Source organism: Allopontixanthobacter confluentis, from assembly GCF_009827615.1.
GTDB lineage: Bacteria > Pseudomonadota > Alphaproteobacteria > Sphingomonadales > Sphingomonadaceae > Allopontixanthobacter > Allopontixanthobacter confluentis.
Window position 1 is genome coordinate 547,505 of record NZ_WTYU01000001.1, and the last position, 112,434, is coordinate 659,938.

Genomic DNA, 112,434 nt, shown 5'->3' on the forward strand with positions numbered 1-112,434 from the left:
TCCTATCTGAAAATATGATGGTGCTATCGTCGTGACTGCGTAGACAATTTGCCCTGCTCCGGTGACAAGTTCTCGACCCAGATGACCCAACAAGGCTATTAGTTGAAACGAGGCGAACCATAAGGTGTATGTCCGGTTTGCCTGAAGCGCCACAGCTAACGCACCAAGAAGGGCGATACTGTCCAATATTGCATGTCCCACATCTATGCCGGAAATTTGGAAGCCGACGCCGGTGACGGCATGATAAATGTGGTCAGCTAACCCCAGGCCAATTAAAATGCCCGCGAGCGAACGTTCCGGTCCCGCGCCCCAACCTAAAGCTCCAATCAACACAATGATCAGAAAGATCAATTGGGCTACAAGCCTTATCTGAGAGGCGGGATCCATTAGTTGCAGTTCAAATCGCGGGCACCAAGGGTGATGTCACGCGGCAATGCGTTCTTCAGGCAATTGGAATGCGCCGGGTTTGGTTACTGTCGGAACATATTCGTCCAAAATCCCGACCTCGGGCGCCAATGTGCTGAGTTCAGAGTGGACGCGGAAAATCTGACTAGAAGCTTGAAGGACGTGTCGCTCAACCTCTGCAAGTCGCAATAGCGCGCTCTGACCACTTGCTACGGGGACATCTGGATGCTGCCTCGCTTGAACCATCGCCTGCTTAAGCCTTGCTCCCAATTCTGTGGCTTCATCAAGCACAGCTTCGGTTTCACGGATCAGTTTTTTAATCATAAGCGCGTTATCTAGTAGCGATTTTGTCATCTCAGGTCTCCAAGCCCCCGACGCTCAATCGGCAGGTTGATCAGAATTAGGAGAGACGTAAACCACATCGTTCACAGCAGCATCTAGCGACATGTACACCGTGATGATCAACGCAACTGAAGCTAGTAAGCCGAGCGCGATGAACACTACGAGGAACAGCCTTGCCGTGACCGCATGATCTCCGTCGAGCATCCCCGGGACTATGCGCTCACCCACTTTCGTCTCCCACGGTGCTTGCATCCCAAATGGAATGCTATCGTGTAAGACAAAATGGCCAGCGGCGTCCTTGGCTCCTTGTTCGCCGGATATCTGACATGCCGGAACTCTATTTTTGCTATATATAGGTTTTCTATAGGGGCTTTTTTCCATCGAAACACGATAGCAATCCGCCAATTCGTTCAACGTATTGACCTTAAGTTTTTCCTTCAAAGTTTTGATGTGCTGATTGACCCTCGCTTGGGAAATTCCCAATTCAAGAGCGATGACCTTCAAGGGTTTCCTCACCGAGTTAAGCTCAAGGACTGCAACTTGACGCTCGGTGAGAGATGCCAAGATGTCATCGTCCAAGTTTTGGGAGCCCATTTTATGCCTCCTTATCAACCCTCTTTATTGTCTGCATTCTCAAGCTTCGCGGCCTCGCAAGATGTCCATGCATCTTGAATGTGAATGCCAACCTTGGTCAGCCCCAATCTATCAGCATCCACCAATGCCCGCCTTAACGAATCAGAAAGGTTATGTATCCCTTCGATGCGTGTTTTAGTGGCCTGAAACGCGTCAATCGAGCGCGGTTTTGGAGAGTTTTTCATTCGAGATCGTGTATCAGTTTCGAAAAAAACCGCAATATTTGCAACCATAAGTTCGAGGTATAACCGTGCTGCCCTGTTGACTGATCGAGGATACAGCATTGTAGCGCACGAGCGCTTATGTTTCACAAGCAGACGCGTTGCTCGGACGTATCTGGGAAAATGTCTTAACCGGGAGCATTCAAAAAGTTTTTAGGATACCAGCTTGTCCGGTTGCGAGCCGCTCGACTTGGCAACCTGGGGCTGACGGCTCGACCTTACCGCGGAGGGTGGCAAGTGCAGAGCATTGAGCTGATCGCTGTTGGCTTCGCCCGACGATACTTGTCGGTGCCCATAAAAGGGTGCACCAGGAACATCTAAAATACCCGTTAAGTGCGAGTAAATCATCACGAACCTCGTCGATGTTCCGGTCGAATTCCATATCCTGGAAACACGGCCGGACCGACTTGAGGCGCTGGGCGAGCCCGATTGTGCGGTCTATACCATGCTGTGGAACGAAGACGGGCTTTTGACGCAAGAAAGAGAGCATTGGCTCGCCGAACATCAGCCAATCGGACTGCGCCGGCCCTCGACCTCGGCGCGGAGCGGGCCGAGCGCTCCATACTTTCAATGCTTTTTGAATTTGGCGGTGCTATATTTCGACTGACCGGCCTTGAAGGATGCCTCGTTACGTATTCCGCTGTATCCCCGCATTGGATCGGATCGCTTGACGAGGCTCCAGTTGTTGACGGCTCGATCCGGTGCCCTTGTCCAAGTCTATCTGTTCGATCTGGTGGATGGTAGATGCCAATCCCAACCAGCGCTGAAGCTGGCGCCGCCGCCAGAAGTCCGATTGATCGACGGACGCGTCGTTGCGGCAAGGGCAATTTGGGCGCGCCCTTAGATTGAGCTTTCTTGTGAAGGGGGGGTGGCCTGTTTCTATGCCTTTCAGAAGTTCCAAGGATTCGTAGTACATTGAAAAACAACGATATTCAACGCTGATTGATTATCGAGTAATGGAAAGTTTCTATTGTCGCAATCCTGCCTGTAATCAGACCCTCAATCGACAAAATGTCCGAGAAAGCGGGAAAGTGGACAAACTCTATTGTCTATTCGACCTGCCGAAATGGCGCAAATCTGTGACTGAAACGACAAGTCTTTTTTGTCCCACTACAACTGATTGTTGTGAGACAATAAAGTCTTTTCACTGCGTACGCTTTGACGTAAAAGCTTTCTGGTCAGTATCTTGAATTTTGGCCGATTTCCGGGCGTTTCCGGAACTACGCATTTTTTCGCGTTCTTCGAGCCGAGCGGGAGACTTGCAGTTCACCAGCGTGGACTGGCATGCGTTTACCAGAGCGCACAAACTTGACCGCTCGATAAGACCGAACGGGGCAGTCGCGACTAGATCCGCCGAAATGGCCGCCGTTCTTGGTTTGGAATTGCCGTTGCCGAGAGCCGCGCCCAGTCAAGGTCGCCCTGTGCGCCACGATAGCTCAATTTGAACCGCGGCAAGTGCGTGTTGGATGGCAGCAATATCGTGACGATCAAAATGCCTGAGCGAGGTATTTTCTTAAGCGTCGATCAAATTGCACCATTGTGCAAATAAACCCAATCAGCATGCTTGCATTAGAAACTCTACATATGTAGATCAGTTGGATGGCTAGACGCTCCAACATCTCCAGACAGACCCGTGCCGTTTTGGCGGCGCTGCTCGAACAGCCCCGCGAGTGGCATTACGGTTATGACTTGATGGAGCGGACCGGCCTCGCGTCAGGAACGCTTTATCCGATGCTGATCCGTCTCTGCGATCAGGGTAACCTCGAAGCGCGATGGGTTCCTTCGCCGCACGAGGGGCGTCCGCCCCGTCATGCTTACTGTCTGACCCCGTCCGGGTTGGTGCTTGCCCGGGACAATCCGCCCGGCAATGCGCGCACTCCACTACAAGCCAAGGGATTTGCAACATGACTTCGAGGTTGAAATCACGCGCGCGCGGATTGCTCGCGCTCGCCATCAAAATCGCGCCACCCGAGCGCAAGGTATGGTTCACGGCGATGGCTGCCGAAATTGATCACGTCCCCGAAGCCGAGCGCGCACTTTTCGCCGCAGGATGCATTGTCGCCGCTTTCAGAGAGCGCATGGTTTCGCCACGCTTCCTACACCGAATTGTCCGCGGAATTTTGATCGGAGGAGCGATGGGGTGGGCCGCGATGAACATCCGTTTCGCAGGGCGCATGTCGGTGACCGACGCATCTGTCCTGGAGGCTGCGGCCTATACAATCGCGCTGTTATTCGTGGTTGGCGCTCTTGCTACGGCGAGGTTCGGATACCGTGCGACAATTAGCTTGGCCACGCCATTGATCGCCGTGCTGGCGGCCGTTGCACTATCGATCAGGCTGGGCAGCCTTCCAACTCCCATGGCAGATCTTTATTTTGCACTGATTGTGGAGGATCTCTTTATTTTAATGGTGGCGTTGCTGGTCGCGGTTGCCGCTTCTCGTCTCATTAGCGCTCAGCGGGAGTTTGGTTGATGCGTATCCAGACCCTGGGGCGGGCATTGGCGATTGCTGCCGGGCTGTTGGGTGCGGCACATCTCGCACTGACGCCTCTGGCCTATCCCAACTGGACGATCGACGCGCTATGGTTCGTTGGTTCCGGCCTGGCCATTGTGGTGGCCGCCGCCGCGAATTTCGATGGGTTTGGAAAGACAGGGCTGCGCAGCCGGCTGTTCGTGGCTCTGATCAACATAGCTATGAGCTGCTTCTTCGCGGCGGCTTGGCTGGTTCTGCCGGAACCTCAGGTCATCATTGGCGGAGTGCTGTTTCTAGGCTTGGCCGCCTGCTCGCTGCCAGCACGGAAAGTGCGACCAGTCGCGAGCTAAAGTCCGCAATTGTCAGGACTTCGTATGACGGCACTTCGTATGACGGCTTTGTCGTTTTGCCCGGAACTGCAGATTTTGCTGAGCGCCCCAGACCGGCAACTTTCAAGGCGGCAAAAGTTAATGCTAAGCAGTGAGAAATGGACGGCAAGCCGGCACCGGCATAAAATTGAGGCTCAAAGTCTATCCGTGATTGGGAAAGCTCTGTTCACGCTTTCAACCCCAAAGAAGCCATGCCCCAATGGCCGCTATCATAATTGCGAATACCAATCGACCGTTGGCCATTGAGGGGCGATCCAGTCCACCGCCGGTCAAATTGCCAAAAGCAATAACAAGTCCAAGACCAAGAAGAATATAGCCAATAATTTCCATACGTCCGCACATATCAGAGTTCTGCAGGTCCGCAATTAGTTCGCTTCCTGACTGTCCGTTTTTGCCCGATTGACGTTAATGCCAGACAGTCTGCTATCGACGCGTTTGCGTGATTAGCGACAGTAGGTTCATTTCCTGAAAGATGCCGTGCACTCCGCCAGAGATGACGTGCGGAAATTGGGCTGGTGGAGCATTTTTTCTTCCGCAGGACGCCAAGCGATTATCTGACCGTCAAGGTTTAGAAAACTGGAAATTCTCAACCGACTTCATCTTTCGGAGTGTGACGCTGGTCGTGCCGACGCATTTCTGTTGTGGCCCTGTTGCGGTAGCGTCCTTCGATATTTCAGTCGATGAAGCATTAACCCGGACGCGTCGTACCTCTTTCCACCAAGCGCGGAGGCATGACCACACTGCCGGTTTTTTCGCCGGCCAGCCGCCGTTTCAGAATATCGACCATGGCCGCTGCTCCGACAGCGAAATCCTGCTTGATGGTCGTTAGCGGCGGCGACATCTCACTGGCGGAGGGTAGATCATCAAAGCCGATTATTTGCATTGCGCCAGGCACATCGACGCCGCGTTCGCGCAATTGCCGTATGCACGCCATGGCGATCAGATCTGATGCCGCAATAATCGCGTCGATCGCAGGGTCCATGGACGCAAGGTTTCTGGCGATGTCTGTATCCATCTCGTCAACCGCCAGATGCGTCGGAAAGTGGACCAGTTCTGCAATATTTCGGGCGCCCTCCAGCCGGCTGGCGATTTCGATGCCCATCGTATCACCAAAAAAAGCGATCTTTTTTGCGCCGCTTGCAACCAGTTTTTCTGCTGCGAGGCGCCCGCCCAGAAGGTTGTCGCTACCAACCACGCAATGTGTCTGGCCCTTGCGGTAATTACCCCATGTGACCAGCGGGAGATATTCCTGCGCGACATGTTCGATCAATTCGAACTGGTCAGACTGACCGATCACGATTGTCCCGTCGGACATTCCGGAATTGGTCATCCGGTCCAGCCAGTCGGGGTCCTGATCTGGTATGACGCGCGACAACATCAGATCATAGCCACCCTCGGTCAATTCGTCCGCCAGATACCCCAGCAGGGTCATGAAGAATGGATCGGAGATATGCTGGCGGCGGTCATGCCCCAATGGAATGGCGACCCGAATGACTCCGGTCCGCTGCGTGCGCAGATTGCTGGCCATTTGATTGGGGCGAAACCCGTGTTCGCGGGCAAGTGCCTGGATGTGGTCGCGGGTTTTCTGGTTCACGAGCTCCTTGCCGGCCAGGGCGCGCGAAACGGTACCGGTCGACACGCCCGCAATTTTTGCAAGGTCGGCCAAGGTGCGGACTTTACGCTTTGCGTCGGTCGGATCGTCGGTTTTCAGCTCTGGCCCCAATGTCGCTGCAGTAAGTGTTCCTACGCTATAGTGTGGATTGCCGGCATGCCAACCAGGGCCGTGCCTATTCTGCCGGCTGCATTGTTCTGGGCACTGGCTTTCCGGCGTCGACAAACAGAGTGGCGGCAGCGCCCAGGATCATCAGCACGCCGCCCAGCATGATCGCATTGCGCGGATCGCCGCCAAGCAGCGGCTGGTAAATCAGCGGCATGGTCAACGTCTCGATCAGCATCGGGATGACGATGAACATGTTGAAGATGCCCATGTAGATACCATTGCGTTCTGGCGGAATTGAATCGGCGAGCATGACATAGGTATTACCCATCATCCCGGCCCAGCCTATGCCGATGCCGAACATCAAGCCGAACAGGAAGATTTTTTCATCCACCCCGGGGATCAGCACCATCGCCGCACCCGATGCGGTGAGACAGAAGGCATGGGCGGAACGCGCCCCGAATTTGCGTACAACCGGGATCAGAAGGAGCGCGCTCAGGAAAGCGATGAAATTATAGAACGCGCCGATCTGCTGCGCGGTCAACGCAGCATCTCTGAACCCGGCCGATGCCGTATCGCTGGTGCCATAAAGCGAGCGCGACAGGGCGAAGGCGATAAACTGCCAGTATACGAACATTCCGTACCATTGGCACAGCATTGCCAGCGCCAGTTGCCGCATCGGTTTTGGCATATCCCGAATAGCGGCAACGATATCTTTCAAGGCGCTCGACACAGTAAGCGGATGTTCTTCGAGGAGGGATTGCTCCTGATCAGTCAATGGCAATTCCGGCACCCGGATGATCGACCACAGGATCGTCGAGATCGACAGGATGGACCCAATGATGAAGGCGATCTTGACGATCACAGGTATGCCGTTGCTGTCCAATACGTCGGATGCGACGAAGGCCGTCAGCAGCGATGGGGCGAGATAGGACAGGGTCTGCGCCAGGCCGGTAAATGCGCTTTGTGTAAGGAAGCCGACCGATCTCTGGTCGGGCCGCAGACGGTCTGCGACATATGCGCGGTATGGTTCCATCGTGATGTTGTTGCCCGCATCCAGGATCCACAGCAGCGATGCTGCCACCCACAGCGTGGGACTGTAGGGCATAAACAAGAGGCTGATCGAGCAGATGATCGCGCCGATCAGGAAATAGGGGGTCCGCCGGCCGAAGCGCGTGTTCGTACGGTCGCTCATCGCTCCGATCAGGGGCTGGATCAGCAGTCCGGTCATGGGGCCGGCGAGCCACAGCAACGGCATGGTCGCTTCGTCTGCACCCAGGAAGCCGTAGATTGGCCCCATATTGGCTTGCTGCAGGCCGAAACTGAACTGCAGGCCAAAGAAGCCTATGTTCATTTCGACAATCCGAAGCAGCGATAATCGAGGCTTGCTCATGGCCGCTGCATCAGCTGCAATACCGCCGTTCCCATCAGACATTCCACTCTCCCAAGTGCGTATGGGCAAGTGCCTATGCCAAATTACAAACGATTGCAAATTTCTTCTTGCAATCGTTTGTAATGAACCGTAGCCGATAGGAAGAATCGCACCAAAGCGGTCGATGCATATTTCCTGGGAGAGGAGATTCCGATGAAATTTCTTAATGTTTTGAAGGGCAGTGCTGCCTTTTCCGTCATGGCTTTTGCAGGACTTGCCGCACCGGCGATCGCACAGGATGCCGCTTCGCAGCAAGCAGCAGCAAACGAAGAAGCCGACGATACCATGATTGTGGTCACCGCAGTTGCGCGCGGCCAGAACCAGTTGGAGAGTTCTGTTTCAGTCAGCTCGATTGATGCTGATGCCATTGCCGATCTGAACCCGAGTTCTTCTGCAGATCTTATCCGCCAGCTTCCCGGCATCCGTTCGGAAGCATCTGGCGGTGAAGGTAACGCCAATATCGCCATTCGCGGTCTGCCAGTGTCGACCGGTGGTGCGCGCTATATCCAGCTTCAGGAAGACGGTCTGCCCGTCCTTGAATTTGGCGATATCATTTTTGGCAACGCTGATAACTTCCTTCGCGCCGACCGCAATGTCGGCCGCGTCGAAGCAGTTCGCGGCGGGTCTGCATCAACCTTCGCATCGAACGCACCTGGGGGGGTGATCAACTTCATTTCCAAGACTGGACGTGAAGAGGGCGGCGCGTTCGCCTTCACGGCGGGGCTGGATCATGACAGCTACCGGGTCGACTTCGATGCGGGCAAATCCATCGGGCCCGATACATATTTCCATGTCGGGGGCTATGCACGGGTGGGTGAAGGCCCCCGCGATCTTGGCTACCGAGGGTCGAAAGGTGGCCAGATCAAAGCGAACCTGACCAAAGAATTCTCTGGTGGCTATGTCCGCGTTTACGGCAAATATCTCGACGACAGCACGGCCACCATCTTACCCTATCCGGTGATGGTAACCGGTACCGGTAGCGATCCGGACTATAGCAGCATCCCGAACTTCGACGTTCGTACAGCGGCACTGCAATCGCGCTTCATCACCAATTCCCTGACACTGGACGGAGACAATAATCCGCGCAGCTATAATATGCGTGATGGTTTGAGTGTAGTTTCAAAGTCCGTCGGCCTTGAGGCAGAAGTTGATTTCGGCGGCGGCTGGGTCATGACCGAGCGTTTCCGATATGCGGCAAACAGCGGCGGTTTCACTTCGCCTTTCCCGGCCAGCGTTGGTAACGCCCAGGATGTTGCCGATGGAGTTGGCGGGGCCGGATCGAACCTGTTCTTCGCCAGCGGCCCTGCCAGCGGTCAGCAGATTACCGACCCCGCGTCGCTTGGCGGGAACGGGCTGATCACCAGTGTCGTACTGTTCAACACCCGGTTGAACAATCTCGATAACATGACCAACGATCTGCGCCTGTCGAACGAATTTGATCTTGGCGGCAACAGCGTTGCATTCACCGCTGGCTTTTATGGGTCGCGTCAGAAGATCGATACGGACTGGCTGTGGACTTCTTTCCTGCAAACTACCGAAGGAGGCGGCAATTCCGTTCTGATCGATGTTCAGGATGCTGGCGGCAATCTGGTCACCCAGAATGGCACCGTAGGCTTTGGCGCCAGCTTCTTCGGCAATTGCTGCCGCCGGAACTATGATGTCACCTACAAAACATATGCGCCATTTGTATCGCTGGGTTTTGAAGCGGGCAATCTGACGCTGGACGGCAGCATCCGGTATGATTTCGGCAATGCCAAGGGGTCTATTTCCGGCGCCGATACCGGCTTTGGCAACGGTGTCACATCGTTTGATTTCAACAATGACAACAGCATTGACCCCGCCGAAGCGGAGACCAGCATCATCCCTGCCGGGTCGGCCGCCCCGGTTGATTACAATTTCAGCTATTTGTCCTTCTCGGTCGGCGCCAATTATCTGCTGACCGACGATCTGTCGGTCTTTGCCCGGTACAGCGATGGCGGCCGCCATATTGCCGACCGCGCGCTGTTTTCGCCTGCCGTGAGCGTGATTGACGGCTCAATCCCTTCTGAAGACGGTGTGATTGCCGACGTGAAGCAGCTCGAAGGTGGCTTCAAATACCGTAGCGGTGGGCTGGGCCTCTATGCCACGGGCTTCTTTGCGAAGACTGCGGAAAACAACATCGAGATCGCCCCGCTGCAAGTCATCGTGCGCGAGTTCGAGGCATATGGGGTGGAGTTGGAAGGCCGCTACCGGATGGGACCATTCTCCCTTTCAGCTGGCGCGACCTGGACCGATGCGCAAATCAAGAACGACACCAATGCCGCTTTGATCGGTAATACGCCGCGCCGTCAGGCAGACCTGATCTTCCAGGGATCAGCACAGTATGACAGCGACTTCTTCACTGTTGGCGTGAACGCCGTGGGCACGACTGAAAGCTTCGCGCAGGACAATAACGACCTGGTTTTGCCCGGTTATACTCAGGTGAATGCGTTTCTCGCCGTCCGTCCAGTCGAGGACATTGAATTCTCGCTCAATGCGACAAACCTGTTCGACACCACTGGCTTTACGGAATCGGAAGAGGGCTCAATCCCGGGTAACAACATCATCCGCGCCCGATCAATCGCTGGCCGGACAATCTCTGCTTCTGTCCGCCTCGATTTCTAGAAACCATGACCTTGCAGGGCAGGCGGCGCCATATGTGCCGCCTGCCCGTTTTACTCTTGTTGGATAAACCATGCGTGCGACTCCTGTATCCAACCACGATCAGCCGGACGGTAAAAGCGTGGTCACGAAAAGCTGGCGGGCAGCGGATCTGAACCTGCTGAGCGGCGGCGCCATCGAATACGCTCCGATCATCTCCGAAGCCCAAATACAGCTAGTATCGGATCAGCTTGATGTCTGGGATGCCTGGCCCTTAGCCGATGCTCTGGGTAACCCTGTCCATTGGCGCGGCGCGGAATTGTGGTTCGCACTGGCTGTTCCTCGTTCGGCCGATCCAGAACAGCGGCATCATCTGGCCAGAATCCACCATTTCCGCCGCGTTGATGATCGTTTCGAACATCTTGGTGAAACCCTGCCTGAAGGCCTGTCTCCCGGCAGCCGTTTATGGTCCGGATCCGCGCTATGCGAACGCGGCCGAGTAACACTTTTTTTCACTGCGACGGGCAGGAAGGGCGAAGCCACCACCACCTTTCACCAGCGAATTTTCGCGACGTCCGCAGAACTGCTATCCTCGGTTGAACAGCCATTCGGGGCCTGGTCCCAGCCGCGCGAGATGGTGCAGGCAGATGGCGCGCTTTATCGTCCTGCCAATCAGGACGAGGGCGAGCCGGGCAAGATCAAGGCGTTTCGCGACCCTGCCTTCTTCCGTGATCAAGGCAGGGCAGATTACCTGCTGTTCACAGGCTCCTCGGCGCAAAATCCGGGCACACACGATGGCGTAATCGGTATCGCCAAGGCTGATGAAGCGGGTGCTTATCAACTGCTGCCGCCACTGATCTCTGCGACCGGGATCAATAATGAACTTGAACGGCCGCACATCGTCCGTTCGGCAGGGCGGCTGTATCTCTTCTGGTCCACGCAGCGCGGTGTTTTTGCCCCCGGGATAAATGCGCCAACTGGCCTGTACGGCGCAACTGCTGCAAGCCTGGAAGGCCCGTGGGATCTTCTCAATGGTCACGGCCTGGTGATTGCAAATCCGCCGGAGCGGCCAACGCAGGCCTATAGCTGGTGGGTCCTGCCCGATCTGAGTGTGACCAGCTTTGTCGATTATTGGCGCCCTGAAAATCCGGCGAAAACCGAATTCGAGGGGCGGCGCGAGCGGTTCGGCGGGACTTTCGCTCCGTTTCTGCATATTGAACTGGATGGCACTCACGCCAGACTTGTGAAAGGCTGATGCACATGCGGGTCGCCGGGATTGAACTGGGCGGGACAAAGACGCTGGTTGTTGCAGGAACCGAAGGACGGATCGAGCAACGCATACGCTTTCCCACCACATCGCCGCACGAAACTCTCGCACAGGTTTCTGCCGCGCTCCGCGAATTTGATGCAATCAGCCGGATCATGGCAGTCGGCATCGCCAGCTTCGGGCCGATCAGGGTCGATCCGCGCGCAGCGGATTACGGCACCATACTTGCGACGCCCAAGCCCGGCTGGTCAGGCGCAGACGTCGTCGGTCCCGCACGGATCAGGCAGGACTTACCCATCAACATCGATACCGATGTGAACGCGGCAGCACTTGCAGAACACAGGCTCGGCGCCGCACAGGGATGCGCCAATGTGATCTATCTGACCATTGGCACGGGGCTTGGCGGCGGTATATTGGTAGAGGGAATTCCGGTTCACGGTGTCCTCCATCCTGAGGTTGGACATATCCGAACACGCCGGGCGGCGGGTGATGCTTTTGCGGGAAACTGTCCGTTTCACAAGGACTGCATCGAAGGTCTGATCAGCGGACCTGCATTAGCCGCGCGATTTGGCTGCGATCCCGCCACCTGTGGTCCGGACGATGCAAGGTGGGTGCAAGTTGCGCGTGATCTCGCGGAGCTCCTCGCGATATTGATCCTGACCCATTCACCGCAGCGCATCGTGATCGGCGGCGGGGTTGCGATTGGCCAGCCTGCGATATTGGAACAGGCAGGCCGGATCCTGCCCGACTTGCTGGCCGGCTATCTGGGCGATTTCGACACGGCGCGGAGCAAGGCCACTCTCGTCCTCCCCAAACTGATGGAAGACGCCGGACCAATCGGCGCAATGCTCCTCGCTTCGGCTGGTGAAGGTTGTACTCCGGTGCATGGAAAGCTCACATAAGTTCGTGTCGGTTAACACGTACATCCACAATCACTTCAACCAGGAACCCACCTCGTGGGCCGACAAACCAACGCGTCCGGCCGCTCAACCGTGTTGGCCTAAGGGAAGAACTTTAGGGCCTGAGCCAAGCAAAGGGTAGCGGACGCCCTGCCAAGTGCGGAGCGTTTAGCGGCAGACTGGTGCGGCAAATAGCCATGGGTTGAAGCCTGGCGGCCCGCTCGCGCTGTTCTTCGGCGGATGGATTACGGAGATAACCTTAGCGTCTGGTGCGCGGCGATGGCGTATGTTTCGAACATTAAAATGAGCGAAATATTTTTCCTTGCGGCGTTAGGTCGGAAAGGAAGGAAGAATGGCTTCTGCGGCGTTAACTGGTCGGCTCAATGCTCCGGCATCAAAAGGCTGACGCGTGTTGGATGACATGTCGCTCGGGCAGGGCGCCCTGATCTGTTACGATGTCGGCCTCTCCCTGATTGCGCCAGTTTCCAGCCATGCGAATCGACTCCGCCTGCGGTCGGCGGTGTCAGGGCAGCAGCCAATATGGACAATGAGATGGCACTCAAGCGGATATATCAAGTCATCGCAAAGACATATTTCATACTGGCAACGGTTGCGTTGCTAGTTCTCGCCTTCGTCATCATGTCGGTTGCTATCATCGATGTCATTCAGGAGTTCAGCACCCCGGGACTAAAACCGACAGTGGTGCTCCAGAGCGTGGGTCTTTTGATCATCGGATTTGCAATTGTCGAGACATCGAACTTCATCGCCGAAGAAGAAATCTTCCAGAAAAGGGAGTTGCGTTCATCGTCGGAATCGCGCCAGTCCCTAACGGGTTTCGTGACGATAATCGTGATTGCTTCAAGCCTGGAAGCTTTGGTGATGATCTTTTCTGCCAGCCGCCTGGAAGTGGCAAACACGATATATGCAGCCGTCATATTCTTTGTGGCCATGTTCAGCCTTATTTGCCTTGGTGCTTACCAGTGGTTGTCCAGCCGAATCCGCGCGGACAATGGGTCGCTGATAAGAACTCAATAGGCAGTCCTGGCGTGGCAAGCGTACGGCTGGCCTGCCTGAGCGATCGTCCCACCTAGCGGAGCATGCTCATCAGCTAATGCAGGACAAAGCACCGCAAGAAGAAACCCGTCAGCCCATTTCGCTATGTCAACTTATCGCCGGAGGTGATCCGCCTGGTGCTGATGATGCATGGGCGCCTTACGCTATCGATATATTGACACGCGCGAGAACTCGACACCGCACCAAGAGCAGCAACGTCAGCAATTGGGTCGCTTCCTGTCAGTCTGCTTTTAGACCTTGGCGCGCCGTTAGCGGACGGTCTCTAACAGTACAATTGCGGTCATTTCAGCAGCGCTCTAGTTCGAGTAAAACTGAGTGGCCCCGTCTTCAGTCTGCACTTCGCTGAAATCCTGGAGGTCAGGAATTCGACCGAAGGCAATTTTTGCCCCAAGGTAGCCGCCAGGTAGCTCGACCTTGGGGCCGTATGACACTGCCGACGGTCCGTGTTTCGCGCGAATCTGATCCATGACATTGCTCAGGCGATCGCGTCTGGCGGGATCATCGGATGCAGTTTGGTTTGATGCAGTTTGGGTGGGGTCAGCATCCGCCAAACCGGTGAACAGATCACATTGTATCTCAGCGTCAGCCAGCAGCCCGTGAAGCATGACACTGACAGAACTGGGCTTAAAGCCTGCTTCCTCAACGCTTCGCTGCAATCCCTTGGCAAGCGCTTCTAATAACGCCCGGTCGTTACGAGTGGCAGCGAAGGGAATCTCGCAACTCCAGCGCAGCTTCTTGCCCTCTCCAAAACGCGCGTGCTCATACGTTCTGCTGCGCATACTGACGGTCATTTTTGAAGCGTTCTGGTCAGATCTGCGAAGCCGCCGCGCTGCGCTTAAGGTGAGTTGGCGGGCGCATTCACGCACTTTGTCCGGTGTCCGCCAGTCGGGCGGGAGGTTGCGGCTATGTCCAAACATACGCTTGATCGTCGGCGGCCTTTGCACGTGTAGGCCGTGCAATTCATTCCAGAACCGCTCCCCTTCAACATTACCCCAGATCGCCCGAGCCTGCTTGCGTTCAGTTGCCCACAGCGCCTTTACAGAACGGATACCTGCCGCATGGAGGCGCGTTTCTATTCCTTCGGAAACGCCCGGAAGGTCGCGTAGATGCAAATGGTCGATCTGGTCTGGCAAGTTGTCCGTGCGAAGCTGGACGAACCCGTCCGGCTTGTTCATTTCTGCAGCAATCTTTGCGAGCAATTCGGTGCGGGCAATGCCGATTGAGCAGGTCAGCACGTCGCTGAGCGTCTCTTCAAGCGTCCGTTTGATTGCCTGCGCAAGCGTTCCGGCATGAGAACCTTCGGAATGGAGCAGGTGGCAGACAACCTCGTCGATAGAGCGCACCTTCGCTATGGGCACGCAGGCCTCGATGGCTGTCAGAATTTTCTGGTGCAGCCGCACATATGCGTCCGGCCGCGCTACTACGAAAATCATTGCAGGCGCGATTTCCCGGGCAGCCACGACGGTTGCGCCAGACGGCACGCCCAGTCTCTTGGCCTCCCGGCTCATGGCGATGCACCCCGTGCCAGGCGAATCCAATGGCACGACACCCACCGGCTTGCCGCGCAACGCCGGATTGAAATGCTGCTCCGCTGACGCAAAGAAGCTGTCAAAGTCGAGATACAACCTCTGCGCGTCCGCTGCGCTTTCCTCTGTCAGGCGATTCTCGATCATTCTGACGAACTAGAACAGAAATAGAACACCGGCAATTGGAACCGGCGACTGAATGGGAGATTGTTCCTGATGAAGAGGTATCCGCCTGGGTCATGTAATGCGGGGCCTCTCATATCCGATAGACCGCACGCTCAGGCTTGTCCCGATCTGCACGCGTCAGATCAATTGCCAATCACGAAAGTGCCATCATGAGCCGACTCCCGATTGAATTTCTGAACGACGAATTGGCCGGGCGGGCGACGCGTTTGAACGACGCCCCCGTCGAAACCGACGGCAAATATGTACTCGTATGGCTGCAACAGACCCTGCGCGGCGATGACCACCCCGCGATTGATGCCGGCGTTCAGATTGCCAACGAACTGGGAATACCGGCGCTCGTCTATCATGGGTTGCGAGAAGATTACCCGCACGCCTCTGCCAGGCTTCACGCCTTCATCATTGGGGCGAGCCGCGAAATGGGCAGAACACTTCGCGAGCGCGGCATTGCCTGTGTGCAGCATGTTGAACGTCCATCATCGAAGGTAAAGGGCCTCGTTTACAAGCTGGCAGATGACGCTGCCTGTGTGGTCACGGATGCGCATGCGACTTTCGTGGGGAACTGGCAGGCGCACCGGTTTGCAGAAAAGTCCGTCAAGGCAGTGCTGGCGGTCGATGCGACGCGGCTGGTTCCACACAAATTGCTGCCGTCAGGATTAAGCGCGACGAAGGCTTTTCGCGCTGCCCACGGACCTTTGCGTGACCAGTGTCTGGCGGCCCGCGCTCAGATAGATCCGCACGTTGCACCCTACGATGGGCCTTTGCCGTATCAACCCGATTATCTGGCGGATCTGAATGATGACGCGGTCGCGAAACTGGTCGCCGAATGCCGCATCGATCAGTCACTTCCCGTGAGCGTGGAGCATCCGGCTAAGGCAGCCGGAGTCCAGCAGAGGATCACTGCGCTGACCGGTTCAATCATCACGCGCTACAAATGGACCCGTAACAATCCGGCAGAAACCGGGGCTGGAAGCCAGCTGTCGCCTTACCTCCATTTTGGCATGACCAGCCCATTCGAGATAATGCGCGCAATAGATGCAGCAGACGTAACGAAGACGGTCCGCCACAAATTTGTGGACGAGTTGCTCACCTGGCGTGAATGGTGCCACTGGCGCGTGACGGAAAAGCCGGAGCTTATCGGTTACCAGTCGCTGCCAACAGCCGCGAAAAAGACGATGGAGGCGCATGCCAGTGACCCGCGTGAGATCGTGCCACTCAGCGACTTGATACATGGCAAGACGCCGGACGAAACCTGGAACGCCGCGCAGCGCCAGTGGCTGGCCACAGGATGGATGCACAATAATTTGCGGATGTACTGGGCCAAGCAAATACTCGGATGGACCGAAAGCCCGCAGATGGCCTGGGCTACTGCGTGCTATCTGAACGACCGCATTTCGCTGGATGGCCGCGACCCGGCGACTTATGTGATGATGCGTTGGGCATTTGGCGAAGCTCGCCCCGCCTACAGCGAGCAGCCGATCTACGGATGGATCAGCACAAAGGGCGATAGTGCGCTGCGCAAGCGCGCAGGAGTGCCTCAGTGGCTAAGCAATATGGCCTCAGCGCAGGTGCCAGAGATTTCGGTTCCTGAAACCAGCGATTGGGCCTCGATGTATATAGAACGCGCTTTCAGCACCCCTTCCTGAGAGAACATCAAATCAAGCGCGCGACATTCATGGCGAGAAAATTTATCGAGATGACATAAGCCGGTTGTTCCAATTTCAGGCTCAGCAGGATGGGACGTCCTCGCAAAAGATTACCTCGCTGATGTCGAAGCCACTTCGCCCATTCCGTGTGCGATTGCATACTCGTCGTTGTGATCAACCAAGTGGCGAGGGGGCCATAAGTCGGTTTCATGCGTTACCCTCACATGACCATGCACCACACGCGTACTGGCCGCGGTAAACCCCTTTTACTTGTCCACGGGCTGGGCGGGACCTGTCACTCCTGGGATACGATCCTGCCGGCACTTGCCGAAACAAGGGAAGTCATCACCCTGGATTTGCCTGGTCACGGGCAGACACCTGCGGAACCAGACAGCGGCACATTTGACGGACTGGCGCGTAGCTTGGATAGTTGGCTCGGCGATGAGGGTCTGAGAGACGTTGATATGGTTGGCAGCTCGATGGGAGCCCGGCTGGTGCTGGAGATGGCGCGACGCGGTCACGCCGGCGCGGTTGTCGCCCTGGATCCGGGCGGCTTCTGGCAGGGGTGGGAGCGTATGTTCTTCAGAACCACCATAACGGCATCTATTGCGCTGGTTAGGGCACTCAGGCCGGCACTACCCGCCATCACTCGCAATGTTGCAAGTCGGACCGCGCTTTTGGCCCAGCTTTCCGCGAAACCGTGGGCGCTCGATCCTGCGTTCATCGCTAAGGAACTCAGGGCATTGGCAGATACGCGCACAATCGGATCGCTCGTGAAGGATCTTGCCAACGGCGACAATCAGAAGGGCTCCGCGAATACGCCCGCGCCAATTACAATCGGCTGGGGCCGCAAGGACCGGCTGTGCCTGCCGCAGCAGGCGCAACGTGCGACAGCGGCATTCCCCAAGGCAGCGATGCACTGGTTTGACCATAGCGGACATTTCCCGATGTGGGATCAGCCTGAGGAAACAGTGCGCGTGATCCTGGATGCGACTAGCCGCCAGCTATCTACATGACATTCCCGCTAGCTTGCTAGAACCTCGAAAGCTCGAGTGATAGTTTGACCCGGCAATGGCCCTTCGCTGGTCATTAGCTGCTGGTTGGCTACTGGCGCATGCCTGGCTTCGGAATAGCGTCACGAAGTGGTTCGGTAGCCGACTGACTTTTTTCTGGCACTAAACTGTAAGATGTGGCGTGGTATGCCGCAATGCTGGGTCGCTCCGCATAGGAGAAGCGCGCGGCCGTGTTCGTTAATTCAACAGCCATTGAATATTCCGCTGTCTGGCGCTATGTTGCGCCGCACAAGGAACGGGCAATGGCTGAACGACGCGGGCGTGGACGCCCGATTGAAACAGATACGGATGCGGATACCGGCACGGCAATAGCTGGCGCCGCGCTGCAACGCTTCGCTGCGCAAGGGTTCGAAGCGACGTCCCTGCGCGAAATTGCGGCGGATGCCGGCGTGGACGTTGCCCTTATTTCCTATCGGTTTGGCGGCAAGCAGGGCTTGTGGAAGGCCATTGTCACACAGGCGGCCGACAATTTGCGGATCACGCTGGAGAGCGCATTGCAAGGCATGAGCGCCGCCACCGCCCATGACCGGTTGAGAAACTCAGCGCGAATTTTCCTTGCCTATCTGCTTGACCGCCCGGAAATGCCGCGTCTGTTGCTGCGCGATATCACTATCGAGAGCGAACGATCGCAGTGGCTTCTTGAAACGCTGTCGCTGCCGCTCCACCGCCATTTCATCGCCTTGGCTGAGGCCGCTGCGCAAGAACGCTCGGACGAAACTGCGCATCTCCAGTTCCGCGTAGCCAACTTCATCTATTCCGCCGCCAGCATGGTGGCCCGGCGAGAACGCCTTGGGAAGCTGGTCGATGGAATTGATAGTGACGCCGCATTTGCTGCCGCCCTTGAGGCCACTCTGGTCGAGGGATCGCTGGCATTATGATCGACCGCGGGCCTTTGGTGGACACGGTGGATGGGTACCGGTTCAAGCCGCATGAAATGCCGATCCTGCCCGGATCCCCGGCCAACCCGGACCACCCCCCGGCAAGGCGGGCGGCCTATCTGGCAATCGGCGTATTCATGGGCCTGATAGGGGGCGCGCAGAACGGCTTCCTTATCGCAAATTCGCAAAGCTTGCAGGCCGAATTCACGCTGACACCAGTGGAAACAGGCTGGCTGACCGTGGCTTTCTATTCGACCTATGCCACGATGAGCATGCTCCTGTTCCGCGTGCGGCAGGAATTCGGGATACAGCCCTTCGTTCGCTGGGCCATGGCCGGGCTTGTGCTGGCCAATTTCGTGCAATTGGTCGGGACGGGGTATCACGCAGAACTGGCCGCGCGGGCGGTTGCGGGGATCACGGCCAGCGGATTGTCCGCTCTTGCCATCTATTACCTTATGCAGGGTCTGCCACCGGCCCTGCGCGTCGGGGGGCTGGTTATTTCGCTCGGCCTTACGCAGATAGCCGTCCCGCTTACCCGTGCGCTGTCGCCTGCGCTGATGGTGGATGGCGACATTACCCATGTGTTCCAGTTCCAGTTCGCGCTGTCGCTGCTGGGCTTCGGCATGGTCTACCTGCTCCGCCTGCCGCCCGGCATTCGCAAGAAAACCTTCGAGACGCTCGACCTGCCGAGCATCACGCTGTTCATTATCGGCGTTGCGGCCCTCTGCGCGTTTCTGATCCAGGGGCGGATCCAGTGGTGGGACACGCCGTGGCTTGGCTATACCCTAGTGGTGGCCATCTTCGGCCTCGGTGGCTGCTTCCTGATCGAATTCAATCGCAAGACCCCGATGCTGGATCTCAGCTGGCTTTCCAGCCGGTCGATCCTCGCCCTTGCGCTGGTCGGCGCGTCTGTTCGGATACTTGTCGCCGAACAGGGCTTCGGGGCGAGCGGCATGTTCGTCGCGCTCGGCTACGGCAATGAACAATTGACCGGCTATTTCTGGATACTCGCCGGTGCAGCGCTCGCCGGAATGGTCCTGTCGGTGATCCGGCTCGATCCCACGGACCTTACCCGCCCGGTGCTTTTCGCGATTCTCGTCATCGGCGCGGCCGCCTTTGCCGATACAAGGACAGGGGTGATGACACGCCCGCAGGATCTTTACCTGACCCAGGCTGCCATCGCTTTTGGCGCGGTGTTCGCCATGGGGCCGATCATGATGGAAGGCATGCTCCGCGCGCTTGCAGCGGGGCAGAATTATGTCATCAGCTTCATTGCGGTTTTCTCACTTTCGCAATCGGTGGGCGGCCTTGCTGGTATCTCGCTTCTGTCCGCCTTCCACACAGTGCGCCTGAAGACGCATCTGATCGATGCGGGAAACACGCTGACGCTGGCCAACCAGCAATTGGCACAGGCGCTGGGCAATGCCGCCCGCAGCGTGGCACCGGTCCAGAGTGACCCGGCGCTGCAACAGCAGGTCGCGGCATCCACCATCTCGCAAGACGTGGGCCGCGAAGCCGCAGTGCTGGCTTTCAATGACGTTTTCTTTCTCATCGGCACCTTGTCGGCGGTGACTTTCGCCGTGGTTTTCGTGCCGTGGCTCATCAACAAGTTCCGCGGGACAAACCCGCTCGCCAAGGAACTGGCCTTCATGGAGGCCATGCTCGCAAGGACCAGGCAATGACACAAACACCCGCGCCCGAACCCGAAGCGGAAACCGTCCCCGATGAAACACCCGTGTCCGAGCCTGAAACGGGATGGTCGCCCAATCCTTCGCGCCGGCGCATCGGTGTTGGCGTAGTCATCATCCTGCTCGGCGTGCTTGCCGCGCTTTTCGCATGGGGTCTGCCGCCTTTTGGCGGCGGTGACGAAACCACCAATAACGCCTATGTCCGCAGCCGCACCACGGTCGTCAGCCCGCAGGTCGGCGGCTATCTGGTCGATGTGCCGGTGGTGGATTTTCAGCGGGTGGAAAAGGGCGATCTTCTAGCCCGGATCGACGACGCGCCTTTTCGGCAAAAGGTCCAGCAGGGCGCAGCAAACACTGCCGCCCAGCAGGCCACGCTTGCAAACAGCGCGCAAAGCCTGCGTTCATCACAGGCGCAGCTTGAATTGCAGGATGCCGCCGTGGCAGCCGCGCGTGCAGGGTTGCAGAAAGCGCAGGCGGACATGAACCGCATTGCTGAACTGGTCGGCGAAGGATCGGTATCCCTGCGCGAACGTGACCAGGCCCGCGCGGCGCTGCAGCAGGCGCAGGCCGGGGTCAGGCAGGCACAGGCACAACGCGCCATCGCGGTGGAAAGCATGCGATCAGTGACTGTGGGGCGCGGCGCGCTTGAAGCGCAAGTTGCAGGCGCAGAGGCCACCCGGGGCCTTGCTGAAATCGAACTTTCACGCACCGAGATCCGCGCCCCGCGGGCTGGACGTCTGAGCGAAATCACTGCGCGGGTCGGCCAGCTCGTCACCGCCGGAACCCAGCTCATGTATATCGTGCCGGACGATTTGTGGGTGGTTGCCAATTTCAAGGAAACGCAGACCGCCAAGATGGCAGAGGGCCAGCGCGCCACTCTGGAAATTGACGCGCTTGGCGGCATCAAGCTTACTGGCCGCGTGCAAAGCATCGCACCTGCCGCCAGCAGCGAATTCAGTCTGGTCAAGCCGGACACCGGAGCGGGCAATTTCGTGAAAGTGCCGCAGCGCATTGCCGTGCGCATCATGCTCGACAAGGGGCAGGACGCGGCCAGGCGGCTGGGCCCGGGCATGTCCGTTGTCGCAACTGTGCACACGAAGGATTGATCGTGATACGCAAATCGCTCATCCTGCTGGCCGCACCCGCCCTTGCTCTTGCAGCCTGCGCGCCGACGCTGCAGCAGGCTCCGCCTGGCGCTGCCGTTTCGGCGCCGCCCCAATGGCGCACCGCGCTGGATGTTACTGCTCCTGTAGAGAAGGACTGGTGGGGCGCTTTTGGCGATGCGCAATTGTCGCGTCTGGTTGAACAGGCGCAGGCGAACAATCCCGATGTTCAGATTGCCGCTGCCCGGGTCGAGGAAGCCCGGGCGACCGAATTGGGTTCACGCGGCTTCCTGCTTCCTTCAGTGGGCGCCGGTTTCGAAGGCGGCGTCCAGCGGGAAGTATCTCCCTTCGGTCAGGCCCGGACAACTCTCGCAGCACAGCCTGCTTTCCGTGCTTCATACGAGATTGACCTTTTTGGCAAGAATGCCGCGCGTATCGATGCTGCCGAGGCTGGAGTTGCAGCTTCCGCTGCGACCGAGGAAGCGGCGCGCCTTTCCGTCAGCGCTGCGGCCGCCAGCGGATATATTACCCTGCTGGCACTCGACCAACGGCTGGAAGTGCTCGACGCGACACTGGAAGCACGCAGGCAGGCCCTGAAATTCGCGCGCGACCGGGCCGAGGTCGGCTATACGTCGCAGCTGGAACTGCGGCAGGCAGAAGCAGAATACCAAGCCACCGCGCAGCTGGTGCCGCAGCTGAGGGCGCAGATCGCGCGGCAGGAAAACGCTCTGTCAGTGCTGACCGGCGATATGCCGGGCGCTATCGAACGTGGCGGAACGCTGGGAGACTTGCGCCGGCCCGCTCCGCCGGCCACTTTGCCTTCCGAATTGCTGCGCCGCCGGCCGGATGTGGCCGCGGCGGAATATCGCATCGCTGCCGCCGACGCGAAAATGCGCGGGGCGCGGGCCGATTTCATGCCCTCGGTCAACCTCGGCGCGATGGCCGGGCTGGTCCTGTCTGACCTCCTTGCCGATCCGGTCAGCATCTGGTCGCTGGGCGGCAGCATTCTGGCGCCTGTCTTCCAGGGCGGAAAGCTGCAGGCCCAGCTGGACGGTGCGACAGCGCAGCGCGACCAGGCCGCCTGGGCCTATCGGTCGGCTGTCCTCAATGCCTTTCGCGAGGTAGAAGACCGGATGGCAGTGCTGGCCAATCTGCGGCAACAGGAAACAGCGCTGGTGGCACAGCAGGCCGCCGTGGCCAATGCGTTACGCCATGCCCGCAACCGCTACCGTGCAGGGTACACGCCTTACATCGAACAAATTGATGCACAGCGGGCCCTGCTGGGGGTGGAACTGTCCCTGATTCAGCTGCGCGCCGATGAGTTGACGACCCTTGTCGGGCTTTACCAAGCGACAGGCGGCGCTCCGCGTGACGGCGTAACTGGCCCGGATACACTTCAGCAGTAAAGCTGCCTGCTCCGGCGAATGGCACGCTCGTCCGCTGCCACAAGTCCTTCGTCGGCTGACCGGTTGCAAATCGCCAATGACGAGGGCATTCGTCCTCCCATAACGGGAGTGAGAAACACATGAAGACTTTTGCCGCTGCTATCGCACTTGCCACAGCAACCACCTTCGCCTTGTCCGCCCAACCTCTGCGTGCGCAGGACGTCGCCCAAGCAGCAGCCACTCCCGCCTGGGTTGAGACCAGCAACGCTTACACACAAAAGGTGATTGCGATGCAGGCGGAATTCTTTCCAACCGGCGCATCCTCATCGGGCTACGAACAGTATGACGGCCTCGTCAACGACATGTCGCTCGACCGCGATGAACGCTATGTCGCTGCGGCCAGGGAGCTGATCAGGGCGTTCGAGGCTGCCAAGGTCAGCGAGGCCGATGCATTTGTCCAGCAAGACCTTCAAATTCTCATCGATTCGCTAGAGATGGACATTGCGGGGATCGAGCTTGGCAAACGCTACACTCTTGAATTTTCGCAGGTTCCGCAGGGCCTGTTCGGCAATATCGGTCAGCTCCTGTCCGATCAGACTGCTGAAGGCCGGCGCGCAAAAGCGCTGGAACTGCTGCAGCGATCCACGGGTATCTGGCCCGATACCGAACCGATGACTGGACTTGCCAAAGCTCGTTTTGAGGCGAGCCGCGGGGAAGGGAAGATCGGGCCCTACCAGGTAGAGGTGGAGGAATCGATCGGCAAGATTCCCACCTTCGTCGCGGGCATTCGCGACCTGTTTGCGAAATATGAAATCGATGGTGCAGAAAAGGCTCTGGACGCGATGGAGCAGCAGTTGACCGACTATGGCGAATGGACGCGCACTACCGTCCTTCCGGCCAGCCGCGATACGGCACGCCTTCCCGAGGAGCTTTATGCTCTCAACCTCAGACAGGTGGGTATCGATCAGGATCCGCGTGGGTTGATGAGCGAAGCACGGCGCGGTTTTTATGAATTGCGCGCGCAGATGGAAGCCCTGGCCCCGCAGATCGCGCAGAAATACGGCTGGCAGGAAACCGATATGGCGTCGGTAATGGCGCGGCTCAAGCAGATGACCGTTCCCGATGATAAGATCGAGGATTTCTACCGCGAAGTGAATGGCAAATTGGAAGAGGAAATCCGCCGCAACGATATTGTGTCCTTGCCCGATAGCGAGTTGCAGATGCGGGTTGCTTCCCAGGCAGAAAGCGCCGCTCAGCCAGCGCCGCATATGCGCCCGCCGCGGCTCGTCGGCAACACGGGTGAACAAGGCACGTTTGTCCTCACCGTTGGCAACCCTACCGCCGGGCCGGAAGACCGTTATGATGATTTCAATTTCCCCGCTGCAAGCTGGACGCTGAGCGCGCATGAGGCACGCCCGGGGCACGAGATGCAGTTTGCCGCATTGGTTGAACAGGGTGTCAGCCTGGCGCGGCTGCTATACGCATTCAACAGCGTGAATGTGGAGGGCTGGGCGCTTTACGCCGAGGCGGAAATGCTTCCGCACGAACCGATTGAGGGTCAGTTCATCGCGCTTCAGTTCCGGCTGCTACGCACTGCCCGCGCATTTCTCGATCCGGGTCTCAATCTCGGGATGATCAGCCGGGAGGATGCCGAACGCGTGTTGCGCGAGGATGCGCTTTTCTCTCCCGGAATGACCAAACAGGAACTCGACCGCTATGAATTTCGTATGCCTGGGCAGGCGGGGTCCTATTATTACGGCTATCGCAAACTGGTCGACCTGCGGATCGAAACCGAGCTGGCGCTGGGCGACCGGTTCAACGAAAAAGCCTTCAACGATTTCCTGCTCAGCCAGGGTATTATTCCGCTGGAACTGATCGGCGAGGCAGTAAGAGAACAGTTTATCCCCGCACAGTTGGCGAAAAGCTGAGCGATCAGGCCAGAGCAAGCGGCACAGGACTTCGATTGGCGCTGGAGAGAATTGATGATTCAATTCAGCGCCCTTCGCACGGCCATGTTTTCGATGCGGTCGATTGAAAATGGCAGTCGCGACCCGCGCTGAAGCTTGCAGCCTCCTGAGCAGTGGGCCGCTCCCCAAACGCTTGTCGTATTAGGGGGCTGGATCGGGAATGCTGGTCATCTCAGGGTATAGGCGTAGCAATATTGCGCTGATGGTTGCGCGTAATGCGTCAGCGATGGCAATGTTGCCATCCCCGTTGGAAAGAGCTGTTCGGTCAGCACTGTAAGCCACCTTGATTGCATCGAACCGCTGGCGAACCTCGTCCTCGACAATAGGTTGCCAGAAAGAGGGGTGTTCACCTTCCGACCAATCGCCGCGGCCACGCCCGTAATGTGCAACAGCGAGATAACGCAGCACCGCAGTTACTGTCAGACGTTCGAGGAAATCGCTCGCCCAGCGCATGTTCGAACCGTCTTCCCCCCGTGCCATGTTGATGCCTTTGGCAACACCTGTCGCACCTAGCGCGCCCAGCACTGCGCCCACAATCATGCCGCCGCCAAGGGTCAGTCCGCCTGCGGCAATATCCGCTGCCAGCCCGCCCACCGCGCCCGACACCAGCCCGCCCAATGCCGCTGAAGTCCCTTCAGGCGTCTTGGCGGCATGCGCGTAATCCTCGCCCACGCGGTCCAGCACTTTCTTCGCTGCCTTTCCGGAAAGGCCGTGGAGCGCGATCAGCTCGTCCGTGGAACTTGCTGTCGATTCCGCCAGCCTTGCACCGAGTTTTGCCATTGCGTTGCGCGCTGCCCGGTCGCCCTTCGCGCGGCCCGAAAGGGCAGTTGCAAGTTTGCCCTGCCAGCCTGCTTCCTCCACCTCTTCACGATCTGCCGCCGCACGCGCAAGATAGCGCGCCAGAACATCCGTTGCGGAATGGAACCGCGCAAGATTAAGTTCTGTCCATTTTGCCCGTAAACCCTCCATGGCCGGTTGCTTGTGTTCGGGCAGCAACGGTGCAATCGTGTCAAGCAGCGCGGCTTCCTGCACCCAGACGCGAGCAAAAGCATCAAGCGGCAAGACGGCGCGCACTTGCCCCGGCGCGCCAATATCTGCCCACCGCGCTTTCTCGGTCGAGACATTCTCGCGTGGGGGGCCCATCTGGTTGAGCAGCACCACGACCGGCTTGCCAATCCAGCCCAGCACTTGCATCTCGAGATCGACATAAGTTGCGCTGGCCGGGTCTTCCGCAGCATTGACGAGGTAGAGGATCACGTCAGCTTCATCGCGTGCGTTCTTGATGGCCTGCTGGCTCGACCACAGGGGGCGTTCCCGCCACCTGTCCCACACCTGGCTGATGAACCAGCCAATCGGGTTGCCGGAATTTTTCAGGCGAGAAAGAAGCCGCGCAGTATCGCCGAAACCCGGCGTGTCCCACAGCATCAGCGTATCTTCCCCATGCTGCACCAGCACATAGCCTGTGGAAAGATCGGTCACATGCGCTGCGTCGCGCACTTCGCCGACATCGCGGCCCAGCAATGTCCGCGCAAGCGTGGTTTTGCCAGCATTGGTATGGCTGATCAGGCTGAGATTGACCGTAATGCTGTCACCGCGTGGGCCGCTGGCATCAGTTTCGTGAAGGCTCATGCGTTCAGCTCTTCCGGGCGGATCAAATTCGCCTCAATATTTTTGGCCAGCACGTCGCCAGGCGCATCAGACAATGCTATGCCGATCGGCAATATTCCGAGTGGGGCAAGCATGCTGCGCCATTGTGCCAGCCGCGTTTCCACCCGTTCATCAAGCCCTGTCTGGCCTGCGAAATGCGTACGATAGGGGCCCTCATCGATCAACGCGCCGATGATCTGCCCTTTGTCGCGGCGCGCCGTTTCTTCCGTCAATGCGCGCACCAGCTCGCCATGGTTCTCGGCTTCTGGCGTGGTGGAAAGGCTGAACAGCACAAGATGATAATCGTCGGCATCATTAACGCTATGCCTGGCGGCCCATTCTTCCTCCGCCCCGTAACCAACAGCTTCGTCAAACACCACTTCCGCGCCGTCGCCCAGCACGGTTTTCAGCGTGGCGGCAAGGCGCCGCCGCGTGTCCTCATCCGGATGGTAGGCATAAGGGGTGACGCGCGCCCGGCCAGGTGATGTGCCGCTGGAACGCAGCAGGCGGCGGATATAAAAATCCGCACGACCCGCAACCGGCAGGCTGCGACCCAACCGTAACACGCGCAATTGCTCCCACAGCGCCAGGAGCAGGCGCGGGGCGATGATCGCGCCAGCGACCGTCAGAGTATACAGGTGGATCCACGGCGCAGCATTGACGCCCGCTGTTTCTGCACCTGCCCAGCGCATGGCTGCAATGTCAGTCAGCGGCGGAATGGCCACTTGCGAAAGCTGGCTCGCCGGGCCGAGCACCACGGCCAGAATTGCGCGCACCGCCTCTGGCCCCATGAACGTGCTTTCCCATCCGGCGCGATATTCGATGACCAAGGCGCGCACATATATTCCGCCAATCAGCCCGGCGGCGAACATCGCGGCGCCCAAATGCAATGTACGCCCGGCTCGCGCAGCGTTCAGCGGCGCGGTCAACTGCGTCCAGCGCATGCGAAAAGTGGCTGCGGCGCGTTCGATTGCAGTGCCATCGGGGTCGTCTCGTCGTCCAAGCCTACCGATTGCGGCAATGAAGGTGTTGAGCGGGCTGGTAGAACTCCGTCCAAGCGTAGCCCGTCTTGTGAGGATACCCCGTATTCCGGCGACCAGTATCCAGAAATAGACCAGCAGGTTCCACGCGATGGTGCCGAGAAGCGGGACAGCGAGCAGATCCATCCGCTTGTCAGTCCCGAATTCATTGGCGAACACGCCTGCGCCAAGCGCCAGCAAAGGAACCACGACGCTGATCCAGCCGGGCCAGCGGCTTTTCCGAACAAAATCCGCCAGGCCATTGTGCCGTGATAGCAGGCGCGCAGCCAGCAAATCGGCGCGGGCAGTGATGAAAGCACGCTCGAACTTGCGACCCTTGAGCGGCAGCGCTGCGTTACGCGCGCGGTGATCCGCCTGTTCGCGATCTTCGCGTGTCAGAAGCACCGCATCGCGGTCTTCCAGCTCGACCGCGCGAACCAGTTCGATCCTGCGCGCCTCATCTTCCGTCATGCGTCCCCCGATCATGTAATGCTCAGCCTATGCAGACTTAATGCGCAGGTTGAAAGAGAAGGTCCTGAGGGCAATGCTGAAATTGGCCTGACGCTGGAATGACGACCGATCGTCCATTGAGTTCCCGAAAGCTGCCAGCAGGCAACTGTTTTGGGCGGGGACAGGCAAGGTTGACACAGCGTGCAGTGGTCAGATGCGAGACCATCCCGCATCGGCGGGTGCGTCACGTCAAGATTATCACCCAAACGTCAGTCAGGCTGCTTGTCACTGGGTCTGGGACAATCTGCGCGCATTGAAGCGCGAAATGGCGCACTCGGACTGCCCGGGGCGGGAGGCCGAGTGCGCCCATCACATCAGCGTTTTTTGGCGGCCAGTTCCTTCACCAGATTTGGCGCCGGATACATCACTTCGAGTGCTTCCTGCACGGCTTCGGCAGAGACAGATACGGTGCGATTGAGCAACGGATCATAGCCATAATTTCCGCCCAGCGAATGGATGTTGCCGTCAAATGCTGCGCCGATCACATTACCCGCACGATCAATCACCGGCGACCCGGAGTTGCCGCCGATGATGTCATTTGTAGAAACGAAATCATAGGTCACAGATTTGTCGATCCTGGCTTCATTGGCCGCAAATGCGGGTGCCAGATCGAACGGGGCATTGCCGGTTGCGCGTTCGAAGGTTCCGCCCATCGTGGTGGCAAAAGGAACGTTTCTGCCCCGTTCTGCCCATCCGCCGACCTTGCCGTAACTGATACGCAAGGTGAAAGTGGCGTCCGGATAGAGTTTCTCGCCATAAGCGCCAAAGCGGGCATCGGCCAGTTTGGCGCCGGCAGCGGCCAGTGGCCCGCCGGTCTGCTCATTGATCAACTTCTGCAATTCCCGCTGCCTGCCATCGAGGCTGCGTGCGAAAATTATCATCGGATCATCCGATGCTTCGATTGCGCTCTGGCCGCCGTCCCACAAGGCTTTGCGGACTGCAGGATCAGCCAGTTTGGTGCCCGATACCAGGCGCTGCGCGAGTGCTTCCGGGCTTTCCTTGCCCAACAGCAATTTGGTGTCGAGATCATCTGCACCCAGATATTCGCGCGCTTTTGACAGGCTCCATCCCAGCTGCAAATCTTCAAGCCACGGATAGACCGGGCGTTCATCAAGCAGCCTTTTCTCTGCCAGTGGCAAGGCGCTGTCAGTATATCCGGGCAGCCGCTCCCCATTGGGTTTGACGCGTTCCGCTGCGGCGCGAACCAGCGCCTGGGCATAACCGTAAAGATCGCCGGATGGCTGGGTAAAGCGCAGGGCTGTGTAATTGGCGCGATAGGCACGCATCGCACCATCAATCGCCGTCCAGGGGTCGCCGATGGCGGCATTGCCCTTGCTTAAGGCTTTCAGCTTTTCTTCTTCCTGTGCCAGCTTGTCGGTAAAGGCGGGGTCATTCAGCGCAGTGGTCCGGCCGATATAGACTTTGAGGGAATTTTCGATCCCGCCCAGCAAATCGAGGCCTTCGCGTTCCTTTTGCGCGCTTTCTTCCATCGCGCGGATCAGGCGCCCGCGCAGTTCGGACATGACCGCGACAGTCATCGGCAGCCTGACTTCCCGTTCGAAAGCAAGCTGGCTTTGAGTGAACAGGCGCGATGTGGAACCGGGGTTGCCGACCACAAAGGTGATCTCGCCTTCCTTGGGTGCGCGGGGGCTCCAGGCAAGGTGGTTCGGTGTAGCTACCGGCTTGCCATTTTCATAGGCGCGCAGGAAAGACGCATCGAGCGAATAGCGCGGGAAATTGAAATTATCGGGGTCGCCGCCAAATGTGGCTGCACGATCTTCCGGTGCCCAGGCCAGCCGCACATCGGAATATTTGCGGTAGGTGTAAAGTTTGTACTGCCCGCCGCCAAACAGCGAAACGACCTGGCAGCGGGTCGCGGCCAGATCCGTGCAGCTTTCGGTTTCGATGGCTGCGATCCGCGCATCGCGGGCCTTGATCAGCGCTTCGCCTGTCATGGTGCCGATGGCCGATTTGATATCGCCCGTCACATCGGTGATCGCCGTCACGATTTCGGCCTGCTGGCCGGCACATTTTTTCTCGTCACGAGTGTTGGCCGCGACAAAGCCGTTTTTCAGCAGATCGTCAGTATCGTTTGAATTTTCATACAGGCAGCTTGCAATACAGTGATGGTTGGTCAGGATCAGCCCCTGGCCCGAAACAAAACTGGCCGAACAGCCGCCGGTCAGCCGCACAGCAGAAGCGCGGATGCGGTTCAGCCATGCCTGATCAGGCGCCCAGCCATATTCGCTGCGCATCTGCTCGGCAGGGAATGCGTCAAATGTCCACATCCCTTCTTCCGCGACGGCAGGAGTGGCTAGCGCAGCTGTAAAAGTCAGTGCGACCGAAGCAAATAGAATGGAACGGCTGATCATGAAAAATCCTCTGGTTATGAACTGATCTTATCGGTCTGATGGACCCTATTTGTCCAGCCTGCAATCGCGCGAAACCTGTGAATTTACAGCATCCAATTATGGATGGAACTTACCGTCAGCATCCAGCTTCCGGCTATGTCAGCCATCGCAAAGAATTTCGCTTCAACGCCGTCCTTGCCGCAAATATTGACGGCTGTGCCCGGCGATCTTTTCACTGTGCTGATGTCAGGTGCGGGTGAAGGGAAGACGGGCACTATCACCCGCGCAACCGGGGCACATGGCCAGACCAAATATTTTGCCTAAATTTGCATCATGCCCTAGTCATGCATCATATCTGATTAAATTGAAGAAAGTCCGGTCCCGCTTATGTTGCGCTTCTTGTTCGGCAAGAACATTCCGCCCTTTTTTCAATCTGCGTTTGCGCAGTGCAAGGAACATTACAGGCTGGTCGCTATTTTGAGCGGGCTGGTCAATATCCTGTATCTTGCGCCGACGATTTACATGATCCAGGTTTACGACAGGGTTCTGCCAACGTCCGGCAAAATGACGTTGCTCTATCTGACGCTGGTCGTGGCATTTGCGCTGTTTACGCTGGCTGGCCTCGATGCCATCCGCACGCGAACGCTGGTCAGAGCATCGACACGAATTGAGAAACTGCTGGTCGGCCCCCTGGTGACCAGATTGCTGCATGGCAAGAACACGCAAATCCGTGCTGTCCTGCTTCGTGATTTTGACACGATCAGGCAGGTTGTGGCCGGCCCGCCGGCCTTGATCATCTATGATGCGCCGTGGGTGCCGGTCTATCTGATTGCCGCATTCCTGCTGCATCCGCTGCTGGCCCTTATCATCATTGTTGCAGGCGCTATTCTGGTCGCTGTAACGTGGCTGAACGAACGTAGCACATCGCTGGCAGCGCGCGCATCGCAGCGGCAGACAGCGCTGGCGCATCTTCACTTTGACCGGATGTTGCAAAACCGCGGGCTGGTTCGCTCGTCCGGCCTGTATGAAGCCATGACCAACCAGCTTGTTGATGAGCGCGCAGCGGCGTTGGAAACAGGGTCAGAGGCGCAGACAAAAAGCGCGTTTTTCTCCTCCACCGGCAAATTTGTCCGATTGCTCATGCAGTCGCTGGCGCTTGGCCTTGGCGCATGGCTGGCAGTTGACGGGCAGATTTCCGTCGGCGCGGTAATTGCCGCATCTGTGTTGTTGAGCCGCGCGTTGCAGCCAATTGAACAGCTCATCACATCATGGCCGCGCATCGGGCTTGCCCGCAACGCCATGGATGATCTGGCCCAATTCGTGGATGACGGGGTGGTGACAGACGATGTGCGGACCGCGTTGCCAGCCCCCGAAGGCGCGATCCTGGTCGACCATGTGTTTGTTCGTTCGCCCACCAACAGCGATCTGATCCTCAAGGATATTACTCTGAATGTCGAGAATGGCAGTTTTGTGGGCCTGATCGGGCCATCAGGGGCGGGCAAATCAACCCTGATGAAATTGCTTGCCAATGCAGTCTCACCCGATGCCGGTGTCATTCGGATAGACGGGGCCAATTATTCGGACTGGCCATCAGATCGGCTGGCACGCCATATCGGTTATGTGCCGCAGGATTATGCACTGTTACCCGGCACCGTGGCGCAGAATATCTCCGGTTTTTCTGCCTGGAACAGCGGCAGTCACGAACTGGACGCATCGGTTGATGCCGATATTGTCGACGCTGCCAAGCGGGCAGGCGCCCATGACATGATCCTGAAACTGCCCAACGGGTTTGATACTTTGGTTGGCGGGGGTGAAGGGGGGCTTTCGTCAGGTCAAAGCCAGCGCATTGCGCTTGCGCGGGCAATTTACGGAAAACGCTCTGTCATTCTGATGGACGAGCCGGAAAGCGCGCTGGATGAGGATGGCGAAATCGCACTGGCGCATGTCATCGCAGCATTACGCGAGCAAGGTGTCACCATCATCATTGCATCCCACCGGCCACGCATATTGGCCGAAACCGACCGGCTGGTGGTGTTGCGCGAAGGCAAGATCGTGCTGGATGGGCCGCGGCTGGAAGTCATGGCCAAACTTGCCCCTGTCAAACCGGCAGGACAAATCACCAGCATGACCGTGAAAGGCAAATGATGAGCGATCAACTGCCAGCCAGCCAGGGCGCGCGCGAATTGACCGGGGCTGCTGCACCCATGCACCAGGCCTATGCCGCTGCCGAAGATGGCATTGGCAAGGAGAAGAAACTTGCGGCGATAATCGGCGGCGTGTTTTTCGTTCTGTTCATGGGCTGGGCGGCATTCACCCCGCTCGATTCAGGCGCCATTGGCACAGGCAGCATCGTTGTTGCGGGCAACAAACAGGCCGTGCAGCATAATGAAGGGGGCGTTGTTTCCGCGCTGAATGTGAAAGAAGGGGAAACGGTGCGCAAGGGTGATGTGTTGCTGGAACTGGATAGCGATACGCTGGTGGCATCAGAGCGCGGGATCACCAGCGAATATCTGAGCCTGCTGGCAGAACGTGAACGCTTGCAGGCGGAACAATCGGGTGCCGGCACATTTACGGCGCCAGCAGAATTTGCCGGGCTGACTGGTCAGAACAAGCAGTTTGCAGTGCAGGCGATGGATACGCAGCGCAGGCTGTTTGCGGCCCGCAAGGGCACAGTATCATCACAAAAGGGCGTGCTGGGCCAACGCAGCCGTCAGAATGATGAACGTATCGAGGGCCTTAGGCGGCAATTGCAATCCAACCGCGACCAGCAGCGTCTGATTGATGATGAACTTGGCGCGCTGAGAGAGCTGGAAAGCAGGGGGTTTGCATCAAAAAGCCGGGTCCGCGAAGTGGACCGGACTGCGGCCGCCCTGTCTGGCAGCGAAGGCCAGATCGAAGCGCAGATTGCCGCAGCACGTGAATCCATTGGCGAAAACGCGATGCAATCGGTCACCTTGAGCCGGGAAATCATCGAAGAAGCATCAAGCCGCTTGCGCGAAGTGAGCGACCGGCTTGACCAGTTGAGGCCGCAATTGCGCGCAATCCGCTCCGAATTGTCCCGTGCCACCGTTCGCGCGCCCGCATCAGGCAAGGTGGTCGAACTGAACGCATTCACCGTCGGCGGGGTCATTCGTGCGGGCGAAACGATCATGCAGATCGTGCCTGACAACCGGGAATTGCTGGTCGACGTGCAGATTTCTCCGCGCGATGCCGATGACGTGACCGTTGGTCAGGTGGCGCAAGTACGCTTTCCGTCCTTGCAGGAACGCACCTTGCCGATCCTCACTGGGGTGGTCACCAGCATGTCAGCCGATAATCTGACCGACGAACGGACCGGGGCCAGCTATTTCAAAGTGCAGGTGAGGGTTCCGGAAGATGAGATGGCCATTCTCAGCACCGTGCGGGATAACAAGAACCCGTTGCGGCCCGGCTTGCCCGCCGAGATTATCGTGCCATTGCGCAAACGCACTGTGCTGCAATATCTGACCGAACCACTGACCCAGATGCTATGGCTTGCAGGCAGGGAAGACTGAGTTGAAGGCTGGACCGAAGACTAGCCGAAGTCTGGGCCGAAGACAGAGCAGAGTCAGGGTTTCCGGCTGACGGTCGCGAAACGGTAAGTCCGCCACTATCGGCATCAGGCAATAAAAAACCCCCGGCCCGCTGAGGGCCGGGGGTTTTTTAATTCAACATCCAGTTCGTCAGAAGAGGAAGTCGCCGCCGCCAGCATCGGCGCCGTTAAGGTCAATCGTCAGGTCGGCAACACCGTCACCATCAAGATCGCCATATACGAACCCGTCGATGACGCGCACTTCGCCTGCGGTTCCGCTGAAGCCGGCTTCGCCGATAAAGCTTTCAAAACCGCCAAACGCTGCAAGATCGATCTTGTCGACACCTGTGGCAAAATCGGTGATCGTGTCGATCCCGTCCAGCGTCGAGAAGCTGAATGTGTCGGAACCATCGCCGCCGGTCAATGTGTCGGAACCTTCGAACCCATTAAGCACGTCGTTACCGCCGTTGCCGGAAAGCACATTGTCGACCGCATTGCCCCAGAGCAGATCGCGCTGCGAGCCGCCGATCGCATTCTCGATGATTGTACCATAGGCGATTGCGATATTGCTGTAACTGGTCGTGGCAATCCCGGCCACTCCGGTATCTGCAAGAATGCTGTTCGCATTGGCATTTTTGAAGCTGTTTACAGTTGCGGTGATTTGCGCCTGCGTCAGCGTGCCGAACTGAGTTTCCAGGATGGTGCCGAGTTCTGCACGATTGGCGTTAATCGTGGCTGCATCGGGTGCAGCCTGTGCTGCCGACGAGAAGCTGCCATCATGAAGGTCGATAAATACGCTGGCATTGAAACCGGACATATCAATCGTGTCATTACCGCCAGCGTCATAGATGGCGACGTTGGGGAAGATATTCTGTTCAAAATCGAAAACGTCACGGTTCGCTGTCGAATTGAAGCCATACACCGTATCATCCGTGCGGGTCGTCAGGTCAGCGCCATAGGCGGCCTGAATTGCCAGAATGTCATGCAGCATCGGCGTTTGTGCATTGCCGAACAGGAAGGTGCTGAAATCAACAATGCGGGCGCCCGTTTCGCTTGGGCTCCAATAGGACATGATCGAATATTGTTCGCTGTCCTGCGCATATTCGGCCTGCGCCACGTAAGTTGTTGCACCTGAGCCATTATACCTGCCCGGATGGCTGAGGCCCAGCGTATGACCCAGTTCATGGATCAATGTGGTGGCGCCATAGCCGTTGAACCCAAGCCAGTTATTGCTGGTATTCAACTCAGGGTCGGCAATGAAAACATCGCTCTGATACTTATAGCCCCTGTCGCCAGGATAATAGGCATAGGCCTGACCCGGATCTGCACTGTTGGCGAACAGAATGTCGGCACCCTGGCCGTTCTTTTCGACAAAAGTCGGGGCGATCAGATCATCCCAGAACTGAATGGAATCGCGCGCTTCTGCGCGTTGGGCCGCACTGAACGGGGTGACGCCATTGTCTGCAGTGAAGCCATAATTGGGGTTGTTATACAAACCGGTGAGGTGGTTGTTTTCAACAAAGCTGAACGTAATGGTGTCGCCATTCACATTGTCTGTACGGCCAGTCCAGATCTGGTCCACAACCTGGTCAAGATCAGCAATAGGCTTGCCGCGATAGGTAAGGCCCAGGTCGGCAAAATCGTCCAGATTGAAGTCCAATGGTTCATCGGCGGTGACACCGGACACCACGCTGATGGTCGATGTGTCAGCACCTGGCCGCGCAACATGGGTCGGATCGCCAGCGGAATTTTCCATGTCGATCTTTTTAAACTGATTTTGGTCTTGCTTCATTAAATCCTCCGATGAACCCCAGTAAATCCCTTTGGCGCGCCTTTTGCCAGCGGTCCAGCCGGAAAAGCCCGCTGACGCAAGCGCGTTGGGATGCGACTGCCGCATGGGCTGCGCTTTCCGGTACAAGGCTGTTTGTTGATGGAACTGCCGCACACTACCCGGCGAAAGGCCGCCAAGTGTTTTTACGTAAGCCCCTTTGACCCCAAATTCTACCGACCACGGATAACGCTGGCGCCTGATTTCTTTGGAAGGGGAGTAGCGAAATCGTGAATGTGCACAGTGCAGAAGCTGACCGGCTGGCCTCGGTTGGCAGCTACCACATTATTGATACCCCGCCAGAGCCGCATTTCGATGCCCTTGCGCAAGAAGCGGCACATCTGTTTGCAGCACCGATCGCGCTTATTTCCCTGGTCGATGAAAACCGCAACTGGTTCAAGGCACGGGTCGGTCTTTCGGTCAGCGAAGCGCCGCGGCCGCTGTCATTCTGTTCGCACGCAATCACCTCGGACGATCTGCTGGTGGTGGAGAATGCCGCAATTGACGCACGCTTCATGCATAATCCGTTGGCAAAGGGGGACCCCAATCTGCGGTTTTATGCAGGCTCTGTGCTCAAGAACAGGCAAGGCCACCGGTTAGGGACGATCTGCGTCATCGATGTCAAGTTGCGGCCTGATGTAAGCGCTCGGCAATTGTCGCTGTTGGAAGATTTGTCTGGCGCGGTGATGAAAGTGCTGGAGAATCGCCGCGCGGGCATTGTGCAGCATGAGGTGCAGCATCACCGGCAGCAGAACCAACATTTCCATGCCTGATGCGGCCCTGCCTCGCCAGTACAGCGCAGTGTTTGCCATTGCAGCAATAGCTGGCGCTTACGCTGCCGCAGCCTTTCTGGGGCTGATATTCAGCGCGCAGGCGGGCAATGTGTCGCAGGTGTGGCCCGCTGCCGGCATTGCAGTGGCCGGCCTGCTGATTTTTGGCCGGAAGCTGTGGCCCGGCATTTGGATCGGGTCATTCTGCATCAATGTGTGGGCGAGCCAGAGCATATCCTTTGACCCCAACGCCGTGCTCTCACCCCAGGTTGTGTCGCTGCTGCGATCCGCCGTTTTGGCGACAGGGGCCACGGCACAGGCGCTGATGGCGCGGTGGCTGGTCAACCGCGCGTTTGGCACGCCCATCCGTCTTGAATCCCTGGCTGACGCATTGAAAGTCATTGTGCTGGCCGGCCCTGCTGCCTGCCTTGTCAGCGCATCTGTCGGCATGGCGACGTTGTGGTTTGAGGGATCGGCCGAAACCGCCGCGCTGGCGCACGGCTGGCTGGCGTGGTGGCGCGGCGATATTGTGGGCATTCTGCTGATTGTGCCGCTTGCGTTGTTTGCCCCGTGGCGCAGGCCCGGGCTGTTGTGGAAAAACACCCCGGTAACACCATTATCGTGGTCGATGGTGGTGGGCCTGTTCGCGCTACTGGCGGCAACGCTGGCTGCATGGTTTGTGACCAATGCTATTGTCTATGATCGCAACATGACGGCGTTCAGCGCGATGGCCGATGATAGCGAGGTGGCGCTGCGGCACCGCGTGGAAATCTACCGGCGCAGTCTGGATGGCGGCGCTGCAGTCATTGACGCGACTGACAATCTGACGCGCGAAACCTGGCTCAATTTCATTGACATGATCAATGTCAAATCCCTGCCCGGCATCAATGGCATAGGATTTATCGAGCCGGTTGACCGTGCCGATAAGGCAGCGTTCGTGCAGCAAAGTCTGGCAGATGGAGTGCCGCCTTTCAAAGTGCATCCTGAAAGCGGGAATGACGATTTGTTCGTCATCAAATATATCGAACCGATTGCCATCAACGCGCAGGCGGTCGGTCTGGATATCGGGTTCGAACGGAACCGGCGGCAGGCGGCAGAAAATGCCCGCAACACCGGCGAGCCGCGCATTACCAAACGCATCACGCTGGTTCAGGACGAGGCGCAAACCCCCGGTTTTCTGCTCTTGCAGCCGGTTTACAAGCGCGATGTGCCGCTTGATTCCGTGGCCGCCAGGCGCGTTGCATTTCGCGGCTGGGTCTATGCGCCCTTCATTGCCTCGCGGTTTATTGACGGGCTTACGTCCAGTCAGGGGGAATTGTTCGCGGTCAGGATTTATGATGGCCCGGTAATTGATCCTGACCAGCAGATTTTTGGTGATGAATTGCGCAGCGATGCGGCGTTCACCATCAGCCGAACGGTCCCTGTTGAAGGACAGACCTGGACAATGGTGTGGCAAAGCACGCCCACGTTCGAAGCCAATGTCAAAACCAACGAATCCGCCATTGTGCTGGGCGGCGGCATTGCGCTGATCCTGTGTTTTGGCGGCCTGCTGCAATCCTATGCGCGGCGCGAAGCGGCCATTTCTGCCGAGGTACGGCAGAAAACACGAGCGCAGGAAGAAGCATTGGCCGCACTGGTGGAAAGTGAACATCGCTTCAGCGATCTGGCGCGCCTTTCGCCGGCCGGCATCATCCGCACTGATGAATTCGGTTTCTGTATCTATGCCAATGACAGCTGGCTGGCGATATCTGGCCTGGCCCCGGCCAATGCCATGGGCACAGGCTGGATTTCCGCCATTCATCCCGATGACCGGCCCCGGTTTCACCGTGACTGGCTGGACGCGATCGAACGGCAGGAAGAACACCGGGCCACCTTCCGCTTCGTTACTGCCAATGGCACAGCGCGCTGGGCTGACATGATCACCCGGCCAGAACTGGCAGAAGACGGCGAAACGCGCGGTTTCATCGCCGTCGCGCTGGATGTGTCGGAAAGCATGGAATTGCAAAGCGCGCTGCAAAGCGCACGCAAGCAGGCCGAAGCTGCGGTCGAGGCCAAATCCAGTTTTCTTGCCAATATGAGCCACGAAATCCGCACCCCGATGAACGGCGTTCTGGGCTTTGCCAATCTCCTGCTCGACAGCGATCTGACACCGGCCCAGCGCCAGCACGCGCAGCTTATTTCCGACAGCGGCCGTTCCATGATGCGGCTGCTGAACGATATTCTGGACCTGTCCAAGGCGGAGGCAGGGCAGATGATCATTGCCGCTGAACCGACCAACCTGCACCATGTCATGGACGGCACAATCACCCTGATGGCGGCATTGGCGGACAGCAAGGGTATCCGCCTTGATTGCGACATTGCCAGCGACGTGCCGCCGATGATTTGCAGCGATGGTTTGCGAATCCGGCAGATTCTGCTCAATCTGCTCGGCAATGCGCTGAAATTCACGCATGAAGGCCATGTCACCATGCGCGCACGGCTGGAAAATGGCGATGCTGGCTGGATGGTGCTGGAAGTGGAAGACACCGGCATTGGCATCGCGCGTGACCGGCAAAAGGCGATTTTCAGCGAATTTGAACAAGCCGACGCGACCATTGCAAGCGACCATGGCGGCACGGGGCTGGGGCTGGCCATCTGCCGGAAGCTGACCCATCTGCTGGGCGGCGAAATGGAAGTGGAAAGCGTGCTTGGCATGGGCAGCATTTTCCGCGTTTGCCTGCCACTTGTGCAATGCGCCGATGATGTGCCGCAGGCGGCGGAGCCGTATGTTCCGGAAAATTTGCCCGCCAGCGCCGCCCCCATGCAGCCTTTGCCGGAAAGCCCCCGCATTTTGCTGGTGGAAGATCATGATATCAACCAGATCCTGATGACCGATCTGCTGGGCCGCTTGGGGATGGAAGTGGAAATTGCCGACAATGGCGCCATCGCAGTGGAAGCGGTGCAGACTGCGGCCAAAGCAAACCGCCAGTTTGACCTTGTCCTGATGGACATGAACATGCCCATCATGAATGGCATCGATGCCACCCGCGCGATCCGCAGCGCAGGGATTGGCGCAGGCCAATTGCCGATTGTCGCGCTTACCGCCAATGCCTTTGCCGAAGATATCGCTGGCTGCCTTGCCGCCGGTATGCAGGCCCATCTGACCAAGCCGGTCAATGCCGACAAGCTGCAGGCAGCGGTTGAAAGCTGGGCGCGGCGGCCTGCGGAAAACACCGTGGCAGTTTCCTACGCGGATGGGCCAGCCAATTCTGATCTGTCGATTGAAGAGCGTTACCGGATTGAAAAGCGTGCCACTATCGCCAGTGTGGAACAGCTGCTGCACGGCGAATTGGGCAGCGACAAGATAGAGGATGCTGCCAGAAAGCTGCATAATCTGGCTGGCACGGCGGGCATGTTCGGGGAAGACCTGCTCGGCCATTGTGCGCGCGAACTTGAACATGATCTGCGCAGCGCAAATGTGGCGATCCAGCCGGACCGCCTGCGGGCGTCGCTCGACACCATGCGCGCTGCCGAAATGGCGGGCTAGACCAGACCTGCAAGGATATGCTTTAAAACGCCAGGCAGGGCCGCGTTTGCTGCTGGAAACCCCAGTTCAGCCTCAGCCCGATTACCTTATGCGCGATCTGGCTATGTCAGATCAGCCCATGCCCGATCAGGCTATGCCAGATCAGTCTCTGCCAACATGGTTTTTAATTTATCGAGCGCGCCTGCCTTCAGCTGATGCACACGCGGCACGCTCACTTCCAGAACCCCGGCAATTTCCGCAAGGTTCAGTTCTTCGATGAAATATAGCTGCAAGACCAGCTGAAGCCGCTCCGGCAGGTTGGCGATACATTCCGCCAGGCGGCTGCTTTCCTGCGCGTCGCATAGCTGCGCGAAGGCATCTGCTTCCGGCTCGGCAAAGGCAGCCGCAGTATCATCATAGATGCTGTCGAGAGGAGTGAGGTGGATTTGCTCGCCTTCCAGCGCGAGCATGGCTTCGGGCGAGATGCCGAGGAGCTGTGCCAATTCTGCCGGGCTGGGTTCGCGGCCATGCTGCCCGAGAAATTCGGCGCGGTGGCGGCTTGATTGCGCCAGCCGCTTCATCGTCCCGCGTGACGCCGGCGCCAGTTTCCGCAGGCAATCGAACATCGCGCCGCGCACGCGCATTTTGGCGTAAGCGGCAAAGCCGTCCTCGACTTCGCCTGTGGCGGGCGGCTCGTGCCGCCGGGCGCAATCGGTAAGGGCAACTAGCCCTGCCTGGACCAGATCTTCCACTTCCAGCCCATCACGGCCAGCACCATAAATATGCCAGGCCGCCTTGTGGACCAGCGGCAGGAAGCGGCGCACGCGGTCTTCGATCACGCGCGGGTCGGCATAGGCTGTTTGCGCGCTGCGGACAGCGCGTGGGGAAAAAGTGGCATAGGCGTTCATCATGCGGCCAGACCTTCCAGTTGGGGGGCTGCGTCGATAATTTCGGGCGCGTTTGCAGCTGCGCCTGCGCCGATGACGGCGCGCACATCGACTGGCTGGCTTGCGGGCAGCTCTGCAATGGACAAATTGGCGCGGGAAATGGGCACGACGGGCAATCCCGGCACGCTGGCCGGATCGGTCGCCCGCTACACCCGGTCCGCACAGCAAATCGATGACCAGCTGGCCAAGATCACGGAACAGCAGGACGCGCTTCGGGCGCAATTGACCACGCAATTTGCCCGGACAGACCGCAATGTAGCGGCTTCGCAATCCACCCTTTCGTTCCTGAAAAACCAGATCGCTGCGTGGAATGCGGACCGGAACTGACATGCTCGCCCTTGCCACACCCAAAGCTGCCTACCGCCGGGTTGAACGCGATGCCGCAATTCTTGGTTCGGACGCCCGCGCGCTTAGCCTGTATTGCTTTGACGAGCTGGAAACGTCGCTTGCCAGCGCCCTGCATGCCAACCGCACCGGCGCATACGCACGGCGCGGAACCGCGCTTTCCGGCGCTATCGGGGCCATTTCTGCGCTCAGGACCGGCACGGACCCCGGCCATGCGCTGGCAGCGGCCATGCACGCCCTGTTCGATGCTGCGGACCGGTCCTTGCGCGCATCGATGGTGGATTTCAGGCCGCTGTCGCTGGAAGCGATCCGGCAGGATTTCACGGAAATACGCCTTGCCATGTTCGGCGCGCGCCAGATCTGATCGCGCCGTGCCAGCTTCAGACCTTTCGCAATGTCAGGCGTTTTCGCATTGGGCTTAAGCTCCTCTGTCAGAACTATATTCATCACAAACGCCGGCTTTGCTTTACTGGCTGGAAACCTTTGCCCGCTAGGCGGGATCAGGTGAGCGAAATTCAGAAAATCATGTCGGCACCTACAGTCAGACTTCCTGCACGTGAAGTGCTGGGCCTGAGCGATCCTACCACTGACGGATGGAGCAGGCTGCGCGGGATGCAATATCCGCGGCTTGCCCATGGCACCCGCCTTCGCATTGCCGGGCAGTCGCTGGCAGCCGGACTGGTCGCACTCAGCGCATTCTGGGCAGGGACATTGTGGCTTGCCGCAGGCTGGCTGGTCGCATTGGCCGCAACCATGATTTTCAGCGCGCAGGTGCATTCTGCAGTCGCCGATTCTGATCGGCGCAACCTGTCGGCCCTTGAATTTCGCAAACATTTGCTGGCAGCGGCATTATCGGCCGCAGTGTGGTGTCTGCCCCTGCTGGTCTTCGGCTTCATTGGCGTGGCCAATCCGCTGCTGGAAGTCTGGATAATCATTTCCGTGCTGGTGGTGGGCTCTGCCCTTACCGTGGCATCTGCGCCCCTGGGCACGGTGATATTCGCTTGCGCTACCAGTGCAGCGGCGATGATCGGCTTTGCGCTGGCGGGGGAATTTTCCATGGTCCCGGTCCCGGCGATATTCGCGGTGATCGTGGTCAGCGGCACCATCCAGAACGCGCGCACTTTTCTCGAAGCGCGCTTTGCAGAAGCCGGCATGGCCGAAAAAAGCGAAGTGGTTTCGCTGCTGCTGCGCGAATTTGAGGAAAACCAGGCAGACTGGCTGTGGCAGGTTGATACTGCGCGGCGCGTCCGCATGGTATCGCCGCGCTTCTCCTTTGCGCTGGGCAAAACGCCTGAAGAAGTGAACGGCAAGCAATTCCTGGAACTTATCAGCGGGGACGGTTGGGCAACCGGCCAGTTCGCGCCCAGCCTGCATGATCTGGCGGAACGGATGAAACGCCGTGAAAGTTTTTCCAGCGTTCTGGTCAATGTCACGATTGATCGGGAAGAACGCTGGTGGGAATTATCTGGCACCCCAATGCTGGACGATGGCGGACAATACATCGGCTTCCGCGGTGTCGGCTCCGATGTGACGGAGCAGCGCGAATCCAGCGAAAAAATCGCCTATCTGGCGCGTTATGATACGCTGACGGGCCTGCCCAACCGTTTGATGCTGCATGAAAGCCTGGGCGAAGCCTTGCGCTTTGCGCACCAATGGCGGTCGCGCTGTGCCTTCCTGATGATCGATCTTGACCGGTTCAAGGCCGTGAACGATTCCCTTGGCCATCTGGTGGGCGACCAGTTGCTGGCGCAGGTTTCCGGCAGGCTCAAGGAACTGATCGGCGAAAACGAGATGGTGGGCCGTCTGGGCGGCGATGAATTTGCCATTGTCATCCGCGATGCTTCGAACAAGGAAACAGTCGAGCGGATTGCCCACAGGGTGATTGACAGCCTTTCGAAGCCCTATTCGATCGACCATCATACATTGTATGTGGGTGCCAGTGTCGGATCGGCAATCGGCCCGCGCGATGGCACCAATGTCGAAGATCTGATGCGCAATTCCGACCTTGCCCTTTACCGTGCCAAGGATGAAGGCGGCGGCGAGCATTACCGGTACGAACCGGCTCTGCACGCATCGGCAGAAGAACGCCGCAAGCTGGAATTTTCACTGCGCCACGCCATCGAACGCGGCGAGTTGCTGCTGCATTATCAGCCGGTGGTGGATGCGATTGGCGAAAATGTGCTCAGTTTCGAAGCGCTGGTGCGCTGGAACAGCCCGGAACACGGGTTTGTCAGCCCGGTTAAATTCATCCCGCTGGCAGAAGATACAAGGCTGATTGTCCCCATCGGCCAATGGGTCATGGAACAGGCGTGCACAGAAGCGACCAACTGGCCAGCCCATATTCGCATTGCGGTCAATGTGTCGGGGGAACAGCTGATCGAACCTGATTTTGCCTCCACCGTGGTGCGGGCGCTTGCCAAAAGCGGGCTTGAGGCAAGCCGCCTGGAAATCGAGGTGACGGAAAGCATTTTCCTGCGTGATGCCGATGTCGCGCGTGCTGCGCTTGAAGAAATCATGGCGCTGGGCTGTTCGGTCGCGCTGGATGACTTTGGCACGGGCTATTCATCCCTGGGCTATTTACGCAAATTGCGTTTTTCCACCATCAAGGTGGACCGCAGTTTCGTGCAGGGCGCGGCCAATGCCCACCCTGAAAGCCTGGCAATCATCCGTGCCGTTGTCGCCATGGCGGACAGTCTTGAAATGTCCACCACCGCCGAAGGTGTCGAAACGGCAGAGGAAGCGGAAATGATCCGCAAACTGGGCTGCAAGAAAATTCAGGGGTATTATTTCGGCAGGCCCATGCCGGCAGCCGATGCGCGTAAAGTGGTCAGGCGCGCACCCGCGCTGGCCAAGGCAGTGGGCGCCTGAACGGGTAATTGAACGGGTAATTGCGAGGGTAATCGAACCCGTAAGTAAACCGGCAACAACGCGGGTCAGGCAGCGACGAGGGCCTTTACCGCGCTATCAAACAGGGCGCGGCCATCGGTGCTGCCATGGGCGGTTTCTACTGCACGTTCGGGATGGGGCATCATGCCCAGCACATTGCCTGCCCGGTTGAGAACACCAGCAATATCACGGCGTGAACCGTTGCAGGCATCTGTATAGCGAAACGCCACGCGGCCTTCGCCTTCCAGCCGGTCCAGCGTTTCATCATCGGCGAAATAATTGCCATCGTGGTGGGCCACCGGAATGTGGATGATCTGCCCTGCGGAATATCCGCTGGTGAACAGCGTCTGGTTGTTTTCCACCTTCAGTGCGACCGTGCGGCAGATGAAGTTCTGCCCGGCATTGCGCATCAGCGCACCGGGCAACAGGCCGCTTTCCGTCAATATCTGAAAGCCGTTGCAAACACCCAGCACCGGCACGCCGCGTGATGCCGCATCGACCACGGCCTGCATGATCGGGCTGCGTGCTGCCATGGCACCTGAACGCAGATAATCGCCATAGGAAAAACCGCCCGGCAAGGCGATGAAATCCAGCCGGTCGGGCAGGGCTGCATCCCCATGCCATACGCGCATCGGGGCTGTGCCTGATGCCAGTTCCAGCGCCACGGCCATGTCCCGGTCGCAATTGGAACCGGGGAACGTGATAACAGCAGAACGGAAAGCCATTATGCGTTTTCCTTCTCGCCCACCTTTTCGATGCGATAATTCTCGATCACCATATTGGCGAGGAGTTTGCGGCACATCTCGTCAAGCTGCGCGTCGGTCACGCTGTCGTCCACATCCAGTTCGATCAGGCGCCCGGCGCGCACATCATTGACCCCGGCAAAGCCAAGCCCTTCGAGCGCATGATGGATTGCGCGGCCCTGCGGGTCGAGCACACCGGATTTGAGAGAGACGTGAATATGGACTTTCATCGCGGGGACCTTTGCAGAAAGGCTGGTATCGGGCTTGGGTTGAATATGCCCCTGCCTATGACGCCGGATCGCCGCAGGAGCAAGCCGTGGAGCCGTTGTTCTTAACATGGCGGAACGGGTGCAGGGGCGATTTTTACGCGCGACGAGCTGATTTGGCGTTCGAAGTTCCAATCATAGGTGCTTGATTTACAAATTTAAATCGGTTCTTTCATGCGGCAATCTCTCCAATCAGGATTGGCAGCGCTGGCCCTCATCGTTGACCGATTTTCTGTTGCCAGGCGCCTGTTGAAACTGTTCCCAAAACGCAACATTGCGGGGGATTCGCCAAGTAGCCATTGGCGACGCAAAAGCACCCAGAAAACAAACTATCGAAATATAACAAGGTATTGAAAGGGGCACTTGATAATTCCCTGAGCGGCAAGCGCCCGAAATAGGGCGCGCCTTTTACGGGTTCTTGCGCTACCTGCTGGCGACCAAGTTTCTCGGAGTATATCGAAATGACCAATCGCATACGCCCATCTTTTCGGCCTTCCGTCCGGGGCGCTGCTGCCAGCATGATTACGCTTGCGCTGGCAACGCTGGCCCAGCCCGCATGGGCGCAGGATAGTGGTGCCACACCGGCAGCAGCACCTGCCGGGCAGCTTGATGTGATTGTCGTTACGGCCAACCGCCGCGAAGAAAACCTGCAGGATGTGGCAATTTCCGCGGCCACTCTCGACACAGACCGCGTGCAGACCATCTTTGACGCGGGCGCAGACATCACCGCGCTGGCGGCCCGTGTCCCCGGCCTGTTTGTGGAAAGTTCAAATGGCCGTGCAGCGCCGCGCTTTTATATTCGCGGGCTTGGCAACACCGATTTCGATCTGGCTGCATCGCAGCCTGTTTCGGTGCTGATGGACGATGTGGTGATGGAAAATGTCACCCTGAAAAGTTTCCCGGTATTTGATGTTGACCGCATTGAGGTGCTGCGCGGCCCGCAAGGCACTTTGTTCGGGCGCAACACCCCGGCGGGCATCGTGAAGATTGACACGAACAAGCCGACCAACGATTTTTCGGCGCAGGCTTCTGTCAGCGCCGGCAGCTTTGGCTCCATCTCACTTGATGCAGGCGTGGGCGGACCGCTGGTGAAGGACCGGCTGGCTGCCCGTATCTCGGTGCTGTATCAGGGCCGGGACGATTATGTGGATAATGGCTTCACGGGCGAAGAAGATGTCTACGGCGGTTTTGATGAAATCGCTGTTCGCGGCCAGTTGCTGTTCACGCCGAACGACCGGTTGAGCATTCTGGGTGCGGCCCAATACCGTGATCTTGACGGCACTTCGACCTTGTTCAGGGCCAATATCCTTGGCCCCGGCAATAATGACCTGAACCAGAATTACGACCGCAAGACCGTGTTTTACGATGCAGGCGGGGGCAATATCTCGGAATATCAAGGCTTTGGCGCATCTTTCAAATTTGATTATGAATTTGACGGCGCCACGCTCACGTCGATCACTGCGTATAATGAAAGCAACGGATCAAGCCGCGGCGATATTGATGGCGGCTTTGGCGCAGCGTTCCTGCCTGTCTCTGGCCCCGGTTTCATTCCGTTCCCGTCCGATACGCGAGATTCCATTGATCTGAAGCAGACCACCCATGAAGTGCGCCTGGCGTCCAATGGCGATGGCGCATTTACGTGGCAGGTCGGTGCCTTTGCATTCGACAGCGATTTCAATGTCCTGACAGAAGGGTTTGATTTCCCGCCACCAGTAAAGGTGCGCCACCAGAACAGCAGCTGGGCCGTATTCGGGCAGGGCACATATCAGTTTACCGATATGCTGCGCGTCACGGGGGGCGTGCGATATACCGAAGATGACAAGAACTTTTACGTCCTGTCAGGCGGCCCGCTGAATTTCCGCGAAGTGTCGGACAACAGGGTCAGCTGGGATGTCAGCGCTTTTGCCGATGTATCGGACGATTTCAGCGTATATGCCCGCGTTGCCAGCGGCTTCCGCGCGCCCACCATCCAGGGCCGCGATGTGGCGTTCTTCTCGCCCCCGTCGGTGGCGACATCGGAAAAGATCATGTCCTATGAAGTCGGCTTCAAAAGCGAGCTGGCTGACCGACGCATCCGTCTGAACGGGGCAGTCTTCACCTACACCGTGGAAGATCTGCAATTTACCGCGGTGGGCGGGCTGGGCAATCTGGTCCAGCTGGTCAATGCCAATGAAGGCAAGGCGTGGGGCTTCGAGCTCGATTCCGCTTTCCAGCTTTCGGAAAACTTCCTCGTGACTGCCGGCGTCAGCTATAATGATACCGAGATCAACGACCCCGGTCTGGCAGTGGGCATTTGCGCGCAATGCACCGTCACCGACCCGATTGTTAATCTGAGCGGGACTGACCGTGCACTGGTGGATGGTAACCCGTTCCCCAATGCGCCCAAGTGGATTGCCGATGTCACGGCGCGCTATTCCGTGCCGCTTGGCAATGGCGGTGAAGTGTTTGTCTTCACCGACTGGGCCTATCAGGGCGCCACGAATTTCTTCCTGTATCAATCCAGGGAATTTAACGCCGACAACCAGTTCGAAGGTGGTTTGCGGATCGGTTATGCCGCCCCCGATAACCAGTATGAAGTGGCCTTGTTTGCTCGCAACATCACCAACGAGAACAATGTGAAGGGCGGCATCGACTTCAACAATAACACCGCATTTGTGAACGACCCGCGCGTGCTGGGCGTGTCAGCGCGCGTGCGCTACTGATCAGGCAGCATTGTTTTGGACTACGGGGCCGGAAGGAAACTTCCGGCCCCGTTTATTTGCCAGTGACTAATTATTGAGGCTTTACGGGCGCTTCCGGCAGCACGCGGAATTCCACTGCATCGCCCGGTGCCAGATATTGCTGTGCCAGCTGGTGCAAATCTTCGCCGGTCATGGCTTCGTAGCGCGCTTTTGCGGTTACGAAGCGTTCGATGTCATCCGCCTCGCTTTGTGCGCGGCCCACCAGTGCCATCCACCCGCCGTTGCTCTTCAGCCTGTTGTCGAGCGATTCCAGCAGCGGCTGCCGTGCCCGTTGGATAAGATCGGCATCGGGCGGGCCAGCGCGCAGTTCGTCCACCACTTGCGCCATTGCGGCGCGTGCAGCATCCAGCTGCGCTACATCCACCGCGGCGCCCATCATGAATGTGCCAAACCCGCGATAGGTGGAAGACTGGTCACTGCTGACCGTGGGCGAATATGTCTGCCCCAGTTCCTCGCGCATTTTCTCGGTCAGCATCAACCGCGCAACGCGGGCCAGCAGGCTGAGGCGCGAACTTGTATCCCAGTCGCTATCGTCAGTGGTGGGCCACACCAGTTGCAGCTGGGACTGGTCGCTTTCGCCCTTGTGGCGGACAATCTGCACGCCGCGCTTTTGCGTCATGGTGAAGGAAGCGCGCTGCGCCTCATACGGGGCAAAGTCGCTTTCACGCGGCGGCAGCGCACCAAAGGTTGCGCCCACCATGCGGATTGCCTCTGCTTCGTCAAAATCGCCCACCAGGGCTATTTCCACCGCCCCGTTTTGCAGCCGGTCCGCGATGGCGGATTTCAGTTTCGTGAAATCCAGCGCGCGATAGGCGTCAATGGGCTGGCGGGTGAAGCGGGGGTCATTGTCAGATATTGTCGTCCGCATGGCCTCGCGAAAGGCCGCGGCGGGGGTTTTGTCCAGGCGGGCAAAGAAATCATCCAGCCCCTGGCGCCATGAACCAAGCCCTTCTGCGCGGTAGCCGGGATCGGACACAAGCGCTGCCAGCAGTTGCAATTGCAGTTCCAGATCGCGCCGCGTGGTGGCAGCGGCACTGTCAAAGGTTTCCGTGCCGACACCGAAACTGGCAGCGACAGACCGGCCCGCCAATATCGTCTGCAATTCATCCCTGCTATGCTGGCCAAGTCCGCCAGAAGACAGCAGCCCTCCCAGTTCGACCGCCAGCGGATTGTCGCGGCTGGCCAGCATTTCGCCGCCATCAATGGCAACGCGGATATTGACGCGGTCATCCTCCAGATCAGTGCGTTTCAGATTAAGCCTGACCCCGTTGGCATAGCGGATCTGGCGAATATCCAGCTGGCTGCTTTGCGTGTCAGACACTACGGCGCTGGCGGGGCCGAATTCCGTATAGGCAAATTCGGCCGTTGCGGTTTCATCAGGCGGTGAAATTTCGCGTGCAAATGCGGCCACCACGGCCGATCGCAGCGCCTCTGCGCCGCCTTCAGGGGCGGTCTTGCCGGTAAAACGGATCAGCGGATCGTCCAGATCGAGGAAATAATCGCGCATTTCCGCCAGGACGGCAGCAGGGGTTACACTGCCAGCAGCGTCCTCGAACCGTGCCAGCTGGTCGGCCGGATTGTCCGCTATCTCCTTGCCGTTTGCGATGGCCAGTGCCTGCGCGGCAAATGTCTGGTTGCTGCGGGTGGCGCTGTTGGCGGCCGCATTTTGCAAGGCGGAGCGGACATTGCTCATCTGTTCGGCAATTTCCGCCTCGGTAAAGCCGAAAGTCATTGCCCGGCGGTATTCATCCACGGCTGCTTCCAGCGCGCGTTGCCAGCCACCTTCTTCGGCGCTGACGGATAATTCGGTGACTTTGCCATCCTCGAAAAAATCACTTGTGGCAATATTGACCCCGCGAAATGGCGGGTTCTCGCTGCGTTGCAACCGGTTCAGGCGGCGCCCCACGATATTGCTGCCGACATAGCGCAGAAGCGCCTTGCGCCGCTGCGCCAGAGTGTCCGGCGTATCAGTATAGGCGCCGTGCCGCATCAGGCTGACATTCTCGGTCAGCGCGGGGTCTAGGTAGATATCCGTCTGCCCGCGGTAGGACGGGTCGATTGGCCCTGCATCGGGCTGGATGGTTTGCGGTCCCTGCGCCCAACTTGCAAAACGGGCACGGATTTTTTCTTCCACCATCGCAGGGTCAAAATCACCGACCACCACCAGCACCGTGTCTGACGGGGTATATTCCCGCTGCCAGAAGCCGCGCAGGCCCGCAGCGGTCGCATTTCCCAGCGTTTCGGCAGTGCCGATCGGCAGGCGTTTGGGCACCAGCGCATCGGGATAGGCAAATTCCAGCCCGTCAATCGTGTTTTTCAGCCCATAGGTATTGCGCACGCGGCGTTCCGAAAGAACCACGCCGCGTTCCCGATTAACCGCATCCTGGCTGATAGTCAGCTCGCTGGCGGTTTCGCGCATCAGCATCAAAGCGGTGTCGAGCAGGCCATCATCCGCGCGGGGGAGGTTGAGCATATACAAGGTCCGCTCAAACCCGGTGGAAGCGTTGGTGTCAGGCCCGAAGGCCAGGCCCTGCCGTTCCAGCAGCTTGACCATTTCGCCCTCGGGTACCTGCGCCGAGCCGTTGAATGCCATATGTTCGACAAAATGGGCAAAGCCGCGTTCACCGTCCCTTTCATCGATTGAGCCTGCCGCAATTTCCATCCGCACCAGGGCCGTGTTTTCCGGCCGGTTATTGCGGCGGATGATGTAGCGCAGGCCATTGTCCAGCTTGCCAAAATGCCACCCTGCCTCGGGGGTGAATTCACTGTCCTGCTGGTCCCAATCGGCAGGATTCCACCCATGCGGCAGGGCCGCCGACGGGGTGTGCCGGGCATCTGTTGCAGCCGGAGGCTGGGCGTCCTGTGCAGCCAGAGGCTGGGCAAGAGCGATGGAGAGGCAAAGCGAAAGCGCAAGCCGCGCGGGAAGGCTGGATTTCATACCTGCCTTCATGCACGGCCCAAGCTGAACCGGCAATATACTGGCCCGGCATGCTGTTACCGCATACTAGTTTGGCGCGCTTATTTTTTGGGTGGGCTGTTCCGCAAGCGGCCACGATGGGCGCTGAGGTCGAACACTTCGCCCGGCGTGCTGTCATCATTTTGCAGCAGGCCAAGGCGGCGCGCGACTTCCTGATACGCTTCTTCTTCGCCGCCAAGGTCACGGCGGAAGCGGTCCTTGTCCAGCTTTTCGCCAGATGTCATGTCCCACAAGCGGCAGCCATCGGGGCTGATTTCATCGGCCAGAATGACCCGGCTGAAATCGCCATCATAAATGCGGCCGAATTCCAGCTTGAAATCAACCAGGCGGATGTTGATTGCGGCAAACATTCCGCACAGGAAATCATTCACCCGGATCGCCATGCTGGCGATATCCTGCATTTCCTCGTTCGAGGCCCAGCCGAAACAGGCAATGTGTTCCTCTGCGATCAGCGGATCGCCCAGCGCATCATCCTTGTAGCAATATTCGATCAGCGTGTGGGGCAGCGGTTCGCCTTCTTCCAGGCCAAGCCGGGTGCAGATGGACCCTGCCGCAACATTGCGTACCACCACTTCGATCGGCACGATTTCAACCTGCCGCACCAACTGTTCGCGCATGTTCAGGCGGCGGATGAAATGGGTGGGAATGCCAATATGGCTGAGGCGGGTGAAAACATATTCGCTGATGCGATTGTTGATTACGCCCTTGCCATTGATGGTGCCGCGTTTTTGCGCGTTGAAGGCCGTGGCATCATCCTTGAAATACTGGATGATCGTGCCCGGTTCCGGGCCTTCATAAAGGATCTTGGCCTTGCCTTCGTAAATCTGGCGACGACGGGTCATGGGGCACTTCCTGGATTATCGAAAAGGGGCCAAAAAACACAGCGCCCCGGCGCACGAGGGGGTTACCTTCGCAATATGCCGGGGCCTTGGCTCCGCCTTACATTCAAAGTCTGTCATTGGCAATCAGTGGACGGTGCCAGCGCTTTCATCCTCGACACATCGGGCCTGCTGTTCCTTCAAGCTGTCGATCAGCCGCCCCAGCGTGGCGCGCTGCACCAGCACGGAAAACAGCACAGCGGCAAATGTGGCCGCCAGCAGCAGTTCCCGCGTCGGGCCGGCCGGCAGCGACAGGGCCAGCGCGATGGAAATGCCGCCGCGCAATCCCCCCCACCACAGCACGCGGCCTGCACCCTGCGTCGCAAGGCGGGATTTGTGGATGATCTTGGTGGATGTGGCCACTGCCACGCCGCGCGCCGCCAAAGTGATGAAAATGGCAGCCACGCCCAACACCAGATGCGGGACACCCGGGATAAGTGCGATGATTTCCAGCCCGATCAGCAGGAACAGCACCGAATTCAGCAATTCATCCACCAGTTCCCAGAATTTCAGCACATAATCGCGGGTCACATCACTCATTGCAAAGGACACGCCGAGATTGCCGATCATCAGCCCGGCAACCGCCATCGCCAGCGGGCCTGAAATATGGAGATAGGAACAGAGCGCATAGCCGCCCATGACCACCGCCAGCGTAATCAGCACTTCCAGCGTATATTCATCCATGCTGGCCAGCGCCTTGTATCCGGCCCACCCGAATAACAGCCCGACCAGGACGCCGCCGCCTGCCTCTATCGCGAACAGGCGCACGCCTTCGGATACGGAAAATTCAGCGCCGGTCACAGCCGCGCCCAGCAGGATGGTGAAAATGACGATGCCTACGCCATCATTGAACAGGCTTTCGCCCGCCACCGCCGACTGAAGCGATGCAGGGACATTTTCTTCCTTCAGCACGCCCAGCACCGACACGGGGTCGGTCGGGGAAATGAGCGCGCCGAAAACGAAATACCAGATCGGCGCAATCGGCAGCCCCAGCAACAGCCCCAGCGCCCACATCGCGCCGCCCACCAATATGGTGCAAATGATGACGCCCACGGTCGACAGCAGCAGCACCGGCAGCCAGTCCGCCTTGAGCCGCTCCAGATCGACATGAAGCGCGCCTGCAAACAAAAGAAAACTGAGCATTCCCTGCAGCAGCGTCTCGGTGAAATTCATCTGTTCCAGAAGTCCGGAAACCCAATCATCCAGCACGATGCCGGGGATGAAGGCATCCGCCACCATCAGGCCAATCGCGGCAATTGCACCCATTACCGTAAGGCCGATAGTATGCGGCAGCTTGATGAAATGATGGTTTGCCCAACCAAAAAGGGCAGATGCCACCACGAGTATGGCCGCAATATCGAATGCGCTCATGACGCTGGAAGCTGGTTCATGCATGAAAGCAGCCTTAGCCGCGCTTGCTTGTCCTGCCAATGCGGCCCCATCCCGTGCGGGCAATAGAAAGCGAGGCCAGCCAAAGTGATGCCAGCTAAAGTGATGATTGTGTTACGGGGTTAACACAGGCAAGCGGGGCAAATACCGTTTTTCGTGCTACAAATTAAAAAAACCGCTGGCGTTTGCGCGCACCGCAGCCAGTATCGGCCCTTCAGGAGACTTTCCTATGCGTATCATTGCCCTTTTCAATTTGAAGCAAGGCGCGCGCCGCGGCGATTATGAAAGCTGGGCCAAGGGCCGCGACATTCCGACCACCACTGCCCTGCCATCGGTCAGCAATTTCGAGATATTGCGCACCCGCAGCGTGCTGTTTTCGGAAGCAAAGCCGCCTTTCGATTACGTCGAAATCATCGACGCCAGTTCGATGGCAGCCTTGAAAGATGATCTGGGCGGAGATGCCGTGGCCGCGCTGAAGCGCGAGATGGCCGCATTTACCGAAGACCCGATTTTTATTGTCACCGAGAAAGTCTGATTGATACACCAGAGCAGGGTCAAACAGAGGGGACTTTGCGAGTATGACACTCAGGCTTGAAAAAGATGGTACAATTGCGCGCCTGCTGATTGACCGGCCAGACAAGCGCAATGCCTTTGATCTGGCGATGTGGGAAAGCATGCCCCGGCTGCTGGCTGATGTGGTGAGCGATCGCGGGATCAGGCTGCTTGAGGTCAGGTCTGCCACCGGCGGCACATTCAGTGCCGGGGCCGACATCAAGGAAATGGTCGCCAACAGTGATGACCGGCACTGGCGCGAAATCAATCAGGCTGAAATCAACCGCGCGCAGCACGCGTTGGCACGGGTGGCCGTGCCGACCGTGGCTTTCATCGAAGGCGATTGCATCGGCATGGGCTGCGGCCTTGCGCTGGCGTGCGATATTCGCGTGGCGACGGAAAAGGCACGGTTCGGCATCACTCCGGCAAAGCTGGGGCTGGTCTATCCGCTGCATGATACAAAGCTGCTGATGGACCTGGTGGGGCCGGGAATGGCAAAAACCATGCTGTTTACCGGCGCAATGATCGACGCTGCCCGCGCACTGGACTGCGGCCTTGTTGAATTGATTGCCGATAGTCCTGCGCAAATAAGCGATGCCATTCTGGAGGCATCCCCCCATTCAATCCATGAAACCAAGCGTTTCATTCGCGCCATTCTCGATGGTCAGACAGAAGATGACAGCTATTCGCTAGGCGTGTTTGCCGCGGCATTCAGCTTGCCGGATTTTCGCGAAGGCGCAGCGGCATTTGTGGAAAAGCGCAAACCGCAATTTGGCAAATGACACCCGGCGGCCTGGCAACTTGAGAAGACTGGCCGCCTGCCGAAAAATGCGTGGCAAGCCTGATAACTGGCCAGCGCAGGGTGAGATCAAACCGATGCAGGAAGGACATGGCGATGGATGTTTCCAAATTGATGTTTCGCGAAAATTTTCTGGCGGGCGAGCGCATTCTTGTGACTGGCGGCGGCACCGGCCTTGGCCGCGAAATGACCGAAGCATTTCTGAAACTGGGCGCTGTTGTCCATATTTGCGGGCGCCGGCAGGGAACGGCGGAAGAAACAGCCCGCGAATTGATGGCGCAGCATGGCGGCACGGTGGTGGCCCATGGCTGCGATATTCGTGATGCCGATGCTGTGGCGGCAATGGTGGATGCCATCTGGGAAGAAGGCGGCGCGCTGACCGGCGTGGTCAACAATGCCGCAGGCAACTTCATCAGCCGCACAGAAGACCTGTCGATCAACGGGTTCAATGCCATTTCCGACATTGTGTTCAGGGGCACATTCTATGTCACCCACACCATCGGCAAACGGCTGATTGATGAAGGTAAGGGCGCCAGTTTCCTGTCCATCCTGACCACCTGGGTGTGGAACGGATCGGCCTTTGTGGTGCCGTCCGCCATGTCAAAATCTGCCATCAACACCATGACGCAAAGTCTGGCGGTGGAATGGGGCCGTTACGGAATGCGGTTCAATGCCATCGCACCGGGCCTGTTCCCGACCAAGGGGATGAGCGCGCGCCTTTCGCCCGGCGGCAGGGGCGATAATTCCAATATCGACAATAATCCGATGGGCCGCGCTGGCGAAATGCATGAACTGGCCAATCTGGCAGTGTTCCTGATGGGGCCGGGCGCGGAATATGTGAATGGCCAGACCATCGCGATAGACGGGGCCGGCTATCAGGCCACCGGCGGCACGTTCTGGAACGCGCTGTCAGGGCTGGGGGATGAAGAATGGGACAATCTGCGCAACCTGATCAAGGGCACCAATGCACAGGACAAGGCTGACCGCACAACGTAAGCGCGCAAATTGACCGGAAGACTATCGGGAGATGACACCAACGGAAGTGGTGCCCGAGGGCGGATTCGAACCACCGACACCACGATTTTCAATCGTGTGCTCTACCAACTGAGCTACTCGGGCACTGCTTCCACGCTGCCCTTCGAAAAGGGCGACGCGTTGTTGGAGTGCGGGCCTATGGCGAAGCCAAATGCGCTTGGCAAGACCAAAGAGCCGCGATTGTAAAATTCAGTCTCGTTGTTCCCAACCTTCGCGCGCAATCTCCTCCGGATCAGCCGGGCGGCCGGGCACGGAATAGCCATCGCCAAACCACTTGGACAAGTCGCGGTCACGGCACCGGCTGGAACAGAAAGGGTGGTGTTCTTCCGTGCGGGGCTTTTTGCAGATGGGACAGGTTCTGGTCTTGGTCATAGTGGCACCGCCTGCGCGAAGCCGCCTTCCAGCGCAAGCCCCGGATCGGATTTGAGGCGAATTTCGCGCCCGGTTCGCCGGGCCAGTTCCGCCTGCCAGCGGGCGTGCAATTGATTGGTCACGTCAGGGTGCGCGGTCAGCAGCAATGCGCCCGGTTCCATGATGGTTTCTGCCTGCCGCAATATCAGGCGCGCAGCCAGCCTGCTGCGGTAGTGCACGGCGCGGTGCAGCAGGGAAGGGCGGGACAAGCGGCTGACCATCTGCACAAAGCCGAAACCGTTCATGGATGTGCGTTCATGGGGCCAGTCTGCCAACCCTTCAGCCAGCGCCAAATCCACCATGCGCCGGTCTGCCTTGGCTTCCAGCGTGGGAAAATCAATCCCGATAGATCCGCCCAGATCAAACTGGCGCATGCAGCAGGTGATGGCCTTTGCCGCTGCCACTGCCAGTTCGCGAGGGGGCAATGTGCCGTCCACATCCACCAGCACCATGGCCGGCGTGGGCGAAAAGACCAGCGTGCCGCCATCAAACGCAATTTCGCCGCTGAAAGCATCGGCAATGATGTCCGCCCAGCCTGCCACCGGAAAACGACGCACTGTCTGCACCTCTGCGCCCGTGGCAGCGATGGCTTGTGCCAAAGTCGGGCTTGCAGGGGGTAACTCTGTGGGGCGGGCGTGGGCGCGTTTCAAACGGCCTGTTTCCCCCATCGCAGACCGCACGACTTGCAGCCGGATTGCAGCCCCTTCGCGGGCATCACGCGGCAATTTATCCACCAGCACCTCTGCCCCATTGGTAAAGCGGGCTGTGCCGCGGCTGCTGCCTGCGGTTCGGGATACAAGAATGGCGTCTTCAATATGGCCGGGCGCAAGATCATCGGGCCATTGAATGCACGCGGCGATTATTTCGTCGCCGGTCACGCAAATCGCGCGGTCTTCGCCAATACCTTCTTCGATATACCAGATCATGCGCGGTGCCTTTTCACACCAGGTCAGGCAATGGCGAAACCTGCCGCTTTCAGCAGCGCCCGTGTTTCAAACAAAGGCAGGCCGACAACGCCTGAATGGCTGCCCTGAATCCACTGGATCAGCCCTTCGGCAGCGCCTTGTATGGCATAACCGCCCGCTTTGCCGTCCCATTCACCGCTGGCGAGATAGGACCGGATTTCCTCGTCCGACAGAACCTTGAATTTGACCACGGTTTCGGAAAGGCGCTGGCGCATGGTGCCATCAGGCGCGCGCAGCGCAATGGCGGACAGGACGCGGTGCCGCCTGCCGGACAGAAGTTCGAGGCATTTTCGTGCGGTGGCTTCGTCTTCGGCCTTGGGCAGAATACGGCGGCCAACGGCCACCACTGTGTCACCTGCCAACACACAGGCTGTGTCAGAGGCAGCGGCAGCAGCTTTTTCGGCTGCCATGCGCTGCGCATAATCGCGCGGCAATTCTGTCTTATGGGGTGTTTCGTCAATATCTGCCGGAACAATCCGTGCAGGTTCAACCCCCAGCCGCGCAATCAGTTCGCGCCGCCGTGGGCTGGCCGATGCCAGATGGAGAACAGGTCCAGTCACACCCTGTATCCGGTGCGCAAAACCGCTTATTGCGGGCCCGGGCCGCCCCGGCCAGGCATGAAGCGATAGGTAATGCGCGCCTTGGTCAGATCATAAGGCGTCAGTTCGCACAACACTTCGTCACCCACCAGCACGCGAATGCGGTTCTTGCGCATTTTGCCGGCGGTATGGCCAAGAACTTCATGACCATTTTCGAGCTCCACCCGGAACATCGCGTTAGGCAGCAGTTCGACTACCTTGCCGCGCATTTCGAGGAGTTCTTCTTTAGCCATAAGTGTTCGATTTCCATTATCTTGGGTAAACTGTTGTGCGCCCATACAGGCGGCTTCACCAAAAGGGAAGCCTGACGCGCAGCGGCTCGATTGGGCAATATTAAACTGCCTTGCGTCCGTTCATCGCCGTGACACGTATCTGACACATATTGTTACGATATGGCGGATTGCAATCTGCCCCATTTCCGAGGATTGGCCGCCGCATGATATTGCACCCCTTGATGAATTCCTGTGCCGTGCTGGCTTTGCTGGCATCGTCCCCACTGCTTGCGCAGGATGGCACGGAGTATGAGCCGCAGCCTGACGAAGTGCTGGAAGAACCCATGCTCGAAGGCTCCATTCTGGGAGAAATCGTGGTCACTGGCGACCGGCTTCGTTCACAGGTGGATTCCTCGCAAGCGCCGATTCTGGAACTGAACGAAGCGGACATTGCGGCCTATGGCGTAAGTTCCATTGCGGATCTGGTCGCGGCACTGGAACCGTCCACAGGCACGTCCCGCGGGCGCGGCGGCGGGGGGCAGCCGGTATTTCTGGTCAACGGCATCCGTGTCGGCAGTTTCCGCGAATTCCGGAATTATCCGCCCGAAGCCATCCGCAAGACTGAAATCCTGCCCGAAGAAGTCGCCCAGCGTTACGGCTTTGCGCCCGATCGGCGCGTGATCAATTTCATCCTCAAGGACAATTATTCCGCGCTGACTGCGGAAGTGGAATATGAGCAGCCGCAAAGTGGGGGCTATTCGCGCAACGAGCAGGAAGTGACGCTGCTCAAGATTACCGGCGGCGGGCGGCTGAACCTTGATCTGAAGGCATCCGACACCTCGTTGCTGACAGAGGCCGAGCGTAACGTAATCCAGACACCATCCAGCATCCCTGATGTCACTGGCGACCCAGACCCGGCGCGGTTCCGCAGCCTGGTGGCAGATACAGCGGAAGTTGAAGGGTCGGCCAGTTTTGCCAAGGCTTTGGGGAATAGCGGCGCATCGATGAGCGCCAATGCAACGCTTGGCCGCACGCACAGCCGCAGCCTTTCCGGGCTGAATACAGTGCTGCTGACTGACCCTGCCGGCACCAGCGTCCTGCGGACCTTTGGCGCGGATGATCCGCTGGAACGGCGCAGCACAACAGACAGCGCTGCGGTTTCAGGCAGTTACAACCAGCCGCTTGGCGCCTTCCAGCTTACCGCGACTGCCGATGCCAGCCTGAATGACAGCATCACCGAAATTGAACGGCGCGCCGATACCAGCGGGCTCGTGGCAGCGGCAGCAGCGGGCAATCTTGCCATTGGCGGGGCGTTGCCGGGCCTTGGCGATGCCGGGTTCGACACTGCCGATACCAAAGTGCTGGGCGCCAGCAGCAAGCTGACTGTGCGGGGCACGCCGCTGTTCCTGCCCGGCGGCGAACTGGGCACCACTTTCGATCTGGGGTATGACTGGAACCGGATTGAAAGCGAAGATACGCGCAACACGCTGGCCACGCAGCTGACGCGTGGCAATCTGAACGGCGGGATCAATCTTGCCATCCCCATTGCCAGCAGGCGCGAAGGGTTTCTGGATGGCGCCGGTGATATCAGCATCAACCTGTCGGCAGGGTTTGAAAATCTCTCCGATTTCGGCACGCTGTATGACTGGAGCGCAAGCCTGATCTGGTCGCCGTTTGAAAATCTCGATCTCAGCGCGACCTATGTAAACCGTGAAAGCGCGCCATCGCTGTCGCAACTCGGCAGTCCGCAAATCACCACCTTCAATGTGCCTACTTTCGATTTCCGCACGGGGGAAACCGTGCTCGCCGCGATCACGTCGGGCGGCAATCCGTTTCTGCTGGCCGAAACCCAGTCGGACTGGAAATTTTCCGCCAACTGGAAAGTGCCGTTCATTGAAAATGCCACCGCTCAGGTCGATTATATCCGCAACCGCTCGGACGATGTTTCGTCCAGCTTTCCGCTTCTCACCAGCGACGTGGAAGCCGCTTTTGCTGACCGGGTAACGCGCGATGCCAGCGGGCAATTGGTGGCGATCGACCGCAGGCCGGTCAGTTTCGATTCAACGGCAGTGGACAGGCTGGCGTTCGGACTGTCGCTGCGTGGGTCATTCGGCAAAGCCAAGGTGCAGGAACGACCAGCAGGCGGCGAGGGCGCTGCGGGGCGCGGCAGTGGAAATGGCGGGGATCGGGCTGGCAGACCGGGGGCAGGCGGGCCTCGGACTGGCGGGGGCCGGCGCGGGGGACCGGGCGGGTTTGGCGGCGATGACGGGCGTGGGCGATTTTTCATCAACATCAACCATACGCTTGAACTCAGCAATGAAGTGCTGATTGCACCGGGCGGCCCATTGCTCGATCTGCTAGACGGGGCTTCGCTGACATCCAGCGGTACGCCGCGCAACGCAACCAGGCTGGAAGGCGGGATGTTCCGCAATGGCTGGGGCATCCGGGCATCGGGCAGCTATGTCGGTCCAACCCGCATCGACGGCAGCGGCCTGCCGGGCAGCACTGACCTGTTCTTTAACGATCTGGCCCGGCTGGACCTGCGCCTGTTTGCCGATCTGGGTGAAATCATGAACAAGAAAGACGGCTATCTTAAAGGCCTGCGCGTGTCGCTGGTGGCGGATAATGTCTTTGGCGGCATCCAGCGTGTCACGGATCAGGATGGCAATGTTCCCCTCAGTTACCAGCCCGCGCTGGTTGATCCCAAGTGGCGCTATCTCGGCATCGATATTCGCAAACTGTTCTGACGCGGAGATGGACGGGGCGTTGCAGCGCCGCATGGTAATGGATGTATCATAGGGGCCGGAATTTCGCGCAGCGGCTCCGCATTTTACGCCAACTTCGCTTCGTCCGCAGATTTTGACATCTGTGCAATTTCAAAATCCTGCATCAGCGCCTATCTAACCTGGTGATGGCCAAAACCCCTGCAGGAACCCCCTCGACCCCGACCGGGGCGGAGCGCTTCAATGAAGATCGCGCCAGCTACACCGTGCGCGGCACAGGCCAGCCGGATATAGAGGCGGGCATCGCCGCCATCCGCCAGACCGTGCAAACTTTGAAGCCCAGCCCCGGTGTCTACCGGATGCTGGATGCACGGGGCGATGTGCTCTACGTGGGCAAGGCCCGCGCATTGAAAAACCGCGTGGCCAATTATACACAGGTTGCCAATCTGACCAACCGGCTGCAGCGCATGGTCAGCCAGACCAGGGCGATGGAAATCATCACCACCAATAGCGAGGCCGAGGCGCTGCTGCTGGAAGCGCAGCTGATCAAACGGTTCCGCCCACCATACAATGTGCTGCTGCGCGATGATAAAAGTTTCCCCTTCATTCTGCTGCGGATGGACCATGATTTTCCCCGCATCATGAAACATCGCGGTGCGCGCCGCGCCAAGGGCAATTATTACGGCCCCTTCGCCAGCGCAGGCAGCGTCAACACCACCATCAACGCGCTGCAGAAACTGTTCCTGCTCAGATCCTGCACGGACAGTTTTTTCAGGCGGCGCGACCGGCCGTGCCTGCTGTATCAGATAAAGCGTTGTTCAGCGCCGTGTGTGGGCAGGATCAGCCCGGTTGGCTATCAGGAGCTGGTCACGCAGGCGAAGGATTTTCTGGGCGGTAAATCCTCTGCCGTGCAGAACGAAATTGAAAAACAGATGGCCCAGGCGGCTGAAAAGCTGGATTTTGAATCCGCCGCCATGTTGCGTGACCGTTTGCGCGCCGCCACCTTTATCCAGGGCAGCCAGGCCATCAACGCCAGCGGTGTGGGTGATGCAGACGTGTTTGCGCTGGCAGCCAAGGGCGGGCAGGTCGGTATCCAGGCGTTTTTCATCCGCGGCGGGCAGAACTGGGGCCACCGCGCCTTTTTCCCCAGCCACACGCAGGATGTGGAAGAAGCGCAGGTGCTGGCCGATGTGCTGGCCCAGTTCTACGAAGAAGTGCCGCCGCCGCGCACGATCCTGGTGGACCGGCTGCTGCCCGAACAGCATATTGTCGAAGAAGCCTTTGCCGAAATCGCTGGTCACCGGGTGGAAATTTCAATCCCCCAGCGGGGGGATCGCCGCCGCCTGATGGAACAGGCGCAGCGCAATGCCACAGAGGCATTGGACCGCAGGCTGGCTGAAAGCGGCACCAAGGCAAAGATCATGCGCGAAATGGCCGAATTCCTCGAACTGGCTGAAATTCCGCAACGGATCGAAGTGTATGACAACAGCCATATCCAGGGGTCAAAAGCAGTCGGCGGCATGGTGGTGGCAGGGCCGGAAGGTTTCTTGAAAAACCAGTATCGCAAGTTCAACATCAAGGAAGCGCAGACCAACGACGATTTCGGGATGATGCGCGAAGTGATGCACCGGCGTTTCAGCCGCGCCATGAAGGAAGACCCGGACCGTGAAGGCGGCTTGTGGCCTGATCTGGTGCTGATCGATGGCGGCAAGGGGCAGATGAGCAGCGTGCGCGACACGCTGGAAGAACTGGGCATCGAGGATGTGCCGCTGATCGCCATTTCCAAGGGGCCGGACCGCAATGCGGGGCGCGAAACCTTTCATTTTCCCGATGGACGGGAAAAATCGCTGCCGACCAATTCGCAAGTGCTGTTCTATCTCCAGCGGTTGCGGGACGAGGTCCACCGCTATGCCATTGGCGCGCACCGGGCCAAGCGCAGCCGCGCCATCAGCGCATCGCCGCTGGATGAAATTCCCGGCATCGGCCCCGCGCGCAAACGCGCGCTGCTGCTGCATTTCGGCACAGCGGGCAAAGTGCGCGCCGCATCGCTGGAAGATTTGCAAAGGGCGCCCGGCGTCAGCGAAGCGGTGGCCCGCACCATTTACGATTATTACCACGCCAGCGGATGATGTTGGCCCGCATCAAGGGGGTTGCCCGGCGCATCAAGGCGGATCTGGCCGCATTATGGCTGGCATCGCGTGACGGGCGAACACCGGCAGCGGCAAAAATATTTGCGGCCATTACCGTTGCCTATGCCTTGTCGCCGATTGACCTGATCCCGGATTTCATCCCGGTTCTGGGACTGCTGGATGATTTGCTGCTGGTGCCGGCAGGTATCTGGCTGGCCATTCGCCTGATCCCGCCTGAATTGATGGACCAGTTCCGGCGCGCGGCGCAATCCGCGCAGCCGGGGCCATCCGCATGGGGCGCCATCATGGTCGCAGCGGCATGGGCGCTTGTTGCAGCCGCAGTTGGCTGGCGCTTCTTCGCGTGATTTTTCCGCCAGTTTGATGTAGATCAAAGCGGGGGCCCTAGCGGGCCGATAGGGTCGTATCATTCCAGGAACAGCTTCACCGGCAAAGGGCCGGGCGGGGCGCCAACCGGAGAAGACCGATGCGTTCTCTTTTGCTGCATATCTATCAGGATGACGGGCTGGAAGGCCGCCTTCAGGTGGCGCTGGACCTAGCCCGGCGCTTTGACGCGCACCTTACCTGCCTTCAGGCTGTAAATTACGAAGTGGCCATGCCGGGCGATTTCTACGGTTCCGTTGTCATCGAAATGCTGCCCCATCTGCGCGAACAGGCGGCAAAATTGCGGGAAAAACTGGAGCAGCGCCTGAGCCATGAGGATGTGCGCTGGGACTGGATCGAGGAAACCGGCCTGATGGACACGCGCCTGCTGGCCCATGCAGCGCTGAATGATCTGGTAATATTGGGCGCTGATGCGCCGGGGCGGCGCGAAGGCAGCCCGTCTTATCTGGTGGGCGCGCTGTCCATCCATGGCCGCACCCCGATGATGGTGGTGCCCGACCATATTACAAATCTGGATTGCGACCGGGAAGCCTTCGTGTGCTGGGATGGTTCGTCAGAGGCGTCCAACACCCTGCGCGCCGCGGTCCCCATGTTGAAGCTGTCGCGCCATGTCTGCCTGGCAACTGTTGCGGAACGCAAATCCTATGACGGGGCTGATTTGCCTGCCACACAGGGGGCTGAATATCTGTCACGGCACGGCATTGAATGCGAAATGATCGAACTGCCGTTTGAAAGCCGGTCCATTGGCGAAACGCTGCAATCAGCGGCGCTGGCCCGCAAATCCGGCTACATCGTGCTGGGCGCTTATGGCCGGCCACGCATGCTGGAAGGGGTTTTCGGCGGGGTTACGCGTACAATGCTGAGTGATCCGGAATTGCCGCTGCTGGTTGCCCATTGATGGCAGCGTGACAATTCATGCCTTATCTGTGCGGCGCTCGCGCATCATGCCTTCCTGCGCCACGCTGGCCACCAATGTGCCATCGCGCGAATAGATGCTGCCACGGTTGAACCCGCGTCCGCCGCCGCTCCACGGGCTGTCGGTGACGTAAAGCAGCCAGTCATCGGCGCGGGCAGGGGCGTGGAACCAGATGGTGTGGTCCAAACTCGCGCCGATCAGCTCGCCCCGCATCCAGCTGAGGCCATGGGGCAGGGCGCTGGTGCCAAGCAGCGTGTAATCGCTGGCATAGGCAATGATTGCCCGGTGCATATTCGCATCATCGGGCAGGGGTGCGGCGGTGCGGAACCAGCTGTGTGCCAGCGGCGCTCTGGGTTCGCTGTTCATCCAGTGCAGGCGGTCCACCGTCCGGGTCTCGATGGGCCGCGGGCGAAGCATCAGGGCGCGCTGGGGTGCCGGCATATCGGGCATGGCATCGGCGAATTTCTGCCGCAGCACCATGTCCGGTGTGAGGTCTTCGGGCTGTGCCACATCGGGCATGACACAATCCTGATGGGCCAGCCCGTCTTCTGCCATCTGGAAACTGGCCGTCAGGTTCAGAATGGGCGTGCCTTCCTGCGCTGCGACCACGCGCCGGTTGGCAAAGCTGCGCCCGTCAAAATCGCGCGCGATGGTGTAATCAATCGCCGGGCCTTCACGTCCGCCGCGCAGAAAATAGGCGTGGAGCGAATGGGCCACCATCCCGTCAGGTGCGGCCAGTTGCGCAGATTGAAGGGCCTGCGCGATGACTTGCCCGCCGAAAACCCGGCCAACGCCGCCAGTTTGCGGCTGGCCAATGTAATGATCGGCGCCATCCTCCTGCACGGTAAGCAGGCTTACAAGGTCGGCGACGAGGCGTTCAGGTGCGGGCGTTTCAGTCATTGCGCCGCTTTGCGGATACAATCGCCCGGCGTCAACGCAGGAGGGAAAACGTGCGGCTGCGGAGTGACGGCAACAAGATGCCTGCCGTGCCATAACGCCCGAAACCGCGCGGCAAATGGGGGCAGACAAGGCCGCACGGTTCCGCGTTAGACAAAGCCTGTGGACCAAGCCTGTTGCTGCACAAAAAACCCCGCCCGGATCGCTCCGGGCGGGGTCCATGACCGAGGGCCGGTTTGGATTGCGTCAGCCTGCAGCCAGCGCTGCCAGCAGGAGCAGGGCCACGATATTGGTGATCTTGATCATCGGGTTGACGGCAGGGCCAGCTGTATCCTTGTAAGGATCGCCAACTGTGTCACCGGTAACCGCGGCTTTGTGGGCTTCGGAACCCTTGCCGCCGTGGTTGCCATCTTCGATGTATTTCTTGGCATTGTCCCACGCGCCGCCGCCGGCGGTCATGGACAGGGCCACGAAGATACCCGAGACGATGACGCCCAGCAGCAATGCGCCCAGGGCGGCGAAGCCATTGGCCTGGCCAGCAACCGCGGTGATCACGAAATAGACCACGATCGGTGCCAGCACCGGCAACATCGACGGGATGATCATTTCCTTGATCGCAGCCTTGGTCACAAGGTCCACCGTGCGGGCATAGTTGGGACGCGATGTGCCCGCCATGATGCCGGGATCGGCAGCAAACTGGGCACGCACATCCTTCACCACATCGCCCGCAGCGCGGCCCACCGCTGTCATGCCCATTGCGCCGAACAGATAGGGCAGCAATGCACCTAGCAGCAGGCCGACGATGACATAGGGGTTTTCCAGGCTGAAGCTGACTTGCAGATCAGGGAAAAACTCCTTGAGATCGGCGGTGTAGGCGCTGAACAGCACCAGTGCGGCAAGCCCTGCTGAACCGATGGCATAGCCCTTGGTCACAGCCTTGGTGGTGTTGCCCACCGCATCGAGCGCGTCCGTCTTTTCCCGCACGCTTTCGTCCAGTTCGGCCATTTCGGCAATACCGCCGGCATTGTCCGTGACCGGGCCATAGGCATCAAGTGCCACCACCATACCGGCCAGCGCCAGCATGGATGTTGCCGCAAAGGCAATGCCCATGAGGCCGGCAAGCTGATATGTCACGATGATACCAACCACGATGACCAGCGTTGGCAGGGCCGTGGATTCAAGACTGATCGCCAGACCCTGGATCACATTGGTGCCGTGGCCGGTTTCCGACGATTTGGCGATGGAGCGCACCGGGCGATACTGGGTGCCGGTGTAATATTCCGTAATCCAGATGATCAGGCCGGTTACAGCCAGGCCCACCATCATCGACCAGAACAGGCTCATGCCGGTAAAGGTCTGGTCGCCCACTGTGTAGCTCTGGCCCATGCCGATGGCATAGTCTGTTGCCCAGTAAATGGCCGGAATGGACAGCACGGCGGTGGTGATGAAGCCCTTGTAGAGGGCGCCCATGATGTTGTTCGATTTGCCAAGGCGCACCATGTAGGTGCCGATGATGGACGTGACGATGCAGACACCGCCCACCAGCAATGGCAGGCTCATCAGTGCGGTCAGTTCCGCACTGGCAAGGCCGGTGAACAGCAGTGCGGTCAGAACCATGGTTGCGCCAACTGTGACGACATAGGTTTCAAACAGGTCAGCCGCCATGCCGGCGCAGTCGCCAACATTGTCACCGACGTTATCGGCAATGGTGGCGGGGTTGCGCGGATCATCCTCGGGAATGCCCGCCTCCACCTTGCCCACCAGATCGGCGCCCACATCAGCAGCCTTGGTAAAGATGCCGCCGCCAAGGCGCGCAAAGATGGAAATCAGCGAAGCACCAAAAGCCAGACCAACCAGCGCATCGATAATTTCGCGCTTTTCCGCCAATATTGTGAGGTCGAGACCCATGGGCACAGTCAGCACGTAGAAGAATACCGCGATAGCCAGCAGGGCGAGGCCAGCCACCAGCATGCCGGTGACAGCCCCTGCGCGGAAGGCCACGGTCAGGCCTTGCTGCAATCCAGACTGTGCGGCGGCTGCGGTGCGGACATTGGCGCGCACCGAAATATTCATCCCGATGAAGCCTGCAACGCCGGACAGGATCGACCCTGCGATAAATCCGGCCGTGGAAATCGGGCCAAGAAAGACAAAGACGATGATCGCGACAAACACGCCGACAATCGCGATGGTAGTATATTGGCGTTTAAGATAAGCCTGTGCGCCTTCCTGGATGGCACCGGCAATTTCCTGCATTCTGGCGTTTCCGGCACCAGCCCCGAGAACTTGTCGGCTGGTGACGATGCCATATACGATGGCGAGCAGTCCCAGCCCGATTGAAATGAGAACAAGGTTCACAAAAATCCTCCCCTAGGATTATATGGACCAGCCTGCTTGTGCAGGTCTGGCATGGACGCGAAACTATACGCGGGGGGAGAAAGCGCAAGCCCTTAAGGCAGAGGCGTTACCCGCCTCAATTTCCCGGCAATTCAGCCGCTGTGCCGATAACCCAGCGGATCATCCGCGGGCAGAGGCGCGCCATCCAGCAACAAAGCTGTGTCTCCTGCGGGCAGGACAGTGCCGATGTGATGGGCTTCGATGGGCCAGAGTACGGTTTTTGGCCCGGTAAACAGCAATTGATAATCATCACCCCAGCGAAGCGCATCGCCGCGTCTGTCTTCGGGTGCGGCAATCGGTACATCAGGCGCGGCGATGGCAATGGTCACCTGGCTGGCGCTGGCCATGCGGCTGGCATCCAGCAGCAACCCGTCCGAAACATCCATCATGGCGCTGACTAGGGGCGCAAGCGCGCGGCCCTGTGACAGCAATGGAAGCGGGCGGCGAAACGCCGTGCCAGCTTCGGCAAGCCCGCGTTCCAGGGCTTCAAAACCCATCATCGCAGCGCCCACCGGGCCGGTGATGAACACCCCGTCACCAGGCTGCGCGCCTGAACGGGATGGAACCGGCGTATGCGCCGCGCGGCCAATCGCCGTCAGGCTGAAGCTGCGGGCTGGCGGCGGAATTGCCTGGCCGCGCCCCACCGTATCCCCGCCCAGCAGCGGCGTGTCATAAGCAGCCAGCACTTCGCGCAAGCCCGCCACAAACCGGTCATCATTTTCGCCCAGCATATGGGTGTAGAGCACGCCAAGCGGCACTGCGCCCTTGGCTGCAAGATCGGAAAGATTGGCCGCGACCAGCTTCCACGCGACATCGGCCATGTCCTGGCCCGGCAGATAATGCACGCCTTCGACCATGCTGTCCTGCGTCAGCACCAGCGTTTCTGCGCCTATTTCCAGCACCGCAGCATCATCATTCAACCCGCGCGCGGCAGGGTGGGTTGCCAAGGCGCGCAGGGATTGAATGAAAGCAAGCTCGCCTGTCATCCAGCGATCCTGTCAGCCGCCGCGTGGAAGGTCACGTGAAAAGCAGATCTCAGGCCCGCACTGTGCGGGCGACTGAATCCAGCACACCGTTCACGAATTTGGCTTCCTTGCTGTCGAAAAAGGCGTGGGCCACATCGACATATTCGGTGATGACGGTTTTCTTCGTCACATCGGCGCGGGCCAGCAATTCAAACGTGCCGCTGCGCAGGATTTGCAACATGGTCTTGTCGAGACGCTTGACCGTCCAGCCATCGGCCAGCTTGGATTCCAGCAATTCGTCGATTTCCTCGCGCCGCGCATCCACTCCGCTCACCAGATCATCGAAAAAATCGACCTCGGCATCGGCATATTGCGCATCTTCGATTTCGCGGCCAAGCCGGTGCTGGTGAAATTCATCCAGCAGCCGGGCCAGCGCAGTCTTTTCCATATGCTGCTGATACAGCGCCTGCACCGCGGCAAGCCGGGCAACGGAGCGGGCCTGCGATTTGGGCGCGGGCGATTGGGAATTGCTCATTTCAATCTCATTTCAATGGATTTTGCATGGGCCGGAAGCCCTTCGGCAGTGGCCAGCGCGACGCCTGCCGGGCCGATTGCTGACAGCGCATCGGGAGTGGCGGAAATGAAGCTGGTGCGCTTCATGAAATCCAGCACCGACAGGCCACTGGCAAAACGCGCCCGCCGCCCTGTGGGCAGAACGTGGTTGGGCCCGGCGACATAATCACCGATTGCTTCGGGTGTATGGCGGCCCAGAAACACGCTGCCTGCGTGGCGGATTTGGGCAAACATGGCATCGGGATCGTCCACCGCCAGTTCGACATGTTCAGCGGCCAGCCGGTTGGCCAGGGCAGGGGCTTCATCCATGCTGTCTACAATGATGATAACCCCGTGATCATCCCAGCTGGTCCGCGCGGTTTTCCGGGTGGCCAGCATGGAGGATTGCACATCCACGCGGTCTTCCACCTGCCACGCGAATTTTGCATCGTCGGTAATCAGGATGGATTGTGCATTGGGGTCATGTTCAGCCTGGCTGAGGAGGTCAGCGGCAATCCAGTCAGGGTTGTTCCTGCCATCGGCAATGACCAGAATTTCCGACGGGCCTGCCACCATGTCGATGCCGACCACACCGTAAAGCTGGCGTTTTGCTTCTGCCACCCACGCATTGCCGGGGCCGGTAATGACATCAACCGGCTGGATGCGGCCGGTGCCATAGGCCAGCGCGCCCACTGCCTGCGCGCCGCCAATGCGCCACACTTCGTCTACGCCTGCCAGATGCGCGGCTGCCAGCACCAGCGGGTTGGTCACGCCCTTGGGCGTTGGGGTGGCGACAACCAGCCGCCCAACGCCTGCAACCTTGGCCGGGATGGCATTCATCAACAGCGATGATGGATAGGCTGCGCGGCCACCCGGGACATAGAGGCCCGCTGCATCCACCGGATGCCACCGCGCACCAAGGCGAACCCCGGCAGCATCGGTATAGTCGCGGTCCTGCGGCATTTGCGCCACGTGATAGGCACGGATACGCGAGGCTGCCAGTTCCAGCGCATCGCGCAAGTCTGCATCCAGCTCATCATAGGCACGGGCGCAATTTTCTGCCGGAATCCGCCAGTCGTCATCATCAGTCAGATGATGGCCGTCAAACCGCATGGTATATTCAATCACCGCTGCATCGCCGCGGCGCTGCACTTCGTTGAGGATGGACGTGACGCCCTGCGTTACATCGCCATCGCTTTCGCGGCGATCATTGACGATTTTGCGGAACGCCTTTTCAAAGCCTTCGTCGCTGGTCTTGAGAAGCTGCATCAGGCTGCTTTCTGCGCATGTGCGTGGGCCCGAAAGGCTTCCACCAGTTCTGCCACGCGGCTGTCGGTCTTGAGCGCGGCCCGGTTGACGATCAGCCGGGCTGAAATATTCATGATCCGGCTGGTTTCGACCAAGCCGTTTTGTTTCAGCGTCGCGCCTGTCGAAACAAGGTCCACGATCTGTCCGGAAAGGCCAAGGCTGGGGGCAAGTTCCATCGCGCCATTCAGCTTGACGCATTCAGCCTGGATGCCCTGCGCTTCGAAATGGCGGCGGGTGAGGTTGGGATATTTCGTCGCCACGCGCACATGGCTGGTGCGGTGCATGGCGGCAGGGGCGGTGCTGGCATCATCCACGCGCGGTCCCGCCACGGATAGGCGGCAATGGCCAATATCGAGATCAACCGGCGCATAAAGGTCCGCGTAATCGAATTCCTCGATCACATCGCTTCCCACAATGCCGATCTGCGCCGCGCCGTGAGCAACAAAGGTCGCCACATCAAACGCGCGCACGCGTATCAGCCGCATATCGTCGCGCGTGGTGTCGAAACTGAGGGAGCGGTTGGCCTTGTCATGAAAGCCCGCTTCCGGCACCACTCCGGCACGCGCCATCACTGGCAGGGCCTCGTCAAGGATGCGGCCCTTGGGCACGGCGAAGGTCAGCGGGGGCAGCATAGCGTCAGGCATGGCGCGGCAGATAGGGCGCAGGCGAAAGCGGCGCAAGGCAGAAAGGCATGTGGCATGCAGCAGGACAAGGCCCAGCACTCGACACAGCACTTGGCACAGCACTCGACACAGCACACCCCCGGAATGGACGACAAGGGCCAGCATGCGGTGACGGATGCGTTTCGAATGCAGGTTGCCTATTGCGAAGCGAACAGCGCGCCGATCACTGCGCGCATCGTGGGCGCGATTGGCGCGGTGCTGGCCGGCGATGCCAGCAATGCGCTGCTGGAACGGGTGCGGCGGTGGCAGGGCGCACCACTGGCCGATGCCGTGCCATTGCGCGTGGCAGGCGGCCTCCATGCGCTGCATCTGGCGGGCGGGGAGCCTGCGCTGGATGCGATGTATCGGGGGATGGGCGGCAATGATGCCGATATTGTGGCCGATGTAATCCTGCGGCGGGAGGCGGAATTGCTGCCGTGGCTGGATGGTCCGCCGCAAACCAACGAAGCCGGGCGATCCAGCAATTTCATCGCGGCGATGCTGTGGCTGGCGCAGCAGGGGCTTGCTGCACGGTTTGAATGTTTCGAAATCGGGTCGAGCGCAGGGATCAACCTGATGATGGACCGCTATGCCTATGATCTGGGCGGTGTGAAAGTCGGGCCACAATCACCGGCCATGGCATTCCGGCCCGAATGGCGCGGGGCCCCGCCGCCGGAACGGGAAATCGAGATAGTTTCACTGGAAGGCTGCGATGTCGCGCCGGTGAATCTGGCCGATCCGGCACAGGCCCAGCGGCTCAAGGCCTATATCTGGCCTGAACACACCATCCGGTTTGACCGGATGGACGCCGCGATCAGGGCGGCGTGCGACAAGGCGCCAGATCTGGTCGGCATGAATGCGGCTGATTTTGCCGAAAGCCGGCTGTCACAGCCGCAGGAAACAGGGGTAACCCGCGTGCTGATGCATTCCATCGTGTGGCAATATGTGCCGCAGGACCAGCAGCAACGGGTGACGCGCGCGATGGAAGATGCCGCTGCGCGCGCTACGCCGGAACGCCCGCTGGCCTGGGTTTGCGTTGAGGCAAACCGCGAGACGCATGTGCATGAACTGACTGTCCGCCACTGGCCGCAGGGGCCTGAACCCAGGATGCTGGCCGTCGCCCATGCCCACGGCGCCTACTTGGAATGGCTGCCAGATTAAGCCCCAGATTAAGCGCCAAATTAGACGGAAGTTTTATCCAGGAATTGTTCCAGCGCGGCGTTAAACTTCTCGGGCGCTTCCCACGGCACGAAATGCCCGCAATCCGGCACTTGCACCAAGGTCAGATTGTCGATGATGTCTTCCAGCCCTTCCAGATTGGAAGGGGGCAGGGCCAGATCGTCCATCGCCCATATTACCAATGTCGGAATGGTCAGGTTGGGCAGCACCATGGGCTGGTAATCGGCAGGCAATTCAAACGGCGCATCCATCGGCGGCACCACCATCGGGCTGCCACGATACCAGTTGAGCATGGCCAGCGCCGTTTCCGGGCTGGACCAGTCTGCAAACAGCGCATTGCGTTCTTCATCTTCCATTGCGGGTGACCGTGCCCAGTCCAGCGCTTTCATCAGCAGGGCAGGCAGGCCGTGTTCGCGCACCAGCGCATCATTGTCCCGGTCGCGGAAGGCCGTGATATACTGGCTGGCAGCGCGCTGCGCCGGATCGAGATAGAGCAGTTTCTGGAAAATAGCCGGGTGGGGCGCATTGGCCACCACGGCGCGGGTAACGCGGCCGGTCATTTGCCCGCCCAGCGCCGTGCCCCACGCAATCGCGCCGCCCCAGTCATGGCCAATGATGGTGAATGTATCGACACCCAGTGCATCAGCCATCAGGAAGATATCGCCGATCAGCTTGTCGGGCGTGTAACTGTCCACATCCTGCGGGTTGGATGAATTGCGATACCCGCGCTGGTCCGGTGCAATGCAGCGATAGCGGTCTGCGAAATGGGCAATCTGGTGGCGCCATGTGCGATGGGATTCGGGAAAACCATGCAGGAAGATGAGGACAGGCGCGTCACCTTCCGCAGACTTGGGATTGCCGGTATCCAGCACGTCAAGCTCGATGCCATTGGGCAGTTTCACGCGGGTCATTTCCATAGCGTTCAGCTCTCGCTTTCCATTTTTTCGATATAACCGGCGGCGACCATTCCCGCCATCTGGTCCAGCAAGGCATCAGGCGTGCGGGCCATTTCGCCCATCGCTTTTTCCGGCCCGCGCGCAATGATGATTTCGCGCTGCCCTGCCTCGATTGCGCCGAGGATTTCTGCCGCCGCTTCATGGGCGGGAATGCCATTGTCGATTGCGCGGTCGCTCTTGTTGCGGGGGGTGCCATCGGCATTGAGGGCATTGCGCGATACGTTGGTGGCAACCGACCCGGGCGCCACGACGTGGACATCCACGCCTTTCACCGACATTTCCGTGCGCAGCGCGTCGGCATAACCGATCAGGCCGAATTTGGCAGCGCAATAGGCGGTGCGCATCGGCACCCCGACCTTGCCCGCGACAGAGGAAATGAACACCAGCCTGCCGGAGCCCTGCGCCACCATATGCGGCAGAACCGCCTGCGTCAGCGCGATGGGTGCCAGAAGGTCAATTGCGATGATATCGTTGTAGACCTGCATGGAGGTGTGGACCGCCTGCGACCGCTGCGAAATACCGGCGTTGTTGACCAGCACATCAATCCTGCCGGCCCATTCCATTGCCCTGGCAACCGCTGCCGTCATGGCCGCTTCGTCACGCGCTTCAAATGGCAGGACGAGTGTTTCGATACCTGCCTGACCCGCGACTTCATCAAGCCGTGCCTGGTCCCTGCCTGACAGGATCAGGCGCGCACCCTGGCTGGCCCATTCCATCGCCAATGCCCGGCCAATTCCGCTCGATGCTCCGGTAATCCATACTGTCAGCGCTGGTGTTGCTTCGTCACTCATGGATAGCTCACTGTCTTGGGTTCGCCGGGGATGGGGATCCATTCTTCCTCGTCGCCCGGCACCTTGGGAAATTTGCCTGCAGTCCAGTCATCGCGTGCTTGTCTGATCCTGTCCATGTCCGAACTCACAAAATTCCACCAGACATGGCGGCGGGTGGCAAAGGCTTCGCCGCCCAGCAGCATCACCCGTCCGCCTTTGTCAGACGTCAGCGTCATGGAAACGCCGGGTTTAAGAACCGTCAGATCATACAGGCCAAGCGGCTGTCCATCGACCGATGCTTCCCCGCCCACCAGCATCAGCGCGCGTTCGTCCGCACAATTGTCGATCGGCAGGCTTCCTGCAGGCCCAAGCAGCATTTCGGCATATATCGTCTGGGAATGGCAAGTGGTGTCAGCACGCTTGCCCCATAATTCGCCCATGATGACAATGGCCTTGGCGCATTGGTCTTCCACCACGGGCAGGTCTGCTACTGCCTCGAATGAAGGGGCGATGTCTTCCCTGCCATCGGGCAGGGCAAGCCAGGTCTGCATCCCGTACAGGCGCGGCCCGGTTTCCCGTTCTGCCAGCGGACTGCGTTCAGAATGGACGATGCCGCGCCCTGCCGTCATCAGATTGACCTGGCCGGGCCTGATGGTGGCAAAACTGCCGAGCGAATCGCGGTGGTCAATCGCACCTTCGAACAGCCAGGTAACGGTCGCCAGATTGATATGCGGGTGGGGGCGCACATCCATTCCGGCGCCAAGGTCCATCTGCGCGGGGCCAAATTCATCAACAAAGATAAACGGCCCCACCATGGTCCGTTCCCGCACCGGCAATGCGCGGCGGACCTTGAATGCACCCAGATCATGGGTGACGGGAGAAATTATCTGTTCGAACATGGTTGCTGCTCCTGCGCTCGGTATGACGGTTAGGCTGGCGCGGCGTCCTGCGGGGATGACGCCTTGATGGCCAGTGCATGGACCCGCTGGCCGGGAATGTCGCCCAGCGCCTTGTTTACCATCCGCTGCCGGTCGAGGCGTGATTTTCCGGTGAAAGCGGCACTTTCGATTACGATGGTAAAATGCGATTCCCCGCTGCCATCATCGCCCGAATGGCCGCTATGGCTGGCACTGTCATTGATGACTTCGAGCAGGGTCGGCGCGAATGTATCACGCAGAATTTGCTCCATTTCTTGCTGAACGCTCATTTGATTCCTTTTTGCATTTGCAATTTATGTAACCGACCCCATCCTAAAGGGCCATGCGCGGCGACAGATTTCACGGACGATTTGAGACACAAGGGCGCCAGTGCCAGGCGCCAGACTGCTTCGAGGCGGGTGAATTTCGTGCGCCCGGCAGCCGGGCGTCCAGTTTTGACGGGCCGGGCCAGTATCGCTGGTTCTGCCTCGATCATGTGCGCGAATTCAATGCAGGATATGACTGGTTTGAAGGCATGAGCGCGGATGAGATTCTCAGCGCGCAATCGCCTGTGGCAGGGTGGGGCAGCACTGCCCGCGTGTTTCGCGCCGATGCGGTAGGCGATGCAATGCCGCGCTGGGCGGATTTCGAGGATCCGCTGGACGCCATCAATGCGCGGGCTGCGGGCATTAAATCCCGCGCGCAAACGGGCGCGCAAATGGCAATGGATGGCCGCTTTACGGCTGACGAGGCCCAGGCGCTGCAAGTGTTGGGATTGAGCGTGGAACTGGACCGGCAAAAATTGCGGCGGCGCTATTCGGAACTGGTGCGGCGTTATCATCCGGACCGCAATGGCGGCGACCGCAGCCATGAAACACGGCTGGGCCGGGTAGTGGATGCGTATCAACTGCTGAGAAAATCGCGTGCATTGAAGTAAAGATGCGGGTCTGACTTTTCAGGTCTGAATGCACTGCGCACAAGGCTGGTTCAACCGGTTTGCCACCATTTCCCACGCCGCGTCATGCGTTCTGCGCTCTGGCAATCAGATCCATGTCGATGGCCTTGGCTGATTTATAGGCATCGCGCAGTCGCAGCCGCTCGGCATAGGCATGGAAGGCATCGTGTTCCGGCAGGGATTTGAACGCCAGCCCCCAATCGACCTGACTGCCGACATAGACATCCGCCATGGTGAAGCGATCACCGCAGATATAGTCGCGGCCCGCCAGCAGCTGCGCCAGCGTATCCACCGTCAGTGCAAACGTTCCAAAGCCGAGCATCCCCTGTTTTTCGGGGGCAACCTCCCACCCCATGGATTGGGCGATGATGGCCTGTTCCAGCGGGCCAGCAGCGAAAAACAGCCAGCGGTAATACGCAGCGCGTTCTTCCGGGCGCGGCGCCAGATCGGGCCCTGCAGTATCGGCAAGATAGGCACAGATGGCAGCGGCTTCGGTAATCACATGGATATGGTCGGCATGGTGGTGGACCAATGTTGGCACTTTGCCCATCGGATTGGCATCGATCAATGATTTGGGTTTGGCGGCCCAGTCGACCAGCTCTGTCTCGTAATCGGCACCGGCTTCGTGCAGGGCCCAGCGCGCAATCTGGCCGCGCGACATGGGGTTGGTGAATAATGTATAATCAGCCATTTCCTGCTCCTTATCAACTTTCTGGTGGCGCCTGTTAAGACTGTTTCATGCCTCATTGCTGGCGGAATGCCCAGCGCAGGGTGCGGCCCATCAGGCTGGTGGCAGCGCGCGCAGGCAGCCCGCCAATGCCGGGCCGCCGCAGCCCCAGCATGGCGCGGGCAAAGGCGGGCAGCAGTTCCACTGCCGATGTCCCGATGGCCTGCTGGATGGCAGCAGGCGCGCCTTCGGGTTTCTGGTTGAGCACCAGCTGCGCAATTTCGCTGGCTTGCGGCGACGCACGCAAATGATGGCGCATGTCCCGCATCATCTGTTCCGCTTCATGGCGGGTTTCCGGCACCGGACTGGCGCCCAGCTTGCGGGCAATCACGGCAAACTGGCGGAAATATTCATCCTGTTCCGCAAGCGGCATCTGGGGCCTGACATAATGGAGATAGGCTTCCAGAAAGCTGGTGGCTTCAGCCAGATGGACAAAGGCCAGCGTTGCCGGGTCTGTCGCCGAATATGGCGTGCCGCCCGGCAGGGTGCCGCGGACTTTCGTGTGGATGCGATTGACCCTGGCGATGGTTTTTTCCGCTTCCTGCGCATCGCCGAATGTCGTGACCGCGATGAAGCGGGCAGTGCGGCGCAGGCGGCCATGCATGTCAGTGCGGAAATCCGAATGGTCGAGCACCCCTTGCAAGGCGTGGGGGTGCAACATCTGCAGCAGTAAGCCGCGCACCCCGCCGACCATCATGGACGTAACATCGGCATGGACCATGCGAATCGGCGAATCGCGTTCAAACAGGGCGTTGTCTGATGGCGGGACCGGTTTCTGGCCGCTCTCAATATCGTTGAAAACGGCGCGCACACGGCCAACCAGCTGCGCGCGAAGCATGTCGGAAGGGCGGCCAGTGAAGCGGGGTGATGGCATACACTGTCAATATAGGGTTTTGCTGCGTGAATGAAATGTTCGGTTACGGTCCCTTGCAGGCAAACGCGCGCGCGGCTAGGCATCCTGCACAATGAACGAAACGACCAAGAGCTTCGAGCCTTCCAGCAAAACCGTCCTCGCCGCACCTGACAAGCAGGTCAGCGTGCGCGAGATGTTCGGCATCGACACCGACATGATGGTTCCGGCCTTTTCCGAAACCGATGAACGCGTGCCGGATTTTGACGCCAGCTATGTGTTTGACCCGGATACCACGCTGGCGATCCTCGCAGGCTTTGCCTTCAACCGGCGGGTGATGGTGCAGGGCTATCACGGCACCGGCAAATCCACCCATATCGAACAGGTGGCCGCACGGCTGAACTGGCCGTGTATCCGCATCAATCTTGACGCGCATATCAGCCGCATCGATCTGGTTGGCCGCGATGCCATCGTCCTGCGTGATGGTTTGCAGGTCACCGAATTTCGCGAAGGATTGCTGCCCTGGGCATTGCAGCATCCGGTTGCGCTGGTGTTTGACGAATATGACGCGGGCCGCCCTGACGTGATGTTCGTTATCCAGCGCGTGCTGGAAACAGAGGGCAAGCTGACCCTGCTTGACCAGAACCGCGTTATCCGCCCGGATCCAAACTTTCGCCTGTTTGCCACGGCAAACACGGTGGGCCTGGGCGATACCAGCGGGCTGTATCACGGCACGCAGGCCATCAACCAGGGGCAGATGGACCGCTGGAATATCGTGGTTGGCCTGAATTACCTGCCGGCCGAAACCGAACAGAAAATCGTTCTCGCAAAATCCCCGCAGACCGGCGAAAAAGCCGTGGCGGACATGATCAAAGTGGCAGACCTGACGCGTCAGGGCTTTATGAACGGGGATATTTCCACGGTGATGAGCCCGCGCACGGTCATCACCTGGGCGCAAAATGCGGATATTTTCAAGGATATCGGCTTTGCGTTCCGGTTGAGCTTCCTCAACAAATGTGACGAAGCGGAACGGATGCTGGTGGCAGAATATTACCAGCGTGTATTCGGCACCGAATTGCCGGAAAGCGTTGTTTCCAAGGTCTGATGCTGCTTCGGCGCGCCTTTGGGACAGGCAAGAAATCACTCGCTTTTGCTGTATTATTTTAATAATACACTGACGGATGATCGGCAAGATACTCAGAGGATTGAAGGGCGATGCCCATCGTTCCGCGCCTGACCGGCGCGGCCCGAACCACTATTTTTCGCTGCAGGACCCCTATGGCGACAGGTGGGATGATGACGATCCCGATTATACCGATTATGATGCTGGCAACGCATTTGCGCCAGCAGCGCCACCAGCGGCGCGCAAACGCACCCGCTGGTGGTGGTTCAGCCGCGCGGTGGCCGCATTTCTATTCCTGCTGATGCTGATGGCAGCGTGGCTGGCCATTACCGCGCCGCTGTCCAAGTCCCTTGAACCGATTGCGCCGCCCCAGATTACCCTGCTGTCTGCCAATGGCACGCCCATTGCCCGCAACGGCGCGATCATTGCTGCGCCGGTCGATACCGAAAAACTGCCTGACCATGTGGTGGACGCCTTTCTTGCCATCGAAGACCGGCGGTTTTTCACCCATTGGGGCGTTGACCCGCGCGGGCTGGCCCGGGCTGCATTGTCGAATGTAACCGGCGGATCGACGCAGGGGGGCAGCACCATCACCCAGCAGCTTGCCAAATTCACTTTCCTGACCCCGGAAAGAAGCATGACGCGCAAGGCGCGCGAAATGCTGATCGCTTTCTGGCTGGAAGCATGGCTGACCAAGGATGAAATCCTCGAACGCTATCTGTCCAACACCTATTTTGGCGATAATGTTTACGGTCTGCGGGCAGCATCGCTCCATTATTTCTATCGCCAGCCGGAAAATCTGACTCTCGGGCAGGCCGCGATGCTGGCGGGGCTGGTGCAGGCACCATCGCGCTTTGCCCCCACCCGCCATTATGACCGTGCGGAAAAACGCATGAAAATGGTGGTCAACGCCATGGTCGCAGGCAAATTCATCACCGATGCTGAAGCCCGCACCATTCGCAGGCCGGGGCTGGATGTGCGCACCCGCAACACGTTGCCCACTGGTACCTATTTTGCCGATTGGGCTTTGCCGGAAGCGCGCAAGATGGCCGGCGCCAATTATTCCAGCCAGACATATACCACCACGCTGGATGCGCGCCTGCAGGGTATTGCCAGCGGCGTGATCAACCGCGCCGGGCTGGGCGGGGCGCAGGTGGCGCTGGTGGCGATGCGGCCCAATGGCGATGTGGTGGCGATGATTGGCGGCAAGGATTACCGCAAGTCGCCGTTTAACCGCGCCACCCAGGCCAAGCGGCAACCGGGTTCCACATTCAAGCTGTTTGTCTGGCTGACAGCGCTGGATGCCGGCATGAACCCTGATGATCTGATTGACAATCGCGCCTTTGAAAAAGGCAGCTACCAGCCGCGCAATGCCAGCGGGCGATATTCGCAATCAATCACGCTGAAGGACGCTTTTGCGCGGTCCAGCAATGTGGCGGCGGTGCGCCTGTTCAACCAGCTGGGCGACAAGGCCATTATCCGCACGGCGCGCGATTTTGGCATCAGATCGCCGCTGGCGGAAGGCGACCCAAGCCTGGCGCTGGGCACTTCCACGGTTACGCTGCTGGAATTGACGGCGGCCTATGCCGGCGTTGCTGCCAATGAATTCCCGGTGATACCGCGCGCTTTTCCGGCTGAAGAAAAGGGCTGGTTTGACTGGATGTGGAACTCAAAAAGCAGCCTTTCATCCTCAGAGCACAAGGCCATGCAGGGTATGCTGCGTAGCGTCATCAACAGCGGCACGGGCCGCGCCGCCATGCTGACCATCCCCAATTATGGCAAGACCGGCACCAGTCAGGACAATCGTGATGCCCTGTTTATCGGTTATGCGGGTGATCTGGTGGTGGGCGTGTGGATTGGCAATGATGACAATACGCCGCTCGCCGGCGTGAGTGGCGGCGGGCTGCCCGCCAAAATCTGGGCAAATTTCATGCGCCAGGCGCAGAATGTCCCTGTGCGCAGGCAGAACCGCGGCAATGTCGATCCTGCCGGGCCAATCCAGCCGCTGGATGTGCCTGATGTCGGCGATATTCCCATTGGCGACAATGGCACGCGCCTCAAGATAGAAGACGGGACAGGGCTGACCATCTCCACCGATATCAATGGTATGCCGGTCGATATCCGGCTGGATGATCGGGGCGTTCGCGTGGAACCGGTGCCGCCACCGCCGCCGCCGCCGCCTGAATTCTGAACGGGTTCAGCGGTCTTCGTCAGTCATGAAAATATTCATGATGGCCGTGGCAATCGGCCGGTCGCGGTCGTCCTGCCATGCTTCTACGGCAATATTGGCGTTGCGCCGCCCCAGCTTGGTAATCCGGCCCTTGGCATAGGTGGGGCGCTGTTTGCCGGCCGACAGGAACTGCACGGTAATGTTGATCGGCTTCAGCCGGTGCTTGCGGCCCAGCCGGGCCAGTTCATTGCGTAATATGGCATAGGCTGCGGTTTCCAGCAGCCCGCTGGTCGCGCCGCCATGCAAATGCCCCGGCCGCCCTTCCACTTCGCCGCCAAAATCAAACATCAGCACAGGCGCGCCATGTTCCTCGTCATGAACGGTAATGCCCAGCGAACGGGCATAGGGCGTCAGCCCAGCCTTGCCTGCGTCAGACATTGCGCGGGTCTCCGCCGATGGACATGAACACGCCGGCAATGTGCGCCACCGGATCATCCGGATCGCCATCATGGGCAAAGCCGCGCACGAAGGCGGCAGACCGGGTCAGCCGGTAACATTCCGCATGGCCGAATACGGCTGCGCGTTCGCGGGCAGGGCGCTGGTAATCCACGCGCAGATCCAGCGTGGCAATGGCGTTGAACCCGCCCATCTTCGTCCAGATGCACAGGCCCGATGCCATGTCCATCAGGCTGATGATCGGGCCGGATGCCAGCACTTCATGGTCATCCTCGCCCAGCAGATCTTCACGCCATGGCAGTTTGAGTTCCACCCAGTCGGCGCCGTGGCCGCAATATTCCAGGCCCAGCCACCCGGCATGGCCGTGGGACAGCAGCATGGGCGCAGCGCGGCTGGGATCGAAGCGGTTGGGATTGGAGCGGCCGGGTTCGGGATGTTTGGTCTGATCAGCCATGCCGGTCCTGTGCGGGCAGGCTGGATGCTTTTCAATCTTTTAATTTCACCTGAGGCACGCGGACCGCCAGCACCCCCTGCATGGCGCGCAGTCTGTTCGCCAAGCCAGGAGAAATTTCATGAATTTACCGTCGCTGTCGCTGCCCAGCATCGACCTGTCATCCCTGCCTGATCTTGACCGGCTGACCGGCACGTTCGGCAGCCTGTCCGACGCTGCAGTTGCCTCGACCGATGACCGCGTAGTGGTCATCATGGTCTATGTTTACGACTTGATCCCGCCCGAAGCCCTGCTCTGAAGCGATCGGGTTTTTATGCGTATCGACCCTATCGTGCGCGCGCTGCGGAGCGAGCCTGCTCCGCAGCGCAAGGCGCAGACCCAATTGCTGAAGGCCCGATCTCAATGGCAGAAAAGCGACCGTAACCGCGCGATTCTTGCCGATCTGACCAAATATGGCAGCGGGTGCGATTTGCGGGATTGTGCCAGTCTGGACGCCCTTTTTTCCCACGTTGGCCCGGCCCGTATTTTTGCCGCATCACTGGAAAACACGCTCGTTCCCGTGCTGGCGGAGCATCCGCTGGGCCATGTGCCTTTCCGTCATCAATATGCAGGTTCCATGGCCATCATCCAGATCGCCGCACACGCCAGCGCGGCCTTGTCACTGGTGCTGTATGAACAGACAGACACTGCGGCATTGCCGACAACGGTTTGCTTTACAGATAGCGACCGGCACGAGATGGCACTGGCAGGATCGGCGCACATGCAGCATGTGTGCTGGACTGCGGCAAGTGAAGTAGATGCCAAGCTCAGCAGCCGCCCTTTTGTGTTCGCCAAGGGAGACGCCCTTTCGCTGGCGGGCATCCACGAGACCAAACAAGTGCTGCAGGTGGATGGGAGCCTGGTGGTGCTACGCCTCAGCCGGACCGCGCCTACGCCCCTGCCAAGCGTCGAATTTCGCCTGTCTGATGGTGCGCTGGTGCATCAGGCATCGGGGGACAGGCGGGATAGCCGCCATGAACTGATGCTGGCCCTGCTGGGGAAGATGGGGCGCGTGGATGCAGCGCCTGTATTGGCTGAAATGACTGTTAACGGCAGCGATGCTCTGCGCTGGCAGGCGCTGCGGGAATGTCTGGCGCTGAATACAGCTTCCGGCTTTGCCGCGCTTTCGGCTCTGTCGCGCAAGCCGGGCGACAGTCTGGCCGCAGATGCAGCAGCGCTGAAACACGCGCTGGTTACCGCGCATCCCGCTCTTGCCCGGATGGAGGCTGAATTTTGCCCCGTGTAATTGGCTGCGATATGACTGATAGCTCCACAGTGGAAGAATGTGTCGAGGCCATCGCTGCGGCAGGTTTTGACAGCCGCGATGATGGGAGCGTGGATCATGCGGCGCACTGGCTGCAACGGCTTGGCAATAACCAGCACTTTCTGGGCGATCTGATGGTGCGCGAATTGCAGCAGCGGCATTGCACAGCGTCTGATGGCAGCGCCTATGGGGCGCAGGCCATCATCCTCTCATCGGCGCGGGACGGCTTTTTCCTGCGGGCCAATATCTGGCCATCAAAGACGGATCATGCCTACCGCGCCAGCGGCGCCTCCAGCTTTGTGTACGAACTGCCGCATGACCATAATTTCAGCTTCCTTACCTATGGCTATTTCGGGCCGGGCTATGTCAGCGATTATTATGAGTATGACTATGAAAATGTCGCCGGTTTCCGCGGTGAAACCGCAGGGCTGCGCTTTGTCGAGCGAAGCGCGCTGACGCAGGGCAAGCTGATGCTTTATCGCGCCCATCTGGATGTTCACAGCCAGTTACCGCCTGCCAGCATGTCGGTCTCACTCAACGTCATGGGGATTGATGATGCGCAAGGGTGGCATGACCAATACGGGTTTGACCCTTCAACGGACCGGATCACTGCAATCCTCAATCCCACATCAACGGAGACTTTTCTGCGGGTGATGGTGGGGCTGGGCAGTGACGAGGCAATGGATCTTGCGGCCAGCTTCGGCCAGCACCACCCCAGCGACCGCTTGCGGCTGGCCAGTTTTGAAGCGCGTGCGCTGTTGCTGGATACTGCCGAAAAAGACGCTTTATGGCGCGAGGCTGAAATGAGTGGCAGCCGCATGGTGGCACAGGAAGCGCGGCTGCGAAGGGCAGAACTGTGCGGGCAAGGCGAATGGGTCTGAGGGCATCCTCACACCGGGCGAAAGATCAGATTATGCTGCCCGCCATGGCGTCAATCGCGCCTTGCAAAAACACCGCTGCAGCGTGGCTGTCGATCCTTTCAGCGCGCTTCCTGCGGCTGAAATCCTGCCCGATCATCGCGTTTTCTGCGCTGGCTGTGGACCAGCGCTCATCCCATAACAGCACAGGCAGTTCGAATGCGGCGTTGAGGTTGCGGGCATAGGCGCGGCTGGCCTGTGCCCGCGGCCCCTCGCTGCCGTCCATGTTGCGGGGCAGGCCAATCACCAGCCCCAATACCCTACGCTCTGCGATAATGGCCGCCAACGCATCGCGGTCGCGCCCGAATTTGCCGCGCTCCAGCGTCTTGTATGCCGTGGCAAATTGCCACCCTGCATCACACGTCGCAATGCCAAGAGTCTTGGTCCCGAGGTCTATCGCCAGCAATGCGCCGCCATCGGGCAGTGCATCACCAAATTCACGGGCACTGTCGGTAATCAGCGCCCTGCGCTCCACTGCTCCACCCGCCGGCCAACGTCTGTCTGAAGGTTTTTCCAGAACAGCGGAATGTCATAGACGTGGTAATTGTTACCCGGCAGCACCGCGCTGCCCATTTCGGGCGGATCGCCGATCAGCAGCAGACCATTTTCAGAACACCGCGCCGGAACAGCACCGGCGACCAGTTCGCCGCTTGTGAAATCGGCATCAGGCACCAGCGTGCCAAGGTTGGCAGTCGCAGGTGCCGTACCGCCGATGCCGCCGGTCAGCGGATTGGTGCATAGAATGGGGCTGGTGCCGCGCAATTTGCCGTCAAAGCCTTCCGATGCGCCATAGCTGCCCATCAGCAAGCTCGGGTCGGCCGGTTCGGCAAAGCTGGACCAGCTCATGATGCAGCCGCTTTGTTCTGCGGTCGCGCAGGCAGGAAAGCCCAGTGCAGGCAAATCATGTTCGACAGAAACAGGCCAGCCAGCAACATAGATGGCAGCGATCCTCCTGGCCGCAGCAGTGCCGGCAAGCTGTTCACGCAGGAGTTGCAGCAGGTGCAGCGATCCCTGGCTGTGGCCCGCAAGAACGATCGGCGTGTCCTTGTCCACGCTCGCCAGGAAGAACGCGAACGCCTGTTTGACATCATAATAGGCAGCCTGTTTCGCGCTGACGGCCTGCGGCGAATTGGTCAGGAAGGAACCGATGGTGGCCTGACGGTATTTTGGCGCCCAGATTTCGCTCGCCTGGTTAAACGGGCTGGCCATGCCGCGCACATAAAGCCGCGCAATCCGCTGCGATTCGGCATCATCCAGCGCGGCATTCCATTTGGTGCGGTCGAGATAGCTGGTGGGATGCACGAAAAAGACGGCAAAATTGCCCCCAACCGCATCACCTTCCGGCAATTCGCGGCCCGTTTCGCGTGATGCCGGCTGCCAGCGCGCCGGATCATCAATGCCGATGCCGGGGCGCGAAAACCACATGTTAGGGTCCTGATACGCATTCTGGTCGAGCGGCTGCTGCTCGACAAAATCGCCGCGCGGCACAAGCGCAAATTCGGTCAGTTCCTTGGACCAGATGTTGAGCACAAATGCGCCGGCGATCACCAGAATGATCATCGTGGCGATAAAATACAGGAATTTACGCGCCATCAGCTATCGCACCTTCGCCCCGCCTATTATTCTCGGGCCGATTGTTTTCGGGCCTGTCATTCTCGGGCCTGTCATTTTCCGGGCTCCTATTCTCAAGACTGGCATCCTCGCCGTCAGCGCCATTCTTTTCTGCTCGCCGTTCCAGCATGACCTTGATCATGGCCAGCATCGGATCGGCCAGGAACAGTCCCAGAATGCCGAACAATATGCCCATGATAAGCTGCGCTGCCAGGACCAGGGCAGGGGCCAGATCGACCGTCTTCTTGGCGATAAGCGGGATCACCACATAACCGTCAAAGGTCTGGACCACAAAATACACAAAGACGGTATAAAGACCCATATCCGTGCCGCCGGAAAAGCCGACCATCACCATCAGGACGCCCGCCATGAGCGCGCCGATATTGGGAATGAACGCCAGCAAACCGGTCAGAATGCCCAGCAGCGCCGCCATCGGCACGCCATAGATGGACAGCATGATCCAGGTGACAGCGCCTTCGAACACCATGCCCACCAGCCGGCCTGCCATCAGCTTGCGCATGGTGGTGCCCATGATCGAGGCGGTCTGGTAGAAATCGCCGCGTTTTTCACGCGGCAGCATCCATGCCACTCCGCGTTCGTAAAGCTGAGGTTCCATCGCCACGTAAATGCCGATGATAGTAATCAGGAACAATGTGGTCAGTCCGCCAAGAATGCCGCCGATTGCTCTGGTCACGGTGCCCACACCGCCCATCAGATTGCCGGCAAAGCCCTTGATATCGTCCTGCCTTATGCCAAACCCCTGCGCATCCAGCCATTGGATCGCAACGGATATCTGGCTTTCGACAATCTGCGGCAGCTGAGCCGCTTCGCGCGAAATCTGCGTGCCGGCATAGGCGGCCAGCCAGACGAAAAAGGCCAGCGTCACCAGCAATACGATGACCACGCGCCAGACGCGGGGAATCTTGATTGCGCGGCCGAGCAGGCGCGCCCCGCCATCAATCATGGAGGCCAGAACCATGGCACCGAAAATGACCAGCAGCGATTGGGAGATATAAACCGTCAGGATGATGAGACCGATAACGCTGGCCCAGACCAGCGCCCGCTTGGCCTCATACCGCAGGGATGCGTCGGAAATGCGCGTCGGACTGGAGCCGATCTGGCTGATGTCGTCCGGATCGCTGGAAGCGGTATTTGTCCCTGCGCCGTGTTCAGTCATTCATGCCACCCCTGTTTGCTGCCGTTTTCACAAGTGCCGGCCGCAGCGTTGTCCATGCCCGGTCACCGCGCAGGGAACTCCACCATGTCAGTGGGTTCCAGCTGGTTGAACCATCGAGCGAGAATGTAATGAATTCCGCTCTTCCGCCAATATTTTCAAGCGGAATCGGTCCGCCAAGCCCGCTGCGATAGATAGGGGCCCGGCTGTCTGCCGAATGATCGCGGTTGTCGCCCATCACAAAGACATGGCCTTCGGGGATGGTAATCTCGTCGTAATTATCGAGATCCTGGGTCATGTGATCGATGACCAGATAGGTTGCGCCGTTGGGCAGGGTTTCCCGGTAAGTCGGCATTTCGCACACCCGTTCGCCCGATGGCTTGGTTATGGCCATGCCCGGATATTCAAACGGATCGCACGGATTATTGGCATCAATCGGGATCTGGATGGCAGGTTCAACCTGCTGCGGAACCGGCACCCCGTTGAGGATGATCTGCCCGTTGACCACTGCCAGCCGGTCACCCGGCCGGCCAACAACGCGCTTGATGTAATCGGCGTCCTGATGCGGCGGCACTGGAATGACGATATCGCCATATTCGGGTGTGGCAGGAAAAATGCGGGTGGTGCTGCGCGGCAGCAAATGGAACGATGCTGAAACCCACGACCAGCCATAGGGATATTTGCTGACCACCAGCCGGTCCCCTTCCAACAGATTGGGCATCATGCTGGGCGAAGGGATGTAGAACGGTTTGGCCACAAAGCTGTGAAATGCCAGCACGGCGAGCAGCATCAGGCCAAGGCCGCGCAATTCTGCAAGCCAGTTGACCTTTTCGGCACTATCTCCGGCACCGTTGTCAGGATTGCCGCTGTTTGTCTTGATTGGGGTGTCTGTCACAGTGTTGATGCCGGAACTCATGTACGGGCCTGATTTCAAAGTGGGATGGCTTCGATGATTACGAAAGCCTGCGCCCATGGATGATCGTCGGTGAGGGTAAGATGAATGACTGCTTCATGGCCCGCAGGTGTCAGTTCCGCAAGCCGCTTTGCCGCGCCATTTGTCAAGGCAAGAGTGGGCGCACCTGATGGCGCATTCACCACGCCAATGTCCTTCATATAGACGCCGCGGTAAAATCCGGTGCCTACGGCCTTGGAAAACGCTTCCTTCGCGGCAAACCGCTTCGCGTAAGTTCCTGCCCGCGTATAAGGCCGCTTGGCAGCCTTGGCGCGTTCTGTGGCAGTAAAGCTGCGGTTCTCGAACCGCTCTCCGTGCCGTTCCAGCACTTTGGCTACGCGTTCGATGTTGCACAGGTCTGACCCGATGCCGATGATCATGCCATTTTTCTCATCATCTGCGTCTTGAACCGGGCTGTCATCGGACATCATCCATCAGGTCACGCATCCGCCGCACGGCTGCTTCCAGCCCGACAAAGACGGCCTCGCCAACAAGATAATGTCCGATATTGAGCTCAGCCAATTGCGGGATGGCAGCGATTGGCTGCACGTTTTCATAAGTCAGGCCGTGTCCTGCGTGCGGTTCGATGCCGTTCTTGACTGCCAGCGCTGCCATATCGGCGATCCGTTTCAGTTCGATGGCTTGCTGTTCACCTGCGGCATGGGCGTATTCGCCGGTGTGAAATTCCACGATTTGCGCGCCCAGCCGGATTGCGGCTTCCAACTGCCTGGGATCCGCTTCGATGAACAGGCTGACGCGGATGCCGGCATCGACCAGCCGCGACACGAGCGGTGCAAGGCGATTATGCAGGCCGGCTGCATCCAGCCCGCCTTCGGTAGTGCGCTCCTCGCGGTTTTCCGGAACGATGCACGCCGCATGGGGCTTGTGGCGCAGCGCAATGGCCAGCATTTCGTCGGTTGCTGCCATTTCGAGGTTCAGTGGCAGGTCGGTCGCATCCTGAATGCGTTTCAGATCATCGTCACGAATATGGCGGCGGTCTTCTCGCAAATGCGCTGTAATACCGTCGCCGCCCACTTGCGCGACAATCTGCGCTGCACGAACCGGGTCAGGATGATCGCCCCCGCGGGCATTTCGGATAGTGGCGACATGATCGATATTGACCCCAAGTCGCAGGCGTCCAGGGTGCATAGGGTGGCTCACTTTACTTGCGGCTGCCGGGCTTGGTCACTGGCACTGCTGCCAGTTGCGCGGGAACCTCGTCATCCGCATAGGTCGGGAAGGTAATCTGGATAAGCGGGTGAAACGGCACATCGAAACGGACATCGGCATCGGTGCGGTCCACCAGCGAAGCCAGCGCAAGAACAACGCCGCCTGCGTTTTCCACAGCTGTCATCGCTTCTTTCGAGGATAGGCCGGTGGTGACCACATCTTCCACCAGCAACACTTTTTCACCAGGCGTCAGATCAAACCCGCGGCGAAACTCGAATGTGCCGGTGGGGCGTTCCAGAAAGATGGCTTCGGTCCCCAGCGCGCGGCCCATTTCATGGCCGATAATAATGCCGCCTATTGCCGGTGACACCACCTTGTCTATCTGGCTGCGCAGTTCGCGGGGCAGTTTGGCGGCGATGGCAGACGCCAGGCGGCCAGCACGCATCGGGTCCATCAGAACCCGCGCGCATTGCAGATAATGGGCACTGTGCCGGCCGGACGACAATTTGAAATGCCCTTCCAGCAACGCTTCGCTGGCGCGGAATTCGGCGAGGACTTCTTCTTCTGTCATTGTATCTGCTTTGCCATCCTGTTGCACTTGGTGCCTGCAAGTTTGCGTATATACTGCCGGTGTTGCAGAAAATTCTCCTAGAAGCGCTTGAGGGAGGGGGCAAGCGCGCGTATAGGCCGCGCCATACCTGTCCCACATCTGGGCTTCTTGGCTGCGATATAGCGGCCCAAAATGCTAAACGGAAAGCGTCTGATTGATGAATTTCGGTAATTTGCCCCGCGGGGCCGTACGTATGATCACAACGCTTGCAGCCGCCGCCGCGCTGGCTGTGGCTCCGCAGGCATTATCTGCACAGGACGTTACGGAAGCTGCCGTTTCCGCGCCTGCCGTTCAACAGGCTGATGCAGCCCCGGGCACTGTTGTTGCAACAGACACAGCGCCTGCTGCACCTGCTGCGGGCGATGCTGCAGCGGGCTACACGCCGCTTGGTTCCGAATGGATCAAGGGGCAGCCGGTCGACAAGGGAATCACTTTCCAGGAACAATATTCCAAGGATGGTAAATTCGCCCTGTGGATGCATGACGTGGTGCTGCTGCCGATCATTACCGCGATCTGCCTGTTCGTGCTGGGTCTGCTGCTGTGGGTGGTGGTGAAATTCAACCGCCGTTCCAACCCCGTTGCTTCCAAGACGACGCACAACACGTTCATCGAAGTGGTGTGGACACTGGTTCCGGTGTTGATCCTGGTGGGCATTGCAGTGCCGTCAATCACTCTGCTGGCGCGCCAGTATGAGTCGCCGCCAGCCGATGCCGTGACAGTAAAGGCTACCGGCTACCAGTGGTATTGGGGCTACACCTATCCTGACAATGGCGGTTTCGAAGTTATCTCGAACATGCTGACCAAGGAACAGGCTGTCGCCAATGGCGAGCCGCACCAACTGGCGGTGGATAACCGCCTTGTCTTGCCAGCCAACACGCCCATTCGCCTGCAGACGACTGCTGCCGACGTGATCCATTCATTCGCGATTCCCTCGCTCTGGTTCAAGCTTGACGCTGTTCCTGGCCGTCTGAATGAACGCATGCTCACCATCGAAGAACCCGGCATCTATTATGGCCAGTGTTCGGAACTGTGCGGTGCGCGTCACGGATATATGCCAATCGCTATCGAGGCGCTTCCGCGTCCGCAGTGGGAAGCATGGGTCCGCTCGCAGGGCGGCACAGTGGGCCCGCAGCCCACGGCAGCCGCGCCAGCGCCTGCGCCAGCGGCGACCCCGGCTGCAGTTCCCGCTGCAACAGAGGCTGAAGCTGAACCTATCCCAGCGCCGGCAACCTGATTACGCACCGACTTAGTCGCACGATACAGATTCACTGAAGGTCCAGAGAAACGCCATGGCTACTACCGCCGAACACTTCCAGGCTCACACCGACGATCACGGGGGCCATGATGCAGATCATAAGCCTGCGTTCTTTGCGCGGTGGTTCATGTCCACCAACCACAAGGACATCGGGACGCTGTATCTGATCTTTGCGATTATGGCAGGGATCATCGGCGGCTTCATTTCCGGCATCATGCGGATGGAACTGGCTGCACCTGGCATCCAGTATCTCGGCTATTGGGTCGAACTGATGGGCGGCGAAGCTGCTTTTGACGCCAATCTGCACATGTGGAACGTGCTGATTACGGCGCACGGCCTGATCATGGTTTTCTTCATGGTCATGCCCGCAATGATCGGCGGGTTCGGTAACTGGTTTGTACCGCTGATGATCGGCGCGCCGGACATGGCCTTCCCGCGGATGAACAACATTTCCTTCTGGTTGACCGTTGCTGGTTTCTCCAGCCTGATGTTCTCCACTTTCGTGCCGGGCGGCACCGGCATCGGTGCCGGCACCGGCTGGACAGTCTATGCACCTCTCTCGACTACCGGCTCCACTGGACCGGCGGTCGATTTCGCGATTTTCTCGCTCCATCTTGCAGGCGCTGCCTCCATCATGGGCGCCATCAACTTCATTACCACCATCTTCAACATGCGCGCGCCGGGTATGACCCTGCATAAAATGCCGCTGTTTGTCTGGTCGGTTCTGGTTACTGCCTTCTTGCTGCTGCTCGCGCTTCCGGTGCTGGCTGCGGCCATTACCATGCTGCTGACGGACCGTAATTTCGGCACCACCTTCTTTGATCCTGCCGGCGGCGGTGATCCGGTGCTGTATCAGCATCTGTTCTGGTTCTTCGGCCATCCTGAAGTGTACATCATGATCCTGCCGGGCTTCGGCATGATCAGCCAGATCGTGGCAACCTTCAGCCGCAAGCCAGTCTTCGGCTATCTCGGCATGGCCTATGCCATGGTCGCGATTGGCGTGGTCGGTTTCGTGGTGTGGGCGCACCACATGTATACGACCGGTCTCGACGTAAACACGAAGATGTATTTCACTGCTGCCACCATGGTCATCGCGGTGCCAACCGGGGTTAAGATCTTCAGCTGGATTGCCACGATGTGGGGCGGCAGCGTGGAATTCAAATCGCCGCTGGTCTGGTCGATGGGCTTCATCTTCCTGTTCACCGTTGGCGGTGTAACCGGGGTTGTGCTGGCCAATGGTGGCGTGGATGACGTGCTGCACGATACCTATTACGTGGTTGCTCACTTCCACTACGTGCTTTCGATGGGCGCTGTATTTTCGCTTTTTGCCGGGTTCTATTACTGGTTCCCGAAAATGAGCGGAAAGATGCACAGCGAATTCCTCGCGCATCTGCACTTCTGGGGCTTCTTCATCGGGGTGAACGTAATCTTCTTCCCGCAGCACTTCCTGGGTATGGACGGCATGCCGCGCCGTATTCCGGATTATCCAGACGCCTACGCCTACTTCAACAACATCTCGTCGATTGGCTACATGATCATGGCCGCTTCGATGCTGATCTTCTTCGTCAACCTTGCCTACGCATTCCTTGCCGGCAAGAAAGCGGGCGATAACCCATGGGGCGAAGGCGCAACGACACTGGAATGGACCCTGAGCAGCCCGCCGCCATACCACCAGTTCGAAACGCTTCCCGTGATTGAAGACCATCACGACTATCACGATCACCGCCCGGCCACAGGTCCGGCCACGGCCTGATTGGCTGGCTGGCCTCAGGGCCAGCAAGCCGGATACAAACAGGAGGGGGCGTGCCGGTTACGGTACGCCCCCGTCTTGCAAATTCAGGGGAACATTCCCCATTGAGGAGAAAGCCTGAAAAGGCTGCACAAGCGTACCATGACCATCCTCGCTCCCTCAGATACGCAGGCTTTGCCAGCAGACTGGCGCGATTTTTTCGCGCTGACCAAGCCGCGCGTCATGACGCTGGTGATCTTTACCGGCCTGTGCGGATTGCTGGCGGCGCCTGGTTCCATCAATCCGGTCATCGGCTTTACGGCCATCCTCTGCATCGCGATTGGTGCAGGCGGCGCAGCGGCGCTGAACCAGTGGTGGGAAGCGGACCTTGATGCCGGGATGAAGCGCACTGCTTCGCGGCCATTGCCCGCCGGGCGGATGCAGCGCAGCGATGCGCGTGATTTCGGCATTATGCTCTCGGCAGCCTCGGTCGTTATCATGGGGCTGGCGGTGGGCTGGCTGGCAGCGTCTATCCTCGCTGTATCGATTGTCTATTACGCGGTGATCTACACCATCTGGCTCAAGCCCCGGACCCCGCAGAACATTGTTATTGGCGGCGGTGCAGGGGCGTTTCCGCCCATGATTGGCTGGGTCGCGGTTACAGGCGATGTCACGCTGATGCCGGCGCTGCTGTTTGCGATCATCTTTTTCTGGACCCCACCACATTTCTGGGCGCTCGCGCTGTTCATCAAGAGCGATTATGCCAAGGTCGGCATTCCGATGATGCCCGTGGTTCGCGGACAGGCGTCAACCCGCAAGCAGATACTGGCCTATTCCATCCTGCTCGTGCCGCTTGCCGCGGCGCCGTGGTTTATCGGCGGGACCGGCGCCATTTATGGCGTAACCGCGCTGGCCTTGTCGTTCGCTTTTCTTGGTCTGTCAGTGCCGGTTGCCGTGCGCAGGAGCGAGGAAGGCGATGCCATGAAGCCTGAAAAGCGGCTTTTTGCGTTCAGCATCGTCTATCTCTTCGCGCTGTTTGGCGTGTTGGTGGTGGACCGGGTTGCTGCCCAATATGGATTTTCATGGTAGGGATTGATCACATGACACCCGAAGAACAGACCGAATTGCGCCGCCGCCAGAAAAGTCGCAATCTTGCGCTGGGCGGCTTGCTCGTGTTTCTGGCGATATTGTTTTATGCCATCACCATTGTCCGGATGGGGGACTGACCGCAATGACCACGCTGCCTGTCACCAAGAACCTTCGCGTCGGTGCGCTGGCGCTGTTGATGGCATTGGCCATGCTTGCCCTCGGGTTTGCGGCGGTGCCGCTTTATCAGATGTTCTGCCAGGTCACAGGCTTTGGCGGCACTACCCAGCGCGCCACCCTGAGCGATGCAGTGCTGGCAGAACGCATGGCCCAGAGTGCGGGCGCGCCAATGATCTCGGTTCGGTTCGATGGCACCACCGCTGGTGACATTCCATGGACGTTCAAGCCCGATCAGGTGACGCAGGACCTGCAGCTGGGCGAACGCAAAATGGCGTTTTTCACCGCCACCAATGATAGCAGCGTGCCGATTACCGGCACGGCAACTTTCAATGTGGAGCCGGAACAGACCGGCCGTTATTTCAACAAGATCCAGTGTTTCTGCTTTACCGAGCAAACGCTGGCACCGGGGCAGACCGTGCATATGCCGGTGCTGTATTACGTCGATCCGGCGATCATGCAGGATGATAACGCCCGCAACGTGGAACAGATCACCCTCAGCTACACTTTCCACAAGGCGAAGCAGCCGGAATCGTAATCGAACACACAACAATGCCTTTCTAGGCACTGGACCTACATCGCATGGCCCTTTAAGGGCAGGCGAAACCGATCTGACAGGACAAGACATTCATGGCCGGTAACGTAAACCACGATTATCACATTCTTCCGCCCGATATCTGGCCCTTCCTGGGCTCTCTTTCGGCGCTTGTGTTCACCAGCGGCATGGTGCTGTATATGCATGAGATGGCCAATGCCTATCTCGTGCTGGGCCTTGGCATTGCCGGGCTTATTGCCACGTTCTTCAGCTGGTTTTCCAACATCGTGAAGGAAGCGCAGGCTGGCTATCATACGCCAGTGGTGCAGCTTCACCTGCGTTACGGGATGATCCTGTTCATCGCATCTGAAGTGATGTTCTTTGTCGGGTGGTTCTGGAGCTGGTTCGACTTTGCCCTGTTCCCCAGTACCATTTCCGAAGTCATTGGCGGTGTCTGGCCGCCCAAGGCGATCGAAGCGGTCATGGATCCGTTCGATCTGCCGCTGCTCAACACCCTTATCCTGCTGTGTTCGGGCACCACCGTCACCTGGGCGCATCATTCGCTGATCCATGGTGATCGTGACGGGCTGAAAAAGGGCCTGTGGGCCACCATCATTCTGGGTGTGATCTTCAGCTTCGTTCAGGCCTATGAATACAGCCATGCGCCATTTGCGTTTGGCGGCAATACGTACAGTTCGGCGTTTTACATGGCGACCGGCTTCCATGGCTTCCATGTGCTGGTCGGCACGATCTTCCTGATCGTCTGCCTCGTGCGGACCTACAAGGGCCACTTCACTCCCCGTCACCACTTCGGCTTCGAAGCTGCGGCATGGTATTGGCACTTTGTCGACGTGGTCTGGCTGTTCCTCTTTATCGTCGTCTATGTCTGGGGCGGTTGGGGCGCTGAAATCCACTGATGCCAACTGGCGAACATGATCACCAGAAGGGGCAGCCCGGTTTTGCCGAGGCTGCCCTTTTCGGTCTGTGCCCCCGGTGCAGTTCGCGCACGTTGTTTGGCGGCGTTGCCAGATTTGCACCGCGGTGCCGCGTTTGTTCGCTTGATTTTTCGAAATTCGACGTGGGCGACGGGCCTGCCGCATTTCTGATCCTGATTGTCGGCTCGCTTGTGGTTGGCCTTGCGGCCTGGTTGCAGGTTTCGGTGTCACCGCCCTTCTGGGTCCATGCGCTGCTCTGGATACCCCTTTCGAGCATTCTTGTCATTCTCGGCCTCCGCGCTGCCAAGGCGGCGCTGGTGTTGGCGGAATATCGGAATAGTTCAGGCGAGGCTGGTCGCCGCGAATGAAACTGCGCGAATTGCCGATTGTTGCCACGGTGGTGGTCTTGCTGGCTGTATTGGCGATGATTGCGCTGGGTTTCTGGCAGCTTGATCGCCTTGGCCAGAAAGAAGCGCTGCTCGCCCGCTATGGCTCGGTCATGGATGATGGCACCAGCGTCCCCTATCCGCAGTCTGCCGCCGCACTGGAAGCGGACCTTTACCGCCGCAGCAGTTTCGACTGCATGTCTGTGCTGGGCATCCGCTCGGTTTCCGGCACGGCGCTGAAAGGCGGCAAGGGCTGGGCGCATATCGCAAAATGCGCGCTTCCCGCAGGCGGAAACGGCGAAGTGGCCCTTGGCTGGTCGCGCGATCCCAAGCCTCCACAATATGCTGGCGGCGCAGTTACCGGCATCATCGCCCCGGGCGGACGCATTGTGGCCGATCCGCCGCTGGCGGGCCTTGCCGCGCTGGCCAAACCCGATCCGGCGGACATTCCCAACAACCATCTGGCCTATGCCGGGCAGTGGTTTTTCTTCGCGCTTACGGCGCTGGTTATTTATTTTCTGGCGCTTAAGCGGCGGTCTCGCAAACCTCGCCCATCATAGCGCCGCTATGACCTGAACTTTCGGCGCATAAAGCGCCGCTCGCTTGCCCTTGCATCATCCCGCAGCTAACCGCGCAGTTATTATGCAATATGTATCGACCCGCGGCACTGCGCCCACGCTTAATTTCGAAGGGGCAACTCTGGCTGGGCTGGCCACAGATGGCGGCCTGTACCTGCCCAGTGAATGGCCGCGTTTTTCGCATGACGAAATCGCCGCCATGGCCGGGCTTCCCTATGCCGCGCTGGCCGCGCGCATCATGCAGCCATTTGTCGGGGACAGTCTGACGCCGGACGAACTGCGCGAATTATGCGATGCGGCTTACGGCCGGTTTTCCCATGCGGCGGTCACCCCGCTGAAGCAGCTTGATGAACAGCAGTGGCTGCTCGAACTGTTTCACGGGCCGACGCTGGCATTCAAGGATGTGGCCCTGCAATTGCTGGGTTTGCTGTTTGAAAAATTCCTGTCCCGCAGCAATGACCATCTGACCATTGTGGGGGCGACCAGCGGCGATACCGGATCTGCCGCGATTGATGCTGTGGCCGGGCGTGAACGGATCGACATTTTCATGCTGCATCCCAAGGGCAGGGTGAGCGATGTTCAGCGCCGCCAGATGACCACGGTGCTGGCGCCCAATGTGCACAATATTGCCATCGACGGCAGTTTTGACGATGCCCAGGCCATGGTGAAGCGGATGTTCAACGATACCGCCATGAACAGCCGGTTTCACATTGGTGCGGTCAATTCCATCAACTGGGCGCGGCTGATGGCGCAAGTGGTGTATTATTTCGCCGCGGCCCTGCAAGTGGGTGCGCCGGCACGCCAGGCGGCCTTTTCAGTGCCGACAGGCAATTTCGGCGATGTGTTTGCAGGCTATGTGGCGGCGCGGATGGGCCTGCCGATCAGCCGCCTGATCGTGGCCACCAACATCAATGATATTCTGCACCGTGCCCTGTCTGATGGCGATTATTCGGCAGGTGTTGTCACGCCCACCGCTGCGCCGTCGATGGATATTCAGGTGAGTTCCAATTTTGAACGGCTGCTGTTTGATTGCGGCGGGCGGGATGGGCTGGCCATGGCGCAGCAAATGCACAGGTTCGAAACGGACAGGGCCATGCGCCTGACCAATGCCCAGCGCGAAGGGGCGTCGGACCTGTTTACAAGCGCGCGGGCCGATGCGTCGGACATGGCGCAGGCCATGCGCTGGGCAAGCGAGGAGTGCGGTGAGATTATCGATCCCCATACGGCCATTGGCCTTCACGCGGCGCGCGCGGCGGGCGTGGCAGCAGGCATACCGGTGATTACGCTGGCGACGGCCCATCCGGCTAAATTCCCCGATGCGGTGGAACGTGCGACGGGCCAGCGCCCCCAGTTACCGGCGCGGATAGGTGATCTGTTCGCCCGCGAAGAAGCGTTTAATGAACTTCCCGGCGATTATGACGCAGTCGCGCAATATGTCGCGCAGCGCGCCACACCGAGCGCATAATGGCGCAGCTTAAAGAACAGCCAGTCATTCTGGAAGGCACCGCCTGGCACGATTACGGGCTGGTCGACAGCGGCAATGGCCGCAAGCTGGAACGCTATGGCGGTTACCGCTTCATCCGCCCTGAACCGCAAGCGATGTGGGCCCCAAGGCTGGGTGACTGGGCAGCGCATGGCGAATTTGTGCCCGGTTCTGACGAGGATGGCGGCGGCCGCTGGAATTATGACCAGCCAGTGCCGACAGATGGCTGGCCGCTGTCATGGCGCGAAGTGAATTTCACCGCGCAATGCACACCCTTCCGGCATCTGGGGTTTTTCCCGGACATGGCGCCGGTGTGGGACTGGATGCGCGCGCAACTGGAGGGCAAGGCGGATGCCCAGACGCTCAACCTGTTCGGCTATACCGGCGTGGGCAGTCTGGCGCTGAGTGACTGCGGCCCGGTGACCCATGTTGATGCATCAAAGAAATCCGTGGCGCAGGCGCGCGAGAATGCAGAACTGGCCGGAATGGCAGACCGCCCGATCCGCTGGCTGGTGGATGATGCGGCCAAGTTCACCGCCCGCGAAGTGCGGCGCGAGAGGCGGTATGACGGGATTATCCTGGATCCGCCAAAGTTTGGCCGCGGCCCCAAGAACGAGACCTGGCGGATCGAAGACAGCCTTGCCCCGTTGGTGAGCGATTGCCGCTATCTGCTCGACAAGGACAGCCGGTTTCTGTTCCTGACCGTTTATGCCGTGCGCATGTCCAGCCTGGCGTTAGGCGGCCTGCTGGCGGAGCTTTTCGCCGATCTTCCGGGACAGATTGAACATGGGGATCTGGCAGTGCGCGAAGAAGGCGAGGGCGGCCGATTGCTGCCCACGGCCATTTTTGCCCGATGGAAGAATGATTGAGCGGTCCGGTGACGCTTGCAAAGCGTCGCCCGGAATGCCAATCGCCTGCCATGGCCGATAGCCTTATCCTTGAAGTTGCCGATTTCGAAGTGGATGTCCTCACGGGCATCTATTCGGAAGAAACAGGCAAGCCGCAGCCCTTGCGTATCAGCATGACGGTGAAGTTGAAATGTGCGGACCGTTACTGGCCCGACACGCCGCTGGATGCGAGCAAGAATTACATGGACCTTAAATTTGCAGCCAGTGACGGACTGCCTGAAGGCGTGCATTTCAAGCTGATCGAATCGGTTGCGGACCATATTTGTGAAACGCTGATGGTGCAGGATGACCGGATTGAAGCCGTGACGGTCAAGATCGTGAAGCTGGCCATTGCAGAAGCCAATGAGAAGATCGGCATAACTCTCACGCGCGAGCGGCGTTGATCGCGCAGGGTTCATCCGCGCAGACCGTATTGGAGGTCACCTCGCTGGCAGATGGCGAGGGTGACGCGGCTGCGGAATTTTACGGCATATGGCGGGTGCAGGCCCAGGCTCTGCTGGACAACGATTGCGCGTCGCTGGTGCTTGTTTTGCCCGACGCGCCGCAAAACCACCGCGACTGGCGCCGTGCGGCAGTGGGCGCAATGGCGCGCGCGGCTGCGCCTGCACGGGTCAACATGCTCAGCGGCGGTGACAGGCTGGCAACAGAAGCCGCCATTGCCTATCTCGATGCCGCGCCCGGCATTACGGGGCAATATTTGCCGCTGAACGGCGCTGACGCAGAAACCGGCGCAACCCGAACCATGCAGGATGAGACATGACGGCAAATGCGCCTCTCATCGATGGGTTTTCCCGGGCGATTACCTATCTGCGCCTGTCGGTGACAGACAGGTGCGACCTGCGCTGCACTTATTGTATGCCCGAAGCGATGAAGTTCCTGCCGCGAAGCGAAGTGCTGTCGCTGGAAGAATTGCACAACCTGTCGCTTGCCTTCATCGCGCGCGGCGTGCGCAAGATCAGGCTGACGGGTGGGGAACCGCTGGTGCGCCGCGACATGATCGACCTGGTGGAAAAGCTGGGCCGGGAAATTGGCCGGAAAGACGCAAATGCGCTCGATGAACTGACCTTGACGACCAATGGCACGCAACTGGCACAATTTGCGGGCAGGCTGGCATCTGCAGGCGTGCGGCGCGTGAATGTCTCGCTCGACACGCTGGACCCGGTCCTGTTCCACAAGCTGACGCGGCGGGACCAGTTGGCGCAGGTGCTGGGCGGCATTGCCGCCGCGCGTGATGCAGGGCTTCAGGTCAAGATCAACGCAGTCGCGCTCAAGGGGCTGAACGAGGCGCAATTGCCGGACCTTATCGGTTGGGCGCACGCCGAAGGGCACGATATCACCCTGATCGAAGTCATGCCGCTGGGCGAGGTGGACGGCGACAGGGTGGATCATTACCTGCCGCTTTCTGCCGTTCAGGACCGGTTGGAAGCGCGCTGGACACTCCGCCCGTCCACCTATCGCACGGGCGGACCTGCCCGGTATTTCGATATTGCCGAAACGGGCGGCAGGCTGGGCCTGATTACGCCGCTGACCAATAATTTTTGCGCTGGCTGCAACCGGTTGCGGGTTACTGCCACGGGCCAGCTCTATCCTTGTCTTGGCGGCGGACAGCGGGTGGATTTGCGCGCGGCCTTGCGATCGGATGATCCATCAGCGCAGCTGGACGCCGCGCTGGACGAAGCCATGCTGATCAAGCCGGAACGCCACCATTTCAACATCGACACACGCGGGGCCAGGCCAGCGCAGCCGCGCCATATGTCGATGACGGGCGGATAGGGATGATAAAGGTCGTCTATCTGGGCCAGCTGGCGGATATGGCCGGCACGGCCGAAAGCGAATTTGCAGCAACATCGGGCGCGATTGACTGGGCAGATCTGCTGGCCCTGCTGGAAAACCATGTCGCGCCGCATCTGGCGGAGGCTGTGCAGGCCGACACGGTAAAACTGGCTGTGAACGGACGTCTGTTGGCCGACAGGGCTATGCTGGATGCCCGCGATGGTGACGAAATTGCCTTGCTGCCCCCGGTCAGCGGCGGATAGCGCCATGCGTGATGTACGGCTGACTGAGACCGGTTTCTCGCCTGCTGATGAACTTGGCGTCTTTGCACGCGCACATGATGCGTCCGGCGCTATTGCCAGCTTTACAGGGCAGGTGCGCCCCGGTGGTGGTGTGCTGGCACTGGAACTGACCCATTATGCCCCGCTGACCCTGCCGGGCATGGAGAAAATCGCACAGGAAGCGCAAAACCGCTTCACGCTTGCGGGCCTGCTGGCCTTGCACAGGGTTGGTAAAATGCTGCCGGGCGAGCCGATTGTCGTGGTCGCGGCAGCGGCGGCGCATCGACGCGATGCCATTCAGGCAGTGGATTTCATGATGGACCATCTGAAGAGCGCAGCCTGGTTCTGGAAACGTGAACAGCGCAATGATGGCTGGCACTGGATTTCACCGCGTAGCGTCGACCACGCCGATCTTGCCCGCTGGAATTAAATCTGCGCGGGTTTGATCCGGATCAAAGAAACAGTCCCTCGCAAGGCGCACACACTTCCTCACATGAGGGAGCATTGATATGTCCAGACCATACAGCCGCGAAACCATTGCCAGACATGGCGCAGTCCTTGAAGCGCCGCGCCTGCGCACCAGAGTGGACCGCACGTTCGAATTGCCCACCGGGCTCTATGTGGCAACCGTTGGCTGCTATCTGGCGTTTCTCGCCACACTGGCTTCGGCATTTGCCGCCCCCGGCCTGATTATCCCGCTGGCGATTTGCGCGCTTATCGTCGTTGCCATCTTTGGCGTTCCGTCAGCATGGGCGAGAATGGCACCTGCTAGCGTGAAGCGGCCGATGGCCTTCAACCAGTTTGAAAGCCGGGGAATTGCGACCCTGACCGGCCATCTGAGCGCTGGTGAGGCCACGGTTCAGGTGCTGGTGCTGCCCGTGCTGATCGTTTTGTGGGGGCTGGCAGTGGTGACCATCGCTGCCCTAGTGTGAAACGATCGGCCCTACTGCAGGGCTAATGCCGGAAAGCCGAAGGCGCGCGGGGTCCAGCAATGCGATCCCGCGCGCACCTTCGCGTCTGATGATGCCGCTTTTTTCCAGCCGCGACAATTGGCGGCTGACGGTTTCAATCGTCAGGCCGAGCATATTGGCCATTTCGCCGCGGCTGAGCGGCAAATCGAACAGCGCCGCAGGATGACAGGGCGAATCGCTGGCAGCTTGCGCCATGGCCAGCAGCAGGCTGCCCACCTTTTCATTGGCCGAATGTTTGCCGGTCAATTGCAGCAGCAGATGAGCCCGGTGCAGATCTTCCTGCGAACGGCGCAGCAAGGCCCGTGCGAGCGAGGGAAAGCGTTCTATCGCCCCGTCCATATTGGCGCGGCTGAATGTGCACAGCTTGCTATCGGTCAGGGCAACAACGTCAAATTGGGCAAAGGGCTGAAACATCTCGCCAATGAAACCCGACGGATGGACCAATGCCAGAATGCGTTCCTCCCCATCAGGATCAATACTGGTCACTTTCAATGCGCCGCTGATCAGCGTGGCGCAGGCTGTCATTTCATCGCCGGCGTGAAACAGAATATCCCCCCGGCCAATATCGCGGATGCGCCCTGCTGCCGCCAATGCCTGCCGCTCGCTTTCGTCCAGCACGGAGCAGGCAGCGCGGTCACGCACAGGGCAGGTGTCGCAGGCAAAGCTCATGTTGGCAGCCGCGCCCGCAACCTGTTCAGCACCGCGTCCAGCTCTGATACAAGGGCAATTACATCGGCGCGGGTGGCTGAAATTTCCTCGCGCGTTTCGAAACTGATCGCGGCATCTGTGTAGATAAGATCAAGATCGCCCAGCGGCAGGGCGGCCTGACTGCGTTTCGAATCGAGATCGGCCAGGGCCACCTGTGCGATGGCCCAGCTGTCGCTCGCCACGCCTGAACCTCTGGCAGAATTTACCAGGCCAGTGGCGCGCGGTGCTGCCTGCATGAAGGCACCATGCGCCTTTACCGCATCGGCGCGCAACTGGCCCAGCCGGGCGATCAGATCGGCGCTGGCAGGCGCGCGTTCAACAGGCGCTGCCATGTCTGCCTCTGCCTCGAACGTGCCGCTGACCCGTTCGGCATCACGAATCGCGAGCGAGGGGTATTTGTCGCCCGCAGACGCGCAACCCGAAAGAAAGGTGGCCAGAGCGAGCAAGCACAGGTAGGGGCGGTGTTCTATCATCGTTTCGTCTTTAGCACGGCGGGCGCTCCACACCAGAGGTTGAAGCAAAAGCACCGCCTCAATATAAAAACCATGCTGTCTGGCGTTGACTTGACGGCTGTCATCCCTTAACGGCTCCCATCTTTCCGGGGTCCGCTTATTGGCGGTGTTTCGGTCGCGCCGGTTCCATTGTTGGGATCGGCACAGCAATTAGATTGAAAGTGAAATCACCATGTTCGCAGTCGTGCGCACAGGCGGCAAACAATACCGGGTTGCTGCCGGAGACAAGATCGCAGTTGAAAAGCTCGCTGGCGAAGCCGGCGATACGGTAACCCTGGGCGACATTCTGCTCGCCGGCGAAGGCGATTCTATCGCTGATGTGTCGAAGGTTGCTGTTTCGGCAGAAATCATCGCGCAGGCCAAGAGCGAGAAGGTGATCGTTTTCAAAAAGCGTCGCCGCCACAATTATCGCCGCAAGAACGGCCACCGCCAGCAGTTGACGCTGCTGCGCATTCTTTCGGTTGGCGATTCGAAGGCACCTGCCAAGAATGCAGCTGCCAAGGCAGATACCGCACCCAAGGCTGAAGAAGCCAAGGCTGCACCTGCTGCTGAAAAGGCACCTGCTGCTGAAAAGGCTGCGCCAAAGAAGGCCGCTGCTGAAAAGGCACCTGCCAAGAAGCCAGCCGCCAAGAAAGCACCTGCTGCCAAGGCAGCGGACACGAAGTAAGTCGCAAGACTTAGGAGTTATTTGAGATGGCACATAAAAAAGCAGGCGGTTCATCCCGCAACGGTCGCGACTCAGCAGGTCGGCGCCTTGGTGTGAAGAAGTTCGGCGGTCAGGAAGTGATCGGCGGCAATATTCTCGTGCGTCAGCGCGGCACCAAATTCTACCCTGGCACCAATGTCGGCCTCGGCAAGGATCACACCCTTTTTGCAACCGCAGAAGGCCGCGTGCGATTCCATTCCGGCAAACAAGGCCGCAAATACGTGTCGGTAGACATGATGGCTGAAGCCGCAGAATAAGCGGACGCACCGATAAAGGGGGCGTCCAACAGGATGGCCCAGCCGGTTCAGACCGGCACCGTAGAGGGAGATAGGGCCAACCTGTCTCCCTCTTGTCGTATCTCCCTCGCGAAAAAACCAGCCGGCGGGCGAAATTCGCTTTTGCCGCAATGGTAATGTCACTCAGCATCCCCAAAAGGGGCGCTGTGGGGCGAGAGGAGACGGGGTATGTTTCATCGCAGTGAGAGATTGTTTCTTCGGCCTGCCTGGCCAGAGGACTGGAATGACATTTTAGCCGCGATTGCAGACGAGGCGATCGTGCGCCATCTGGCCGCAGCGCCATGGCCTTATCGTGAAAGCCATGCGCGCGCCTTCGTGGCGAAGGCGCAAGACCCGCTCTATCCCAATTTTCTGGTGACACTGCCCGAAGCAGGCTCGTCAAAACTGGTCGGAATGTGCGGCCTTGTCGGGCAGGAAGAGGGCGCAGGTGTGCAACTGGGCTATTGGATTGCGCGGCCTTACTGGGGCAACGGCTTTGCCACGGAAGCCGCCCGCGCGGTGATCGAAATTGCCCGCATCATCGGACACCGGCATATTTCTGCTGCGCATCATGTAGATAACCCGGCATCGGGCAAAGTGCTGCGCAGGGCCGGTTTCCTGCCGACAGGACGCGTTGCGCCGACCTATTGCCTGGCGCGCCATGAAGATGTGGACAGCGTGTTTTACGAATATGATCTGGCAGCAGATCAATTGCCATCGATGCGGGCGGCCTGACCGGCCGCCCGCAGGAAGGTTCAGGCAGCAGGCATCACTGCGTCAGGAAAGTCACTTTCATATTTCCGGATCAGTGGCCGGTCATCGTGGTTCCACGGATGAAAGCCGGGGAGGAAATATGCCGCCCACTGGCCGGCAATTCGCCGCAGGAAGCCGGGCTTCCACAACAGATAGGCGGCAATCCTGCGCCTTGCTTCCCCGGCGGGGATGCCATCCTGTGCCAGCAATTCCACCATGTCCGACACGCGGTGCGTGATGAAATTCTTGGTCACGATCAGCATCATGAGCGATTTCACTTTCCAGCGTTTGAATCGGGTCCAGTCGCGCGTGGCGTGCAGCCACGTGTCATAGGCGACACCCTTATGCTCCACTTCTTCGGCTGAATGCCATTTCCACAAATCACCCAGATCGCCATCGGCGCCTTCAAGGTGGGCAGGATGGGTCAGCAGTTCCTGGCCGAGCATGGCAGTGAAATGTTCCAGCGCCATGGTGGCTGCCAGGTTGAGAATTTGCGGACGGCCCTTGGTCAGCGCCAGCATTTCTTCCACCCGCTGATCGATGAAGGAAATGTCATATCCGGCATTTTCCGCCAGTTTGTTGAACACGATATGTTCGCGCGTGTGGTTGATTTCCTGCTTCACGAATGCGCGGATTTCAGCTTCCAGCTTGGGCGGTGCGCCGTCGCGGTGCGCTTTGACCGATTCGATGAAGAAAGCCTCGCCGCGCGGGAATGTCGCAGACAAAGCGTTGAACCATGCGGTCCCCACAGGATCACCGTTCAGCCACCAGCGGCGCGTTTTGGAGCCTCGGCCGAACTTGCGATTGCGCACGGTGATGTCGAGATCATCCGGGCTGCGGCCGGGGGATGCGAAATTGATTTTTGCAGGAGCGTTCATTGGTCCATCCGTGCTTACTTACATGGATGTAAATACGCCTTACTTACACCAGTGTCAATAGTGGCCGGGGCGCGTGCTGTCGGCCAATCATCCTGCCTGTCACAGCAAGCGGGCAATAGTACCGCCTGCGGCCTTGTTTCGCGGGGCACTGCGTTCTAGGCGTTGCAGCATTGGCACGGAATTCATGATGCGATCTGCCAAATTTAAGGTCCCAGATGGTAACCCGAAAACGCCTGTCTCCTGAAGAATCCCGTTCTGCGGCCCTCCAAGCGGCACGCGCGCTGCTGATTGAAACAGGGCCGCAATCGGTCACTCTCAAGGCGGTGGCGGGCCGCATCGGGCGCACGCATGCCAATTTGCTGCACCATTTCGGCTCTGCCTCCGGCCTGCAAAAAGCGCTGGCCGAACATCTGGCATGGACGGTGTGCGAAACGATCAAGGATGCCGTGCGCGCCAGCTGGGTGGGGCTGGGCACCCCGCGCGAAGTGGTTGACCTGGCGTTTGATGCTTTTGACAAGGAAGGCGCCGGCGCGCTGGCGGGCTGGATGCTGCTGACCGGCAATGAAGACGCGCTTGATCCGATTGTGGAAGCAATCCACGCGCTGGTGGATGAGATTGCGCCTGAAGAAGCCGCCCACGGCCGGATTGACGGAATGCGCGTGCATCAAGACACGTTGACGCTGGTACTGCTGGCGCTGGGCGATGCGCTGATGGGGCAGGCACTGGCCAATTCGCTCGGCTTGCCGCGCCACACGGCGCGTGACCGGGCAGAAAAATTGCTGATGGCTTCGGTGGAAGAACACGCAAACCAGTAAGCCAGCCAGGGCCTTGCTGCCGCTTTGATAGTCGGCCAGTTCGGGCCAGTTCGGGCCAGTTCAGGCCAGTTCAGGCCAGTTCAGGCCAGTTCAGGCGCCCCAAGGTCCATCCACGCAGGGGTCAGCTCCGGGGTAATATCTTCAACCCTGCGGTGATCCACTGCCAGACCCAATGCGGGATAGGCGGCTTTGTGGCGTTTTTCATCGGATTGGTCCAGCGGCACGACAATCAGGCGCCGGTTCACTTTTTGCCGCCAGTTCATGCGGGCCGTATTTTCCTGGCCGATGTAGCAGCCTTTTTCGAATGATACGCCGTGCAGATCTACTGCATTGGCTTCCAGCCACAGCACATCGCCCAATTCAGCGCGGCCTTCTGTCACACCCAGCCGCAGCCGGTGTTTCAGCCAGGCTGCATCAGCAGGCTTATCGTCCGCGCTGGCAGGGGCCAGCCACCTCTGGCCAAGATCACCCAGCCGCGGGTCGGGCGCTCCGCCATCGCCCTGTTCGGCCTGCCAGTTCACGGCAACATCATCATCGCGGGCAATGCTGATTTTGCGCCGCAGCCGATAAAGCGACAGGCGCTTTACAAGTTCGTCAGCCGCGCTTGCTTCGCAGTCCAGCAGCAATTGCCCGTGACCGGCGGGCCAGACGATGAAGTCGAACATTGCCTTGCCCTGCGCGCTCAACAGGCCTGCCCAAACAGGCAGCATGCCTGCCACATCGTTAGTGACCAGCCCTTGCAGAAACCCGGTGACATCATCAGCAGGCTCGGCAGTGCCGGATGGTTGCGGAGCCAGCCGGATAACGGCACGATCGAACAGGCGGGTTGCAGGCATGGTCTTCAAATGTGCTCCACGTCGTCAGGTTTCAATGGTTGGCTTCCAGGGGCTGGCTTCAGGGGCCGGTCGTCAATGGCCGGTCTTCAGGGGCCATGCTGCCCAACTGCCGCATGATGGCCTTCACCACCTGCTCGCCCATATGCGGGCCTTGCAGCGGGTAGAGATAGGGTTCGATCATTTCCGCTTCCATCAGGGCCAATGCGCCATTTGCGCCGCGTACCATATCGACGCGGGCATAGAGCGGCGTGGGGAAGGGCAGGGCCGCAATAATGGCGCTGGCCGCAGCGCGGTCGGCAGCGTCCGGGCAAAATGCTTCTTCCCTGCCGCCATAGACAGACTGGATGCGGTAATCACCCGCGGCCGCCGTTTTAAGCACGCAATGGGACAATTCGCCATCAATGAAGATGAAGGAATATTCGCCCTCGGTTGTTATTGCGGGAAGAAAGGGCTGGATCATGGCCGGGCGGTCCATGGTCCATCCGGCCAGCGCAGCATCGCCGCGAGAGAATATGAACTGACCTTCCGCCCCAGCGCCCACGCGGCGTTTCACGACCACAGTGTCGCAGGCAAAATGCGCGAATGCGGCTTCCACATCGCTGCTGGAAGGGGCTTCGGGCCACAGGGTGGGGATGGTGGGTGCGCCGGCATCGGTAAGTTCGCGCAGATAGGATTTGTCGATATTCCAGCGGACAATTCCGGCAGAATTGCACAGGATAATGCCCGCCTGTTCCAGCCTGTCCAACTGGCCCAGAAACGCATCCTTGCTGTCCTGATAGTCCCACACGGTTCCCAGCAACACCAATTGCATGCCTGCAAAATCCTGCACCGGGCGGCGCCAGTCCATTTCCACCAGTTCCATCCCTGCAGGTTCCATCGCGCCCCTCAGCGCAGCTACCTGCTGGTCATGTTCGAACGCATCGGCGCGCCGCACGGGCGACCCTGTCAGGGTGCCGGGACAGGCGAGAAAACCAATTTTCATGGGCGGTGCACAAACCTCCGGAACGCAGAATGCAAGGGGCGGCATAGGCGGGAAGCTGATCGCTGGCCAGAAATGGATGCGGCGATTAAGGGTTGTGCAATGTCTGACACAGCGATTCTGACCATCCGCCAGCCCGATGACTGGCATGTCCACCTCCGCGATGGCGATGTGATGCGCGGCGTGGTGGCGCATACCGCGCGCCAGTTTGCGCGTGCCATTGTCATGCCCAACCTATCCCCGCCTGTTACCACCATGGCAGCGGCGCAGGAATACCGGGCGCGCATTGCTGCCGCAGTGCCGTCAGATTGCCAGTTCGAACCGCTGATGACCTGCTATCTGACCGATTCTTCCGACCCTGACGAACTGGCTCGCGGTTTTGCGGCTGGCGTGTTCACGGCGGCAAAGCTGTATCCGGCCAATGCCACGACCAATTCCGCCCACGGCGTCAGCAATATTTCTGCAATCCGGCCGACGCTGGAACGCATGCAGGCAATCGGCATGCCGCTGCTGATCCACGGCGAAGTGACCGATAGTGAAGTGGATATTTTCGACCGGGAAGCGGTGTTCATCGACCGGACAATGGCCGGCCTCGTGCGTGACATGGCTGGCCTGAAAATAGTGTTTGAACACATCACCACGCAGGATGCCGTTCAATTTGTGGACGCAGCCGGCCTCAATGTGGCGGCGACCATCACGCCGCAGCATCTGCATATCAATCGCAATGCCATGCTGGTCGGCGGCATCCGCCCGCACGCCTATTGCCTGCCAGTGGCCAAGCGTGAAAAACACCGGCTGGCGCTGCGCAAGGCGGCAACGTCGGGGTCTGCCAAATATTTTCTCGGCACTGACAGCGCGCCCCATGCCGTCAGCGCAAAAGAAAGCGCCTGCGGCTGTGCGGGTATTTTCAACGCACCATTCGCGCTGGAAAGTTATGCTGCCGTATTCGACGAAGAAAATGCGCTGGACCGGCTGGAAGCATTCGCATCCGAAAACGGACCGCGCTTTTACGGCCTGCCGCTGAATGAAGGCACGGTGACGCTGGAACGCGCCGATGTGCTGGTGCCAGACCAGATTGACGCAAATGGCACAGATATTGTGCCATTTCACGCAGGCGAAACTCTGGGCTGGCGCCTCCGCTGACAGTTATGGCTAACAGTTGCGGCTGGCTTTTCGCTGGCTGTCAGGCGGGCAGGGTGGACTTGGCCTGCGCGCTGCGTTTGGCAACCAGGTCCCAGACAAACACTGCCAGCGCGGCCCAGATCAGGATGAAGCAGGCAAGCTGTACCGGCTTCAGTTCCTCACCGAACAGGAAAATGCCGAGGAAAAAGACAATCGTGGGCGCCAGAAACTGGATGAAACCAAGCGTGGAATAATCCATCCGCCGCGCAGCAATGGCAAATAACAACAGCGGAATGGCGGTGACCACGCCGCCTAATATCAGCAACAAACTAAGCCCGATGTCCTGTCCGAAGGATGCGCCCTGTTCGGTCCCGGCATAATAGAAAGCCACGCCGATTGCAGGCAGCAGCAGAATAGAAGATTCAATCGTCAGCCCCGGAAGCGCGCCCACCGCGACCTGTTTGCGCAGCAGGCCATAAGTGCCAAAACTGATGGCCAGTGTAAGGCTGATCCACAAGGTCGTCAGCGCGCCGCCCAGCAGTAGCGAAACTGCAACAGCCGCGATGCCCACCGCAGCCCATTGGCGCTTGCTCAGTTTTTCACCCAGAACCAGAGTGCCCAGCAGCACATTGATCAGCGGGTTGATATAATAGCCAAGGCTGGCGGCCAGCACATGCCCATCCTGGACAGCCCAGATATAGACCAGCCAGTTAATACCGATCAGCACGGCACTGGCGGTAAGGGTCAGCATGACGCGTACATTGCCAAGGGCGGCACGCACTTCTGTTCCCTGTTTACGAAAAGCCACGATCAACAGGCAGATCGGCACGGTCCAGATGATTCGCCAGCCGACAAATTCAATCGGTGGCACTGATTTGACCAGAATGAGGTAGAGCGGCAAAAAGCCCCAGATCAGATAGGCACCAAGGGCTGCGGGCAGGCCGGAAGCGCCACCAGAGCTGGATCCTGATGGTTCGGAATTACCGGCTGGCTGGGTGGGGATGGGGCGCATCGACAGCCTTTAGGACCGCGCGAAACAGGCGGCAAGCAGCGTTTCGTCCCATCAATCGGCTCGTTTCATCGCGCCTTTGTAATTCTGCACCTCTCGTTGCATTCTGTTCAGGAAAGCATCGCTAGATATGAATGGACAGACCGAGCGACGTGCTGGCCAGAAAGATAGCGAAGGAAATTACAATGCAGATCAGGAACCTCAAGCTGGCAGCTCTGGCCGTGGCCATTCCCGGACTGGCGCTGGCAACTCCGGTAATGGCCGCTGCCCCTGTGCATGCAGCCCCTGCCTACGCATCCGCCATGGCCCATGCGCCGGTATATGCAGATACCGTGTTCGAACATGGCAAGAAGCACAAACGCGACAAGCACCGCCATTACAGCAGCCATGATCGCGACCGCGAGTATCAGTATCGCGACCAGGATTATCGGGGCCAAAATTACCGCGATCAGGATTATCGCGGCCAGGATTACCGGGGAAGCTACAACCGTGCCAGCTATGGCGAGCCGGTTTATGCCAACACCCGCATCTGGCGCGGTGATAATGGGCGTTATTACTGCCGCAAGGAAAACGGCACCACCGGTTTGCTGATCGGCGCGGCAGTTGGCGGCCTGATCGGTAACGAAGTAGCAGGGCGCGGCGATCGCACATTGGGCGCCATTCTGGGTGCAGCAGGCGGCGCCATTCTCGGCCGCTCGATTGATCGCAGCAATTCGCGCTGCCAGTAAGGCTTTGACCGCAATTGGACGGTGAACCGGCACGAAAACCGGTTTTGACCGTTCCTTAAACAAGATCATCTTCGGCCACCCCACCGTGGCCGGCGCGCGGTACCCACCGGGCCGTGGAAGGCGCTCTTTACTCCTCGTGGGTAAGGAGCGCCTTTGTCTTGTGGGGCAGGGGCGTTTTGGGACATGGCCACAAATGGACATATTCATGGTTGAAACCTTCCCTTAACGGGACAGCTGCGAAATTAACCATATTTGCAGCTCCTGCGTTAACCTCCGCACGCGGGTTTGGGTGTAAGCGAGCCTGGCCATCCTGTGCCACGCTGGAGTTTCCGATGATTTTTCGCCCTGTATTTGCTGCTGCCATTCTCCCTGCAATGTTGCTCGCCAGTTGCGGCGATGGCGGGGATGACGTTGCTGCCGACACCGAAATGGACCCTGCATCACAGGCTGCGTTGAATGATCCGATCATGGTTGATCCTGATCTTGCCAGTCAGAATGAGGGCAATTCTGCGCTGACCGGCACAAATGACCGGTCCCTGCCGGCAGAGCTGAAAACACCGGCGGCCATCCAGTCCGCCCGCGAGGAAGCCATGGCACTGGTTGGCGGCAGCGTAAATCTGAAGCCCGCGCCGAAAGCGAAAAAGATTACCGGCAATATTCCCGAAACCGCGGCGCTGACCGCCGCTGCCCGCGCCGCAGTCAAGCCAGGCGGCGCAAATTGTGCCGAGGCCGCTGAATATTCGGCTGCATGGGCCGCCCGTCTGCCGCTCGCATTTCCCGTCTATCCGCGTGGCAGCACGCAGGAAGCCGCCGGCACAGACCAGGGCGCCTGCGCGCTGCGGGTGGTCAATTTCCTCACCCCGGTTCCACTGGATGATGTCGTGTCATTTTATCACACGCGCGCACGCAGCGCAGGCTATTCATCCGAGCATCTGATCCACGGCGGTGACAATATCGTCAGCGGCACCAAGGGCAGCGCGTCTTTTGTTGTCTATACCCGCCGCCAGTCCAACGGCCTGACCGAAGTCGATCTGGTGACCAGCGGCAAATAGGCCGCTGTGCCCGGTCAGGCGCTGAAACCAACGCCGATGCTGGCGCGTGGCTGTTCCATTTCGGTGCTGGCCACAGGATAGGCGCAGTAATCGGCGGCGTAATATGCTGCTGGCCGGTGGTTGCCGGAAAGGCCGATACCGCCAAACGGGGCATTGGATGATGCGCCATTGGTGGGCCTGTTCCAATTGACGATGCCGGCACGGATATTGGCCCAGAAACGGTCATAATCCTGCGGCGACCCGCCGATCAGCGATGCCGACAGGCCGAACCGCGTGCGGTTCGCTTCGGCAATACCATGGTCGAGGCTGTCTACCTTGATGACTTGCAGCAGCGGCCCGAATAGCTCCACATCGGGCTTGTCGCTCATCTCGGTCGTATCGATGATGCCGGGCGTTAAAAACGGCAGGGTTTCATCGGGCCGGGTCATGTGCTTGATCGCCTTGCCGCCGTTCGACAGCAGGTAAACGAAGCTGTCCATCAGCTGTTCGGCAGCGATATTGTCGATGACTGGGCCCATGAATGGCGCGGGATCGGCAAAGGGCTCACCCACGATGATCCGCTTGGTCAGGCTGCGCAATTCTTCCATGATCGGGCCATACATATTCTCCGTCAGGATCAGCCGGCGCGCCGCCGTGCAGCGCTGGCCTGCGCTGGTGAAGGCAGATTGCACGATCAGCATGGCAGCATCAGGAATTTTTGGCGTATCTGCCACCACGATGGCATTGTTGCCGCCCATTTCCAGCGCAACGATCTTGCCCGGATTATTTGCCAGCTTCTTGTTGATGGCGATGCCAGCCTGGGCGGACCCTGTGAACAGCACGCCATCAATGCCGCGGTGGGCAACCAGCGCTTTTCCTTCTTCCGGGCCGCCAGGCAGAAAT

General features: G+C 59.2%; 111 protein-coding genes and 1 tRNA gene (2 of these 112 only partly in view). 60 read left to right on the top strand and 52 right to left on the bottom strand.

The window, feature by feature from the left end; genetic code table 11:
- The 4 genes from GRI44_RS02525 to GRI44_RS02540 form a co-directional block, all read right to left on the bottom strand.
- Positions 1-351: the 5' portion of a hypothetical protein gene (locus tag GRI44_RS02525; protein ID WP_160599885.1), read on the bottom strand. 96 nt of this gene lie to the left of the window's left edge; only the first 351 of its 447 coding nucleotides appear in the window; the start codon lies at positions 349-351; its stop codon lies off the left edge, out of view.
- Positions 352-423: 72 nt separating this feature from the next.
- Positions 424-759 carry a hypothetical protein gene (locus GRI44_RS02530; RefSeq protein WP_160599886.1) on the bottom strand — a complete coding sequence of 112 codons (336 nt, stop codon included), beginning with the start codon at positions 757-759 and terminating at the stop codon, positions 424-426.
- A gap of 24 nt (positions 760-783) precedes the next feature.
- Positions 784-1,341, bottom strand: a complete 558-nt coding sequence (locus tag GRI44_RS02535) for a LuxR C-terminal-related transcriptional regulator (RefSeq protein WP_160599887.1) — start codon at positions 1,339-1,341, stop codon at positions 784-786.
- A 14-nt stretch (positions 1,342-1,355) separates the two neighbouring features.
- Complete coding sequence (locus GRI44_RS02540; protein ID WP_160599888.1) at positions 1,356-1,565, bottom strand: hypothetical protein; 210 nt, start codon at positions 1,563-1,565, stop codon at positions 1,356-1,358.
- Positions 1,566-3,200: 1,635 nt separating this feature from the next.
- Here GRI44_RS02540 and GRI44_RS02545 point away from each other — a divergent pair.
- From GRI44_RS02545 to GRI44_RS02555, 3 genes are read left to right on the top strand one after another with little or no spacing between them, the layout of a single operon-like run.
- Complete coding sequence (locus GRI44_RS02545; protein ID WP_160599889.1) at positions 3,201-3,509, top strand: PadR family transcriptional regulator; 309 nt, start codon at positions 3,201-3,203, stop codon at positions 3,507-3,509.
- Positions 3,506-4,072 carry a hypothetical protein gene (locus GRI44_RS02550; protein WP_160599890.1) on the top strand — a complete coding sequence of 189 codons (567 nt, stop codon included), beginning with the start codon at positions 3,506-3,508 and terminating at the stop codon, positions 4,070-4,072. The genes GRI44_RS02545 and GRI44_RS02550 overlap by 4 nt, the downstream gene beginning before the upstream one ends.
- Positions 4,072-4,422, top strand: a complete 351-nt coding sequence (locus GRI44_RS02555) for a hypothetical protein (protein ID WP_160599891.1) — start codon at positions 4,072-4,074, stop codon at positions 4,420-4,422. The genes GRI44_RS02550 and GRI44_RS02555 overlap by 1 nt, the downstream gene beginning before the upstream one ends.
- 213 nt (positions 4,423-4,635) lie before the next feature.
- Here the strand turns inward: GRI44_RS02555 and GRI44_RS02560 are convergent, their stop codons facing one another.
- The 3 genes from GRI44_RS02560 to GRI44_RS02570 all read right to left on the bottom strand — a co-directional run bounded on the left by GRI44_RS02560 (position 4,636) and on the right by GRI44_RS02570 (position 7,613).
- Entirely contained in the window at positions 4,636-4,791 is a 156-nt protein-coding gene (locus GRI44_RS02560; protein ID WP_160599892.1) for a hypothetical protein, read from the bottom strand.
- Between the two features lie 358 nt (positions 4,792-5,149).
- A complete protein-coding gene (locus GRI44_RS02565; RefSeq protein WP_160599893.1) occupies positions 5,150-6,184 on the bottom strand; it encodes a LacI family DNA-binding transcriptional regulator in 1,035 nt (344 codons plus the stop codon).
- Positions 6,185-6,248: 64 nt separating this feature from the next.
- Positions 6,249-7,613 carry an MFS transporter gene (locus GRI44_RS02570; protein ID WP_232842953.1) on the bottom strand — a complete coding sequence of 455 codons (1,365 nt, stop codon included), beginning with the start codon at positions 7,611-7,613 and terminating at the stop codon, positions 6,249-6,251.
- Positions 7,614-7,763: 150 nt separating this feature from the next.
- Between GRI44_RS02570 and GRI44_RS02575 the strand changes: the two genes are divergently transcribed.
- The 4 genes from GRI44_RS02575 to GRI44_RS02590 all read left to right on the top strand — a co-directional run bounded on the left by GRI44_RS02575 (position 7,764) and on the right by GRI44_RS02590 (position 13,430).
- Positions 7,764-10,253 carry a TonB-dependent receptor domain-containing protein gene (locus tag GRI44_RS02575; protein ID WP_160599894.1) on the top strand — a complete coding sequence of 830 codons (2,490 nt, stop codon included), beginning with the start codon at positions 7,764-7,766 and terminating at the stop codon, positions 10,251-10,253.
- A gap of 70 nt (positions 10,254-10,323) precedes the next feature.
- A complete protein-coding gene (locus GRI44_RS02580; RefSeq protein WP_160599895.1) occupies positions 10,324-11,484 on the top strand; it encodes a glycoside hydrolase family 68 protein in 1,161 nt (386 codons plus the stop codon).
- Positions 11,484-12,398 (top strand): ROK family protein, encoded by a 915-nt coding sequence (locus tag GRI44_RS02585; protein ID WP_160599896.1) that lies wholly within the window; start codon positions 11,484-11,486, stop codon positions 12,396-12,398. Before GRI44_RS02580 ends, GRI44_RS02585 begins: the two co-directional genes overlap by 1 nt.
- Before the next feature lie 537 nt (positions 12,399-12,935).
- A complete protein-coding gene (locus GRI44_RS02590; RefSeq protein ID WP_160599897.1) occupies positions 12,936-13,430 on the top strand; it encodes a hypothetical protein in 495 nt (164 codons plus the stop codon).
- A 335-nt stretch (positions 13,431-13,765) separates the two neighbouring features.
- On the opposite strand, the gene GRI44_RS02595 is transcribed toward GRI44_RS02590, so the two are convergent.
- The gene (locus tag GRI44_RS02595; RefSeq protein ID WP_160599898.1) at positions 13,766-15,142 is read right to left on the bottom strand and encodes a Y-family DNA polymerase; all 1,377 of its coding nucleotides are present in this window, start codon (positions 15,140-15,142) and stop codon (positions 13,766-13,768) included.
- A 188-nt stretch (positions 15,143-15,330) separates the two neighbouring features.
- On the opposite strand from GRI44_RS02595, the gene GRI44_RS02600 reads away from it, so the two are divergent.
- The 7 genes from GRI44_RS02600 to GRI44_RS02630 all read left to right on the top strand — a co-directional run bounded on the left by GRI44_RS02600 (position 15,331) and on the right by GRI44_RS02630 (position 24,879).
- Positions 15,331-16,824 (top strand): DNA photolyase, encoded by a 1,494-nt coding sequence (locus GRI44_RS02600; protein ID WP_160599899.1) that lies wholly within the window; start codon positions 15,331-15,333, stop codon positions 16,822-16,824.
- A 224-nt stretch (positions 16,825-17,048) separates the two neighbouring features.
- Positions 17,049-17,840: an alpha/beta fold hydrolase gene (locus GRI44_RS02605; RefSeq protein ID WP_160599900.1), complete on the top strand. Its 792-nt coding sequence runs from the start codon at positions 17,049-17,051 to the stop codon at positions 17,838-17,840.
- 299 nt (positions 17,841-18,139) lie between these two features.
- Positions 18,140-18,775 (top strand): TetR family transcriptional regulator, encoded by a 636-nt coding sequence (locus GRI44_RS02610; protein WP_160599901.1) that lies wholly within the window; start codon positions 18,140-18,142, stop codon positions 18,773-18,775.
- Complete coding sequence (locus tag GRI44_RS02615; protein ID WP_160599902.1) at positions 18,772-20,457, top strand: MFS transporter; 1,686 nt, start codon at positions 18,772-18,774, stop codon at positions 20,455-20,457. The genes GRI44_RS02610 and GRI44_RS02615 overlap by 4 nt, the downstream gene beginning before the upstream one ends.
- A complete protein-coding gene (locus GRI44_RS02620; RefSeq protein ID WP_160599903.1) occupies positions 20,454-21,569 on the top strand; it encodes an HlyD family secretion protein in 1,116 nt (371 codons plus the stop codon). The genes GRI44_RS02615 and GRI44_RS02620 overlap by 4 nt, the downstream gene beginning before the upstream one ends.
- A 5-nt stretch (positions 21,570-21,574) precedes the next feature.
- On the top strand, positions 21,575-22,972 hold the full coding sequence (locus GRI44_RS02625) for an efflux transporter outer membrane subunit (protein WP_160601198.1): 1,398 nt from the start codon (positions 21,575-21,577) through the stop codon (positions 22,970-22,972).
- Between the two features lie 119 nt (positions 22,973-23,091).
- Entirely contained in the window at positions 23,092-24,879 is a 1,788-nt protein-coding gene (locus tag GRI44_RS02630; RefSeq protein WP_160599904.1) for a DUF885 domain-containing protein, read from the top strand.
- A gap of 180 nt (positions 24,880-25,059) precedes the next feature.
- Here the strand turns inward: GRI44_RS02630 and GRI44_RS02635 are convergent, their stop codons facing one another.
- The 3 genes from GRI44_RS02635 to GRI44_RS02645 form a co-directional block, all read right to left on the bottom strand.
- Positions 25,060-26,547: a DUF3482 domain-containing protein gene (locus GRI44_RS02635; protein ID WP_160599905.1), complete on the bottom strand. Its 1,488-nt coding sequence runs from the start codon at positions 26,545-26,547 to the stop codon at positions 25,060-25,062.
- Positions 26,544-28,055 (bottom strand): DUF2868 domain-containing protein, encoded by a 1,512-nt coding sequence (locus GRI44_RS02640; protein ID WP_160599906.1) that lies wholly within the window; start codon positions 28,053-28,055, stop codon positions 26,544-26,546. The genes GRI44_RS02635 and GRI44_RS02640 overlap by 4 nt, the downstream gene beginning before the upstream one ends.
- Positions 28,056-28,408: 353 nt before the next feature.
- Entirely contained in the window at positions 28,409-30,466 is a 2,058-nt protein-coding gene (locus tag GRI44_RS02645; RefSeq protein WP_160599907.1) for a S46 family peptidase, read from the bottom strand.
- A gap of 102 nt (positions 30,467-30,568) precedes the next feature.
- Between GRI44_RS02645 and GRI44_RS02650 the strand changes: the two genes are divergently transcribed.
- From GRI44_RS02650 to GRI44_RS02660, 3 genes are all read left to right on the top strand, one after another.
- Positions 30,569-30,769: a hypothetical protein gene (locus tag GRI44_RS02650; protein WP_160599908.1), complete on the top strand. Its 201-nt coding sequence runs from the start codon at positions 30,569-30,571 to the stop codon at positions 30,767-30,769.
- Positions 30,770-30,844: 75 nt separating this feature from the next.
- Positions 30,845-32,590 carry a type I secretion system permease/ATPase gene (locus GRI44_RS02655; protein ID WP_160599909.1) on the top strand — a complete coding sequence of 582 codons (1,746 nt, stop codon included), beginning with the start codon at positions 30,845-30,847 and terminating at the stop codon, positions 32,588-32,590.
- Positions 32,590-33,978 (top strand): HlyD family type I secretion periplasmic adaptor subunit, encoded by a 1,389-nt coding sequence (locus GRI44_RS02660; RefSeq protein WP_160599910.1) that lies wholly within the window; start codon positions 32,590-32,592, stop codon positions 33,976-33,978. The genes GRI44_RS02655 and GRI44_RS02660 overlap by 1 nt, the downstream gene beginning before the upstream one ends.
- A 168-nt stretch (positions 33,979-34,146) precedes the next feature.
- Here the strand turns inward: GRI44_RS02660 and GRI44_RS13830 are convergent, their stop codons facing one another.
- Positions 34,147-35,751, bottom strand: coding sequence for a M10 family metallopeptidase C-terminal domain-containing protein (locus tag GRI44_RS13830; protein WP_202386119.1), 1,605 nt, complete (start codon positions 35,749-35,751; stop codon positions 34,147-34,149).
- A 302-nt stretch (positions 35,752-36,053) separates the two neighbouring features.
- On the opposite strand from GRI44_RS13830, the gene GRI44_RS02670 reads away from it, so the two are divergent.
- A complete protein-coding gene (locus tag GRI44_RS02670; RefSeq protein WP_332872336.1) occupies positions 36,054-36,596 on the top strand; it encodes a GAF domain-containing protein in 543 nt (180 codons plus the stop codon).
- Entirely contained in the window at positions 36,550-40,119 is a 3,570-nt protein-coding gene (locus tag GRI44_RS02675) for a CHASE domain-containing protein (RefSeq protein ID WP_160599911.1), read from the top strand. The genes GRI44_RS02670 and GRI44_RS02675 overlap by 47 nt, the downstream gene beginning before the upstream one ends.
- Positions 40,120-40,250: 131 nt before the next feature.
- On the opposite strand, the gene GRI44_RS02680 is transcribed toward GRI44_RS02675, so the two are convergent.
- Positions 40,251-41,009 carry a sigma-70 family RNA polymerase sigma factor gene (locus tag GRI44_RS02680; protein WP_160599912.1) on the bottom strand — a complete coding sequence of 253 codons (759 nt, stop codon included), beginning with the start codon at positions 41,007-41,009 and terminating at the stop codon, positions 40,251-40,253.
- Complete coding sequence (locus GRI44_RS14050) at positions 41,006-41,131, bottom strand: hypothetical protein (RefSeq protein WP_269800968.1); 126 nt, start codon at positions 41,129-41,131, stop codon at positions 41,006-41,008. The genes GRI44_RS02680 and GRI44_RS14050 overlap by 4 nt, the downstream gene beginning before the upstream one ends.
- Between GRI44_RS14050 and GRI44_RS02685 the strand changes: the two genes are divergently transcribed.
- The 3 genes from GRI44_RS02685 (at position 41,124) to GRI44_RS02695 (ending at position 44,258) form a co-directional block, all read left to right on the top strand.
- The gene (locus tag GRI44_RS02685) at positions 41,124-41,372 is read left to right on the top strand and encodes a hypothetical protein (RefSeq protein WP_160599913.1); all 249 of its coding nucleotides are present in this window, start codon (positions 41,124-41,126) and stop codon (positions 41,370-41,372) included. The two genes, GRI44_RS14050 and GRI44_RS02685, sit on opposite strands and share 8 nt — an antisense overlap.
- The gene (locus GRI44_RS02690) at positions 41,356-41,754 is read left to right on the top strand and encodes a hypothetical protein (protein ID WP_160599914.1); all 399 of its coding nucleotides are present in this window, start codon (positions 41,356-41,358) and stop codon (positions 41,752-41,754) included. Before GRI44_RS02685 ends, GRI44_RS02690 begins: the two co-directional genes overlap by 17 nt.
- Before the next feature lie 161 nt (positions 41,755-41,915).
- Positions 41,916-44,258: a putative bifunctional diguanylate cyclase/phosphodiesterase gene (locus GRI44_RS02695; RefSeq protein WP_160599915.1), complete on the top strand. Its 2,343-nt coding sequence runs from the start codon at positions 41,916-41,918 to the stop codon at positions 44,256-44,258.
- A gap of 65 nt (positions 44,259-44,323) precedes the next feature.
- Here the strand turns inward: GRI44_RS02695 and purQ are convergent, their stop codons facing one another.
- Positions 44,324-45,001 (bottom strand): phosphoribosylformylglycinamidine synthase subunit PurQ, encoded by a 678-nt coding sequence (purQ, locus tag GRI44_RS02700; RefSeq protein ID WP_160599916.1) that lies wholly within the window; start codon positions 44,999-45,001, stop codon positions 44,324-44,326.
- Positions 45,001-45,249, bottom strand: coding sequence for a phosphoribosylformylglycinamidine synthase subunit PurS (purS, locus tag GRI44_RS02705; protein ID WP_160599917.1), 249 nt, complete (start codon positions 45,247-45,249; stop codon positions 45,001-45,003). Before purS ends, purQ begins: the two co-directional genes overlap by 1 nt.
- Before the next feature lie 497 nt (positions 45,250-45,746).
- Here purS and GRI44_RS02710 point away from each other — a divergent pair, with 497 nt between their 5' ends.
- Positions 45,747-47,987 (top strand): TonB-dependent receptor, encoded by a 2,241-nt coding sequence (locus tag GRI44_RS02710; RefSeq protein ID WP_160599918.1) that lies wholly within the window; start codon positions 45,747-45,749, stop codon positions 47,985-47,987.
- A gap of 70 nt (positions 47,988-48,057) precedes the next feature.
- Here GRI44_RS02710 and GRI44_RS02715 read toward each other — a convergent pair whose 3' ends face one another.
- The 3 genes from GRI44_RS02715 to GRI44_RS02725 all read right to left on the bottom strand — a co-directional run bounded on the left by GRI44_RS02715 (position 48,058) and on the right by GRI44_RS02725 (position 53,276).
- Positions 48,058-50,964 (bottom strand): M16 family metallopeptidase, encoded by a 2,907-nt coding sequence (locus tag GRI44_RS02715; RefSeq protein WP_232842954.1) that lies wholly within the window; start codon positions 50,962-50,964, stop codon positions 48,058-48,060.
- Between the two features lie 80 nt (positions 50,965-51,044).
- On the bottom strand, positions 51,045-51,845 hold the full coding sequence (gene purC / locus GRI44_RS02720; protein ID WP_160599920.1) for a phosphoribosylaminoimidazolesuccinocarboxamide synthase: 801 nt from the start codon (positions 51,843-51,845) through the stop codon (positions 51,045-51,047).
- Positions 51,846-51,968: 123 nt separating this feature from the next.
- The gene (locus tag GRI44_RS02725; RefSeq protein WP_160599921.1) at positions 51,969-53,276 is read right to left on the bottom strand and encodes a cation:proton antiporter; all 1,308 of its coding nucleotides are present in this window, start codon (positions 53,274-53,276) and stop codon (positions 51,969-51,971) included.
- A 223-nt stretch (positions 53,277-53,499) separates the two neighbouring features.
- Here GRI44_RS02725 and GRI44_RS02730 point away from each other — a divergent pair, with 223 nt between their 5' ends.
- From GRI44_RS02730 to GRI44_RS02740, 3 genes are all read left to right on the top strand, one after another.
- On the top strand, positions 53,500-53,805 hold the full coding sequence (locus GRI44_RS02730; RefSeq protein WP_160599922.1) for an REDY-like protein HapK: 306 nt from the start codon (positions 53,500-53,502) through the stop codon (positions 53,803-53,805).
- 43 nt (positions 53,806-53,848) lie between these two features.
- Entirely contained in the window at positions 53,849-54,604 is a 756-nt protein-coding gene (locus GRI44_RS02735) for an enoyl-CoA hydratase/isomerase family protein (RefSeq protein ID WP_160599923.1), read from the top strand.
- A gap of 113 nt (positions 54,605-54,717) precedes the next feature.
- Positions 54,718-55,617 (top strand): SDR family oxidoreductase, encoded by a 900-nt coding sequence (locus GRI44_RS02740; RefSeq protein ID WP_160599924.1) that lies wholly within the window; start codon positions 54,718-54,720, stop codon positions 55,615-55,617.
- 47 nt (positions 55,618-55,664) lie between these two features.
- Here GRI44_RS02740 and GRI44_RS02745 read toward each other — a convergent pair.
- The 5 genes from GRI44_RS02745 to infA all read right to left on the bottom strand — a co-directional run bounded on the left by GRI44_RS02745 (position 55,665) and on the right by infA (position 57,864).
- Positions 55,665-55,740, bottom strand: a tRNA-Phe gene (locus GRI44_RS02745).
- A 105-nt stretch (positions 55,741-55,845) separates the two neighbouring features.
- Positions 55,846-56,028: a DNA gyrase inhibitor YacG gene (gene yacG / locus GRI44_RS02750; RefSeq protein WP_160599925.1), complete on the bottom strand. Its 183-nt coding sequence runs from the start codon at positions 56,026-56,028 to the stop codon at positions 55,846-55,848.
- A complete protein-coding gene (locus GRI44_RS02755) occupies positions 56,025-56,993 on the bottom strand; it encodes a ribonuclease E/G family protein (protein WP_160599926.1) in 969 nt (322 codons plus the stop codon). Before GRI44_RS02755 ends, yacG begins: the two co-directional genes overlap by 4 nt.
- 23 nt (positions 56,994-57,016) lie before the next feature.
- Positions 57,017-57,592 carry a Maf family protein gene (locus tag GRI44_RS02760; RefSeq protein WP_160599927.1) on the bottom strand — a complete coding sequence of 192 codons (576 nt, stop codon included), beginning with the start codon at positions 57,590-57,592 and terminating at the stop codon, positions 57,017-57,019.
- A 26-nt stretch (positions 57,593-57,618) separates the two neighbouring features.
- The gene (gene infA / locus GRI44_RS02765) at positions 57,619-57,864 is read right to left on the bottom strand and encodes a translation initiation factor IF-1 (protein ID WP_047806247.1); all 246 of its coding nucleotides are present in this window, start codon (positions 57,862-57,864) and stop codon (positions 57,619-57,621) included.
- A gap of 203 nt (positions 57,865-58,067) precedes the next feature.
- Here infA and GRI44_RS02770 point away from each other — a divergent pair, with 203 nt between their 5' ends.
- The 4 genes from GRI44_RS02770 to GRI44_RS02785 all read left to right on the top strand — a co-directional run bounded on the left by GRI44_RS02770 (position 58,068) and on the right by GRI44_RS02785 (position 63,995).
- Positions 58,068-60,590, top strand: coding sequence for a TonB-dependent receptor (locus GRI44_RS02770; RefSeq protein WP_160599928.1), 2,523 nt, complete (start codon positions 58,068-58,070; stop codon positions 60,588-60,590).
- A gap of 164 nt (positions 60,591-60,754) precedes the next feature.
- Positions 60,755-62,695 (top strand): excinuclease ABC subunit UvrC, encoded by a 1,941-nt coding sequence (gene uvrC / locus GRI44_RS02775; RefSeq protein ID WP_160599929.1) that lies wholly within the window; start codon positions 60,755-60,757, stop codon positions 62,693-62,695.
- Positions 62,692-63,060 carry a YkvA family protein gene (locus tag GRI44_RS02780; protein WP_332872337.1) on the top strand — a complete coding sequence of 123 codons (369 nt, stop codon included), beginning with the start codon at positions 62,692-62,694 and terminating at the stop codon, positions 63,058-63,060. The genes uvrC and GRI44_RS02780 overlap by 4 nt, the downstream gene beginning before the upstream one ends.
- Before the next feature lie 119 nt (positions 63,061-63,179).
- The gene (locus GRI44_RS02785; RefSeq protein ID WP_160599930.1) at positions 63,180-63,995 is read left to right on the top strand and encodes a universal stress protein; all 816 of its coding nucleotides are present in this window, start codon (positions 63,180-63,182) and stop codon (positions 63,993-63,995) included.
- Between the two features lie 15 nt (positions 63,996-64,010).
- Here GRI44_RS02785 and GRI44_RS02790 read toward each other — a convergent pair whose 3' ends face one another.
- From GRI44_RS02790 to hisG, 6 genes are all read right to left on the bottom strand, one after another.
- Entirely contained in the window at positions 64,011-64,913 is a 903-nt protein-coding gene (locus GRI44_RS02790; RefSeq protein WP_160599931.1) for an acyl-CoA thioesterase, read from the bottom strand.
- Positions 64,914-65,156: 243 nt separating this feature from the next.
- Entirely contained in the window at positions 65,157-67,265 is a 2,109-nt protein-coding gene (locus GRI44_RS02795; protein WP_160599932.1) for a sodium-translocating pyrophosphatase, read from the bottom strand.
- A 131-nt stretch (positions 67,266-67,396) separates the two neighbouring features.
- Positions 67,397-68,290: a thiamine-phosphate kinase gene (gene thiL / locus GRI44_RS02800; protein ID WP_160599933.1), complete on the bottom strand. Its 894-nt coding sequence runs from the start codon at positions 68,288-68,290 to the stop codon at positions 67,397-67,399.
- A gap of 49 nt (positions 68,291-68,339) precedes the next feature.
- Positions 68,340-68,804, bottom strand: coding sequence for a transcription antitermination factor NusB (gene nusB, locus GRI44_RS02805; RefSeq protein WP_160599934.1), 465 nt, complete (start codon positions 68,802-68,804; stop codon positions 68,340-68,342).
- Positions 68,801-70,090, bottom strand: coding sequence for a histidinol dehydrogenase (gene hisD / locus GRI44_RS02810; RefSeq protein WP_160599935.1), 1,290 nt, complete (start codon positions 70,088-70,090; stop codon positions 68,801-68,803). Before hisD ends, nusB begins: the two co-directional genes overlap by 4 nt.
- Positions 70,090-70,761 carry an ATP phosphoribosyltransferase gene (gene hisG / locus GRI44_RS02815; protein ID WP_160601206.1) on the bottom strand — a complete coding sequence of 224 codons (672 nt, stop codon included), beginning with the start codon at positions 70,759-70,761 and terminating at the stop codon, positions 70,090-70,092. The genes hisD and hisG overlap by 1 nt, the downstream gene beginning before the upstream one ends.
- A gap of 135 nt (positions 70,762-70,896) precedes the next feature.
- Between hisG and GRI44_RS02820 the strand changes: the two genes are divergently transcribed.
- The gene (locus GRI44_RS02820; protein WP_160599936.1) at positions 70,897-71,952 is read left to right on the top strand and encodes a DUF2332 domain-containing protein; all 1,056 of its coding nucleotides are present in this window, start codon (positions 70,897-70,899) and stop codon (positions 71,950-71,952) included.
- A gap of 20 nt (positions 71,953-71,972) precedes the next feature.
- On the opposite strand, the gene GRI44_RS02825 is transcribed toward GRI44_RS02820, so the two are convergent.
- The 4 genes from GRI44_RS02825 to GRI44_RS02840 are packed head-to-tail and all read right to left on the bottom strand — an operon-like array spanning position 71,973 to position 74,903.
- Positions 71,973-72,887, bottom strand: a complete 915-nt coding sequence (locus GRI44_RS02825) for an alpha/beta fold hydrolase (protein ID WP_160599937.1) — start codon at positions 72,885-72,887, stop codon at positions 71,973-71,975.
- Between the two features lie 5 nt (positions 72,888-72,892).
- Entirely contained in the window at positions 72,893-73,717 is an 825-nt protein-coding gene (locus GRI44_RS02830; RefSeq protein ID WP_160599938.1) for an SDR family NAD(P)-dependent oxidoreductase, read from the bottom strand.
- Positions 73,714-74,595, bottom strand: coding sequence for a pirin family protein (locus GRI44_RS02835; RefSeq protein ID WP_160599939.1), 882 nt, complete (start codon positions 74,593-74,595; stop codon positions 73,714-73,716). The genes GRI44_RS02830 and GRI44_RS02835 overlap by 4 nt, the downstream gene beginning before the upstream one ends.
- Positions 74,596-74,624: 29 nt before the next feature.
- The gene (locus GRI44_RS02840; RefSeq protein ID WP_160599940.1) at positions 74,625-74,903 is read right to left on the bottom strand and encodes a BolA family protein; all 279 of its coding nucleotides are present in this window, start codon (positions 74,901-74,903) and stop codon (positions 74,625-74,627) included.
- Positions 74,904-74,956: 53 nt separating this feature from the next.
- Between GRI44_RS02840 and GRI44_RS02845 the strand changes: the two genes are divergently transcribed.
- The gene (locus tag GRI44_RS02845; RefSeq protein WP_160599941.1) at positions 74,957-75,550 is read left to right on the top strand and encodes a J domain-containing protein; all 594 of its coding nucleotides are present in this window, start codon (positions 74,957-74,959) and stop codon (positions 75,548-75,550) included.
- 82 nt (positions 75,551-75,632) lie between these two features.
- Here GRI44_RS02845 and GRI44_RS02850 read toward each other — a convergent pair whose 3' ends face one another.
- Together GRI44_RS02850 and GRI44_RS02855 are read right to left on the bottom strand one after the other, a co-directional pair.
- Positions 75,633-76,259 carry a glutathione S-transferase family protein gene (locus tag GRI44_RS02850; RefSeq protein ID WP_160599942.1) on the bottom strand — a complete coding sequence of 209 codons (627 nt, stop codon included), beginning with the start codon at positions 76,257-76,259 and terminating at the stop codon, positions 75,633-75,635.
- 52 nt (positions 76,260-76,311) lie between these two features.
- Positions 76,312-77,169 (bottom strand): oxygenase MpaB family protein, encoded by an 858-nt coding sequence (locus GRI44_RS02855; RefSeq protein WP_160599943.1) that lies wholly within the window; start codon positions 77,167-77,169, stop codon positions 76,312-76,314.
- Between the two features lie 91 nt (positions 77,170-77,260).
- Here GRI44_RS02855 and cobS point away from each other — a divergent pair, with 91 nt between their 5' ends.
- Positions 77,261-78,250, top strand: a complete 990-nt coding sequence (cobS, locus tag GRI44_RS02860) for a cobaltochelatase subunit CobS (protein WP_160599944.1) — start codon at positions 77,261-77,263, stop codon at positions 78,248-78,250.
- Positions 78,251-78,326: 76 nt separating this feature from the next.
- The gene (locus tag GRI44_RS02865; protein ID WP_160599945.1) at positions 78,327-80,459 is read left to right on the top strand and encodes a transglycosylase domain-containing protein; all 2,133 of its coding nucleotides are present in this window, start codon (positions 78,327-78,329) and stop codon (positions 80,457-80,459) included.
- A gap of 6 nt (positions 80,460-80,465) precedes the next feature.
- Here GRI44_RS02865 and GRI44_RS02870 read toward each other — a convergent pair whose 3' ends face one another.
- Together GRI44_RS02870 and GRI44_RS02875 are read right to left on the bottom strand one after the other, a co-directional pair.
- Positions 80,466-80,876, bottom strand: coding sequence for a PaaI family thioesterase (locus GRI44_RS02870; protein WP_160599946.1), 411 nt, complete (start codon positions 80,874-80,876; stop codon positions 80,466-80,468).
- Positions 80,869-81,348 carry a PaaI family thioesterase gene (locus GRI44_RS02875; protein WP_160599947.1) on the bottom strand — a complete coding sequence of 160 codons (480 nt, stop codon included), beginning with the start codon at positions 81,346-81,348 and terminating at the stop codon, positions 80,869-80,871. The genes GRI44_RS02870 and GRI44_RS02875 overlap by 8 nt, the downstream gene beginning before the upstream one ends.
- Before the next feature lie 118 nt (positions 81,349-81,466).
- On the opposite strand from GRI44_RS02875, the gene GRI44_RS13835 reads away from it, so the two are divergent.
- The 3 genes from GRI44_RS13835 to GRI44_RS02885 are packed head-to-tail and all read left to right on the top strand — an operon-like array spanning position 81,467 to position 83,529.
- A complete protein-coding gene (locus tag GRI44_RS13835) occupies positions 81,467-81,643 on the top strand; it encodes a hypothetical protein (protein WP_202386274.1) in 177 nt (58 codons plus the stop codon).
- A 15-nt stretch (positions 81,644-81,658) separates the two neighbouring features.
- Positions 81,659-82,630 (top strand): hypothetical protein, encoded by a 972-nt coding sequence (locus GRI44_RS02880; RefSeq protein ID WP_160599948.1) that lies wholly within the window; start codon positions 81,659-81,661, stop codon positions 82,628-82,630.
- Positions 82,631-82,641: 11 nt separating this feature from the next.
- On the top strand, positions 82,642-83,529 hold the full coding sequence (locus GRI44_RS02885) for a transposase (RefSeq protein WP_160599949.1): 888 nt from the start codon (positions 82,642-82,644) through the stop codon (positions 83,527-83,529).
- Between the two features lie 25 nt (positions 83,530-83,554).
- Here GRI44_RS02885 and ruvX read toward each other — a convergent pair whose 3' ends face one another.
- The 7 genes from ruvX to pyrE are packed head-to-tail and all read right to left on the bottom strand — an operon-like array spanning position 83,555 to position 89,043.
- Complete coding sequence (gene ruvX, locus GRI44_RS02890) at positions 83,555-84,040, bottom strand: Holliday junction resolvase RuvX (RefSeq protein ID WP_160599950.1); 486 nt, start codon at positions 84,038-84,040, stop codon at positions 83,555-83,557.
- Positions 84,022-85,158 (bottom strand): DUF3089 domain-containing protein, encoded by a 1,137-nt coding sequence (locus GRI44_RS02895; RefSeq protein ID WP_160599951.1) that lies wholly within the window; start codon positions 85,156-85,158, stop codon positions 84,022-84,024. The genes ruvX and GRI44_RS02895 overlap by 19 nt, the downstream gene beginning before the upstream one ends.
- Positions 85,148-86,353 (bottom strand): AI-2E family transporter, encoded by a 1,206-nt coding sequence (locus tag GRI44_RS02900; RefSeq protein ID WP_160599952.1) that lies wholly within the window; start codon positions 86,351-86,353, stop codon positions 85,148-85,150. The genes GRI44_RS02895 and GRI44_RS02900 overlap by 11 nt, the downstream gene beginning before the upstream one ends.
- On the bottom strand, positions 86,346-87,266 hold the full coding sequence (lepB, locus tag GRI44_RS02905) for a signal peptidase I (protein WP_160599953.1): 921 nt from the start codon (positions 87,264-87,266) through the stop codon (positions 86,346-86,348). Before lepB ends, GRI44_RS02900 begins: the two co-directional genes overlap by 8 nt.
- Positions 87,267-87,280: 14 nt before the next feature.
- Positions 87,281-87,682 (bottom strand): holo-ACP synthase, encoded by a 402-nt coding sequence (gene acpS / locus GRI44_RS02910; RefSeq protein WP_160601208.1) that lies wholly within the window; start codon positions 87,680-87,682, stop codon positions 87,281-87,283.
- Between the two features lie 37 nt (positions 87,683-87,719).
- Positions 87,720-88,451 (bottom strand): pyridoxine 5'-phosphate synthase, encoded by a 732-nt coding sequence (locus tag GRI44_RS02915; protein ID WP_160599954.1) that lies wholly within the window; start codon positions 88,449-88,451, stop codon positions 87,720-87,722.
- 13 nt (positions 88,452-88,464) lie between these two features.
- Positions 88,465-89,043, bottom strand: coding sequence for an orotate phosphoribosyltransferase (gene pyrE, locus GRI44_RS02920; protein ID WP_160599955.1), 579 nt, complete (start codon positions 89,041-89,043; stop codon positions 88,465-88,467).
- A 232-nt stretch (positions 89,044-89,275) separates the two neighbouring features.
- On the opposite strand from pyrE, the gene coxB reads away from it, so the two are divergent.
- The 16 genes from coxB (at position 89,276) to GRI44_RS02995 (ending at position 101,140) form a co-directional block, all read left to right on the top strand.
- Positions 89,276-90,316 carry a cytochrome c oxidase subunit II gene (gene coxB / locus GRI44_RS02925; RefSeq protein ID WP_202386120.1) on the top strand — a complete coding sequence of 347 codons (1,041 nt, stop codon included), beginning with the start codon at positions 89,276-89,278 and terminating at the stop codon, positions 90,314-90,316.
- A 55-nt stretch (positions 90,317-90,371) separates the two neighbouring features.
- On the top strand, positions 90,372-92,090 hold the full coding sequence (ctaD, locus tag GRI44_RS02930; RefSeq protein ID WP_160599957.1) for a cytochrome c oxidase subunit I: 1,719 nt from the start codon (positions 90,372-90,374) through the stop codon (positions 92,088-92,090).
- A 138-nt stretch (positions 92,091-92,228) separates the two neighbouring features.
- Complete coding sequence (locus GRI44_RS02935) at positions 92,229-93,155, top strand: heme o synthase (protein ID WP_160599958.1); 927 nt, start codon at positions 92,229-92,231, stop codon at positions 93,153-93,155.
- Between the two features lie 11 nt (positions 93,156-93,166).
- A complete protein-coding gene (locus GRI44_RS14055) occupies positions 93,167-93,292 on the top strand; it encodes a hypothetical protein (RefSeq protein ID WP_269800969.1) in 126 nt (41 codons plus the stop codon).
- Positions 93,293-93,297: 5 nt separating this feature from the next.
- The gene (locus tag GRI44_RS02940; RefSeq protein ID WP_160599959.1) at positions 93,298-93,867 is read left to right on the top strand and encodes a cytochrome c oxidase assembly protein; all 570 of its coding nucleotides are present in this window, start codon (positions 93,298-93,300) and stop codon (positions 93,865-93,867) included.
- Between the two features lie 92 nt (positions 93,868-93,959).
- Positions 93,960-94,781: a cytochrome c oxidase subunit 3 gene (locus GRI44_RS02945; RefSeq protein ID WP_160599960.1), complete on the top strand. Its 822-nt coding sequence runs from the start codon at positions 93,960-93,962 to the stop codon at positions 94,779-94,781.
- Entirely contained in the window at positions 94,781-95,167 is a 387-nt protein-coding gene (locus GRI44_RS02950) for a DUF983 domain-containing protein (protein WP_160599961.1), read from the top strand. Before GRI44_RS02945 ends, GRI44_RS02950 begins: the two co-directional genes overlap by 1 nt.
- Positions 95,164-95,745: an SURF1 family protein gene (locus GRI44_RS02955; protein WP_160599962.1), complete on the top strand. Its 582-nt coding sequence runs from the start codon at positions 95,164-95,166 to the stop codon at positions 95,743-95,745. The genes GRI44_RS02950 and GRI44_RS02955 overlap by 4 nt, the downstream gene beginning before the upstream one ends.
- Positions 95,746-95,827: 82 nt before the next feature.
- Complete coding sequence (thrC, locus tag GRI44_RS02960) at positions 95,828-97,228, top strand: threonine synthase (protein ID WP_160599963.1); 1,401 nt, start codon at positions 95,828-95,830, stop codon at positions 97,226-97,228.
- Positions 97,228-98,115: a class I SAM-dependent methyltransferase gene (locus GRI44_RS02965; RefSeq protein WP_160599964.1), complete on the top strand. Its 888-nt coding sequence runs from the start codon at positions 97,228-97,230 to the stop codon at positions 98,113-98,115. The genes thrC and GRI44_RS02965 overlap by 1 nt, the downstream gene beginning before the upstream one ends.
- A 50-nt stretch (positions 98,116-98,165) precedes the next feature.
- A complete protein-coding gene (locus tag GRI44_RS02970) occupies positions 98,166-98,537 on the top strand; it encodes a dihydroneopterin aldolase (protein ID WP_160599965.1) in 372 nt (123 codons plus the stop codon).
- Positions 98,534-98,914, top strand: coding sequence for a Rossmann fold domain-containing protein (locus GRI44_RS02975; RefSeq protein ID WP_160599966.1), 381 nt, complete (start codon positions 98,534-98,536; stop codon positions 98,912-98,914). The genes GRI44_RS02970 and GRI44_RS02975 overlap by 4 nt, the downstream gene beginning before the upstream one ends.
- Positions 98,911-99,927 (top strand): GTP 3',8-cyclase MoaA, encoded by a 1,017-nt coding sequence (gene moaA, locus GRI44_RS02980; protein WP_160599967.1) that lies wholly within the window; start codon positions 98,911-98,913, stop codon positions 99,925-99,927. Before GRI44_RS02975 ends, moaA begins: the two co-directional genes overlap by 4 nt.
- Positions 99,928-99,929: 2 nt before the next feature.
- Positions 99,930-100,190 (top strand): MoaD/ThiS family protein, encoded by a 261-nt coding sequence (locus GRI44_RS02985; RefSeq protein ID WP_160599968.1) that lies wholly within the window; start codon positions 99,930-99,932, stop codon positions 100,188-100,190.
- Between the two features lie 4 nt (positions 100,191-100,194).
- Complete coding sequence (locus GRI44_RS02990; protein WP_160599969.1) at positions 100,195-100,638, top strand: molybdenum cofactor biosynthesis protein MoaE; 444 nt, start codon at positions 100,195-100,197, stop codon at positions 100,636-100,638.
- Between the two features lie 79 nt (positions 100,639-100,717).
- On the top strand, positions 100,718-101,140 hold the full coding sequence (locus tag GRI44_RS02995) for a hypothetical protein (protein WP_160599970.1): 423 nt from the start codon (positions 100,718-100,720) through the stop codon (positions 101,138-101,140).
- Here the strand turns inward: GRI44_RS02995 and GRI44_RS03000 are convergent.
- Together GRI44_RS03000 and GRI44_RS03005 are read right to left on the bottom strand one after the other, a co-directional pair.
- A complete protein-coding gene (locus tag GRI44_RS03000) occupies positions 101,132-101,848 on the bottom strand; it encodes a Crp/Fnr family transcriptional regulator (protein WP_160599971.1) in 717 nt (238 codons plus the stop codon). The genes GRI44_RS02995 and GRI44_RS03000 overlap by 9 nt on opposite strands.
- Positions 101,845-102,360 carry a hypothetical protein gene (locus GRI44_RS03005; protein ID WP_160599972.1) on the bottom strand — a complete coding sequence of 172 codons (516 nt, stop codon included), beginning with the start codon at positions 102,358-102,360 and terminating at the stop codon, positions 101,845-101,847. Before GRI44_RS03005 ends, GRI44_RS03000 begins: the two co-directional genes overlap by 4 nt.
- A gap of 211 nt (positions 102,361-102,571) precedes the next feature.
- Here GRI44_RS03005 and rplU point away from each other — a divergent pair, with 211 nt between their 5' ends.
- From rplU to GRI44_RS03020, 3 genes are all read left to right on the top strand, one after another.
- Positions 102,572-103,066 carry a 50S ribosomal protein L21 gene (gene rplU, locus GRI44_RS03010; protein WP_160599973.1) on the top strand — a complete coding sequence of 165 codons (495 nt, stop codon included), beginning with the start codon at positions 102,572-102,574 and terminating at the stop codon, positions 103,064-103,066.
- A 26-nt stretch (positions 103,067-103,092) separates the two neighbouring features.
- A complete protein-coding gene (rpmA, locus tag GRI44_RS03015) occupies positions 103,093-103,362 on the top strand; it encodes a 50S ribosomal protein L27 (protein ID WP_160599974.1) in 270 nt (89 codons plus the stop codon).
- 207 nt (positions 103,363-103,569) lie between these two features.
- Positions 103,570-104,115, top strand: coding sequence for a GNAT family N-acetyltransferase (locus tag GRI44_RS03020; RefSeq protein ID WP_160599975.1), 546 nt, complete (start codon positions 103,570-103,572; stop codon positions 104,113-104,115).
- A 20-nt stretch (positions 104,116-104,135) separates the two neighbouring features.
- On the opposite strand, the gene GRI44_RS03025 is transcribed toward GRI44_RS03020, so the two are convergent.
- On the bottom strand, positions 104,136-105,011 hold the full coding sequence (locus GRI44_RS03025; RefSeq protein WP_160599976.1) for a metal-dependent hydrolase: 876 nt from the start codon (positions 105,009-105,011) through the stop codon (positions 104,136-104,138).
- 215 nt (positions 105,012-105,226) lie between these two features.
- Between GRI44_RS03025 and GRI44_RS03030 the strand changes: the two genes are divergently transcribed.
- A complete protein-coding gene (locus GRI44_RS03030) occupies positions 105,227-105,826 on the top strand; it encodes a TetR/AcrR family transcriptional regulator (RefSeq protein WP_160599977.1) in 600 nt (199 codons plus the stop codon).
- A gap of 80 nt (positions 105,827-105,906) precedes the next feature.
- On the opposite strand, the gene ygfZ is transcribed toward GRI44_RS03030, so the two are convergent.
- Positions 105,907-106,662 (bottom strand): CAF17-like 4Fe-4S cluster assembly/insertion protein YgfZ, encoded by a 756-nt coding sequence (gene ygfZ / locus GRI44_RS03035; RefSeq protein WP_160599978.1) that lies wholly within the window; start codon positions 106,660-106,662, stop codon positions 105,907-105,909.
- Positions 106,663-106,720: 58 nt separating this feature from the next.
- On the bottom strand, positions 106,721-107,644 hold the full coding sequence (locus tag GRI44_RS03040; protein WP_160599979.1) for an ATP-grasp domain-containing protein: 924 nt from the start codon (positions 107,642-107,644) through the stop codon (positions 106,721-106,723).
- Between the two features lie 99 nt (positions 107,645-107,743).
- On the opposite strand from GRI44_RS03040, the gene pyrC reads away from it, so the two are divergent.
- On the top strand, positions 107,744-108,784 hold the full coding sequence (gene pyrC / locus GRI44_RS03045; RefSeq protein ID WP_160599980.1) for a dihydroorotase: 1,041 nt from the start codon (positions 107,744-107,746) through the stop codon (positions 108,782-108,784).
- A gap of 40 nt (positions 108,785-108,824) precedes the next feature.
- Here the strand turns inward: pyrC and rarD are convergent, their stop codons facing one another.
- Complete coding sequence (gene rarD, locus GRI44_RS03050) at positions 108,825-109,775, bottom strand: EamA family transporter RarD (RefSeq protein WP_160599981.1); 951 nt, start codon at positions 109,773-109,775, stop codon at positions 108,825-108,827.
- Between the two features lie 131 nt (positions 109,776-109,906).
- Here rarD and GRI44_RS03055 point away from each other — a divergent pair, with 131 nt between their 5' ends.
- The gene (locus GRI44_RS03055) at positions 109,907-110,500 is read left to right on the top strand and encodes a glycine zipper 2TM domain-containing protein (protein ID WP_332872338.1); all 594 of its coding nucleotides are present in this window, start codon (positions 109,907-109,909) and stop codon (positions 110,498-110,500) included.
- Positions 110,501-110,832: 332 nt separating this feature from the next.
- The gene (locus GRI44_RS03060) at positions 110,833-111,552 is read left to right on the top strand and encodes a hypothetical protein (RefSeq protein WP_160599982.1); all 720 of its coding nucleotides are present in this window, start codon (positions 110,833-110,835) and stop codon (positions 111,550-111,552) included.
- Positions 111,553-111,566: 14 nt separating this feature from the next.
- Here GRI44_RS03060 and astD read toward each other — a convergent pair whose 3' ends face one another.
- Positions 111,567-112,434, bottom strand: the 3' portion of a protein-coding gene (astD, locus tag GRI44_RS03065; RefSeq protein WP_332872339.1) for a succinylglutamate-semialdehyde dehydrogenase. Its footprint extends 557 nt past the window's final position; the window shows 868 of its 1,425 coding nt (coding positions 558-1,425); the start codon falls outside the window, past its right edge — the gene reads right to left on this strand; the stop codon is at positions 111,567-111,569.

Bases quoted from the DNA above. Each gene is read 5' to 3' on its own strand.
- GRI44_RS02850 (WP_160599942.1), bottom strand. From the start codon at position 76,259: ATGGCTGATTATACATTATTCACCAACCCCATGTCGCGCGGCCAGATT.
- GRI44_RS02950 (WP_160599961.1), top strand. From the start codon at position 94,781: ATGCCAACTGGCGAACATGATCACCAGAAGGGGCAGCCCGGTTTTGCC.
- GRI44_RS02585 (WP_160599896.1), top strand. From the start codon at position 11,484: ATGCACATGCGGGTCGCCGGGATTGAACTGGGCGGGACAAAGACGCTG.
- GRI44_RS02590 (WP_160599897.1), top strand. From the start codon at position 12,936: ATGGACAATGAGATGGCACTCAAGCGGATATATCAAGTCATCGCAAAG.
- GRI44_RS02635 (WP_160599905.1), bottom strand. From the start codon at position 26,547: ATGAGCCTTCACGAAACTGATGCCAGCGGCCCACGCGGTGACAGCATT.
- GRI44_RS02540 (WP_160599888.1), bottom strand. From the start codon at position 1,565: ATGAAAAACTCTCCAAAACCGCGCTCGATTGACGCGTTTCAGGCCACT.
- GRI44_RS02880 (WP_160599948.1), top strand. From the start codon at position 81,659: ATGCGTATCGACCCTATCGTGCGCGCGCTGCGGAGCGAGCCTGCTCCG.
- ygfZ (WP_160599978.1), bottom strand. From the start codon at position 106,662: ATGCCTGCAACCCGCCTGTTCGATCGTGCCGTTATCCGGCTGGCTCCG.
- cobS (WP_160599944.1), top strand. From the start codon at position 77,261: ATGAACGAAACGACCAAGAGCTTCGAGCCTTCCAGCAAAACCGTCCTC.
- GRI44_RS02610 (WP_160599901.1), top strand. From the start codon at position 18,140: ATGGCTGAACGACGCGGGCGTGGACGCCCGATTGAAACAGATACGGAT.
- GRI44_RS02995 (WP_160599970.1), top strand. From the start codon at position 100,718: ATGTCCAGACCATACAGCCGCGAAACCATTGCCAGACATGGCGCAGTC.
- lepB (WP_160599953.1), bottom strand. From the start codon at position 87,266: ATGAGTTCCGGCATCAACACTGTGACAGACACCCCAATCAAGACAAAC.
- GRI44_RS02790 (WP_160599931.1), bottom strand. From the start codon at position 64,913: ATGACTGAAACGCCCGCACCTGAACGCCTCGTCGCCGACCTTGTAAGC.
- GRI44_RS02735 (WP_160599923.1), top strand. From the start codon at position 53,849: ATGACACTCAGGCTTGAAAAAGATGGTACAATTGCGCGCCTGCTGATT.
- GRI44_RS02640 (WP_160599906.1), bottom strand. From the start codon at position 28,055: ATGACGGAAGATGAGGCGCGCAGGATCGAACTGGTTCGCGCGGTCGAG.
- GRI44_RS02690 (WP_160599914.1), top strand. From the start codon at position 41,356: ATGCGGACCGGAACTGACATGCTCGCCCTTGCCACACCCAAAGCTGCC.
- GRI44_RS03055 (WP_332872338.1), top strand. From the start codon at position 109,907: ATGGACAGACCGAGCGACGTGCTGGCCAGAAAGATAGCGAAGGAAATT.
- GRI44_RS03060 (WP_160599982.1), top strand. From the start codon at position 110,833: ATGATTTTTCGCCCTGTATTTGCTGCTGCCATTCTCCCTGCAATGTTG.
- purQ (WP_160599916.1), bottom strand. From the start codon at position 45,001: ATGGCTTTCCGTTCTGCTGTTATCACGTTCCCCGGTTCCAATTGCGAC.
- pyrC (WP_160599980.1), top strand. From the start codon at position 107,744: ATGTCTGACACAGCGATTCTGACCATCCGCCAGCCCGATGACTGGCAT.
- GRI44_RS02965 (WP_160599964.1), top strand. From the start codon at position 97,228: ATGGCGCAGCTTAAAGAACAGCCAGTCATTCTGGAAGGCACCGCCTGG.
- GRI44_RS02645 (WP_160599907.1), bottom strand. From the start codon at position 30,466: ATGATCAGCCGTTCCATTCTATTTGCTTCGGTCGCACTGACTTTTACA.
- GRI44_RS02595 (WP_160599898.1), bottom strand. From the start codon at position 15,142: ATGATCGAGAATCGCCTGACAGAGGAAAGCGCAGCGGACGCGCAGAGG.
- acpS (WP_160601208.1), bottom strand. From the start codon at position 87,682: ATGATCATCGGCATCGGGTCAGACCTGTGCAACATCGAACGCGTAGCC.
- purC (WP_160599920.1), bottom strand. From the start codon at position 51,845: ATGACCCGTCGTCGCCAGATTTACGAAGGCAAGGCCAAGATCCTTTAT.
- GRI44_RS13835 (WP_202386274.1), top strand. From the start codon at position 81,467: ATGAATTTACCGTCGCTGTCGCTGCCCAGCATCGACCTGTCATCCCTG.
- rplU (WP_160599973.1), top strand. From the start codon at position 102,572: ATGTTCGCAGTCGTGCGCACAGGCGGCAAACAATACCGGGTTGCTGCC.
- GRI44_RS02580 (WP_160599895.1), top strand. From the start codon at position 10,324: ATGCGTGCGACTCCTGTATCCAACCACGATCAGCCGGACGGTAAAAGC.
- rarD (WP_160599981.1), bottom strand. From the start codon at position 109,775: ATGCGCCCCATCCCCACCCAGCCAGCCGGTAATTCCGAACCATCAGGA.
- GRI44_RS02935 (WP_160599958.1), top strand. From the start codon at position 92,229: ATGACCATCCTCGCTCCCTCAGATACGCAGGCTTTGCCAGCAGACTGG.
- GRI44_RS02695 (WP_160599915.1), top strand. From the start codon at position 41,916: ATGTCGGCACCTACAGTCAGACTTCCTGCACGTGAAGTGCTGGGCCTG.
- GRI44_RS02915 (WP_160599954.1), bottom strand. From the start codon at position 88,451: ATGCACCCTGGACGCCTGCGACTTGGGGTCAATATCGATCATGTCGCC.
- GRI44_RS13830 (WP_202386119.1), bottom strand. From the start codon at position 35,751: ATGGAAAATTCCGCTGGCGATCCGACCCATGTTGCGCGGCCAGGTGCT.
- GRI44_RS02830 (WP_160599938.1), bottom strand. From the start codon at position 73,717: ATGAGTGACGAAGCAACACCAGCGCTGACAGTATGGATTACCGGAGCA.
- yacG (WP_160599925.1), bottom strand. From the start codon at position 56,028: ATGACCAAGACCAGAACCTGTCCCATCTGCAAAAAGCCCCGCACGGAA.
- GRI44_RS02785 (WP_160599930.1), top strand. From the start codon at position 63,180: ATGCGTTCTCTTTTGCTGCATATCTATCAGGATGACGGGCTGGAAGGC.
- GRI44_RS02955 (WP_160599962.1), top strand. From the start codon at position 95,164: ATGAAACTGCGCGAATTGCCGATTGTTGCCACGGTGGTGGTCTTGCTG.
- GRI44_RS02740 (WP_160599924.1), top strand. From the start codon at position 54,718: ATGGATGTTTCCAAATTGATGTTTCGCGAAAATTTTCTGGCGGGCGAG.
- GRI44_RS02840 (WP_160599940.1), bottom strand. From the start codon at position 74,903: ATGAGCGTTCAGCAAGAAATGGAGCAAATTCTGCGTGATACATTCGCG.
- GRI44_RS14055 (WP_269800969.1), top strand. From the start codon at position 93,167: ATGACACCCGAAGAACAGACCGAATTGCGCCGCCGCCAGAAAAGTCGC.
- GRI44_RS02970 (WP_160599965.1), top strand. From the start codon at position 98,166: ATGGCCGATAGCCTTATCCTTGAAGTTGCCGATTTCGAAGTGGATGTC.
- GRI44_RS02855 (WP_160599943.1), bottom strand. From the start codon at position 77,169: ATGCCATCACCCCGCTTCACTGGCCGCCCTTCCGACATGCTTCGCGCG.
- GRI44_RS02680 (WP_160599912.1), bottom strand. From the start codon at position 41,009: ATGATGAACGCCTATGCCACTTTTTCCCCACGCGCTGTCCGCAGCGCG.
- GRI44_RS02945 (WP_160599960.1), top strand. From the start codon at position 93,960: ATGGCCGGTAACGTAAACCACGATTATCACATTCTTCCGCCCGATATC.
- ctaD (WP_160599957.1), top strand. From the start codon at position 90,372: ATGGCTACTACCGCCGAACACTTCCAGGCTCACACCGACGATCACGGG.
- GRI44_RS02940 (WP_160599959.1), top strand. From the start codon at position 93,298: ATGACCACGCTGCCTGTCACCAAGAACCTTCGCGTCGGTGCGCTGGCG.
- pyrE (WP_160599955.1), bottom strand. From the start codon at position 89,043: ATGACAGAAGAAGAAGTCCTCGCCGAATTCCGCGCCAGCGAAGCGTTG.
- GRI44_RS02560 (WP_160599892.1), bottom strand. From the start codon at position 4,791: ATGGAAATTATTGGCTATATTCTTCTTGGTCTTGGACTTGTTATTGCT.
- GRI44_RS03020 (WP_160599975.1), top strand. From the start codon at position 103,570: ATGTTTCATCGCAGTGAGAGATTGTTTCTTCGGCCTGCCTGGCCAGAG.
- GRI44_RS03000 (WP_160599971.1), bottom strand. From the start codon at position 101,848: ATGAGCTTTGCCTGCGACACCTGCCCTGTGCGTGACCGCGCTGCCTGC.
- GRI44_RS03040 (WP_160599979.1), bottom strand. From the start codon at position 107,644: ATGAAAATTGGTTTTCTCGCCTGTCCCGGCACCCTGACAGGGTCGCCC.
- hisD (WP_160599935.1), bottom strand. From the start codon at position 70,090: ATGCAGCTTCTCAAGACCAGCGACGAAGGCTTTGAAAAGGCGTTCCGC.
- GRI44_RS02545 (WP_160599889.1), top strand. From the start codon at position 3,201: ATGGCTAGACGCTCCAACATCTCCAGACAGACCCGTGCCGTTTTGGCG.
- GRI44_RS03005 (WP_160599972.1), bottom strand. From the start codon at position 102,360: ATGATAGAACACCGCCCCTACCTGTGCTTGCTCGCTCTGGCCACCTTT.
- GRI44_RS02555 (WP_160599891.1), top strand. From the start codon at position 4,072: ATGCGTATCCAGACCCTGGGGCGGGCATTGGCGATTGCTGCCGGGCTG.
- GRI44_RS02675 (WP_160599911.1), top strand. From the start codon at position 36,550: ATGAGGTGCAGCATCACCGGCAGCAGAACCAACATTTCCATGCCTGAT.
- GRI44_RS02990 (WP_160599969.1), top strand. From the start codon at position 100,195: ATGCGTGATGTACGGCTGACTGAGACCGGTTTCTCGCCTGCTGATGAA.
- GRI44_RS02770 (WP_160599928.1), top strand. From the start codon at position 58,068: ATGATATTGCACCCCTTGATGAATTCCTGTGCCGTGCTGGCTTTGCTG.
- GRI44_RS03030 (WP_160599977.1), top strand. From the start codon at position 105,227: ATGGTAACCCGAAAACGCCTGTCTCCTGAAGAATCCCGTTCTGCGGCC.
- moaA (WP_160599967.1), top strand. From the start codon at position 98,911: ATGACGGCAAATGCGCCTCTCATCGATGGGTTTTCCCGGGCGATTACC.
- GRI44_RS02895 (WP_160599951.1), bottom strand. From the start codon at position 85,158: ATGGCGCGTAAATTCCTGTATTTTATCGCCACGATGATCATTCTGGTG.
- infA (WP_047806247.1), bottom strand. From the start codon at position 57,864: ATGGCTAAAGAAGAACTCCTCGAAATGCGCGGCAAGGTAGTCGAACTG.
- GRI44_RS02575 (WP_160599894.1), top strand. From the start codon at position 7,764: ATGAAATTTCTTAATGTTTTGAAGGGCAGTGCTGCCTTTTCCGTCATG.
- GRI44_RS02600 (WP_160599899.1), top strand. From the start codon at position 15,331: ATGAGCCGACTCCCGATTGAATTTCTGAACGACGAATTGGCCGGGCGG.
- uvrC (WP_160599929.1), top strand. From the start codon at position 60,755: ATGGCCAAAACCCCTGCAGGAACCCCCTCGACCCCGACCGGGGCGGAG.
- thiL (WP_160599933.1), bottom strand. From the start codon at position 68,290: ATGACAGGCGAGCTTGCTTTCATTCAATCCCTGCGCGCCTTGGCAACC.
- GRI44_RS02845 (WP_160599941.1), top strand. From the start codon at position 74,957: ATGCGCGGCGACAGATTTCACGGACGATTTGAGACACAAGGGCGCCAG.
- GRI44_RS02715 (WP_232842954.1), bottom strand. From the start codon at position 50,964: ATGAAATCCAGCCTTCCCGCGCGGCTTGCGCTTTCGCTTTGCCTCTCC.
- GRI44_RS02620 (WP_160599903.1), top strand. From the start codon at position 20,454: ATGACACAAACACCCGCGCCCGAACCCGAAGCGGAAACCGTCCCCGAT.
- purS (WP_160599917.1), bottom strand. From the start codon at position 45,249: ATGAAAGTCCATATTCACGTCTCTCTCAAATCCGGTGTGCTCGACCCG.
- GRI44_RS03025 (WP_160599976.1), bottom strand. From the start codon at position 105,011: ATGAACGCTCCTGCAAAAATCAATTTCGCATCCCCCGGCCGCAGCCCG.
- GRI44_RS02630 (WP_160599904.1), top strand. From the start codon at position 23,092: ATGAAGACTTTTGCCGCTGCTATCGCACTTGCCACAGCAACCACCTTC.
- GRI44_RS02985 (WP_160599968.1), top strand. From the start codon at position 99,930: ATGATAAAGGTCGTCTATCTGGGCCAGCTGGCGGATATGGCCGGCACG.
- GRI44_RS02535 (WP_160599887.1), bottom strand. From the start codon at position 1,341: ATGGGCTCCCAAAACTTGGACGATGACATCTTGGCATCTCTCACCGAG.
- GRI44_RS02870 (WP_160599946.1), bottom strand. From the start codon at position 80,876: ATGTCTGACGCAGGCAAGGCTGGGCTGACGCCCTATGCCCGTTCGCTG.
- GRI44_RS02605 (WP_160599900.1), top strand. From the start codon at position 17,049: ATGACCATGCACCACACGCGTACTGGCCGCGGTAAACCCCTTTTACTT.
- nusB (WP_160599934.1), bottom strand. From the start codon at position 68,804: ATGAGCAATTCCCAATCGCCCGCGCCCAAATCGCAGGCCCGCTCCGTT.
- GRI44_RS02875 (WP_160599947.1), bottom strand. From the start codon at position 81,348: ATGGCTGATCAGACCAAACATCCCGAACCCGGCCGCTCCAATCCCAAC.
- thrC (WP_160599963.1), top strand. From the start codon at position 95,828: ATGCAATATGTATCGACCCGCGGCACTGCGCCCACGCTTAATTTCGAA.
- GRI44_RS02570 (WP_232842953.1), bottom strand. From the start codon at position 7,613: ATGTCTGATGGGAACGGCGGTATTGCAGCTGATGCAGCGGCCATGAGC.
- GRI44_RS02755 (WP_160599926.1), bottom strand. From the start codon at position 56,993: ATGATCTGGTATATCGAAGAAGGTATTGGCGAAGACCGCGCGATTTGC.
- GRI44_RS02650 (WP_160599908.1), top strand. From the start codon at position 30,569: ATGGAACTTACCGTCAGCATCCAGCTTCCGGCTATGTCAGCCATCGCA.
- rpmA (WP_160599974.1), top strand. From the start codon at position 103,093: ATGGCACATAAAAAAGCAGGCGGTTCATCCCGCAACGGTCGCGACTCA.
- GRI44_RS02825 (WP_160599937.1), bottom strand. From the start codon at position 72,887: ATGGAAATGACCCGCGTGAAACTGCCCAATGGCATCGAGCTTGACGTG.
- GRI44_RS02685 (WP_160599913.1), top strand. From the start codon at position 41,124: ATGGACAAATTGGCGCGGGAAATGGGCACGACGGGCAATCCCGGCACG.
- GRI44_RS02865 (WP_160599945.1), top strand. From the start codon at position 78,327: ATGATCGGCAAGATACTCAGAGGATTGAAGGGCGATGCCCATCGTTCC.
- GRI44_RS02835 (WP_160599939.1), bottom strand. From the start codon at position 74,595: ATGTTCGAACAGATAATTTCTCCCGTCACCCATGATCTGGGTGCATTC.
- GRI44_RS02660 (WP_160599910.1), top strand. From the start codon at position 32,590: ATGAGCGATCAACTGCCAGCCAGCCAGGGCGCGCGCGAATTGACCGGG.
- GRI44_RS02550 (WP_160599890.1), top strand. From the start codon at position 3,506: ATGACTTCGAGGTTGAAATCACGCGCGCGCGGATTGCTCGCGCTCGCC.
- GRI44_RS02710 (WP_160599918.1), top strand. From the start codon at position 45,747: ATGACCAATCGCATACGCCCATCTTTTCGGCCTTCCGTCCGGGGCGCT.
- GRI44_RS02725 (WP_160599921.1), bottom strand. From the start codon at position 53,276: ATGCATGAACCAGCTTCCAGCGTCATGAGCGCATTCGATATTGCGGCC.
- GRI44_RS02900 (WP_160599952.1), bottom strand. From the start codon at position 86,353: ATGACTGAACACGGCGCAGGGACAAATACCGCTTCCAGCGATCCGGAC.
- GRI44_RS02615 (WP_160599902.1), top strand. From the start codon at position 18,772: ATGATCGACCGCGGGCCTTTGGTGGACACGGTGGATGGGTACCGGTTC.
- coxB (WP_202386120.1), top strand. From the start codon at position 89,276: ATGATCACAACGCTTGCAGCCGCCGCCGCGCTGGCTGTGGCTCCGCAG.
- GRI44_RS02530 (WP_160599886.1), bottom strand. From the start codon at position 759: ATGACAAAATCGCTACTAGATAACGCGCTTATGATTAAAAAACTGATC.
- GRI44_RS02820 (WP_160599936.1), top strand. From the start codon at position 70,897: ATGGACGACAAGGGCCAGCATGCGGTGACGGATGCGTTTCGAATGCAG.
- GRI44_RS02730 (WP_160599922.1), top strand. From the start codon at position 53,500: ATGCGTATCATTGCCCTTTTCAATTTGAAGCAAGGCGCGCGCCGCGGC.
- GRI44_RS02780 (WP_332872337.1), top strand. From the start codon at position 62,692: ATGATGTTGGCCCGCATCAAGGGGGTTGCCCGGCGCATCAAGGCGGAT.
- GRI44_RS02885 (WP_160599949.1), top strand. From the start codon at position 82,642: ATGACTGATAGCTCCACAGTGGAAGAATGTGTCGAGGCCATCGCTGCG.
- hisG (WP_160601206.1), bottom strand. From the start codon at position 70,761: ATGCTGCCCCCGCTGACCTTCGCCGTGCCCAAGGGCCGCATCCTTGAC.